At 68.4% G+C, this 110,774-nt stretch carries 117 protein-coding genes and 1 pseudogene (2 of these 118 only partly in view); 65 read left to right on the top strand and 53 right to left on the bottom strand.

What is annotated here, in order from left to right; genetic code table 11:
• Positions 1-584, top strand: the 3' portion of a protein-coding gene (locus tag D1409_RS06700; protein WP_123535361.1) for an HVO_0234 family beta-propeller protein. The gene continues 220 nt to the left of window position 1, outside the view; the window shows 584 of its 804 coding nt (coding positions 221-804); its start codon lies off the left edge, out of view; it ends in the stop codon at positions 582-584.
• A 13-nt stretch (positions 585-597) separates the two neighbouring features.
• On the opposite strand, the gene D1409_RS24375 is transcribed toward D1409_RS06700, so the two are convergent.
• Positions 598-759: a hypothetical protein gene (locus D1409_RS24375; RefSeq protein ID WP_164471594.1), complete on the bottom strand. Its 162-nt coding sequence runs from the start codon at positions 757-759 to the stop codon at positions 598-600.
• A gap of 208 nt (positions 760-967) precedes the next feature.
• Here D1409_RS24375 and prs point away from each other — a divergent pair, with 208 nt between their 5' ends.
• Together prs and D1409_RS06685 are read left to right on the top strand one after the other, a co-directional pair.
• Positions 968-1,819 carry a ribose-phosphate diphosphokinase gene (gene prs, locus D1409_RS06690; protein WP_123535356.1) on the top strand — a complete coding sequence of 284 codons (852 nt, stop codon included), beginning with the start codon at positions 968-970 and terminating at the stop codon, positions 1,817-1,819.
• A gap of 119 nt (positions 1,820-1,938) precedes the next feature.
• On the top strand, positions 1,939-2,121 hold the full coding sequence (locus D1409_RS06685) for a hypothetical protein (protein ID WP_123535354.1): 183 nt from the start codon (positions 1,939-1,941) through the stop codon (positions 2,119-2,121).
• Position 2,122: 1 nt separating this feature from the next.
• Here D1409_RS06685 and D1409_RS06680 read toward each other — a convergent pair whose 3' ends face one another.
• Together D1409_RS06680 and ilvD are read right to left on the bottom strand one after the other, a co-directional pair.
• The gene (locus D1409_RS06680) at positions 2,123-2,437 is read right to left on the bottom strand and encodes a HalOD1 output domain-containing protein (protein ID WP_123535352.1); all 315 of its coding nucleotides are present in this window, start codon (positions 2,435-2,437) and stop codon (positions 2,123-2,125) included.
• Between the two features lie 362 nt (positions 2,438-2,799).
• Positions 2,800-4,539, bottom strand: a complete 1,740-nt coding sequence (gene ilvD / locus D1409_RS06675) for a dihydroxy-acid dehydratase (RefSeq protein WP_123535350.1) — start codon at positions 4,537-4,539, stop codon at positions 2,800-2,802.
• A gap of 192 nt (positions 4,540-4,731) precedes the next feature.
• Between ilvD and D1409_RS06670 the strand changes: the two genes are divergently transcribed.
• Together D1409_RS06670 and priL are read left to right on the top strand one after the other, a co-directional pair.
• Positions 4,732-5,343: a DUF7139 domain-containing protein gene (locus tag D1409_RS06670; RefSeq protein WP_123535348.1), complete on the top strand. Its 612-nt coding sequence runs from the start codon at positions 4,732-4,734 to the stop codon at positions 5,341-5,343.
• A gap of 99 nt (positions 5,344-5,442) precedes the next feature.
• Entirely contained in the window at positions 5,443-6,636 is a 1,194-nt protein-coding gene (gene priL / locus D1409_RS06665; protein WP_123535968.1) for a DNA primase regulatory subunit PriL, read from the top strand.
• 82 nt (positions 6,637-6,718) lie between these two features.
• Here priL and D1409_RS06660 read toward each other — a convergent pair whose 3' ends face one another.
• Positions 6,719-6,967: a DUF7472 family protein gene (locus D1409_RS06660; protein WP_123535346.1), complete on the bottom strand. Its 249-nt coding sequence runs from the start codon at positions 6,965-6,967 to the stop codon at positions 6,719-6,721.
• Between the two features lie 187 nt (positions 6,968-7,154).
• Here D1409_RS06660 and D1409_RS06655 point away from each other — a divergent pair, with 187 nt between their 5' ends.
• The 4 genes from D1409_RS06655 (at position 7,155) to D1409_RS24370 (ending at position 8,700) form a co-directional block, all read left to right on the top strand.
• Positions 7,155-7,817, top strand: a complete 663-nt coding sequence (locus D1409_RS06655; protein ID WP_123535345.1) for an SWIM zinc finger family protein — start codon at positions 7,155-7,157, stop codon at positions 7,815-7,817.
• A 63-nt stretch (positions 7,818-7,880) separates the two neighbouring features.
• Entirely contained in the window at positions 7,881-8,210 is a 330-nt protein-coding gene (locus D1409_RS06650; protein WP_164471593.1) for a hypothetical protein, read from the top strand.
• A gap of 81 nt (positions 8,211-8,291) precedes the next feature.
• Entirely contained in the window at positions 8,292-8,474 is a 183-nt protein-coding gene (locus tag D1409_RS06645) for a hypothetical protein (protein ID WP_206424993.1), read from the top strand.
• 49 nt (positions 8,475-8,523) lie between these two features.
• A complete protein-coding gene (locus D1409_RS24370; RefSeq protein WP_164471592.1) occupies positions 8,524-8,700 on the top strand; it encodes a hypothetical protein in 177 nt (58 codons plus the stop codon).
• A gap of 4 nt (positions 8,701-8,704) precedes the next feature.
• On the opposite strand, the gene hjc is transcribed toward D1409_RS24370, so the two are convergent.
• On the bottom strand, positions 8,705-9,226 hold the full coding sequence (gene hjc, locus D1409_RS06640; protein ID WP_123535341.1) for a Holliday junction resolvase Hjc: 522 nt from the start codon (positions 9,224-9,226) through the stop codon (positions 8,705-8,707).
• Positions 9,227-9,399: 173 nt separating this feature from the next.
• On the opposite strand from hjc, the gene D1409_RS06635 reads away from it, so the two are divergent.
• The 5 genes from D1409_RS06635 (at position 9,400) to D1409_RS06615 (ending at position 16,504) form a co-directional block, all read left to right on the top strand.
• A complete protein-coding gene (locus tag D1409_RS06635; RefSeq protein ID WP_123535339.1) occupies positions 9,400-10,047 on the top strand; it encodes a TetR/AcrR family transcriptional regulator in 648 nt (215 codons plus the stop codon).
• Between the two features lie 122 nt (positions 10,048-10,169).
• Positions 10,170-11,762 (top strand): MATE family efflux transporter, encoded by a 1,593-nt coding sequence (locus D1409_RS06630; RefSeq protein ID WP_123535337.1) that lies wholly within the window; start codon positions 10,170-10,172, stop codon positions 11,760-11,762.
• Positions 11,763-11,849: 87 nt separating this feature from the next.
• Entirely contained in the window at positions 11,850-12,515 is a 666-nt protein-coding gene (locus tag D1409_RS06625) for a TetR/AcrR family transcriptional regulator (protein WP_123535335.1), read from the top strand.
• Positions 12,516-12,677: 162 nt separating this feature from the next.
• The gene (locus tag D1409_RS06620) at positions 12,678-14,603 is read left to right on the top strand and encodes an ABC transporter ATP-binding protein (RefSeq protein WP_123535333.1); all 1,926 of its coding nucleotides are present in this window, start codon (positions 12,678-12,680) and stop codon (positions 14,601-14,603) included.
• Positions 14,600-16,504 carry an ABC transporter ATP-binding protein gene (locus D1409_RS06615; protein WP_123535331.1) on the top strand — a complete coding sequence of 635 codons (1,905 nt, stop codon included), beginning with the start codon at positions 14,600-14,602 and terminating at the stop codon, positions 16,502-16,504. Before D1409_RS06620 ends, D1409_RS06615 begins: the two co-directional genes overlap by 4 nt.
• Before the next feature lie 510 nt (positions 16,505-17,014).
• Here D1409_RS06615 and D1409_RS06610 read toward each other — a convergent pair.
• The 3 genes from D1409_RS06610 to D1409_RS06600 form a co-directional block, all read right to left on the bottom strand.
• Positions 17,015-17,404, bottom strand: coding sequence for a VOC family protein (locus D1409_RS06610; RefSeq protein ID WP_123535966.1), 390 nt, complete (start codon positions 17,402-17,404; stop codon positions 17,015-17,017).
• Between the two features lie 107 nt (positions 17,405-17,511).
• Positions 17,512-18,297 carry a class I SAM-dependent methyltransferase gene (locus D1409_RS06605; protein WP_123535329.1) on the bottom strand — a complete coding sequence of 262 codons (786 nt, stop codon included), beginning with the start codon at positions 18,295-18,297 and terminating at the stop codon, positions 17,512-17,514.
• Between the two features lie 83 nt (positions 18,298-18,380).
• Positions 18,381-24,374: a PAS domain S-box protein gene (locus D1409_RS06600; RefSeq protein ID WP_123535327.1), complete on the bottom strand. Its 5,994-nt coding sequence runs from the start codon at positions 24,372-24,374 to the stop codon at positions 18,381-18,383.
• Between the two features lie 259 nt (positions 24,375-24,633).
• On the opposite strand from D1409_RS06600, the gene D1409_RS06595 reads away from it, so the two are divergent.
• The 3 genes from D1409_RS06595 (at position 24,634) to D1409_RS06590 (ending at position 25,903) form a co-directional block, all read left to right on the top strand.
• On the top strand, positions 24,634-24,879 hold the full coding sequence (locus tag D1409_RS06595; RefSeq protein ID WP_123535325.1) for a HalOD1 output domain-containing protein: 246 nt from the start codon (positions 24,634-24,636) through the stop codon (positions 24,877-24,879).
• Position 24,880: 1 nt separating this feature from the next.
• The gene (locus D1409_RS24365; protein ID WP_164471591.1) at positions 24,881-25,036 is read left to right on the top strand and encodes a hypothetical protein; all 156 of its coding nucleotides are present in this window, start codon (positions 24,881-24,883) and stop codon (positions 25,034-25,036) included.
• Between the two features lie 99 nt (positions 25,037-25,135).
• Entirely contained in the window at positions 25,136-25,903 is a 768-nt protein-coding gene (locus D1409_RS06590) for a response regulator (protein WP_164471590.1), read from the top strand.
• Between the two features lie 190 nt (positions 25,904-26,093).
• On the opposite strand, the gene D1409_RS06585 is transcribed toward D1409_RS06590, so the two are convergent.
• Entirely contained in the window at positions 26,094-27,371 is a 1,278-nt protein-coding gene (locus D1409_RS06585) for an adenosylhomocysteinase (RefSeq protein WP_123535321.1), read from the bottom strand.
• A 243-nt stretch (positions 27,372-27,614) separates the two neighbouring features.
• Between D1409_RS06585 and D1409_RS06580 the strand changes: the two genes are divergently transcribed.
• Together D1409_RS06580 and D1409_RS25160 are read left to right on the top strand one after the other, a co-directional pair.
• Positions 27,615-28,022 carry a hypothetical protein gene (locus D1409_RS06580; RefSeq protein WP_123535319.1) on the top strand — a complete coding sequence of 136 codons (408 nt, stop codon included), beginning with the start codon at positions 27,615-27,617 and terminating at the stop codon, positions 28,020-28,022.
• Positions 28,023-28,140: 118 nt separating this feature from the next.
• Positions 28,141-28,740 carry a hypothetical protein gene (locus D1409_RS25160; RefSeq protein WP_206424992.1) on the top strand — a complete coding sequence of 200 codons (600 nt, stop codon included), beginning with the start codon at positions 28,141-28,143 and terminating at the stop codon, positions 28,738-28,740.
• 54 nt (positions 28,741-28,794) lie between these two features.
• On the opposite strand, the gene serA is transcribed toward D1409_RS25160, so the two are convergent.
• From serA to D1409_RS06565, 3 genes are all read right to left on the bottom strand, one after another.
• Positions 28,795-30,384, bottom strand: a complete 1,590-nt coding sequence (gene serA / locus D1409_RS06570; RefSeq protein WP_123535317.1) for a phosphoglycerate dehydrogenase — start codon at positions 30,382-30,384, stop codon at positions 28,795-28,797.
• A 192-nt stretch (positions 30,385-30,576) separates the two neighbouring features.
• The gene (locus D1409_RS24360; protein WP_164471589.1) at positions 30,577-30,744 is read right to left on the bottom strand and encodes a DUF7556 family protein; all 168 of its coding nucleotides are present in this window, start codon (positions 30,742-30,744) and stop codon (positions 30,577-30,579) included.
• Positions 30,745-30,924: 180 nt separating this feature from the next.
• On the bottom strand, positions 30,925-31,602 hold the full coding sequence (locus D1409_RS06565; protein ID WP_123535315.1) for an MBL fold metallo-hydrolase: 678 nt from the start codon (positions 31,600-31,602) through the stop codon (positions 30,925-30,927).
• Between the two features lie 118 nt (positions 31,603-31,720).
• Here D1409_RS06565 and D1409_RS06560 point away from each other — a divergent pair, with 118 nt between their 5' ends.
• The 4 genes from D1409_RS06560 to D1409_RS06550 are packed head-to-tail and all read left to right on the top strand — an operon-like array spanning position 31,721 to position 34,180.
• Complete coding sequence (locus tag D1409_RS06560) at positions 31,721-32,380, top strand: helix-turn-helix domain-containing protein (protein WP_123535313.1); 660 nt, start codon at positions 31,721-31,723, stop codon at positions 32,378-32,380.
• Positions 32,316-33,074, top strand: a complete 759-nt coding sequence (locus D1409_RS06555) for a DUF6498-containing protein (RefSeq protein ID WP_394339024.1) — start codon at positions 32,316-32,318, stop codon at positions 33,072-33,074. Before D1409_RS06560 ends, D1409_RS06555 begins: the two co-directional genes overlap by 65 nt.
• Before the next feature lie 51 nt (positions 33,075-33,125).
• Positions 33,126-33,392, top strand: a complete 267-nt coding sequence (locus tag D1409_RS24355) for a hypothetical protein (RefSeq protein WP_164471588.1) — start codon at positions 33,126-33,128, stop codon at positions 33,390-33,392.
• Positions 33,323-34,180, top strand: a complete 858-nt coding sequence (locus tag D1409_RS06550) for a DUF7282 domain-containing protein (RefSeq protein ID WP_123535310.1) — start codon at positions 33,323-33,325, stop codon at positions 34,178-34,180. Before D1409_RS24355 ends, D1409_RS06550 begins: the two co-directional genes overlap by 70 nt.
• A gap of 40 nt (positions 34,181-34,220) precedes the next feature.
• On the opposite strand, the gene D1409_RS06545 is transcribed toward D1409_RS06550, so the two are convergent.
• The 4 genes and pseudogenes from D1409_RS06545 to D1409_RS06530 all read right to left on the bottom strand — a co-directional run bounded on the left by D1409_RS06545 (position 34,221) and on the right by D1409_RS06530 (position 37,037).
• Complete coding sequence (locus D1409_RS06545) at positions 34,221-35,315, bottom strand: aminopeptidase (RefSeq protein WP_123535308.1); 1,095 nt, start codon at positions 35,313-35,315, stop codon at positions 34,221-34,223.
• A gap of 45 nt (positions 35,316-35,360) precedes the next feature.
• Positions 35,361-35,642: pseudogene (locus D1409_RS06540) on the bottom strand (type II toxin-antitoxin system RelE family toxin).
• Complete coding sequence (locus D1409_RS06535; protein ID WP_123535306.1) at positions 35,632-35,925, bottom strand: ribbon-helix-helix domain-containing protein; 294 nt, start codon at positions 35,923-35,925, stop codon at positions 35,632-35,634. Before D1409_RS06535 ends, D1409_RS06540 begins: the two are co-directional and overlap by 11 nt.
• Positions 35,926-35,996: 71 nt before the next feature.
• Positions 35,997-37,037, bottom strand: coding sequence for a nucleotidyl transferase family protein (locus D1409_RS06530; RefSeq protein WP_123535305.1), 1,041 nt, complete (start codon positions 37,035-37,037; stop codon positions 35,997-35,999).
• Between the two features lie 166 nt (positions 37,038-37,203).
• On the opposite strand from D1409_RS06530, the gene D1409_RS06525 reads away from it, so the two are divergent.
• Together D1409_RS06525 and D1409_RS06520 are read left to right on the top strand one after the other, a co-directional pair.
• The gene (locus D1409_RS06525; protein ID WP_123535303.1) at positions 37,204-38,451 is read left to right on the top strand and encodes a hypothetical protein; all 1,248 of its coding nucleotides are present in this window, start codon (positions 37,204-37,206) and stop codon (positions 38,449-38,451) included.
• Positions 38,452-38,522: 71 nt separating this feature from the next.
• Positions 38,523-39,533, top strand: coding sequence for a threonine aldolase family protein (locus D1409_RS06520; protein ID WP_123535301.1), 1,011 nt, complete (start codon positions 38,523-38,525; stop codon positions 39,531-39,533).
• A 43-nt stretch (positions 39,534-39,576) separates the two neighbouring features.
• On the opposite strand, the gene D1409_RS24350 is transcribed toward D1409_RS06520, so the two are convergent.
• Positions 39,577-39,729: a DUF7859 family protein gene (locus tag D1409_RS24350; RefSeq protein WP_164471586.1), complete on the bottom strand. Its 153-nt coding sequence runs from the start codon at positions 39,727-39,729 to the stop codon at positions 39,577-39,579.
• Between the two features lie 173 nt (positions 39,730-39,902).
• On the opposite strand from D1409_RS24350, the gene D1409_RS06515 reads away from it, so the two are divergent.
• The gene (locus tag D1409_RS06515) at positions 39,903-40,538 is read left to right on the top strand and encodes an ArsR/SmtB family transcription factor (RefSeq protein ID WP_123535299.1); all 636 of its coding nucleotides are present in this window, start codon (positions 39,903-39,905) and stop codon (positions 40,536-40,538) included.
• A 147-nt stretch (positions 40,539-40,685) separates the two neighbouring features.
• Here the strand turns inward: D1409_RS06515 and D1409_RS06510 are convergent, their stop codons facing one another.
• A complete protein-coding gene (locus tag D1409_RS06510) occupies positions 40,686-41,228 on the bottom strand; it encodes a metallophosphoesterase (protein ID WP_123535297.1) in 543 nt (180 codons plus the stop codon).
• Between the two features lie 82 nt (positions 41,229-41,310).
• Between D1409_RS06510 and D1409_RS06505 the strand changes: the two genes are divergently transcribed.
• The 4 genes from D1409_RS06505 to serB all read left to right on the top strand — a co-directional run bounded on the left by D1409_RS06505 (position 41,311) and on the right by serB (position 46,005).
• Positions 41,311-42,270, top strand: coding sequence for a cation diffusion facilitator family transporter (locus D1409_RS06505; RefSeq protein ID WP_123535296.1), 960 nt, complete (start codon positions 41,311-41,313; stop codon positions 42,268-42,270).
• A gap of 95 nt (positions 42,271-42,365) precedes the next feature.
• A complete protein-coding gene (locus tag D1409_RS06500; RefSeq protein WP_268895811.1) occupies positions 42,366-44,594 on the top strand; it encodes an ATP-dependent DNA helicase in 2,229 nt (742 codons plus the stop codon).
• Positions 44,595-44,760: 166 nt separating this feature from the next.
• Entirely contained in the window at positions 44,761-45,234 is a 474-nt protein-coding gene (locus tag D1409_RS06495) for a GyrI-like domain-containing protein (protein ID WP_123535294.1), read from the top strand.
• Between the two features lie 132 nt (positions 45,235-45,366).
• Positions 45,367-46,005, top strand: a complete 639-nt coding sequence (gene serB / locus D1409_RS06490; RefSeq protein ID WP_123535292.1) for a phosphoserine phosphatase SerB — start codon at positions 45,367-45,369, stop codon at positions 46,003-46,005.
• Between the two features lie 66 nt (positions 46,006-46,071).
• On the opposite strand, the gene D1409_RS06485 is transcribed toward serB, so the two are convergent.
• A complete protein-coding gene (locus tag D1409_RS06485; protein WP_123535290.1) occupies positions 46,072-46,626 on the bottom strand; it encodes a DoxX family protein in 555 nt (184 codons plus the stop codon).
• A gap of 132 nt (positions 46,627-46,758) precedes the next feature.
• Positions 46,759-48,051, bottom strand: a complete 1,293-nt coding sequence (locus D1409_RS06480; RefSeq protein WP_123535283.1) for an O-acetylhomoserine aminocarboxypropyltransferase/cysteine synthase family protein — start codon at positions 48,049-48,051, stop codon at positions 46,759-46,761.
• A gap of 205 nt (positions 48,052-48,256) precedes the next feature.
• Between D1409_RS06480 and D1409_RS06475 the strand changes: the two genes are divergently transcribed.
• Complete coding sequence (locus D1409_RS06475; protein WP_123535281.1) at positions 48,257-48,556, top strand: hypothetical protein; 300 nt, start codon at positions 48,257-48,259, stop codon at positions 48,554-48,556.
• An 86-nt stretch (positions 48,557-48,642) separates the two neighbouring features.
• Positions 48,643-48,942 (top strand): hypothetical protein, encoded by a 300-nt coding sequence (locus tag D1409_RS06470; RefSeq protein WP_123535279.1) that lies wholly within the window; start codon positions 48,643-48,645, stop codon positions 48,940-48,942.
• Positions 48,943-48,993: 51 nt separating this feature from the next.
• Here the strand turns inward: D1409_RS06470 and D1409_RS06465 are convergent, their stop codons facing one another.
• Positions 48,994-50,619, bottom strand: a complete 1,626-nt coding sequence (locus D1409_RS06465; protein WP_123535277.1) for a DNA-directed DNA polymerase II small subunit — start codon at positions 50,617-50,619, stop codon at positions 48,994-48,996.
• 122 nt (positions 50,620-50,741) lie between these two features.
• Here D1409_RS06465 and D1409_RS06460 point away from each other — a divergent pair, with 122 nt between their 5' ends.
• Positions 50,742-51,686: a S26 family signal peptidase gene (locus tag D1409_RS06460; protein ID WP_123535275.1), complete on the top strand. Its 945-nt coding sequence runs from the start codon at positions 50,742-50,744 to the stop codon at positions 51,684-51,686.
• A 91-nt stretch (positions 51,687-51,777) separates the two neighbouring features.
• Here D1409_RS06460 and D1409_RS06455 read toward each other — a convergent pair whose 3' ends face one another.
• Entirely contained in the window at positions 51,778-53,499 is a 1,722-nt protein-coding gene (locus D1409_RS06455; RefSeq protein ID WP_123535273.1) for a Cdc6/Cdc18 family protein, read from the bottom strand.
• A gap of 1,071 nt (positions 53,500-54,570) precedes the next feature.
• On the opposite strand from D1409_RS06455, the gene D1409_RS06450 reads away from it, so the two are divergent.
• From D1409_RS06450 to D1409_RS06435, 4 genes are all read left to right on the top strand, one after another.
• Complete coding sequence (locus D1409_RS06450) at positions 54,571-55,212, top strand: Era-like GTP-binding protein (protein ID WP_123535271.1); 642 nt, start codon at positions 54,571-54,573, stop codon at positions 55,210-55,212.
• A gap of 4 nt (positions 55,213-55,216) precedes the next feature.
• Positions 55,217-55,606, top strand: a complete 390-nt coding sequence (locus D1409_RS06445) for a DUF2073 domain-containing protein (protein ID WP_123535269.1) — start codon at positions 55,217-55,219, stop codon at positions 55,604-55,606.
• A 6-nt stretch (positions 55,607-55,612) separates the two neighbouring features.
• Positions 55,613-56,548 carry an OapC/ArvC family zinc-ribbon domain-containing protein gene (locus D1409_RS06440; RefSeq protein WP_123535267.1) on the top strand — a complete coding sequence of 312 codons (936 nt, stop codon included), beginning with the start codon at positions 55,613-55,615 and terminating at the stop codon, positions 56,546-56,548.
• Positions 56,549-56,677: 129 nt separating this feature from the next.
• Entirely contained in the window at positions 56,678-58,192 is a 1,515-nt protein-coding gene (locus tag D1409_RS06435) for an aldehyde dehydrogenase family protein (protein WP_123535265.1), read from the top strand.
• A 313-nt stretch (positions 58,193-58,505) separates the two neighbouring features.
• On the opposite strand, the gene mdh is transcribed toward D1409_RS06435, so the two are convergent.
• Complete coding sequence (gene mdh, locus D1409_RS06430) at positions 58,506-59,429, bottom strand: malate dehydrogenase (protein WP_123535263.1); 924 nt, start codon at positions 59,427-59,429, stop codon at positions 58,506-58,508.
• 161 nt (positions 59,430-59,590) lie between these two features.
• Between mdh and D1409_RS06425 the strand changes: the two genes are divergently transcribed.
• Positions 59,591-60,325, top strand: coding sequence for an Sjogren's syndrome/scleroderma autoantigen 1 family protein (locus D1409_RS06425; protein ID WP_123535261.1), 735 nt, complete (start codon positions 59,591-59,593; stop codon positions 60,323-60,325).
• A 38-nt stretch (positions 60,326-60,363) separates the two neighbouring features.
• Here the strand turns inward: D1409_RS06425 and D1409_RS06420 are convergent, their stop codons facing one another.
• From D1409_RS06420 to D1409_RS06410, 3 genes are all read right to left on the bottom strand, one after another.
• Complete coding sequence (locus tag D1409_RS06420; protein ID WP_164471585.1) at positions 60,364-60,882, bottom strand: redoxin domain-containing protein; 519 nt, start codon at positions 60,880-60,882, stop codon at positions 60,364-60,366.
• Between the two features lie 144 nt (positions 60,883-61,026).
• Positions 61,027-63,582 (bottom strand): DEAD/DEAH box helicase, encoded by a 2,556-nt coding sequence (locus D1409_RS06415; protein WP_123535258.1) that lies wholly within the window; start codon positions 63,580-63,582, stop codon positions 61,027-61,029.
• 93 nt (positions 63,583-63,675) lie between these two features.
• Positions 63,676-63,999 (bottom strand): hypothetical protein, encoded by a 324-nt coding sequence (locus D1409_RS06410; protein WP_123535256.1) that lies wholly within the window; start codon positions 63,997-63,999, stop codon positions 63,676-63,678.
• Positions 64,000-64,073: 74 nt separating this feature from the next.
• Between D1409_RS06410 and D1409_RS25705 the strand changes: the two genes are divergently transcribed.
• Positions 64,074-64,373 carry a hypothetical protein gene (locus tag D1409_RS25705; RefSeq protein WP_123535960.1) on the top strand — a complete coding sequence of 100 codons (300 nt, stop codon included), beginning with the start codon at positions 64,074-64,076 and terminating at the stop codon, positions 64,371-64,373.
• A 30-nt stretch (positions 64,374-64,403) separates the two neighbouring features.
• On the opposite strand, the gene D1409_RS06400 is transcribed toward D1409_RS25705, so the two are convergent.
• The 9 genes from D1409_RS06400 to hemB form a co-directional block, all read right to left on the bottom strand.
• Positions 64,404-65,027 carry a diacylglycerol/polyprenol kinase family protein gene (locus D1409_RS06400; RefSeq protein WP_123535254.1) on the bottom strand — a complete coding sequence of 208 codons (624 nt, stop codon included), beginning with the start codon at positions 65,025-65,027 and terminating at the stop codon, positions 64,404-64,406.
• A 1-nt stretch (position 65,028) separates the two neighbouring features.
• Positions 65,029-66,813 (bottom strand): glycine--tRNA ligase, encoded by a 1,785-nt coding sequence (gene glyS, locus D1409_RS06395; RefSeq protein WP_123535252.1) that lies wholly within the window; start codon positions 66,811-66,813, stop codon positions 65,029-65,031.
• Positions 66,810-67,658, bottom strand: a complete 849-nt coding sequence (locus D1409_RS06390; RefSeq protein ID WP_123535251.1) for a CBS domain-containing protein — start codon at positions 67,656-67,658, stop codon at positions 66,810-66,812. The genes glyS and D1409_RS06390 overlap by 4 nt, the downstream gene beginning before the upstream one ends.
• Before the next feature lie 139 nt (positions 67,659-67,797).
• A complete protein-coding gene (locus D1409_RS06385) occupies positions 67,798-68,259 on the bottom strand; it encodes an Lrp/AsnC family transcriptional regulator (protein ID WP_123535249.1) in 462 nt (153 codons plus the stop codon).
• 35 nt (positions 68,260-68,294) lie between these two features.
• Entirely contained in the window at positions 68,295-70,157 is a 1,863-nt protein-coding gene (locus D1409_RS06380) for an ammonium transporter (protein WP_123535958.1), read from the bottom strand.
• Between the two features lie 549 nt (positions 70,158-70,706).
• Positions 70,707-71,171 (bottom strand): Lrp/AsnC family transcriptional regulator, encoded by a 465-nt coding sequence (locus D1409_RS06375; RefSeq protein WP_123535247.1) that lies wholly within the window; start codon positions 71,169-71,171, stop codon positions 70,707-70,709.
• Positions 71,172-71,177: 6 nt separating this feature from the next.
• Positions 71,178-71,543, bottom strand: a complete 366-nt coding sequence (locus tag D1409_RS06370; protein WP_123535956.1) for a P-II family nitrogen regulator — start codon at positions 71,541-71,543, stop codon at positions 71,178-71,180.
• Positions 71,536-72,978, bottom strand: coding sequence for an ammonium transporter (locus tag D1409_RS06365; RefSeq protein WP_394339023.1), 1,443 nt, complete (start codon positions 72,976-72,978; stop codon positions 71,536-71,538). Before D1409_RS06365 ends, D1409_RS06370 begins: the two co-directional genes overlap by 8 nt.
• A gap of 359 nt (positions 72,979-73,337) precedes the next feature.
• Positions 73,338-74,318: a porphobilinogen synthase gene (hemB, locus tag D1409_RS06360; protein ID WP_123535243.1), complete on the bottom strand. Its 981-nt coding sequence runs from the start codon at positions 74,316-74,318 to the stop codon at positions 73,338-73,340.
• Positions 74,319-74,527: 209 nt separating this feature from the next.
• On the opposite strand from hemB, the gene D1409_RS06355 reads away from it, so the two are divergent.
• The 3 genes from D1409_RS06355 to D1409_RS06345 all read left to right on the top strand — a co-directional run bounded on the left by D1409_RS06355 (position 74,528) and on the right by D1409_RS06345 (position 76,391).
• Positions 74,528-75,175, top strand: a complete 648-nt coding sequence (locus tag D1409_RS06355; RefSeq protein ID WP_123535241.1) for a DedA family protein — start codon at positions 74,528-74,530, stop codon at positions 75,173-75,175.
• 71 nt (positions 75,176-75,246) lie between these two features.
• Complete coding sequence (locus tag D1409_RS06350; RefSeq protein ID WP_123535239.1) at positions 75,247-75,834, top strand: GNAT family N-acetyltransferase; 588 nt, start codon at positions 75,247-75,249, stop codon at positions 75,832-75,834.
• A complete protein-coding gene (locus D1409_RS06345; protein ID WP_123535238.1) occupies positions 75,834-76,391 on the top strand; it encodes a GNAT family N-acetyltransferase in 558 nt (185 codons plus the stop codon). The genes D1409_RS06350 and D1409_RS06345 overlap by 1 nt, the downstream gene beginning before the upstream one ends.
• A gap of 15 nt (positions 76,392-76,406) precedes the next feature.
• Here D1409_RS06345 and D1409_RS06340 read toward each other — a convergent pair whose 3' ends face one another.
• Entirely contained in the window at positions 76,407-77,150 is a 744-nt protein-coding gene (locus D1409_RS06340; protein ID WP_123535236.1) for a competence/damage-inducible protein A, read from the bottom strand.
• 145 nt (positions 77,151-77,295) lie between these two features.
• Here D1409_RS06340 and D1409_RS06335 point away from each other — a divergent pair, with 145 nt between their 5' ends.
• On the top strand, positions 77,296-78,216 hold the full coding sequence (locus D1409_RS06335; RefSeq protein ID WP_123535233.1) for a glycosyltransferase: 921 nt from the start codon (positions 77,296-77,298) through the stop codon (positions 78,214-78,216).
• An 18-nt stretch (positions 78,217-78,234) separates the two neighbouring features.
• Here the strand turns inward: D1409_RS06335 and D1409_RS06330 are convergent, their stop codons facing one another.
• A complete protein-coding gene (locus D1409_RS06330; RefSeq protein ID WP_123535231.1) occupies positions 78,235-80,397 on the bottom strand; it encodes a heterodisulfide reductase-related iron-sulfur binding cluster in 2,163 nt (720 codons plus the stop codon).
• Between the two features lie 164 nt (positions 80,398-80,561).
• Between D1409_RS06330 and D1409_RS06325 the strand changes: the two genes are divergently transcribed.
• Together D1409_RS06325 and D1409_RS06320 are read left to right on the top strand one after the other, a co-directional pair.
• Positions 80,562-81,161: a conditioned medium-induced protein 4 gene (locus D1409_RS06325; RefSeq protein ID WP_123535229.1), complete on the top strand. Its 600-nt coding sequence runs from the start codon at positions 80,562-80,564 to the stop codon at positions 81,159-81,161.
• A gap of 68 nt (positions 81,162-81,229) precedes the next feature.
• Positions 81,230-81,883: a CRISPR-associated protein Cas4 gene (locus D1409_RS06320; protein WP_123535227.1), complete on the top strand. Its 654-nt coding sequence runs from the start codon at positions 81,230-81,232 to the stop codon at positions 81,881-81,883.
• Positions 81,884-82,288: 405 nt separating this feature from the next.
• Here the strand turns inward: D1409_RS06320 and D1409_RS06315 are convergent, their stop codons facing one another.
• The 4 genes from D1409_RS06315 to D1409_RS06300 form a co-directional block, all read right to left on the bottom strand.
• Complete coding sequence (locus D1409_RS06315; protein WP_123535225.1) at positions 82,289-82,876, bottom strand: L-threonylcarbamoyladenylate synthase; 588 nt, start codon at positions 82,874-82,876, stop codon at positions 82,289-82,291.
• A 100-nt stretch (positions 82,877-82,976) separates the two neighbouring features.
• The gene (locus D1409_RS06310) at positions 82,977-83,966 is read right to left on the bottom strand and encodes a ring-cleaving dioxygenase (protein ID WP_123535223.1); all 990 of its coding nucleotides are present in this window, start codon (positions 83,964-83,966) and stop codon (positions 82,977-82,979) included.
• A 529-nt stretch (positions 83,967-84,495) separates the two neighbouring features.
• Complete coding sequence (locus D1409_RS06305) at positions 84,496-85,011, bottom strand: redoxin domain-containing protein (protein ID WP_123535221.1); 516 nt, start codon at positions 85,009-85,011, stop codon at positions 84,496-84,498.
• Positions 85,011-85,280 carry a glutathione S-transferase N-terminal domain-containing protein gene (locus tag D1409_RS06300; protein WP_123535219.1) on the bottom strand — a complete coding sequence of 90 codons (270 nt, stop codon included), beginning with the start codon at positions 85,278-85,280 and terminating at the stop codon, positions 85,011-85,013. The genes D1409_RS06305 and D1409_RS06300 overlap by 1 nt, the downstream gene beginning before the upstream one ends.
• Before the next feature lie 88 nt (positions 85,281-85,368).
• Here D1409_RS06300 and D1409_RS06295 point away from each other — a divergent pair, with 88 nt between their 5' ends.
• Positions 85,369-85,944, top strand: coding sequence for a type IV pilin (locus D1409_RS06295; protein ID WP_123535217.1), 576 nt, complete (start codon positions 85,369-85,371; stop codon positions 85,942-85,944).
• A 161-nt stretch (positions 85,945-86,105) separates the two neighbouring features.
• Positions 86,106-87,515: a hemolysin family protein gene (locus tag D1409_RS06290; protein ID WP_123535215.1), complete on the top strand. Its 1,410-nt coding sequence runs from the start codon at positions 86,106-86,108 to the stop codon at positions 87,513-87,515.
• A 129-nt stretch (positions 87,516-87,644) separates the two neighbouring features.
• Here the strand turns inward: D1409_RS06290 and D1409_RS06285 are convergent, their stop codons facing one another.
• From D1409_RS06285 to hisB, 3 genes are all read right to left on the bottom strand, one after another.
• Positions 87,645-88,262 (bottom strand): IMPACT family protein, encoded by a 618-nt coding sequence (locus D1409_RS06285; RefSeq protein WP_123535213.1) that lies wholly within the window; start codon positions 88,260-88,262, stop codon positions 87,645-87,647.
• Positions 88,263-88,411: 149 nt separating this feature from the next.
• The gene (locus D1409_RS06280) at positions 88,412-88,900 is read right to left on the bottom strand and encodes an amino acid-binding protein (RefSeq protein ID WP_123535954.1); all 489 of its coding nucleotides are present in this window, start codon (positions 88,898-88,900) and stop codon (positions 88,412-88,414) included.
• A gap of 86 nt (positions 88,901-88,986) precedes the next feature.
• Positions 88,987-89,574, bottom strand: a complete 588-nt coding sequence (gene hisB / locus D1409_RS06275; RefSeq protein WP_123535211.1) for an imidazoleglycerol-phosphate dehydratase HisB — start codon at positions 89,572-89,574, stop codon at positions 88,987-88,989.
• Between the two features lie 181 nt (positions 89,575-89,755).
• Here hisB and D1409_RS24345 point away from each other — a divergent pair, with 181 nt between their 5' ends.
• Positions 89,756-89,929 carry a hypothetical protein gene (locus D1409_RS24345; RefSeq protein WP_164471584.1) on the top strand — a complete coding sequence of 58 codons (174 nt, stop codon included), beginning with the start codon at positions 89,756-89,758 and terminating at the stop codon, positions 89,927-89,929.
• Between the two features lie 11 nt (positions 89,930-89,940).
• Here the strand turns inward: D1409_RS24345 and D1409_RS06270 are convergent, their stop codons facing one another.
• Positions 89,941-91,245: an MFS transporter gene (locus D1409_RS06270; RefSeq protein ID WP_235853520.1), complete on the bottom strand. Its 1,305-nt coding sequence runs from the start codon at positions 91,243-91,245 to the stop codon at positions 89,941-89,943.
• A 105-nt stretch (positions 91,246-91,350) separates the two neighbouring features.
• On the opposite strand from D1409_RS06270, the gene D1409_RS06265 reads away from it, so the two are divergent.
• Entirely contained in the window at positions 91,351-92,430 is a 1,080-nt protein-coding gene (locus D1409_RS06265; protein ID WP_123535209.1) for a TrmB family transcriptional regulator, read from the top strand.
• Between the two features lie 6 nt (positions 92,431-92,436).
• Here the strand turns inward: D1409_RS06265 and D1409_RS06260 are convergent, their stop codons facing one another.
• The gene (locus D1409_RS06260; protein ID WP_123535207.1) at positions 92,437-92,703 is read right to left on the bottom strand and encodes a hypothetical protein; all 267 of its coding nucleotides are present in this window, start codon (positions 92,701-92,703) and stop codon (positions 92,437-92,439) included.
• Positions 92,704-92,862: 159 nt separating this feature from the next.
• Between D1409_RS06260 and D1409_RS06255 the strand changes: the two genes are divergently transcribed.
• Positions 92,863-93,660 (top strand): hypothetical protein, encoded by a 798-nt coding sequence (locus D1409_RS06255; RefSeq protein ID WP_123535205.1) that lies wholly within the window; start codon positions 92,863-92,865, stop codon positions 93,658-93,660.
• A gap of 19 nt (positions 93,661-93,679) precedes the next feature.
• Here D1409_RS06255 and hisA read toward each other — a convergent pair whose 3' ends face one another.
• Entirely contained in the window at positions 93,680-94,399 is a 720-nt protein-coding gene (hisA, locus tag D1409_RS06250) for a 1-(5-phosphoribosyl)-5-[(5-phosphoribosylamino)methylideneamino]imidazole-4-carboxamide isomerase (protein WP_123535203.1), read from the bottom strand.
• 171 nt (positions 94,400-94,570) lie between these two features.
• Here hisA and D1409_RS06245 point away from each other — a divergent pair, with 171 nt between their 5' ends.
• The 3 genes from D1409_RS06245 (at position 94,571) to D1409_RS06235 (ending at position 97,602) form a co-directional block, all read left to right on the top strand.
• Positions 94,571-95,770: an inorganic phosphate transporter gene (locus tag D1409_RS06245; RefSeq protein ID WP_123535201.1), complete on the top strand. Its 1,200-nt coding sequence runs from the start codon at positions 94,571-94,573 to the stop codon at positions 95,768-95,770.
• A gap of 166 nt (positions 95,771-95,936) precedes the next feature.
• Entirely contained in the window at positions 95,937-96,326 is a 390-nt protein-coding gene (gene fer, locus D1409_RS06240; protein WP_123535199.1) for a ferredoxin Fer, read from the top strand.
• 172 nt (positions 96,327-96,498) lie between these two features.
• On the top strand, positions 96,499-97,602 hold the full coding sequence (locus D1409_RS06235) for an A24 family peptidase (RefSeq protein ID WP_123535197.1): 1,104 nt from the start codon (positions 96,499-96,501) through the stop codon (positions 97,600-97,602).
• Between the two features lie 92 nt (positions 97,603-97,694).
• Here D1409_RS06235 and D1409_RS06230 read toward each other — a convergent pair whose 3' ends face one another.
• Positions 97,695-97,958 (bottom strand): hypothetical protein, encoded by a 264-nt coding sequence (locus D1409_RS06230; protein ID WP_123535195.1) that lies wholly within the window; start codon positions 97,956-97,958, stop codon positions 97,695-97,697.
• Between the two features lie 155 nt (positions 97,959-98,113).
• Between D1409_RS06230 and hisI the strand changes: the two genes are divergently transcribed.
• Positions 98,114-98,482 carry a phosphoribosyl-AMP cyclohydrolase gene (gene hisI / locus D1409_RS06225; RefSeq protein ID WP_123535193.1) on the top strand — a complete coding sequence of 123 codons (369 nt, stop codon included), beginning with the start codon at positions 98,114-98,116 and terminating at the stop codon, positions 98,480-98,482.
• Between the two features lie 7 nt (positions 98,483-98,489).
• Positions 98,490-99,662 carry a DUF7118 family protein gene (locus D1409_RS06220; RefSeq protein ID WP_123535191.1) on the top strand — a complete coding sequence of 391 codons (1,173 nt, stop codon included), beginning with the start codon at positions 98,490-98,492 and terminating at the stop codon, positions 99,660-99,662.
• A 40-nt stretch (positions 99,663-99,702) separates the two neighbouring features.
• Here D1409_RS06220 and D1409_RS06215 read toward each other — a convergent pair whose 3' ends face one another.
• Positions 99,703-99,948, bottom strand: coding sequence for a BolA family protein (locus tag D1409_RS06215; protein WP_123535189.1), 246 nt, complete (start codon positions 99,946-99,948; stop codon positions 99,703-99,705).
• Positions 99,949-100,231: 283 nt separating this feature from the next.
• On the opposite strand from D1409_RS06215, the gene D1409_RS06210 reads away from it, so the two are divergent.
• Positions 100,232-100,492: a hypothetical protein gene (locus D1409_RS06210; RefSeq protein ID WP_123535187.1), complete on the top strand. Its 261-nt coding sequence runs from the start codon at positions 100,232-100,234 to the stop codon at positions 100,490-100,492.
• A gap of 19 nt (positions 100,493-100,511) precedes the next feature.
• On the opposite strand, the gene ilvA is transcribed toward D1409_RS06210, so the two are convergent.
• From ilvA to D1409_RS06195, 3 genes are all read right to left on the bottom strand, one after another.
• A complete protein-coding gene (gene ilvA / locus D1409_RS06205) occupies positions 100,512-101,723 on the bottom strand; it encodes a threonine ammonia-lyase (protein ID WP_123535184.1) in 1,212 nt (403 codons plus the stop codon).
• Positions 101,724-101,848: 125 nt separating this feature from the next.
• Entirely contained in the window at positions 101,849-102,808 is a 960-nt protein-coding gene (locus D1409_RS06200) for a hypothetical protein (RefSeq protein WP_123535182.1), read from the bottom strand.
• A gap of 61 nt (positions 102,809-102,869) precedes the next feature.
• On the bottom strand, positions 102,870-103,286 hold the full coding sequence (locus D1409_RS06195) for a gamma-glutamylcyclotransferase family protein (protein ID WP_123535180.1): 417 nt from the start codon (positions 103,284-103,286) through the stop codon (positions 102,870-102,872).
• A gap of 127 nt (positions 103,287-103,413) precedes the next feature.
• Here D1409_RS06195 and D1409_RS06190 point away from each other — a divergent pair, with 127 nt between their 5' ends.
• The 4 genes from D1409_RS06190 to D1409_RS06175 all read left to right on the top strand — a co-directional run bounded on the left by D1409_RS06190 (position 103,414) and on the right by D1409_RS06175 (position 106,117).
• Entirely contained in the window at positions 103,414-104,853 is a 1,440-nt protein-coding gene (locus D1409_RS06190; RefSeq protein ID WP_206424990.1) for an MATE family efflux transporter, read from the top strand.
• A 45-nt stretch (positions 104,854-104,898) separates the two neighbouring features.
• Positions 104,899-105,384 carry a dihydrofolate reductase gene (locus D1409_RS06185; RefSeq protein ID WP_123535178.1) on the top strand — a complete coding sequence of 162 codons (486 nt, stop codon included), beginning with the start codon at positions 104,899-104,901 and terminating at the stop codon, positions 105,382-105,384.
• Positions 105,385-105,452: 68 nt separating this feature from the next.
• Positions 105,453-105,689 carry an AbrB/MazE/SpoVT family DNA-binding domain-containing protein gene (locus D1409_RS06180; RefSeq protein WP_123535176.1) on the top strand — a complete coding sequence of 79 codons (237 nt, stop codon included), beginning with the start codon at positions 105,453-105,455 and terminating at the stop codon, positions 105,687-105,689.
• A complete protein-coding gene (locus D1409_RS06175; protein WP_123535174.1) occupies positions 105,689-106,117 on the top strand; it encodes a type II toxin-antitoxin system VapC family toxin in 429 nt (142 codons plus the stop codon). The genes D1409_RS06180 and D1409_RS06175 overlap by 1 nt, the downstream gene beginning before the upstream one ends.
• A 12-nt stretch (positions 106,118-106,129) precedes the next feature.
• Here the strand turns inward: D1409_RS06175 and D1409_RS06170 are convergent, their stop codons facing one another.
• On the bottom strand, positions 106,130-107,086 hold the full coding sequence (locus tag D1409_RS06170; RefSeq protein ID WP_123535172.1) for a succinylglutamate desuccinylase/aspartoacylase family protein: 957 nt from the start codon (positions 107,084-107,086) through the stop codon (positions 106,130-106,132).
• 122 nt (positions 107,087-107,208) lie between these two features.
• Between D1409_RS06170 and D1409_RS06165 the strand changes: the two genes are divergently transcribed.
• The 5 genes from D1409_RS06165 to D1409_RS06145 all read left to right on the top strand — a co-directional run.
• Positions 107,209-107,508 (top strand): DUF7536 family protein, encoded by a 300-nt coding sequence (locus D1409_RS06165; RefSeq protein WP_235853519.1) that lies wholly within the window; start codon positions 107,209-107,211, stop codon positions 107,506-107,508.
• 354 nt (positions 107,509-107,862) lie between these two features.
• Entirely contained in the window at positions 107,863-108,999 is a 1,137-nt protein-coding gene (citZ, locus tag D1409_RS06160) for a citrate synthase (protein WP_123535169.1), read from the top strand.
• Positions 109,000-109,087: 88 nt separating this feature from the next.
• A complete protein-coding gene (locus D1409_RS06155) occupies positions 109,088-110,173 on the top strand; it encodes a threonine synthase (protein WP_123535167.1) in 1,086 nt (361 codons plus the stop codon).
• A gap of 41 nt (positions 110,174-110,214) precedes the next feature.
• Positions 110,215-110,547, top strand: coding sequence for an antitoxin VapB family protein (locus D1409_RS06150; protein ID WP_123535165.1), 333 nt, complete (start codon positions 110,215-110,217; stop codon positions 110,545-110,547).
• Positions 110,544-110,774, top strand: the 5' portion of a protein-coding gene (locus D1409_RS06145; protein ID WP_123535163.1) for a type II toxin-antitoxin system VapC family toxin. Its footprint extends 177 nt past the window's final position; only the first 231 of its 408 coding nucleotides appear in the window; it begins with the start codon at positions 110,544-110,546; its stop codon lies beyond the right edge, outside the window. Before D1409_RS06150 ends, D1409_RS06145 begins: the two co-directional genes overlap by 4 nt.

The raw sequence follows: 110,774 nt of genomic DNA, 5'->3' as shown, positions 1-110,774 counted from the left end.
ACTCGCTCGACTTCGGCCCCGCGGTCGCCGTGAGCGCCGACGGGGACGGCGTGCTCGCCGCCGACGAGTCCGGTCAGGTCTCCCGCTATCGCGACGACGAGTGGGTCACGGTCGGGAGCGTCGGCGATGTCCGCGCGCTCTCCGACGGGTTCGTCGCCGCCGCCGACGGCGTCTTCCGGGTCGACGGCGAGGAACTGGTCGACGTCGGCCTCGACGCCGTCACCGACGTGGCCACCGACGACGGCGTCCCGCTCGCGGCGACCGACGACGGCCTCTACCGACTCGGCAACGGCTGGCTCCGCGAGCGCGACGGGGAGTTCACCGCCGTGGCGGCCGGCGGGGACCACGCGCACGCCGCGACCGCCGACGACCTCTTCGCCCGCGACGGCGACGAGTGGACTCGAGTCGATCTGCCGGTCGACGGCCCCGTCGTCGACGTGGGCTATGGCGAGTGCGTCTACGCCGTGACCGAGACGGGGACCTTCCTCGTCGAGGCCGACCCGGAGACGACCGCCGACGGCGCCGGTGGCTGGCGGTCGCGAGCGCTGGGGCTGCCGGACGTGGCGGCGCTGGCCGTCGCCTGACTGCGGCCCGGATTCACTCCCGATAGCGGGAGAACACTCCGCCGCTGAGCGCCGCGAGCGTCCCCAGCACGCCGAATCCGGCGCCCGACCCCTCGACCGTCTCCTCGGCGACCGGTCCGGCGGAGACGGTCGGACCCGGTGTGGCGTCGGACGTGGTGGTCGGCGCGGGCGCCACCGTCGACGCGACGCGGTCCGCAGCGTCGACTCCGAACCGCTCGACGGCCGTCGGGCGAGCGCCGCCCCTTGCGTGGCCATCGCCTCGACAGTATCGCGAGACGACGGAGCCCCGGTCGCCCCCGGCCCACCGAGTCGCCGGTCGGAGGCCGTCGGTGCTGGCCCTCGCAACCGAAACGGTGTTTACCGGCGAAAGCGACCACCCGCACATGATCGTAAGCGGGTCCACGTCACAGGCGTTCGCGGCCGCACTGGCCGACGCGACGGGTCGGGACCTGGCCGCCGTCGAGTACGACCGCTTCCCCGACGGCGAGCTCCAGGCCACCCTGACCGACTACGCGGCCGACCACGCGGTCGTCGTCGGCTCCACCGTCTCCAGCGACGCCCACGTCGAACTGCTCCAGCTCCAGGACGCCGTCCGCGAGGCCGGCGCCGCCGAAGTGACGACCGTCCTCCCCTACATGGGCTACGCCCGGCAGGACCGGGCGTTCACCGAGGGCGAACCCGTCTCGGCCCGCGCCGTCGCCCGCGCCGTCTCGACCGGCACCGACCGCGTCCTCACCGTCAACCCCCACGAGACGGCCGTCTGTGACTTCTTCACCGTCCCCGCCGAGCCCGTGGACGCCGCCGCCCGCCTCGCCGAACCGCTCCCCGGCGACCTCTCCGACCCGCTCTTCCTCTCGCCCGACGAAGGGGCCGTCGACCTCGCGGCGACGACCCGCGACGCCCACGGCCGCGGCGACCTCGACTACTTCGAGAAGGAGCGCGACTACGACACCGGCACCGTCACCGTCGAACCGAGCGACGCCGCCGTCGCCGGCCGCGACGTGGTGCTGGTCGACGACATCGTCGCGACCGGGTCGACGATGGCCGAAGCGATCGACGTGCTCACGGACCGGGACGCGGCCCGCGTGTTCGTCACGTGCGTCCACCCGATGCTGGCCGCCGACGCCCGGACGAAACTCGAACGCGCCGGCACGACCGCTATCTTCGGCACCGACACCATCGAGCGCCCCGTCAGCACCGTCAGCGCCGCCCCGTCCGTCGCCGAACACCTCTGACTCCGGCGGACGCCCCCGCCCAGACGACTCGTCTCCGAACCGAACTGTCGCCCAGAGACACGTGTCAATACCAGAACCTATAAACGGGGCGTGGGAGAGGTAACAGGTGACACGGACCAATGACAGGGCAGACACAAGAGAAACCGGGGGGGACGGACGAGCCGTCGCTCGGGACGCTCGACCACGACTCGATCGACCGTATCGACGTTCACCTCCAGCGAGCGCTCGCGGCCGAGGACGGCGAGAAGAAAGACTTCCACGTGCGCCACGCGAGGCAGTTGCTCGAAGCCTGCAGGGAGTGAGCTACACCGCGCCGGTGTCGATCTCGAGCCGACCGTCGCCGGTGACCGTCACGGTCGTCCCCGCGTACTCGACGGAGACCCGGACGGCGGGCTCGTCACCCGACCGGACGACGGCGTCGAGGGCGTCGGCGTCCACCGACTCCTGTAACGGCGGGAGCGCCGTTACACTCCTGTTCGTGACCGCCGCCACCGCCTCGGCGACCGCGATGCTCGGGCGGTCACCGTTCTCCCAGTCGTAGTGCTCGAACGCGACGGTCTCTTCTGAACGGTCGGTGTGCTCTTCGACGTCGTCGTCCCCCTGCTTTCCGTCTTTCATATTCGGTATCTGATAGCGGTGTCGAACGGACGGCCAGCTATCCGCAGTGCCCGCACGTTAGGAGGCATTCCGCATATGCCTTGTGTCGCCGATAATCAGTTGTGAAATTAATATGAGGCCTCGTCGACCGCCGCCGTCGGTCCGTCAGTCGCCGACCGCCTCACTCCGTTCGGGAACCGACGACTCCGCCACCGAAAGACTCGCTTCGCTCGATGTTCGACCCTCGCGATATCGGAGATATCGCTCACTTCCGATAGACTCGCTCCGCTCGTCTATCGGCGTTCGAGAAGCCTTCGGCTTCTCTCACTTCCGAAAGGCTCCCTGCGGTCGCCTTTCGACCTTCGCAAACCCTGCGGGTTTGCTCAGTCCCACTGAGCGCCGGGGTTCGTCACTGCGCCGTTGGCCGCGGAGCCGAAGTCGCGGTGATACTTCGCGAGGACGCCGCTGTCGTAGGTCGGTTCCGGGTCGTAGTCTTCCAGTCGGTCCTCGATCTCTTCGTCGGTCAGGTCGACCGAGAGTTCGAGTTCGTCGATGTCGATGGTGATCGTATCGCCGTCCTCGAGTGCGGCGATGGGGCCGCCTACGTACGCCTCGGGGGCGACGTGGCCGATGGAGAACCCGCGCGTCGCGCCGGAGAACCGACCGTCGGTGAACAGCGCCACGTCGTCGGCGTGGCCCTGCCCGGCGACGGCGGAGGTGACGCCGAGCATCTCGCGCATCCCGGGACCGCCGCGGGGCCCCTCGTTGCGGATGCCGATCACGTCGCCGGACTCTATCTTCCCCTCCTGGACGTACTGCATGGCGTTCTCCTCCTCGTCGAAGATGCGGACGGGGCCCTCGTGGCGGCGGTACTCCTCGCCCGAGATCTTGATGACGGCTCCCTCCGGCGCGAGGTTGCCGGTGAGGATGCGGATGGCGCCCTGCTCGTTCTTCGGTTCGTCGACCGTGTAGAGGTAGTCGGCGTCCAGATCCTCGATGGCCGGTGGGTCGTACGCCTCCAGTTCCTCGCCGAGCGTGTTGCCCGTGACCGTCAGCGCGTCACCGTGGATCAGGTCGGCCTCGTAGAGGGCGTTCAGCACGACCGGGACGCCGCCGACCTCGTGGAGGTCGTTCATGACCCGCTCGCCGCCGGGCTGGAGGTCCGCGATCTTCGGCGTGCGCTGGCTGATCTCGTTGAAGTCCTCGATGTCGAGGTCGACGCCGGCCTCGGCCGCGAGCGCGAGCAGGTGCAGGACGGCGTTGGTCGACCCGCCGACCGCGACCTGCAGGGCGATGGCGTTCTCGAAGGACTCCCGCGAGAGGAAGTCGGAGGGCGACCGCCGCGCCTCGACGACCTCCGTCGCGAGTTCGCCGGCCTCACGGGCCACCTCGTAGCGCTCCTCGACCTCCGCCGGCGGGCTGGCGCTGCCCAGCGGCGAGAACCCGAGCGCCTCGGTGATCGAGGCCATCGTGTTGGCGGTGAACATCCCGCCGCAGGAGCCCGCACCGGGGCAGGCCTGCCGTTCCATCTCGTCGAGTTCGTCCTCGCTCATGTCGCCGGTCGCGACGGCGCCCACCCCTTCGAACATGTTCTGGATGGTGATCTCGCGGCCGTCGTGCTCGCCGGGCATGATCGACCCGCCGTAGAGGAACACGGACGGGAGGTCCGTGCGGATGGCGGCCATCATCATGCCGGGCATGTTCTTGTCGCAGCCGCCGATGGTGACGAGCCCGTCCATGCGCTCGCCGAAAGCGACCAGTTCCACGGAGTCGGCGATGACCTCGCGGGAGATGAGCGAGGCCTTCATCCCCTCCGTCCCCATCGAGATGGCGTCGGAGATGGTGATCGTCCCGAACTCGATGGGCATGCCGCCCGCCTCGTCGATGCCGTCGTAGGCGGCGTCGGCGAGGTCGTCCAGGTGCACGTTACAGGGGGTGATGTCCGCCGCCGGGTTGGCGACGCCGACCATCGGCGAGGAGAGGTCGTCGTCGTCGTAGCCCATCGCGCGGAACATCGCTCGGTGCGGCGCCTTCTCGACGCCCTCGGTGACCTCCGAACTCGGGAGGTCCTCGGGTTTCCCCTCCCGCTCGTCGTCGCGGGGTTCGGGTTCCTGTTGGCTCATACCTGCGACTCGGCGCCTGCGCCCTAAACGGTTTCTAACCCGTGGTGAGGACTGTCGTACCCGGCCCGAATCGGTTCGGCCGGTCGGGCCGCGGGACCGCACCGGCGACCGTCGCGGGCTCGCGAGTGCGAGTGTCGGTGTCATGCGTTCGTCTGACGGGTAGTTTTGTAGATCGCGTGTCAACCACCGCCCATGCCCAGTCTCTCGGAGGCGTACGACCGCGGGGAGTGGACCGGGCGCGACCCGCGGCGCGTGTCGGCCGGCGCCAGCTTGCTCGTCCTCGGCGCGCTGGCCGTCGTGAGCGCCATCCTCGTGCTGACGACCGGGCTGGCGAGCCTCTTCGACGCGACGACGACTGTCGAGAGTCGCCGCGTCGCCGGCGTCCTCGCCGGCCTCGGGATCCCGGCGATGTTCCTCGGCGTCGTCGCCGTCCTGCCCGCGAGCCGCCGCGAACGCCTCGGGGTCCTCGTCGGTGCCGCGGTCACCGTCGCCGGGGTCGGCCTCTTCCGCCGCGCCTACCCCGGACAGTGGGTCGAGGCCGCCGACTCGCTGGCGTTCCCCACCGCGATGGTGTACTTCGTCGGCTGCTCGATCGCGCTGTGGTTCGTCCTCTCGGCCGTCGCCTCGTTCAAACTCCGTAACAACCCGCAGGGGACCGTCCGACTGGAGGTCACCCGACAGGGCGAGACCGAGGAGATCCACGTCAGCCGCGGCGAGTACCGCCGCTACAAGCGCGCCGTGCAGGGGAAGGCCGACAACAGCGAGGCCGTCGCCGAGGAACTGCGCGCGCTCCACGAGGACTGAGACGCGGATATCGCCGCGAGTTCGAAATCGTTCTGCGGACGACCGTTCCCGACACCGTCGGGTTTATTCGGTGGTGGTCACAACACAGCGCCGATGACGATCCAGCCCATCCACGCGCGCTATCCCTTCCGGGAGACCGCCCGGCAGGCGGTCGGCGAGGCCGGCGTCGACCTCGCGGCCCTCGTCGCCGAGGACGCGGCGGTCGTCGAGCGCGGTGTCGAGCGCGTGGTCTGGGCGCTCGAAGACGGAACGGTCGGCGACGCCCACGACGTCGACCGGATCGAACTGCTCTCCTACCCGGTCGCGCGCGTCCTCGTCTCCCAGGTCGACGAACACATTCTCACGCGCCGCTACGCCGAGGCCGAGGCCGCGACCGCCTACGAGCGGTTCACCGCCGACTTCGCCGACACGACCGAGCTCAAATCCGCGAACGCGCAACAGCTCTCCCTCTCCGACCTGCTCGCGGAGTTCGACCTCTCGGGCGTGATACGGTCCGCCGACGGGAGTCTCGCGAGCGGTGCGAGTGAGACCTCGCCGGAGCGGCGCTCCGGCGGTGGTATCGGCGACGGCTCGGCCGTCGTCAGCGACGGCCAGTCCCGGGAGTTCCGCGTCGAGGTCGGCACGTACCTCGACCTCGCCTCGGACCAGCGCGGGGACGAGTGGGGACTGGTCAACCGCGCGCTCGCCGACGGCGAAGTCGTCGTCGACGGCGAGGAACTGCTCGTCCTGCTCCGACAGGCCGTCCGCCACCGCGTCGAGGACGGCCTCCCCCTGAACGTCCCGGCGGCCATCGAGTCCGAACTCGAGGCCGAGGCCGCCGACCTCCGCGAGCGCCTCTCGGAACTCGACCTCACCCGGGACATCGACACCGTCGTCCCGGAACTGTTCCCGCCGTGCATGAAGTCCCTCTTAGACCGGGTCCAGAAGGGCGAACACCTCGAACACCACTCCCGCTTCGCCATCGCCTCCTTCCTGACGAGCATCGGGATGACGACCGACGAGATCGTCGACATCTTCCAGGTGAACCCCGGCTTCGGCGAGGAGGCCACCCGCTACCAGGTCGACCACATCCGCGGGGCGACCAGCCCCACCGACTACTCGCCGCCGTCGTGCGCGACGATGCAGTCCTACGGCGACTGCGTCAACAAGGACGACATCTGCGAGGACGTCATCGACGAGTCACACCCGCTCAACTACTACGAACACCGCCTCGACCAGGAGGACGAGGACGACCTCACCGACTGGCGCGAACAGCGCGGCGACGACGACGCCGAAGCCGACTCCGAGGCCTGAGCGAGGAATCTCGTCGGCGAGAACGGACGCGAGAGCGGAAATGTGAGCGGAGAACGACGGCCACGAAGCCGCGATCGAGGGGCTACTCTCCGTCGAAGTCGGCGCGGTACATGATCAGCCCGGCGACGGCCATCAGGAGGACGAACAGGCCGATCACGCCGACCATCGCCAGCCCGCCCTCGGGCTGGAGGGCCGGCGAGACGGAGCCGTTTCCGGCCCCGTTGCCGGGGATCGCGTAGTTCTGACTGACGACGTAGGCGGCACCGACGAACAAGACGACCGAGATCGCCGACACCGCGAGTTCGGCGACCAGTTTCCGGTCGATTTCCATGGCCAAGCGTTTCCCCGGCCTCGGCAAAAGCGCTTCGAAGCGCGCGCTCGCGACCGCGTCGGGTTCGACCACTCGCGGGGAGGCGGCCGGCCTTCGCGCGGGCGCACACCCGCGACGGACTTAGGGTCGTTCGGCACCTACGTTTCGACTGGACGCGATTGCGAGAAAAACGAGCGTCCGAACGCCTATGTCCGAATCAGGTACCCCTACCCAGACCCGCAAAACTGCACTCGCACCGGACGTTCGACGGCTCGACGAGCGGGCCGCGCGCGCCTGGACCGAGCGCATGGCCGTCCGCCCGCTGGGCGACGGCCGCTACGCCGTCGACAGTCAGAGCGGTGCGACCTACGTCGTCGACCTCCCCGCCGGCAGTTGCAGCTGTCCGGACAACCAGATCCGCGACCGGCAGTGTAAACACCTCCGCCGCGTCGGCATCGAAATCACCACCCGGCGCGTCCCCGCTCCCGGCAGGCGAGCCGCGAGCTGCGACGCCTGCGGCGTCGACACGTTCGTCCCCGAAGACGAGGGGGCGCCCGACCTCTGTCGGGCCTGCCGACTGGAGCACGGCGACGTCGTGCGCGACCGCGAGGCCGGCGACCGCCTCGTCGTCGTCCGCGTCACCCCCCGGCGCGCTCGCGAGGTCGTCATCGAGGGCGTCGGCGAGACCGTCGCCGACTACGCGACCAACGCGGCGTACCCCGCCGACGACCTCGTCGTCGAGGCCGTCTATCTCGGTGACCTCGCCCGCTCGGACCCCCCTCGGCGCTACTCGTTCCCGCTCTCGCGCCTCGAACGGGTCGACGACGCCGAGATCGTCGACCGGACACTGCGCGAACGGATCCCGGCCTGAGCGGACCGAGCCCGGCGCAGTTCTAGCAGAAATTTCAAACGATTGGGCGCGGAGTGTTCGGCCGTGTCTCCAGCGCTCGCACTCCCTCCCTGGATCGGTGTGCTCGCCGTCGGGTCCGCCGTCGTCGCGCTGACGTACTTCCTCGTTCGCGGGCTCCGCGACGACCACGCGACCGGCCAGTATCACTTCACGTGGGGCGTCGGCGTCGTCGTCCTCTTCCTCATGGGGTTCGCGCCCGGACTGGTCGGACTGGGGCTGTATCTCGCGGTCGAGCGCGGCTACCCCGTCTACTGGCTGATCGGACTGGTCGTCGCCGCGCTCCTCGTCGTGACCGCGGTGAGTCTCGGCGTCGACGTGTCCACGACCGGGAGCGTCGCCGTCGCCGGTCGCTGACGAGCGGTCCGCCGACGATAGCACGCCCCGCCGAGCGCGTCGCCGCTGGACCTGCGGCGCTACTATCTGGAGACGAGTCACATGCGGATGGTCGAGATCGAGACCTACCTCGACAGCGTCGCCGAGTGCGGCGGCCTCGGGATTCTGGCGGGTCACACCGACTGGGAGACCGTCCCGCCGGAGCGGGTCGGTGCGGTCGTCGACGCCGCTCGCGAGCGGGGTATCGAGGTGACGACCGTCGGCGAGGCGGTGCGCGACCAGTAGTCGGTCGCGTCCCCCCGCGATTTACCGTCAGTCGGGAACTGTTCGACGCATGGACACTTCGGCGTTCCCGCTCGACGAGGCGGGTGTAGTCGTACTCGTGATTTTCGGTCTCTTCGCGGTCGCCGGGACGGCCGGTATCGCGGCGATCAACGTCCTGCAGTTCGTCGGCTGGCTCGGTGGGCTGGTGTACCTCGTCGAGCGGGGTCGGGCGGTCGTGGCCGGATGAGCGGTCAGAGCATCTCGGCGGCTTCCTCTTTCGTCAGATCGCCGCGTTCGAGCGCGGAGAGCACGTCCAGCGTCGCCTGATCGGGGCCGTCGTCGGCGACTTCCTCCAGGGTGACCTTCTCGGAGTGGCCGACGAGTTCGTCGAAGTCGGTGCCGTGGGCGAGGGCGGTCTCCTTCTTGACGCGGTAGTTCCCGCCGTCGGTGACGTGGACCGCCTCGTCGCCGGGGTGGAAGAAGTACCAGTCCTCGCGGTCGAAGCGGATGCCGATACGGGGTTTGGCGCCGAAGTTCCGGGCGAAGAAGAGGAGCGCCTCGATCTCCTCGCCGTCGAGGTAGATGGGGTCGCCGGCGGAGGATTTGGCCTCGACGGCGTAGAAGTCGTCGCCGTCGCCGGCCAGCACGTCGGGGAGTTCGCGCTCGGTCGCGCTCCCGCTGGCGGGGGCGCGCATCACCGCGAAGCCCGCCGCGTCGAGTTCGTTGACGAGCTCGCGCTCGCGGCGGTCGCCTTTCGCGTTCGAGTTCGCCATCTGCAGGAAGGTTACCGGTGGACGGCTAAAGGGTATCGGGACCGGGGCGGAAGTGATCGCCCGACCGTGCGGCGCCGACTCGCCGCGCTCACCGACGAGTTCCCGGCACCGTCGCCCTCGCGACGGCCGCCGAGCGACGGGTATTTACGTATTGATCGGACATTCAGTCAGATATGGCCGAGGACGACTCAACGCGCGAGGCGATCATGGAGGCGACGTTCCGCGCGCTCGCGAAGCACGGCTACGCCGACCTGACGGTCCAGGCGATCGCCGACGAGTTCGAGAAGAGCAAGTCGCTCATCCACTACCACTACGACTCCAAGGCGGACCTCATGGTCGCGTTCATGGCCCACCTCTTAGACGAGTTCATCGGCGAAGTCGAGGGCGACGCGGACGCCGACCCGCGCGACCGACTCCTGCGGATGGCGGAGATCGTCGTCCGCGGCGTGGGCGACCCCGACGAGACGCGGGACTTCCACACCGCGCTGCTCGGGATGCGCGCGCAGGCTCCTTTCGACCCGGCTCTGCAGGGCCGACTCGTCGAGAACGACCGGCTCATCCGCGGCGTCGTCGCCGACATCGTCCGCGAGGGGATCGACGAGGGACAGTTCCGCGACGTGGACCCCGAACGCTACGCCGCCCTCTTTCGCTCGGCCATCGAGGGCGCGCAGTCCCACGACGTGATCCTCGGCGACGACGCGCCGACCGACGACGCGTTCGCCGCCGTCGAGGAGTACCTGATCGACGACCTGCTCGTGGTCGAGGAGAGCGACGTCGGTGGCGCGGACGGCGACCGGTCCGACGCGGAGGACGAGCGGTGAGTCGCCGGTGAGAGTGCGTGCGAACGGGACTCACGGCACCCCCGACACTCAAGCCGGTGGAACCGCACGGCTTCGACACACAGGCCGGATCGCCCGCGGACCCCGGTCGGGAGTGACGAGCCATGGGTGACGGAGACGAGCCAGACGGGACGGGACACGAGACCGACGGAACAGGCGAACCGATAGAGAGCGACGCCGACGACCTCGACGCTGACGGTGTCGACAGTGACGGTGTCGACGCCGACGACCACGTCGAGGACAGCGACTACGACCTCACGGAGGGGTCGCTGCTTCGTCCGCTGGTGGCGCTCTCGGCGCCGATCGTCCTCACGCAGTTGCTCCAGGTCGTCTACAACCTCGTCGACACCTTCTGGGTCGGCAGGCTGGGGGGCGAGGCCGTCAGCGCCCTCTCGTTCTCCTGGCCGCCGGTGTTCGTCCTCATCTCGCTGGGCGGGGGGCTGACGCTGGCCGGGAGCGTCCTCGTCGCCCAGCACAAGGGCGCCGGCAACATCGAGCGCGTCAACGAGGTCGCCGGCCAGACGCTGGCGTTCGTGACCGTCTTCTCGCTCGCGCTCGGAGCCATCGGCTACCTGCTCGCGCCCACCTTCCTCAGACTCATCGGCGCCGAGCCCGGGTCGACGATATTCGCCTACTCGCTGGAGTACATGCGGGTGATCTTCCTCGGCGTCTGGTTCATGTTCGGCTTCTTCGTCTTCCAGTCGCTGCTCAGAGGCTGGGGCGACACCCGCACCCCGATGTACCTGATGGCCGTCAGCGTCGCCGTCAACGTCGTCCTCGACCCCGTGTTCATCTTCGGCTTCGCCGACAACCCGCTGTTCGGCATCGTCGGCGCTCGGGGCCTCGAAGCCTCGCTGCTGGACGCGACGGGTTTCACCGGTCACGGCGTCCGCGGCGCGGCGATGGCGACCATCTTCTCGCGGGCGCTCGCGACGGTCCCCGGCGTCGCGCTCCTGTTCTCCGGCAGACTCGGGCTCTCGCTGTCGCTCGCGGACCTGCGACTCGAACGCGAGACCGTGGCGAAGATAATCGAGATCGGGTATCCCGCGAGCATCGAGCAGAGCTCCGGCGCGCTGTCGTACTCGGCGATGACGGCCGTCGTCGCGCTCGTCAGTCCCACGGCCGTCGCCGCCTTCGGGATCTGCGCCCGGCTGACCTCCTTCGTCTTCCTCCCCGCGGTCGGGCTCGGGATGGGCGTGGAGACGGCCGTCGGGCAGAACCTCGGCGCGAAGCGGGCCGACCGCGCGAGACGGGCCGTCTACCTCGCGCTCGGGATGCTCGCCGCGGCGTACGTCGTCGTCAGCGCCGTCGGCGTGATCTGGGCCCGCGAGATCGTCGGCGTGTTCATCGCCGGCCCGGACGCGGCGACCGTCGTCGACATCGGCGAGACGTTCATGCGGATCGTCGCGCCGACGTTCGCCTTCATGGGCGCGTTCCACGTCGTGAAGGGCTGTTTCAACGGCGCCGGGAACACCCGCGCCGCGATGATCATGTCCGTCACCTCCGTCTGGGGCCTGCAGGTCCTGCCCGCCTACGTGCTCGTGACGACCTTCGACATGGGCACGACCGGGGCCTGGTGGGCGCTCGCGTTCATGCACGTCGGCTCGGCGCTGATCGTCTGCACGTGGTTCCTCCGGGGCACCTGGACCGAGAGCGTCGTCGAAGACGACGACCCGACCCCCGCCGTCGCCGACTGACGACCGCACCCGAACCGCCCCGCTCGCCCCGTTCCGGCGCTTCCGATTCCGCCAGACATTTATTTGATTGAGTACTCAAACAGTTCCATGAGCGATAGTTCGACCGACGAGGATCCCCCCGGGGAGGCGGGGGCGTCCGACGGGAACGAGGACGAGGAGTCGTCGACGGAGGACGAGATCCGCTGGGCGGCCTACGGCGTCCTGGTCGAGGAGGGGTTCGACGCCTTCACGACGCAGGCGGTGGCGGACGAAGCGGGCGTGAGCCAGTCGCTGGTCCACTACTACTACGAGACGAAGGCGGACCTGGTGTTCTCGATGTTCACGAACGGCCTCGACCACCTCGCCGCCGAGGTCGAGACCCGCGCCGACAGCGACGACCCGCGCGAGCGCCTGCTCGAACTCGCCCGGTACATGCTGCGGGGCGGCGACACCGACGACGACGAGGAAGCCGTGAAGTTCTGTCGAATGTTGCTGGAGATCGAGGCGCAGGCGCCCTACGACGACCGCCTCCGCGAGGCCGTCGAGTACGACTCCGACTTCCTCGAGGAGTTCGTCGTCGACGCCGTCGAGGAAGGGGTCGAGTCGGGGCAGTTCCGGGCCGTCGACCCCGAAGCGTTCGCGGTCACGTACGTCGCGGCCATCCGCTCGGGCCAGAACCGCCGCGCCATCTTCGCCAGCGACGAGCGCGTCGAACCCGTCCTCGACGGCCTCGAAGCGATGGTCGACGACTACCTCGTGGAGGGCGGCGCGTGAATCGGTCGAGCAACCGCTCGGTCGCGCCCTTCGAGACGCGTTCACACACCACCGGTAGCGCTATCCGGGTCCAGGGGACAGATCGCTGTATAGCGCACGGCGCCCCACCGCGCCCCGCCGCGCCCCGCCCCGACCCACCGCGTCCCTCCGAGGTGTCCCATCGTGAGTGAGTCCCCAGAGTACGAGGTGCCCGAACACATCGACAACCCGCTCTGGCACCTGGTCCGCCGGTACGCTCGCCCCTACGCGCCCCGCTATCTCGTCGCTATCGTCGGGACGGCGCTCGCACAGGTCCCCCAGCGCGTCCCTGCCGTCGTGGTCGGCGTCGCGCTGGACGCCATCCTCCTGTCGAGCACGCCGTACACGCTTCCGGGCGTCCCCACGGGATGGATCCCGACGACCACGGAGGGACAGGTCACCTTCACGATCGGGCTGCTCGTGACCGCGTACGGCCTCGACGCCGGCCTGAGCTGGTTCGCCGGCCGGATATCGGGGACCGCGCGCCTGCGGACCCTCCACGACATCCGCGTCGACACGTTCGACGCGCTCGTCGACCGCGACCTCGGATTCTTCGACGAGCGCCAGACGGGCGACGTGATGAGCGTCCTCAACAACGACGTGAGCAACCTGAACGGCTTCGGCAACAACGCCGTCCAGGGGCTGCGCTTCGTCATGCAGATCGCCGTCGCCTTCGCGTTCATGGCGGCGCTCCACCTCCGACTGGCGGCGCTCTTGCTGGTCCTCCCCGTCGGCCTCGCGCTGCTGGGCCGCTGGTACACCACCCGCGTCGAACCGGTGTACGAGGAGGTCCGCGAGAGCGTCGGTCGCGTCAACGCCATGCTGGAGGACAGCATCGACGGCATCGCGACCGTCAAGAGCTTCGCACGCGAGGACCGCGAGCGCGACGCCGTCGCCGGCGCCTCCCGCGAGTACCGCGACCGCAACTGGTCGGTGATCCGCCTCCGCCTCGCCTTCAACCTCAGTAGCTGGTCGGTCGCCTCCTTCTCCTTCATCGGCCTGTTCGCGCTCGGCGCGTACATCAACCTCAACGGCGCGCCGCCCGTCCTCGGCGAGGCGCTGACCGCCGGGACGCTCGTCACCTTCCTGCTCTACAGCAAGTCCTTCTACGGCCCGATCCGACAGCTCATGCTCGACGTGCTCGACAGCTACGAGAACGCGCTTGCCTCCAGCAAGCGCATCGTCGCCGTCCTCGAGACGGACCGCGACGCCGACGACACCGGCGAGACCCTCGACGTGCGCGAGGGGCGCATCGAGTACGACGACGTCTGCTTCGGCTACCAGGGCAGCGACGAGCAGCAACTCACCGACGTGAGCATCACCGCCGAGCCCGGTTCGCTCGTCGGCATCGTCGGCCCGACCGGTGCCGGCAAGTCGACGATCACGAAGCTCCTCTTCCGGTTCTACGAGCCCGACAGCGGAGCCGTGCGGATCGACGGCACCGACGTGGCCGACGTCTCCCCACACAGCCTGCGCGAACACCTCGGCTACGTCTCGCAGGACCCGTTCCTCTTCTACGGGACGATCCGGGAGAACATCGGGTACGCCGTGGACGACCCCGGTCAGGCCGAGATCGAACGGGCCGCGAAGCTCGCGGGCGCTCACGAGTTCGTCTCGGAGCTCCCGGACGGCTACGACACGCAAGTCGGCGAACGGGGCGAGAGCCTCTCGGGCGGCCAGCGCCAGCGCGTCGCCATCGCCCGCGCGCTCCTCCGCGAGCCCGAAATTCTCGTCCTCGACGAGGCGACCAGCCACGTCGACAACGAGACCGAACGGCAGATACAGGAGAGCATCGACGCGCTCGCCGGCGAGCGGACCACGCTCGCCATCGCCCACCGGCTCTCGACGGTCCGCAACGCCGACACCATCGTCGTCGTCGACGACGGCCGCGTCGTCGAACAGGGCACCCACGAGGAACTCGTCGAGCGAGACGGGCTCTACGCCGACCTCTGGAAGGTGCAGGTCGGCGACATCGACGCCGTCTCGGAGTCGTTCCTCGCGCGAGCCAGGGGCGAGGACCGCCCGTCCGAGCGCGTCGAGTCGGTCCTCGACGGGGAGGTGAGCCGATGAGCGAGAGCGAAGACGAACGAAGTGAGTCCTCGGACACAGGGAGCGGCGACGCCGCGAGCAGCGAGGGCGGGCGCGGGAAGATAGCGGCGGCGGCCGAGGACGAGCGCTGGCCGCTGGCGTCGCTGCTCCGTGACGGCGGCCGGGGGAACCTCCGGTGGCTCGGGGCCGGCGGGCTCTCCTCCGTCGGCGCGCAGTTCCTCTCGAACATGGACATGTTCGTCATCGGGCTGGCGTTCGACGCGATGTTCAACGACCGGGCCTACGACCTGCCGCTCGTGCCGACCGGCTGGATCCCGGCCGACCCGACGCCACAACTGGCGTTCACGGTCGCGCTCCTGCTCGGCGTCAAAGTCGTCGACATGAGCATGGGCATCTTCGCCCAGTACTCCCTGTTCCTCTTCGCCCAGCGGACGCTCCACCGCGTCCGCGTCGACGCCTTCGACACCGTCCAGCGCCTCGACATGGGCTTTTTCGACACCCAGCAGACCGGCGAGGTGATGAGCGTCCTCAACAACGACGTGAACTCGCTGGAGCAGTTCCTCGAGATCGGGCCGAACCTCGGCGTCACCGCCGTCGCGATGTTCGCCAGTTCCGTGTTCTACATGGCGCTGCTCAACTGGCGGCTCGCGCTCATCTCGCTGGCCATCGCCCCGGTACTCCTCGCCGTCAACTTCTGGTACGGGATGCGCCACGAGGCCCGGAACGACGAGGTGCGCGAGGAGACCGGCGTCCTGAACGCGCTGCTGGAGACGAACGTCAGCGGCATTCAAACTGTCAAGGCCTTCGGCGGCGAGCGCTACGAGACCGACCGCGTCGAGCGCCAGTCGGCCACCCACCGCGACGCGAGCTGGCGCGCCCACCTCGTCGGCGTCGCCCACCAGCCCTCCCTGCGACTGCTGGCCGGCGTCGCCTTCGTCGCGACGCTGTTCGTCGGCACCGAGTGGGCCATCGAGAGCCAGTTCTGGTTCGTTCCCGGCACGATCACCGCCGGCGAACTCGTCCCGTTCATGTACTACACCCAGAACCTCGTGCTCCCGGTCCGCTTCCTCGCCTGGGTGACCGGCCTCTACAAGGGCGCGACCTCCTCCGCCAAGCGCATCCTCGGCGTCCAACGGATGGACCCGCCCCGCGACGACGGCCGGACGGAACTCGACGACCCCCAGGGCCGCGTCGAGTACGACGACGTGTCCTTCAGCTATCCCGGCACCGACGAGTTCGTCCTCCACGACATCGATCTGGCCGTCGAACCCGGCGAGACGGTCGGTCTCGTCGGCGAGACCGGCGCCGGCAAGTCGACCCTGCTGAAGCTCCTGCAGGCGTACTACGACCCGGACGAGGGCGCGGTCCGGGTCGACGGCCACGACGTTCGTGACCTCACGCGCGAGTCCCTACGCCGGTCGATCGGCTACGTCGCACAGGACCCGTTCCTGTTCACCGGCACCATCAGAGAGAACATCGAATACGCGGTCGACAGCGCCACGGACGCCGAGATCGAGGCCGCCGCGCGGGACGCCGGCGCCCACGAGTTCATCAGCGAACTGGACGAAGGCTACGAGGCCGAGGTGGGCGAGCGCGGCGTCAAACTCTCCGGCGGGCAGCGCCAGCGCATCGCCATCGCTCGCGTCCTCCTCGCGGACCCGCCGATGCTCGTCTTCGACGAGGCGACCAGCCACGTCGACAACCGGACGGAGGTGCTCATCCAGCGCTCGCTCGACGAGGTGACCGAAGACCGCACCACTTTCGTCGTCGCCCACCGCCTCTCGACGGTCCGCAACGCCGACCGCATCGTCGTCATGGACGACGGCCGGATCGTCGAGCAGGGCGCGCACGACGACCTGCTGGAGCGCGACGGGCAGTACGCCGACCTCTGGAAAGTGCAGGTGGGCGCCGTCGGAGATTGATCGGGCGCAAAGAGGGAGTCAGCACTGGCGCGCGCTGTCGCGGCGTTCATGCCGCGACAGCACCGTGCGAGGGATGAGCGAGTGAGCGGAGCGAACGAGCGAATCGGCTGGGGAGGTACGAGGCTGTCTGCGGTGATGTGCGGTGGGGTCGCGGTGTTGTCCTCGGTGGACTGACGAGCGGAGCGAGTCAGGGCTCGGAAGACGAACGGAGTGAGTCTTCCGGCGGACTGAAAGGGCGAGGCGCGCTCGCGCCGAAGGATAGTCGTCTGGACGGCCCCTATCCGAGGGAGCGAAGCGACCGAGGATATGCCGTCCAGCGACCGCGAGAGCGAGGTGCGAGCGAAGCGAGCACCTCGACACGCGAACGGGGAGCGCAGCGACCCGTGAGCGAGCGCGCCGAGGGCTTTCAGCGCTTGCTATCGGCGGCGGCGGAGTCCGATTCACGCCACTCCACTCGACCAGCATCCACCCAACACCCTGCGAAAAGCGAACGAAAACCCAGAACCCGAGTCACGCCGAGTCGACGCTGAACAGTTCGACGACGTTCCCCTCGGTATCCCGGACGTGGAAACAGCGGTAGCCGTCGATGTCCAGAATCCCGTCAGACACCACCTCCGGGGCCAGCTCCGAGACCCGCTCGAACGCCGCGTCCACGTCCGAGACCTCGAAGTTCGGGACGCAGTTGTCGCCGAACTCGAACTCGTGACCGTCGGCACTCCCATCATAAAGGCCGAAATCCACTCCATCGAACGCGAACATCGAGAACCGCTCCTCAGCCTGCTCGGGTTCCATCCCGAACAGGTCCTCGTAGAACGACAGCGCGCGGTCCATGTCCTCGACGCCGACGTAGACGGTGCTCAACGCCATCCCGTTCCCGGATTCGTGCTGTTTCGACGACATCACCGGGTGATCGCCGGGCGCGAACATAACCGCCCGCCACGGAGTGAAAGTGACCTCGCCACTGCGTTCGACCCGAAACGATCCCCTCTCGCGGAGTCGGTTCCCACTCACTCCCGAACGGCGACGAACCGCAGTCGCCGATAGTCCGCGATCCAGGCGTCCGCTTCGGCGTCGAACAGCTCCCGGCGGATCCGGTCCTCGACAGCGGACACCACCGCCTCCTTCTCGTCGCTCTCCAGCGCCGCGAACAGCGAGTCGCCGAACACGTCGAGCCAGTCGGCCAGCCCCCCGTCGCCGCCGTCCAGTTCCGTCGGGCGGTCGAACAGCCGCGCCAGTCGCACCTCGAACCCCGCCGACTCCAGCACGCAGGCGTGCTCGCCGACGGTCGGGAAGTACCACGGGTTCGCGGCATCGTACCCGCGAGTCCGTAGCTCCGCCAGCGTCGCGTCGACGATGGCCGACACGTTTCCCGAGCCGCCCAGTTCCGCCACGAACCGACCGCCGGTGTCCAGCATCCCGGCTACCTGCTCGGCGACGGCCGGCTGGTCGGCACCGGGGATCCAGTGGAGCGCGGCGTTCGAGAACACGGCGTCGAACGGCTCGTCGGGCGAGTACTCGCGGACGTCGGCGACTTCGAACCGGAGGTCCGGGTACGTCTCTCGCGCTCGGTCGACCATCTCCGCCGAGGCATCGACCCCGACGACGGAGCCCGACGCCCCCACGCGGTCGGCGATGTCGGCGGTCAGGTGTCCCGTTCCACAGCCCAGGTCGAGCACGCGCTCGCCCGGTTGCGGGTCGAGCAGTTCCACGACCGAACCGCCGTACTCGTGGACGAAACCGGTGTCGGCGTCGTAGGACTCCGGGTCCCAGTCGTTCGTCGCGTCGTCCGTCATACTCGGAGTCGGGAGGGGTCGCCCCTGAAGCTTCCCCCGGAGCGCCAGCGCGTGTCACGCGCCCCGACCGCCGACGCGAGTGCTCAGTCCGCCTCGGCCTCGGCGTCGGCCTCCTCGAACAGCTGTGTGAGGAGGCGCTGCTGGCCCACCCGGAGGTGGCGGTTGACGGTAGGCTGGCTCACGTCCAGCATCTCGGCGACGTCCTCGCCGGTGGAGGTCCGAGGCCACTCGAAGAAGCCCGCGAAGTAGGCCGTCCTGAGCACCTCGAGCTGTCGGTCGGTCAGCGATTCGAACAGCGAGGACACCAGCGCCCGGCGGGTCCCGCCGCCGCGCTCGACGCTCCGCCGGCTCACGAGGTCGACGCTGGGGTGTGTCTCCGCGAGCATCTCGACGAACGCCCGCACGTCCGTCGCGGTCGGCAGGTCGACGACCGCTTCGATGCCCTCGGCGCTCGCGACGAGCGAGCGCGGTCCCGCACCGTGACGGACGAACTGCGACGGGAGCGTGTCGCCGGCGACGGTCACCTCGAACAGTGCGGTCCCGGTCGACTGCCCGTCCTCCGACTCGTCGCCGGGTTCGGCCACGAGTCGGTAGTCGCGCACCGTGACCAGAGCGTCCAGCACGTCGGTCACCGCCGCCGTCGACGCGCCCGACGCCGTCAGGAACAGGCCGGTCTCGTCCTCCGAGTGAGCGGCCAGCCCCTCGAACTCGATCCGACAGTCAGCCTGGGCGGCCAGGCGGCCGAGCACGTCGTCCTCGGCGTCGAACTCGAGCGTGAGCTCGACCAGCTGGTCCGTGTGGAGCGCGCGCTGGGTCTCGACGGTGTTGATCGAGTACGCGACGTTCTCGCCCAGTTCGGCGAACACCTCGCGCTCCAGGTCGCCGAACGCGTCCGGCTCGCTCGCGTACACGGTGAGGACGCCGTAGAAGTACTCCCCGAAGGCGAGCGGGACGCTCACGACGGAGTGGAACTCCTCGGCGAGCGCGGTCTTGCGCCAGGCCTCCCGTTTGAGGTCGTCCACGACGTTCCCGACGACCGTCGGCTCCTCGGAGACGGCCGTCCGCACCGCCGGTTCGACCCCCTCGCCGTCCGTCAGCAGCGACACCTCGTCGAGGTACTCCTCGCCGTCGCCCGCCCAGGCGCTCGGGTCCACCCGCTCGCCAGAGGGGTCGACCGTTCCGATCCACGCGAACGCCACGTCGTCGCTCTCGACGAGGCGGTCACACACCGTCGACTCGACCTCCGCGCGGGACTCCGCCCGGATGAGCGACTGGTCGATCCGCCGGATCAGGTCGGTGATCTGGATCTGACGGCGCAGCCGGGTGTTGCGCGCCTCCAGTTCGGCGTCGCGGTCGCGGAGCGCCGCCTCGCTCTCCAGTCGGTCGAAGGCGGCCTCGGTCGTCGCGACGAGCGTCTCGGCGAGCCGACGCACTCCCTGGTCTATCGCCCGCTCGGCCGTGGCGACGACGAACACGCCGTGGTCCCCGACCGGGACCAGGAGTCCGCCGCTGACCGCCTCCCCGAACACCTGCGAGTTCGCGACCGTCGTCGTGTCGTCGAACACCGTCGGCGTCCCCGTGACGTAGGTGTTCCAGAGCAGCGAGTCGGACGCGCCCGCGCTCACCGGGTCGGCGTCACACAGCGTCCGGAACCCGTCCGAACAGGCGACGGCGTCGAGCTTGTTGGCGGTGTCGTCGAGCAGGTACACCGCGACGCCGGCCACGTCGAGCACCGACTGGGCCGTGTCGACGACCAGTTCCGCGGCCTCCTCGTCGCTCTCGACGCCGAGCAGTCCCCGGGTCGCCTCGTGGAGCGACTGCAGGGCGAGTTCGCGCTCTTTCTGCTCGGTGATGTCCTGGATCGACCCGCGCACGCGGACGATCTCGCCGTCCTTGCGAACCGGCTCGCCGATCGCGCGCACCCAGCGGACGGAGTCGTCCTCCGGCTGGAGGCGCACCTCCATGTCGTAGCTCTCGCCGACCTCGATCGCGCGCTGGAAGTACCGGCGGATCTGTTCGCGGTCGTCGGAGTGGTAGAACTCGACGGCCGTCTCCACGTCGATCTCCGTGCCCGGCGGGACGCCGTGGAGCCGGTAGAGCTCGTCCGTCCAGGTCATCTCCCGCTCCTCGCCCGTCAGGTCGAGCTCCCAGCCGCCGACGGCCGCGATGCGTCCCGCCTGCTGGAGGAGGTATCGCGCCCGTTCGAGTTCGCGCTCGCGCGCCTTCCGGTCGGTGATGTCGCGGACGACGCACACCTGCCGGCCGTCGTCCAGGACGGTCAGCGAGAGCTCCTGCGGGAAGCGCGCCTCGTCGGCCGTGTACCCCGCCGCTTCCCCGCGCCACTCTCCCTCGCTCGTCAACACCGGCAGCACCTCGCTCCCGAGGCGCTCCCGTTCGGTCTCGTCGTAGCACATCTCCCAGGTCTCGCCGACGAACGTCGACGGGTCGTCGTAGCCGTAGATGTCGGCGTGAGCCTGGTTGACGAACTCGTAGACGCCGTCCTCGTCGAGGATCGCCATCCCGTCGATGGACTGCTCCATCGCGGCCGACCGCCCGACCAGTTCCCGCTCGCGCTCCTTGCGCTCGGTGATGTCCTCGATGTACGCGACGAGCTCCGTCACCTCGCCGTTCTCGTCGCGGATCGCGTTCGTCGACAGCGAGATGTCGATCACCTCGCCGTCCTTCCGGACTCGCTGGACCTCGACTCCCGAGAACGACTCGCCGGCGAGCACGCGCTGGCGGACCTCGTCCTCGCCCCGCTGGTCGTCGGATATCGCGGGGAACGGTTTCCAGAGCACCTCCTCCTCCGACCAGCCGAAGATCGATTCCATCGCGTCGTTCCAGAGCGTCACCGTCCCCTCGGGATCGGTCGCGACGACCCCGACCGGCGAGGTCTCGATGAACTTCTGCATCCGCTCTTTGGTCGCACGCAGTTCCCGCTCGGCCGTCTTCCGCTCGGTGATGTCCGCGAGCGCGCCCAGCGTCCCGACTATCTCCCCGTCCGAGTCCCTGAGCGGTGCGACCGACAGCGACACGTCGATGAGCGACCCGTCTTTTCGCCGGCGCTTCGTCTCGTGAGCGGTGATCACCTCACCGTCCCTGACGCGGTCCATCACCTCCCCGTGTTCGCCGGACCGGTCCTCGGGGATGATCGGTAGTTCGCCGCCCAGCGCCTCCGCCTCCGACCACCCGAAGATGCGCTCGGCGGCCGAGTTCCACAGCGTCACCTCGTCGTCGAAGTCGACCGCCATCAGCGCCGCCGGCGACGCCTCGATGATCGCGTTGAGTCGCTCGTTGGTCTCGCGCAACTCCCGCTCGCGGGCCTTGCGCTTCGAGATGTCGCGCCCGACGCCGACGAGGACCGGTTCGTCGTCGGGATCCTCGACCCGGGTGGCGACGAACTCGTAAGGGATCTCCGCCCCGTCCTCGGTCAGCACCGGCGCGTCGACCCGCTCGTCCTCTCCCGTCCTGAACACCTTCGAGATCGCCTCGACGACCTGCTCGTGCTCGTCTTCCGGGAAGAAGTTCGTCCCGTGCATCGCCGCGACCTCCTCGTCCGAGTACCCCGTCACCTCGTTGAGGCTGTCGTTCCAGCGCTGGATCGCGCCCGTGTCGTCGAACACGTAGAACACGTCGTCGATGGCGTCGAGGATGTCCTCCGTGTACTCCCTGTACTCCTCCAGACGCTGTTCGCGCTCGCGCAACTTCTCCTCGGCGGCCTTGCGCTCCGAGATGTCCCGACCGATCCCGACGACCACCGGGTCGCCGTCCGGGTTCTCCAGCCGCGACGCGATGAACTCGAAGGGGACCGACTCCCCGTCGCTGGTCAGGAACGGCGCTTCGACGAGCGTATCGCCCGTCTCGAGGGCCGTCTGGATGGCGTCGGCGATCCGCTCCCGGTCGTCCTCGGCGAAGAAGTCCGTCGCGTGCATCGACCCGATGGCCGACTCGTCGTACCCGGTCACCGCGGCGAGCGTCTCGTTCCACCGCTGGAGGTCCCCCGTCTCGTCGAGCACGTAGAACACGTCGTCGATGGCGTCGAGGATCCCCTCCGTGTACTCCCTGTACTCCTCGAGGCGCTGTTCGCGCTCGCGCAGCTTCTCCTCGGCGGCCTTGCGCTCGGTGATCTCGTGACTGACCCCCATCATGCCGACGATGTCGCCGGTCTCGTCGCGATAGGGGTGTTTGTAGTCGAGGAACACGCGGTCCTCGCCGTCGAGGGGTCGGACCACTTCCCGGGAGACCGTCTCACCGTTCTGGACGACGCGCTCGTCGTCGCTCCGGATGTCCGCCGCCGTCGCCTCGTCGAAGAGTTCGTCGTCGCACAGTCCGACGATCTCCTTCCTGTCGAGCCCCAGCCGCACCGCGCCCGCCTCGTTGATGAACTGATAGCGACCCTCGCGGTCCTTGATGTAGATGACGTCCTCCGTGTTCTCGACGATCGCCTCCATCTGGCGCTCGCGCTCCTTGCGCTCGGAGATGTCCCGGCCGATGCCGGCCACGGCCCGTTCGCCGTCCGGGCTATCGAGGGGCGCCGCGACGAACTCGTAGGGGACCGACTCCCCGTCTTTCGTCAGGAGTCGCGCCTCCAGCGGGACGCCCGTGACTTCGTCCATGTCCTCGATGGCTCGCCGTATCGTCGACCGGTCCTCCTCGACGAAGAAGTCGACCGCGTTCATCGACTCCATCTCCGCCTCGGAGTAGCCGCTCACGTCCGCGAGCGCCTCGTTCCACCGCTCGAGGTCGCCGTTCTCGTCGAGCACGTAGAACACGTCGTCGATGGCGTCGAGGATCCCCTCCGTGTACGCCCGGTACTGCGCGAGCTCCCGTTCGCGCTCCTTGCGCTCGGTGATCTTCTGGGAGACGCCGAACAGCCCGCGTATCTCCCCGTCGCTGCCGCGCCAGGGCACCTTCGTCGTGAGGTTCCACTCGTCGACGTGCGGGAGGTACTCCTCCCTGTTGACGACCGACTCGCCCGACTCGACGACCCGCAGGTCGTCCTCGTAGGCCTCCTGTGCGAACGGTTCGTCGAACAGTTCCGGGTCGGTCTTCCCGACGAAGCGCTCCTCGTCCCAGCCGTAGGTGTCCTGTACGTACGCGCTACTCACCCGGTCGTACCGGCCCTCGGTGTCCTTGACGTAGAGGTGGATCGGCACCTGCTCGAAGATGGAGTCGAGGAGCGACTGCTGGCGCTCCAGTTCCGTCTCGTACTCGACCCGGTCGGTCACGTCCTCCTGGAACCCGACGTAGTGAGTCACCGCGCCGTCGCTGGCTTCGATCGGCGCCAGCCGGACCCGGTTCCAGAACTCGGTGCCGTCCCGCCGGTAGTTGCGCAGTTCGACCGTCACTTCCTCGCCAGCCGCGATGGCCTCGCGCATCTCGTCGACGGGCTTCTCGTCGGTCTCCTCCCTCTGCAGGAACCGGCAGTTGCGGCCCAGGCACTCCTCGGCCTCGTAGCCCGTCAGCTCCTCGAAGCGCTCGTTGACCGAGACGAGCGGACAGTCCTCCGCCGTCGCGTCGGCCACCGTGACCCCGACCGGCGCCGACTCGATCACCCGCTCGTGTAACTCGCGCTGGCGCTCGCACTCCTGGAGGTCCTCGACCACCCCCTCGACTGCCGCCGCGAGTTCGCCCAGGCCGTCCTCGCGCTCGGTCTCGAAGGACACGTCCTCCCCCGCGCGAGCCCGTTCGACCTTGGCCGTCAGCGCCGCGACGGCGTCCTCCCCGTCGCTCGACGCCGCGAGCCCCAGAACCCCCATCGTGAGAAAGCCGACGAGCGTGAGTCCCCCGCTGCCCCCGTCGACCCCCGCGAACGAGAGTGTCGCCGCCGCAACGACGGCGAGCGCCGCGACCCCAACCGCGACGACCACCGGCCGCTCCACGCCGACCTGACCGGACAGCCCGTCGGTCGACTCGGGCCGGACCTCGACGGTCGTCCCCCCGTCGTATCCGCCCGCGTCAGTAGTCGTATCGGTCGATCCCGCCGCCCGTGACCGTCCCGGATCGCCGCAGCGCTCCGTGTGGTCCCCCCTGGCCGCGACGGTACCGTCCGCGTCGCGGGTCGAGCCTGCATCCATTGGTCGTATTAGAGAGCACGGACAATTATACGTTGTTTCCCACACAGTGACACGAGTCGGGCAGTCACCGGGACGCCACGCCGACCGCTGGGCGTCTGGCCCCGACGGTGCCCGCAAACGGGCGCTCCTCGGGCGGCCCTCCCGCGTCGCCGCGGTCGGGCGAGCGATGGGACACTATACATATTGCCCCCAGATCGGGGACCGCGTTATGCACGTAGCGGACAGTTCGATACCCACTCTGGATAGAGTACGAAGCAAGATGGACGGCATGGCAGTTCAGGAGACCCAGCAGATCAGCGTCGACGTGATAGAGACGATAGCCAGCGTCACCGGGACCGACCCGCTCAGTATGGACCCGCCGCTGTACGAGGCAGTCGACACGGACGCCCTCGACACGCTCTACGAGCGCAGCGCGATGGCGTCGGTGGAGTTCGAGTACAACGGCCACACGGTCCGTATCGACAGCGACAGGACGGTTACGGTCGACGGCGAGGAGGGCCGCTGAGATGGCCTCGACCCACTCCGCCGAGGACGCCGACGGCGCGATCCGCGAGACCTACGAGGAGTACGACGTCGGCGACACCCGTCTTGCGATGATCGCCGACCCCGAGAACGAACACGCCTGGATCCAGTCCGACCAGACCGAGCCCATCGAGCAATGACGGGCCCGGGGTGTGGGAGTGTCGGATCGAGACCGAGTCCGGGTGCGCGGCCTCGCGTGTGCACGAACGAACGGACACAACCGAATGGGTGAGAGCATCATGAACGATACAGACTCCTCGGGCGTGCAGGCCGCGACCGCGAGCGACGCGCCCATCGAAGTGCTCGTCGTCGACGACGACCCGGACTACCTGGACATGACCGCGGCCCACCTCGGCGACTACGAGGACCTGATCGTCAGGACCGAGACCGACCCGAGCGCAGCACTCGGCAGCGTCGGCGAGGTCGACTGCATCGTCAGCGACTACGACATGCCCGGGACCGACGGCCTCGAACTGCTCTCGGCCGTCCGGGACCGCGCGCCCGACCTCCCGTTCGTCCTCTTCACCGGGTCCGGTCGCGAGGACCTCCCCGAACGGGTCCCCGACTCCACCTGGACCGAACTCCTCCGAAAGGGCGACCCCGACTCCACCATGTCGATACTCGCCCGCCGCGTCCGCCGACTCGTCGACCACCACCGGACGGTACACACGGCAAAGCGGACCCTGACCGCCATGGAGGCCACCGGCGACGGCATCGCCGTCGTCGACCCCGACGGCACCTACACCTTCGTCAACCGCGTGTTCGCCAGCCGGTTCGGCTTCGACCCCGACGACCTCGTCGGCCAGCCGTGGCAGACCTGCTTCCCCGAGGACGAGTCCGACCGCCTCGCCTCCACCGCGCTCCAGACCGTCCGCGACGACTGGCAGTGGACCGGCGGCACCGTCTGCCTGACCGACTGCGGCGAGACGTTCACCGCCCAGACCCGCATCGCCGGCCTCGACGACGGCAGCCTCGTCTTCTGCCTCACCGACTCCGGCGACGAGTAGTCACCCCCCTCTTCCCGACGTCTCCATCGTTCTATTCCCACCGTAGCGAGCGCCTCGCTACCCGCTCGCGGGTCACTTCGTTCCCCGCTCGCGACCGGAGGTCTTCGCTTCGCTCAGACCTCCCTACGTCCTCCGCGGCTCACTACCGTTCGCCGCTCCGGTTCGAGGCGCTCACTGCGTTCGCGCCTCGCTACGTCCCATGCTGCCACGACCCCATATACTCTTCCTGCGCCTCGGTCAACTCGTCGAACGCCACGCCCTCTGCCGCCAGTTTGATCTCCGCGACTTCCTTGTCCAGCCGATCGGGCACCTCGTGGACGCCGGCCTCGTACTCGTCGCCGGACTCCACGAGTTCGCGCACGCAGACCGCCTGCACGCCGAAGCTCTGGTCCATCACTTCGACCGGGTGACCGAGCGCGATGGGCGTCGCGAGGTTCACCAGTCGACCCTCGGCGAGGACGTTCAGCCGGCGACCGTCCGCCATCTCGTAGGCCTGCACGCCGTCGCGCGCCTCGTACGAATCCACGGCCAGATCCGAGAGTGCGTCGAGGTCGATCTCGACGTCGAAGTGGCCGGCGTTGGCGAGCAGGACGCCGTCCTGCATCGCCTCGAAGTGTTCTTCGACGATCACGTCGCGGTTGCCGGTGGTCGTGATGAACACGTCGCCCTCCGCGGCGGCCTCGGCCATCGGCAGCACGTCGTAGCCTTCCATGTGCGCTTCGAGCGCGCGGCGCGGTTCGACCTCGGTCACGACGACGTTGGCGTCCTGCCCGCTGGCCTTCTTCGCGACGCCCTTCCCGCAGTAGCCGTAGCCGGCGACGACGACGGTCTTGCCGGCCCACGAGAGGTTGGTCGTCATCGCGATCGAGGCGAGGGAAGACTCGCCCGTGCCGTGGACGTTGTCGAACAGCCGCTTCATCGGCGTGTCGTTGACGGCGAACATCGGGTAGGCGAGTTCGCCGTCGGCGTCCATCGCGCGCAGGCGGTGGACGCCGGTGGTCGTCTCCTCGCACCCGCCGACGATGGTGTCGATGAGCTCCGGGTAGTCCTCGTGGATGGCCGCGACGAGGTCCATCCCGTCGTCGACGGTGATGGTCGGTTCGTGTTCGATGACCGCCTCCATCGCGGCGTAGTACGCGTCGTCGTCGACCTCGCGCTCCGCGTAGGAAGTGACGCCCTCGACGCTGTCGAGTGCGACGCTCACGTCGTCGTGGGTCGAGAGGGGGTTACAGCCGGTGATCGCGACCTCCGCACCGCCGACCGCGAGCAGTTCGGCCAGGATCGCGGTCTTGGCCTCGACGTGCATCGCCATGCCGACGACCTCGCCCGCGAACGGCTGGTCGGCCTCGAAATCCTCGCGCAGCGACTCGCAGATCGGCATGTGCTGGCGCGCCCACTCCATCTTCCGGCGGCCGGACTCCCGGGCCGCGTCCGGGTCGTCGACGCGCTCCGTGATCGGGTCAGTCATAGCCCAACGATGGGGCAGGGCCGGGAAAACCCCACCGGATCGGTCGCTGGCAGGTCCCGACGGGGAGAGCCAGTGACTCGCCCCGTCCGGCGCGCTGTCGTCGGTGAGAGAGTCAGACAGTTCGTAACGGGTTCTCGACCGACGGAACCGCAAGACCGTAGTCGAATTTTGAGGGCCGTCTGACGCGTGTCGGGCGCTCGTCTGCTCGGTCTTTTTGCCCGAGAGAGACGACTGTCTGAAGGCATGGCCGCGAACGCCGACCCACCCGAACAGGGGGACATCCCATGCACCGACCGCCTGTCGGCGGGCGAGTCGTGCGGAGCACCAGCGCCGAACGCTACGGACGTCGGGACCACCGACGACACCGTCGATCACACGCCGGAGACGCTGTATCTGGTACGGATCGCGACGCTCGAAGCGAGAGTCGCAGCGCTCGAACGCAGCCTCGAATCGAAGGAGCGCGACCTCCAGCACGTCGTCGATCGCTACGAACACGTTCTCCAGGAACGTGACGCCTGCCGCGACGAACCACTCGTGACCGACGAGTCGATCCCCGAGCCGACCACCGACCACCGCGGGCCGACCGCCGACCGCGCCGACCGGACCGCCGACCCCGGCGCGCTCGGCCGACTCCGGGAACTGTTCAGATAGTCGCGGCCGTCGCACGTGGGGAGGAGAACCCCGTTTTACAGACAGCGGGCCCGTTCCAGTGGCCGATCCCACCAGTCAAGTGTAAAACATTATCAGCGTAGGAGTGCCAGCAGTCGGCATGCGACGACGGGCGTTCCTCGCGGCCGCTACCGCCGGTCTGATCGGGACCGCCGGGTGTGAGGAAGCAGTCGTTCGCAGAGCCGTATCCGACCCCGAACGCGGGATCGAGCGGCGACGCGAGGGCGCCGTCAGGCGGTATCTCGATTTCCGGACCGACGACGAGACGCTCGTGTGGATCGAGATGGCGTTGCTCCGCGGGACGGCGCCGTTCGATTTCGACGTGGACCTCTCCCACCGCGACGGGACCGAACTGACGAACCTCCGGCTCCGGTTCCGGACCCCGACCGACGAGTCCGCGGAGCCCGTCGGCGTCGCGCTCGAAGCGCCACTCGCGGGGGACTCGCCGCCGACGCCGTCGGTCTCGCTGTATCACTCGGGAGAAGGGGCGGGCACCGTCGTCGAGGTGGACGAGTTCGGAGCGCTCGCCGACGAGACGGTCGGGCTGGAGTGTCTCGTCACGCCGCGCTCCGAGACGGCGACGACTCTCGCCGTCGACGTGACGGCCGAGGTCGACGGTCCGCTCGGCGGAGCCTACTCGCTCGACGGTCGGCTCGAGTTCGAGTTCCCGCCCGCCGACGGCCCGGAGCGGACCGACTGAAGCCGCGTGCGGAGAAGCCGTAGTGGTCGAAGGACGGTCCCGTTTCCCGGCGTGTTACTGCCCGTTGAGCTGGATCTGCGTGATGTCGATGACGCGCTCGTCGTCGAGCAGTCGTTCGACGGTCTCGCCGGGGACGGGGTCGTCGAGGTTGTAGACGGTCAGGGCCTCGCCGCCGATGGTCTCGCGACCGTTGAACATCCCGGCGATGTTGACGTCGGCCTCGCCGAGGACCGTCCCGATGAAGCCGATGACGCCCGGCACGTCCTCGTTGCGAGCGACGAGCATGTGGCCGTGCGGGACGGCGTCGACGCGGTAGCCGTCGATGCGGACGATGCGCGCGTCGTCGCCGGCGAACTGCGTCCCGGAGACGCTGACCTCGTTCTCGTCGTCGGAGACGGTGACGGTGATGAGGCTCTGGAAGTCTTCCGCAGAGCTGGTCTTGGACTCGGTCACGTCGATGCCGCGCTCCTCGGCGATGCGCTCGGCGTTGACGGCGTTGACCTGCGTCTCGACCGCGCGCTCGAAGACGCCCTTCAGCGCGGTGGCCGTGACGATCTCGGTGTCGTGTTCCGCGATGTCGCCGGCGTAGGACACCTCGACGTTCGAGACGTGGCCGTCGAACAGCTGGACGGCGATAGTACCGGCAGTGTCGGCCAGGTCGAGGTACGGCTCGACGGCGGGGAACGCGCTCTCGTCCATCGAGGGAGCGTTCAGCGCGTTGATCACGGGCTCGCCGTTGAACGCGGCGATGATCTGGTCGGCCGTGGAGGTGGCGACGTGCTCCTGGGCGGCCTCCGTCGAGGCGCCGAGGTGCGGCGTCACGACGACGTCCTCGACGTCGAGCAGCGGGTTGTCGGGGTCGACGGGTTCGTCGGCGAACACGTCGATGGCGGCGCCCTTGAGCAGGCCGTCCTCGACGGCCTCGGCGAGGGCGGGTTCGTCGATGATCCCGCCGCGGGCGCAGTTGACGACGTAGCCGCCCTCGAGCTGGGCGATCTCCTCCTCGCCGATCATGTTCTCGGTCTCGTCGGTCAGCGGCGTGTGGATGGTGATGAAGTCCGCGCGCTCGAGACACTCGTCGAGCGAGTCGACGAGTTCGGCGCCGAAGCGCTCGGCGCGCTCCTCGCTGATGTAGGGGTCGTAGGTGACGAGATCCATGCCCAGCGCGTCGAGACGGCGAGCGACCTCCTGCCCGACGCGGCCGAAGCCGACGACGCCGAGCGTCTTCTCGTTGAGTTCGGTGCCGAGGAAGTCGCCCTTCGCCCACTCGCCGCCGCGCAGGCGGTTGTGCGCCTGCGGGATGGAGCGAGCGGTGGCGAACGCCATCGCGACGGAGTGTTCGGCGGCGGCGCGGACGTTGCCCTGCGGTGCGTTGGCGACGATGACGCCGTGGTCGGTCGCGGCCTCGATGTCGATGTTGTCGACGCCGATGCCGGCGCGGCCGACGATCTGGAGGTTCGGCGCGGCGGCGAACACCTCGGCGGTGACCTCCGTCCCCGACCGGACGACCAGCGCGTCGGCGTCCGCGACGGCGTTCAGGAGCGCGTCGCCCTCGACGTCGTATGCTGTCTCGACTTCGTGGCCCGCATCGCGAAACCGGTCCAGACCCGCGTCCGCGATCGGGTCCGTGACGAGTACCTTCATGCGCGTCAAATCCCGACCAGCGGGTATAACGTTTGTTTTCTCCGGACGCGGGCGAGGACACTATCGACAGTGACGACACAGTCCCGGTCGCGGCACGCGCAGTGACGGACCGTGAGAATCGGAGACGCGAAAGCCAGCACGTCGTCGGGACCCGCGCGCGTTCGAGCGTTCAGTGGAGAACGGAAGTTGAGCCTACCGCCACTCTGGAAGGGAGGCGGCGTCGGCGAGCGGCACTGTGAGATAGGCGTCGTCACAGCTGATATCGGCGAGTACGAGCGTCTCGGTGGGGCCCTCTTCGACGGAGGCCATGACTTCGGCGTTCGTTTCCACCTCGGCTTCAGCGACCATATCCGGCGCCATGTGTGACAACATGTATCATCCACCTATAAACCTGCCGGAACGATTCTCACGGATTGAAAACCCGGTGTCAGACGCCCGTCAGACGTGTGAACGACGGGGGACGGTCGGCGCAAAAACTGCCGGGGTTTTTCAGAGTCGGATGGAGCCGCCTACCCGGGCGACTGCGGGCTATGGCGGGAGTCACCCCTCGATCGACTCGCCGATCTCTGCGATCCGGTCGTCGGTTGCTGCGACGACACCGCCGTGGAAGCAGAGGACCCGCTCGACGTTCAGCGCGGACAGCCGCGCCACCGACTGCCCCGCTTCAGCCACGTCCGGCGTGAAGTGGGGTTTGGGGCCCCGCAACTCCCCGTCGGCGGCCGTCAGCGCGTCGCCGGCGATCAGGAGTTGCTCCTCGGGCAGGTACAGCGAGATATGTCCCGGCGCGTGGCCGGGCGTGTACACCACCCGCATCGGCCCCGCCGCGGTCCGGAACGTCTCCTCGCCCACCAGTTCCACGTCCACCGGGACCGGCGGGTAGCGGTCCCCGTCGCCCTTGATCGGCTCCTCGCGACCGTCGACGTACGGCGCACAGCCCTCGTGGGCGAACACGACCGCGTTCGTCTCCTCGCGGACGGCCGCCAGCGAACCCGCGTGGTCGCCGTCCTGATGGGTGAGTAGGACCGCCCATACGTCGGCCCACTCGAAGCCCGCCCGGTCGATCTCGTCGCCGAGCGCGTCGGCCTGTCCGGGGAGGCCGACGTCGATCAACAGGAGCCCGCGGTCGGTCTCCACGGCCGCCGGGTGGAAGGCCCGCTCGCCGTCGTCTGTCTCGATCGTCTCCGTGAACGCGTAGACGCCGTCTGTGAGTCGCTCCATACCCCGAATTCGGACCGTGTCCCAAAGTACGTCGGGGCCGAGACCCGCGACGAGACGGCGCGAGCCGCCCGCGAGGACTAACCGACGAATCTTTGGGTAGGCCCCCGTAGGACCGCCCATGCGGTACGTCACACTGGTGGTGACTCCGGCGGAGGGTTCGGGGTTCCATCCGGTCGGCGAGCGGATCGCCCGCGACCCGGACGTGACCCCGGAAGCGATACATCGGATGGACGACCTCGGGGACGGGACGGTGACGTTACTGGCCGAGATCACGGGAGACACCGACCGGTATCGGGAGATCCTCGCCGACTCCCCCGAGGTCCACGAGTTCACGGTCGCCGACGGCGACGGCGACCGGGCGTGGGGCTACTCCCGAACCGAGACGAACGACCTCACCGAGTACATGCTCGAACGCGACCGCGAACTCGAACTCGTCCGGGACTCGCCCATCGAGATCACCGACGACGGCGGCCAGCGCGTGACCCTCGTCGGTACCGAGGAGGCGTTCGCTCGCGCCGCCCAGCTGGACGACCCCGACGGCTACGACATCCGGATCGAGAAGACCGGCGAGTACCACCCCGAAGGGGGCCGTCTCGTCGACGCACTCACCAGTCGCCAGCGGGAAGTCCTCGAAGCCGCCGTCGCCGTCGGCTACTACGAGACGCCCCGGCAGGCCACCCACGAGGACGTGGCCGAGGTCGTCGACTGCTCGCCTGCCACCGTCGGCGAACACCTCCAGAAGATCGAACGGTCCGTGTTCGGCGCGCTGGTGGGGTGACACGGGAGAGAGATCACTACGTGTCGGCTCGGCGAACGATTGCAGGAGGCGTGAGACGACGCTGGAAGCGCTCACAGGTCTCGTCGGGGTGCTCGCCGCGAACCTCGTGACGCTGGCCGTGGTCTGGTGGCAGGGCTGGCCGGCACACGCGCTCTTGCTCGTCTACTGGCTGGAGACCGGCGTCGTCATCGCCGTGTCGGCAGTGAAGATCACCCGGGCGGAGGGGACGGACGACCCCGAGCAGATCCGCACGCTGATGACGTTCGACGGGGACCCCGCCGAATCGTACGTCGGCGAGGACAACCGGGCCATCGCCGACGCGCTCGTGCTGGAGTTCGTAATGGACTGGCTCTTCGTCGGGTTCTTCTTCGGAGTCGTGGGCCTGACCGGCGAGTTCGACGCGGCCACACCGGTCACGGTCGCTCTCGCGACGGTCAGCCTCGTCTCCTACCACGTCGGGTCCTACTGGTTCAAGTACGTCGCCCGCCGGGAGTCCGAGCGGCGAGGACCGGTGTCGCTGCTGGTCGAACCGGTCCCGTACTTCTGGGGACTCGTGGTCGTCCAAATCTTCGGCCTCGGAGCGGTGGCGATCACGGAGAGCGCCGCCGGAACGGTCGTGGTCCTGCTGTTTATCAAGACCTCTGCAGACCTGTTGGCCCACAGACGAGAGCGAAAACGAGCCCTGTCCGAGTGACCGAATTGTTCAGTCACAAAACACTTACGAAGGCGAGAACGCGGTTCGCACGTGAGGTCCCCAGATAGCACGCCTGTGAACCGCCCGTTCGGGACAGTCGTCGCGGCGCTTCTGCTCGCAGTGGCGGTCTTCGGGACGCTCGCGGTCGCCGGCGCCGTTCCGTCGGACGCTGTCGACGACCGCGGGAGCCCGGAGACGGCGACGCCCGACGAGGCCAACGCGACGCTGGATACGATTCCCGGGGGGAGATGGTCCTGCGGGACCGTCCGCGACAGACCATCAGCGGCGAGACGAACGCGGCTCCCGGGACGAACCTGATGATCCACGTCCAGAGGGACACCGAGCACTACCCCTTCCACGAGACGTTCTCCGTGGGCGTCCGTGAGAGCGGCAACTTCAGCGTGACGACGGACGCGTTCACGGACAAGGTGAGTGGTTTCAATTTCACCGCGTGGGTCTCCCGGAACGGGACCCGGATCAGTCCGCGCTACGACGGCCGGTTGATCCACTCCCTCCCCGGCTCCGTCACATTCTCCGACCAGCGGGTCGACTCGTCCGGCCGGTCGGCCGTCATCAGATCAGTGACACTGTCCAACGGCGGTTTCGTCGCCATCCGTCAGGGTCGTGCCAACGGGTCGGTCCTCGGCGCTAGCGACTACCTTCGCGCCGGGCAGCACTCGAACGTAGCCGTCGACCTCGACCGACCGGTCGACGGAAACGAGACGCTGGCCGCGGTGTTACACCGTGACTCCGACGACGACGAACGCTGGGACTATCCGGAAAACGACGGCCCAATCCTGGTCGACGGGGGAGAGATCTCCAACCTAGCGACCGTCACCGTCCAGACGCCGAGGCCGTCCCCGACCCCGGAGCGTACGGACACTGACGCACCCACGGCGACGCCGTCTGCCTCCCCGACGCCGGCTACGGCGACCGCGACCACGGACGCGCCCACGACGACGGCGACGCCCTCCCCCTCAGCCGAGACGAGTGACACCGCCGAGGACGCGCGGACGACGACCGGATCCGGTCCCGGATTCGATGTGGCCGCCGCCTTCCTCGCGTTGCTCGCGGCGACGTTCCTGGCGGCTGGCTACAGAAACTGACCGGCGGCGTCCGTGAGCCTCGACGGATCCCGACCGGAGCCTATCCCTCGAACCCGTCCTCGAACCGGAACGTCCCGTCCTCCTGCACGCGCTCGCCGTCGACCTCGATGAACGAGTCCTCGCTCATGTCGACGATCATGTCGACGTGCACCGCCGAGTCGTTCTGCTCGTTGCCCTCGCCGACGGTGTCGTCGTAGGCGCGGCCGACCGCCATGTGGACGGTGTCGCCCATCTTCTCGTCGAACAGCATGTTGTAGGTGAACTCGTCGATGGCGCGGTTCATCCCGATGCCGAGTTCGCCCAGCCGGCTCGACCCCTCGTCGGTCTCCAGCACGTTCGTCAGGACCGCCTCGTTTTTCCCCGCGGAGTGCTCGACGACCTCGCCGCCCTCGAACTTGCAGTACACGTCCGTCACTTCCCGCCCCTGGTGGTACAGGGGTTTGTCGAAGTACACCTCGCCCTCGACGCTGTCGGGGACGGGGGCGGTGAACACCTCGCCGCCGGGGAGGTTGCGCTCGCCGTAGTCGTTGAGCGTCGGGTTGCCTGCGACGCTCATGGTCACGTCGGTCGTGTCGCCGGAGACGATGCGCACCTCGTCGGCGTCGTCCATGATCTCGACCATGTTGGCCTGGAACTCGCGCTGTTCGTCCCAGTCGCGGAGGATGGCGTCCCAGACGAAGTTCTCGTAGCCCTCGGTGCTCATCTGCGCCAACTGCGCGTTGGCGGGCGCGGGGTACTGCGTGAGACACCAGCGCTTCGAGAGCCGTTCCTCGAGCAGGGGTTGCTCGGCGGCCGCCTGGGCCGTCGACCGCTCGGGGTCGACGTCGCTGGTCTGGGTGACGTTGTCGCTCCCGCGGATAACGATGTACACGTCCATCGCCTCGTACAGCGCCATCTGGTGCTCGGGGAGCGAGAACTCCCCGTCGTGGTTGCGCAGGAAGGCGCGCTTGAAGCGCTTGCCCATGCGGTTCTGGACGACCAGCGGGTGGGCCTCGCGGTCGGCGATGACCTCGTGGAGCGCCGTCACCAGGTCCTCGGCCACCGGATGGGCGTCGATGACGACCGTGTCGCCCGCCTGCAGGTCGACGGAGTGGTCACAGATTATCTCGGCGTGTTCGCGAACGCGCGGGTCCATGCCCGACCCCTCGGACGGAACGGTGAAACCGGTTTCGTCGTCGGATCAATCGTCGGCCGTGTACGCACCGCTCCGGTGTTCGATCCGATGTACTTCGAGGACCCCTTCTTCACGATTCAGGACGCAGGCGAGTCGATACTGACCGACCCGGAGTTTCTCGAAGGGACCGCCCGTGAGAGGTTCGAGGAACTCGTCGGGGTCTCGCCACTGCGACTCGGTCACGCCGTCGAGTTTCGAGACGATACGGTCCTGTACGTGCGTATCGAGTCCGTCGAACTGGTCGACCGCACGCGGTGCGAACCGCTACGTCCACTCCTCACTCGGCATCGTCGTCGCGATCGACCATGTCGAAGACCTCCTCGCGAGACACGAGTTCCGCGTCACCGCTCCGCAGGTCGTGTTCGCTCGCGGCGATCTGCTTCCACCCCTCCCGTGTGAACGACGGGTGTTTCACCGCGTCACGGGCGGCGTGGCGCAGGAACTCGCTCCGGGAGTTGAACCCCTCCTCGCGCCACGTCGCGTCGATGTCTTCGAGAAACGACTCCGTGAGCCGGAGATTGATCTGCACCGTCTCTGGCCCGTCGTCCCCGGCAGCATGGGCATCGGACATATACAGATGCTTTACGCTCGTGGTTGATAAATGTCGCGTCGCTGGAATCTAGATCTCGTGGAACTCTGACCTCACTCCCCAGTCGCCCGCCACCGCTCGGCCAGTCCGACCAGGAAGTCCGCGTACTCCGCCTTCGCAGCGTCCCACCCCTCGCCGCCGGACTCGCAGGCCGCTTCGAGCCGGTCCAGTCGGTCGGCGTCGTACCCCGAGGCCAGACACATCGCCTGAAACACCGGGGACGCGGCGGGGTCGCCGCCGTCGTCGCCGCCGATCCGCTCGCGGATCCGCTCGGACGACATGTCGAGCGAGACGCCCGACCCGGGGATGGACTTGGCCATCTTCGGCGCGCCGTCGAACCCCGGGAGCATCCGCGTGTAGAGTCCCGCGATGGACCCCTCCACGGGCGCGGCGTCGCGGAATCGCCGCGCCCACGGCGTCAGATGGCGCTCGTCGACCCCGAACGCGAGGACGAGTTGCTCGTACTCGCCCGCGTAGAGCGGGTGGAGGAAGTCGACGCCGTGGAGCACCGCGCTGTGCTGTTTCGCGGCCTCGGAACTCGGCCCCGAGCGGTCGATGGTCGGCCCGTCCTCCGCGGCATCGTAGGCGTCGCCGACGGCTCGCTCCCACTCGGTCGCCGGCGGGTCGTCGCCGTCGTCCCACGAGTCCGGGTCGAAGTACGGCGCCAGCAGCTGGGCGGTGTGCATCACGTCCCGGGCTTCCGACTGCGTTCGGAGCCGTCCCCGGTCGGAGTCGAACCCCGACTCCCGAACGAACTCGCGGTAGCGCTCCGCGAGTGCTCGCACTCGGTCGAGCGGCGCGCCGCCGTGGTACGGTTCGAGGTCGGCGATCACGAACTGCACGTCCAGACCCGCCTCCTGAAGCGTGATCGCCGTCACGATCTGACCGACCGTGCCCAGATGAGGCGGGCCCGTCATCCCGACGCCCGTCGAGACGAGCGTCGGCCGGTCGAGCGCGCGCCCCAACACCCCGGGGTCGTCGACTGCGACGAAGCGACGCCGGTCAGCGGGGTCGACCGGTCCCACGGCTCCCTCGACTGCCTCGTAGTCGTTGCGGTCGCGAACGGTCTCGTAGTGCGCGGGTAGTCGCGTCACGGTCGAAACGTGTACGCGAAGGGTAAAGTGTTAATTTGTGACGAGGTGACGTATGACAAGCTGAAACCCGGGGACCGCACCCGCGGTGTCGGGCGATAAGCCGGGATTATCGTCCGTTCGCACTCTATAACGAAATAGGGGAACCACGCTACACCGGTAGCGTGCTATGACGGACAGACAACTGCGCAACACGCGGCGGACGTTCCTCGCATCGAGCGCGGTGGGGGCACTCGCGGGGATCGCAACGACTGGGAGTGCGGGTGAAACAGTCGCAACACGGCCGAATCCCGACTTCACGATACACTGCTCGACGGTCACCGTCGACGACTGGGACACGACCTACTGGGCCCGCGTCGTCTTCCGAGACGGGAGTTACGTCAGGGTCGGACAGGCGGGCCCGGACGAGTTCGGCGCGCCCGGGCGCGTCGTCGACACGGTCACGTTCTACGGGTCGAACGACGAGGAGCTGACCGTCTCGAACGACTCGACCGACTGCGACCCGGAGGACAGGGCGGTGACGTTCACGGACTCGCGCGTGACGGTCCGAGGGAGCGAGTTCGTCGACATCGAGAAACCCCCGGACAACGTGATCTCGAAGCTCGACCTCCACTTCGTCGACGGGACCACCCAAAACGTCTACCAGTACGACGGCCCGCCGAAGTCCGTCGCGGACGTGTATCGCGGAACGGGCGAACACGATGGGAAAGTCATCGAGGCGTTCGACGTGGACTACAACCTCAACGACACGCGCCACTACATCCGCAACCCGGCCGCCGACAAGCACCTCCTCGGCAAGGAGGACTGTCAGGACCGCTGTATCGAGGTGATGGGCGCGACCGAGGGCGCCGTCGACTACGAGTTCACCGTCGACGGCCCGATCCGGGCGGTCTCGCTCTCGGACCGGCGCAACGCCAGCCCCGGCGGCAACGACGCGATCACGGACAACGGCGACGGGACGTGGACCGCGACCGGCCGGACCGGGAACCCTGGATACGGCGACACCTACGCCGTCGAGGGCCAGGTCCAGTCGTTCACCCAGACCGGGGGCTCCGGCGACTACGTCCTCCGGGAGTGCGAGTGGCGGATCCTCGAAGACACGTCGCCGTCGACCGACCTCCTCGCCGTCGTCGCCACCGAATCGGGCGACGTCGACTACGAGTTCATCGTCGACGGCACCGCTCGCGGGATCCCAAACGTCGGCGACAGGCGCTCCGCGGCGGGGAACGACCAGGTGACGGACAACGGCGACGGCACCGTGACCGTCGACGGGTTCACCGGCAACGAGGGGTACGGCGATACTTACGCCGTCACCGGCGACGTGACCGACTTCCAGCGAACGGCCGGAGACGCCGATTTCCGTATCGAGTACAACGGCCACGAACTCACGCCGACCGAACTGGTGAACCAGCAGTAGAAGAACGGCCCTCTCGACGAGGGCGCCTCCGGCGAGCCACCTATTTCCGCCCCGAGCGCGAACGGGGGTGCATGATCGACCTTCGCAGCGATACAGTCACGAAACCGAGCGACGCGATGCGGGTCGCCGCCCGCGACGCCGACGTCGGCGACGACGTGTACGGCGAGGACCCGACCGTCAACGAACTGGAAGCCCGCGTCGCCGACGTGCTCGGCCTCGACGACGCCCTCTACGTCCCCTCTGGCACGATGGGCAACCAGGTCGCGGTCCGCGCTCACACCGACCGCGGCGAGGAGCTGATCCTCGAACGCGAGAGTCACGTCTACAAGTGGGAACTCGGCGGCGTCGCTCAACACTCCGGCGTCCAGACCCGCCCCGTCGACGGCGACGACCGCGGCGTCGTCACCGCCGAACAGGTCCGCGAGGCACACGTCGAGGCCGACGGCCACCGCGCGGGGACCGGCCTGCTCGCCCTCGAGAACACGCACAACAGCAAGGGCGGCACCGCCATCGCGCCCGGGGCGATCGAATCCGCGGCGACCGCCGCTCGCGACCGCGGCGTCCCGGTCCACCTCGACGGCGCGCGCCTGTTCAACGCGGCCGCCGCGCTCGACGTCCCCGCCGACCGGTTCACCCGCGATGTCGACTCCGTGATGGTCTGTCTCTCGAAGGGGCTGGGCGCGCCAGTGGGGTCCGTGCTCGCCGGGAGCGAGCCGTTCGTCGAACGCGCCCACCGCGTCCGCAAACTCATGGGCGGCGGGATGCGCCAGGCCGGACTGATCGCCGCACCGGGCCTGCTCGCGCTGGAGAACCGCGACCGACTCGGCGAGGACCACGAGCGCGCCCGGCGACTCGCCGCCGGCCTCGACGGCATCGACGGCATCGCGGCGCCCGACCCGGAGACGAACATCGTCGTCGCCGAGACCGACGCGCCCGCCGACGACGTGGTCGACGCCTGCGAACGCGAGGGTGTGGGCTGTGTCGCCTTCGGCGACTACAGCGTCCGCTTCTGTACGCACTGGGACGTGAGCGACGACGACGTCGAACGAGCGGTCGAGCGGGTGGGCCGAGCGGTCGCGTGAGCGGCTGTTGACCGGTGAGTGTGAAGACGACGGACCGGTTGCTCTACTGTCGACCCTGGTTCATGCCTTCCTTGAACCCCTTTGCGGTCCGGCGGAGGAACAGATACACGAGGAAGACGAACCCGAGGAGGATCACGACGATGGCGACGAGGACGGGATCGTCGAAGAACCCGGAGACCAGATCACCGATCTGCATATCCCCGGCTACCGCCCCGGCCGGCAAAGAGGTTTCGGGACGCGGAGCCCCGCCGGTGCGGACGACGAGGACCGGCCGTTTTAATGTTTTTTACTCGGGCGCGAACGAACGCGCGCGAACGAGACTGTCAGGTGACAAGACTGATACTCCAGCGGTGCAAAGCGAGACGTGAGATGTCGCTGCTGCCCTCCAAACCCGACACAACCGCGGCGGACGACGCGGAGCCGCGGGTAGTCGGCGTCGAGAGCGACGACGCCGACGACCTCCTCTCTGCGCTCTCCTCGGAGACCGCCCGCCGACTGCTCGGAGAACTCCACGAGACGCCCGCGCCGCCGGCCGAACTGGCCGACCGCGTCGACACCTCGCTGCAGAACGCCCAGTACCACCTCGAGAACCTGGAAGACGCCGGCGCCGTCGAAGTCGTCGACACGGCCTACTCCCAGAAGGGCCGCGAGATGGACGTGTACGCCCCGGCCGACCAGCCCCTCGTGATCTTCGCGGGCGACCAGGAGAAGTCCACGAGCATCCGCACCGCCCTCTCGCGACTGCTCGGCGCCGTCGGCCTGCTCGCCGTCGTCAGCCTCGTCGTGCAGGCGCTGGCCGGGAACGACCTCTTCGGCGGCACCACCGCCGGAACGGCCGAGGACGGCGCCGCGGCCGCCGCGCGGACGCCGACACCGGTCGCCGACGCCGGCGCGGTCGACGCCGCGACCGGCGCCGCCGCGGGCCTCCCGCCCGGCGCCTTCTTCTTCCTGGGCGGCGCCGCCGTCCTCGCCGGCGGGTTCCTCGTCTGGTACCTCACGCAGTGACCGTTCGAGCGATCCGGTTCGACCGGCCGGGTCCACGCGGGAACGCCGGTCGTCCGTCTGACACTGAAACGCGGGTTTGAGTTTACGGCGCTTACTTTTTTGTCCGGCCGGTAGTTGCGAGTGCGCGCCGCCCCGCACGGCCCGCCGTCACTCTCGCCCGGTGACGGTGAGGTCGAACTCGCTGAACGCCTCCCCGTCCGGCGACACGAGTCGCCCGGTCAGTCCCGCCTCTGACGGTTCGAGTTCTGCGTGCGCCGGACGGTACCAGCGCGGGTCGGCGTGACTCCCCGGATTCAGGATCGTGACGGCCCCACCCTCCCGACGTCCCGGTTCGTGGGAGTGCCCGACGACGACGACGTCCGCCCGCTCCTGGCGCCCGAGGAGCGAGAGGGCGGTGTCGTCGTGTTCGTGGCCGTGAACGACGACGAACCGAACGCCCGCCCGCTCCACTACTCTCGTTTCGTCCAGTCGCTCGCGAACGCCCGCGTCTTCGTTGTTCCCGGAGACCGCGACGAACTCGCCGCCGCCCGCTACCTCGGCCCCCGCCTCCGCTTCGAACGCGTCCAGCACCGCCTCCGTCGTGAAATCACCCGCGTGGATCACCAGTTCCGCCTCGCGGACAGCCGTCAGCGTCCGCCCCTCGAGTCGATGCCCGTCCGTGCCGTGCGTGTCCGAGACGACCGTTATCACGCCCGAACCGCGGTCGGCGAAGTGTAAAAGTGTCGCGAGTCGAACCCAAGCGTTTTGCCGGATCCGGTCGACCTGACAGCAAATGGCAGGTAGCAGAGGCGTCGTGATCGCGGCGTTGTTCGCCAACGGCGCGATCGCGATCCTGAAGTTCATCGGGTTCCTGTTGACCGCGAGCCCGTCGATGCTCTCGGAGACGTACCACTCCATCTCCGACACGGGCAACCAGGTGTTCTTGCTGATCGGCCTCCGCTTCGGCGGCCGCGAGGCCGACCGGCAACATCCCTTCGGCTACGGGAAGGCGCAGTTCTTCTACGCCTTTCTCGTCTCCGTGTTCCTCTTCGGGATCGCGGGCTGGGAGTCGCTGAAACACGGGTACCACGTCCTCACGCACGGAGGCACCGAGGCGGGCGGGGCCATCGAGTTCCTCGGGTTCAGCTACGAACCCGTGTTCGGGTTCGACCTGTTCTACGTCAACGTCGCGGTCCTGCTCGCGGCCATCGTCTTCGAGTCGTGGGCGTTCAAGAAGGCCTGGGCCGAGATGCGCCGACAGATGGCCGAGAACGACTGGGGCGGGATCCGGGAGGCGTTCCGAAAGACCAGCGACGTGACCACGCTCACGGCGCTGACCGAGGACACCATCGCGTTGCTGGGGCTGATCGTCGCGCTCGTCGGGATCACCCTCGCGCGAGTGTTCGACGAGCCGTTGTTCGACGCCGCCGGCGCACTGGTCATCGGGGCGATGCTGATGGTGTTCGCCGTCGCGCTCGCCTGGGAGAACAAGCGTCTCATCCTCGGCGAGAGCCTCCCGCAGGACGAAGAACGCAAGCTCAGGGCCATCGTCACGGACCGCGAGGAGGTCGACCGCATCGTCGACTTCCGGACCGTCTACTTCGGCCCCGAGCGCATCGTCGTCTCCGCTGACGTGGAGTTCGCACCCGGATTCCAGGGCGGCGACCTCGACGCCATCATCACCGAGATCGAGGAGGAGATGAAGGCGGCGAACACGAGCGTCCGCACGGTCTACATCGAACCCGAGGTGTAGCGCTCGGCGGGCGGACGGCCGAGAACCGGGCCCCGGACCACTTTCACCGCGATGGGGCTAGGGCTTTTATCCGGGCGCGCGAACACACCTACACAGTGGCGAGCGCGTCCGATCCCCCCGAGTATCTCCGATTCTTCCCGTACGACGAGCCCTACGACCACCAGACCGAGGCGATGGGGACCATCTACGACGCGCTCGACGAGCGCCGGAACGTCCTCTTCGAGGGCGCGACCGGCACCGGCAAGACGCTCGCCGCGCTGGCGCCCGCCCTGGAGTACGCCCGCGAGACGAACAAGACGGTCGTGATCACGACCAACGTCCACCAGCAGATGCGCCAGTTCGTCCGCGAGGCCGCCGCGATCACCGACCAGGAGCCCATCCGCGCCGTCGTCTTCCAGGGCAAAGCCTCGATGTGTCACATCGACGTGGGCTACGAGGAGTGCCAGGCGCTCCGGGATACGACCCGGGAACTCGTCGACGCCGAGGAGAACAGGGCGGAGCTCGAATCCCAGCAGCGCGCGCTGCTCGAGGAGAGCCAGGACGGGAGCGCCGAGGCCGCCGACGCCCGCGGTGCCCTGATGGACGAACTCGACTCCGTCGAGGACGAGATCGAGCAGATCCGGACGGAGCAGAACGTCTGTGACAACTACTACCGGAACCTGACCGTCGACACGGACGAGTTCTACGGCTGGCTGTTCGACGACGTGCGCACCCCCGAGGACGTGTACGGCTACGCCGAGCGCGAGGGGCTGTGTGGCTACGAACTACTCAAAGAGGGGATGGACGGCGTCGACCTCGTCGTCTGTAACTACCACCACCTGCTCGACCCGATGATCCGCGAGCAGTTCTTCCGGTGGCTGGGTCGCGACCCCGAGGACGTGATCGCCGTCTTCGACGAGGCCCACAACGTCGAGGACGCCGCGCGCGACCACGCCCGGCGCACCCTCACCGAGACGACGCTCGACCAGGCCGTCGAGGAACTCGAGACGACCGACGACCCGCGGAGCGACGGCGCGCTGAACGTTCTCGACACCTTCCGCCGGGCGCTGACCGACGCCTACCAGGAGGCCTTCTCCTTCGGTGAGCGCGAAGGCGTCGAGGAGAACTGGTACGACCTGTCCATCGACAACGAGGACGCCCGCGACGAGTTGACGCTGAACTTCCTCCAGAGCTACTCCGGCCCGGGGTTCCGGGAGGAACTCGACCGGACGCTCGACCTCGCGCGGGAACTCGACCAGTCCTACGAGGAGGCGTACAAGAACGGCGAGACGACGACCCGCCAGGAGTGCCAGACTCTGCAGGCCGCGTCCTTCGTCGAGGACTGGCTCGACGAGTCCGCCGCCGAGGGGCAGTACCCCGTCGTCAGCGTCCGCCGTGCCGAAGAGGGCGGGCCTCGCGAGGCCGGCGAGATATACGGCCGTGCGGAGCTGTACACGTGCATCCCGAGTTCGGTCACCGAGGAACTGTTCGCCGACATGCACGCCAGCGTCCTGATGAGCGCGACGCTGCGGCCCTTCGACGTGACCGAGGACGTCCTCGGCCTCGAAGACCCGGCGACGCTGGCCTACGGCCCGCAGTTCCCCGAGGAGCGCCGGCGGACCTACGCCGTCGACGGTCCCGCCCTGTTCGCCAGCAAGCGCGACGACATGGAGGTGCAGTCGACGGTCGCCGGCGTACTGGAGGACGCCGCGCGGTTCACGCCGGGGAACACCCTCGCGTTCTTCCCGAGTTACAGCGAGGCCGAGCGCTACCACCAGCGGGTTGACACCGACGGCGCGACGTATCTCGACCGCCCGGGTACCTCCGCGGCGGACCTCCGCGAGGCCTTCACCGACGACGACGGGTCGGTCCTGTTCACGTCGCTGTGGGGGACCCTCGCCGAGGGCGTGAGCTTCGACGGCGACGACGCCCGGACTGTCGTCGTCGTCGGCGTCCCGTACCCCCACCTCGACGACCGGATGGACGCCGTCCAGGAGGCCTACGACGCCGCGTTCGGCGACGACGACGACTCGCAGCGCCGCCGTGACGACGACGAAGACGGCGCGGGCTGGCGCTACGGCGTCGAGATCCCGACCGTCCGCAAGACCCGGCAGGCGCTCGGACGGGTCGTTCGCTCCCCCGAGGACTTCGGCGCGCGCATCCTGCTCGACAAGCGCTACACCGAGCGGTCCGGCGTCGAGATGCGCGACTACTCCGTGCGCGGGACCTTCCCGCCCGAGGAGCGCCGCGAGATGGTCGACGTCGACCCCGGGAAACTGAAGTTCGCGCTGCTGAACTTCTATCAGGATGTCGACGGCTACGACGGCGAGCCGCCGCGGCCGTAGCGTCCGCGAGCGGTTCACCGGACGCGAACGCAGTGAGCGTCGCACGACGTGCCGCTGGTTGAACTCGCAAGCGCTGGCTGTGTGTACGTGCGGTCTTGCCGCGGTGTGGTCGTCGGGTACTCCCCCGATTCCGGGTACGTAAGCCCGTTCCCCCCCAACCGCGGGTATGGTTCTCGACTTCGAAGACCCGGAGACAGAACGGCACGGCAACTTCACAATCGCGGGCGTCGGACACCGTGGCACCAGCGTCGACGAGGCTGCGCTGTGGCGGTCACTCGACGACTACGCCGACGACCTGGAGGAGGTCGCCGTCGGCGACGACCGGTACGCGGTGATGTTCGACGTCGACCCCGACAGCGGGGAGTTCGCGTACGTCGCCGGCCGCGAAGTCGAGTCGACCGACTCGCTCTCCGCTGAGCTGACGGCCGTCGAGATCCCGCAAGCGACCTACGCCGTCCTCTATCCCGAACACGAGACCGTCCGTGAGATGGTCGTCGAGGTCCACGAGGCGGACCTCACCCACAGCGGCCACGCCGATGCGGACGACGTTCACTCCCCGGTCTTCGAACGGTACCCCGCCGGTGAGACGCCCGTCGGCGCCGCCAAGCGAGAGCTCTACGTCCCCGTACGGGAGGACTGACGCGACGACGCGCCCCGCTGTTTCTCAGCGGTCCAGTCGAGACGAACCGCCCCCACCGTAGCGGCGTCGTCGGACGCCGTCGTCCACCCGAAATCGGGGGGTTTGAATCCCCCCGCGATGAACGGATTGGCAATGACCGTAGTCGCCTTCGACTTCGACGGCACGCTCTCAGACTCCGAGATGACCGTCCTGCTCGGGAACCGGAACGGGACGGCCGTGGACATGGCCGAGATCACCGAGCGGGCGATGAACGACGAGATCGAGTACGCGGAGAGCCTCCGCCAGCGCTGCGCGCTCCTGGAGGACCTCCCCGACGAGGAGGCCCAGGCGGCCTTCGACCAGGTGGAACTGCGACCCGGCGCGGCCGACGTGATCGCCGCGCTCCGCGAGGCCGGCGTCTACGTCGCCATCCTCACCGGCGGGTTCGAGCGCGGCGTCGCCGCCGCACTCGAAACGGAGGGCGTCGAGGTCGACGCCATCGTGGCGAACCGACTCCCCGTCGCGGACGGGAAACTGACCGGCACCGTCGACGGTCCGCTCATCGAGGGGACCAAAGACGACGCGCTGGAGGTCCTGACGGCCGTCGTCGGCGCGGACCGCGACGACACGATCGCCGTCGGCGACGGCGCCAACGACCTCCCGATGCTCCAGGTCGCCGGCCTCGCCGTCGGCTTCGACCCGAAACCGGCCGTCGCGCCGGCCTGTGACACCATCGTCGAGACGATGGCCGACCTGCAGGAGGTCCTCGAAGGCGAAGACGTGCTGGACTGACGAGGGACGAACGGTCGTTCTCACACTAGCTTTCGGCAGCGAAACGAGAGAGGCTGATGCCCCCGCTCACCCCAGGAAGTACCGGAGCCACCGGTTCGACTGGACGAACTCGGTCTCCTCGAGGTAGCTGTCGACGCCGAGGATCCGGCCGGCGCCGATGGCGCCGAGGCCGAACAGCAACAGGGCGTACACGATGTGGCTGGAGACGAACCAGCCGTGCTCGATGGGGAACCCGGCCAGCAGTCCCCCCTCGAGGTGGGACATCCAGAAGAGGATCATCTGGACGGCCCCCCAGAAGGCGGCGAACCGGACGGCGACGCCGACCAGCAGCGCGAGCCCGATCAGGATCTGTCCCCAGATCACGAGCGGGTCGACCAGCGGTGCGCTCCCCATCGCGCTCCAGAACCCGAACGGGTTGCCCTCGGGGATGGCGTTCCCCAGGTATCCCGCCGCCGTCCAGCCGCCGGGCGCGAGGAGCTTGTCCAGCCCCGCCTGCAGGAACACCCACGCCATGACGACCCGGAGCCCGAGCAGTGCGTATCCGATCCAGTCTTCCGAGTATTCGAAGTGTGTCTCACGGCCGAGTAGTTCGGCCTCTAGCGTCCGCCGCTGCGTTGACATTGTCGTACCCTCCAGTTGCTCCTACGACGTAAGATCATATAATAATGACAGACCGTTCTCCGGGCCCGAGAAACCGGGACACTCCGGTTTCCGACGAATCCGTCGCGGCCGAAGGGTCGACTGCCGCGTCGCTTACTGGGTCGCGGTCTCGATAGCGGCGTCGAGGTCCGCGACGATGTCGTCGACGGATTCGAGGCCGACCGAGAGGCGAACCATGTCGTCGGTGACGCCCGCGGCGGCTTTCTCCTCGTCGCTCAGCTGCTGGTGGGTGGTGCTGGCGGGGTGGATGATCAGCGTCTTCGCGTCGCCGACGTTGGCGAGCAGCGAGGCGATCTCCGTGGACTCCACGGTCGTTCGAGCGGCGTCGTACCCCTCGGCGAGGCCGAAGGTGATCATGCCGCCGTAGCCGCCGTCGAGGTACTCGCTGGCCGTGTCGTGAGTCTCGTGGTCCTCCAGGCCGGGGTAGGTGACCCACGACACCTCGGGGTGGTCGGCGAGGTGTTCGGCCACTTCCATCGCGTTCTCCGAGTGGCGGTCCATCCGCATCGGGAGCGACTCTAGTCCCTGTAGGGTGGTCCACGAGTCGAACGGCGACTGCTGTGACCCGAGGTCGCGCAGGCCGCGGGCGACCGCGGCGTAGGTGAACGCGGCCTCGCCGAAGCGCTCGCGGAAGTTGACGCCGTGGTAGGCCGGGTTCGGCTCGGCGATCTCGGGGAACTTGTCCGCGTGCTCGTCCCACGGGAACGAGCCCCCGTCGACCAGGATGCCGCCGACGGTCGTGCCGTGGCCGTGGATCCACTTCGTGGTGGAGTTCCAGACGAGGTCGGCGCCGTGGTCCAGCGGCTGGCAGAGGTGCGGCGTCGCGAACGTGTTGTCGACGAACAGCGGGACGCCGTGGTCGTGCGCGATGTCCGCGATCCGCTCGATGTCCGGCGTCACGAGCGCGGGGTTGCCGATGGTCTCGAAGTGGACGTATGCGGTGTTCTCGTCGATGGCCTCCTCGTAGGCCTCGTAGTCCAGCGTGTCGACGAAGCGAGCCTCGACGCCCATCCGGGGCGCGGTGTGGGTGAAGTAGGTGTACGTGCCGCCGTACAGCGACGAGGCCGTGACGACGTTGTCACCGACGTCGGCGAGCATGAAGGTCGCGAGGTTCAGCGCGGCCATCCCGGAGGACGTGGCGACCGCGGCCACGCCGTTCTCCAGCGCCGCCAGGCGCTGTTCGAGCATCGCGTTGGTCGGGTTCATCAGCCGCGAGTAGATGTGACCGGGCTTCTCGAGGGCGAACTGCGCCGCGGCGTCGTCGGCGTCCTCGAAGACGTACGAGGTGGTCTGATAGATCGGTGGCGCGCGCGCACCCGTCGCCGCGTCTGGCTCTTCCTGTCCAACGTGCAGTGCCTCGGTCGCCGGATCCCAGTCGTCTGCCATACGTTCCACCGAGGGACCCCGACACCATAAGTCCCCGTCAGCGGGCCAATTACGCCAGGTGTCGCCGATTCCGGCAGGTTTTCGACGGATCCCGAACCGATTCGCGTCCCCAGTCAAACCCCCGCTCCTCGACCCCGCGTCGCCCTTCCTCGACCGCTCGGCGTCTGACGCGGGTATAAGGCGGTCGACCGACTCCGTGTACGGTATGAGCTCTACCGGAGTCGGTTCGCGGCTGGTCGCGGCCACGAGTCGACACGCGCTCCGCGTCGTCGGGTTCGTCACCGTCCTCATGTCTGCCGGCGTCGCCTCGATGAGCGTCACCACGGAATACGGCCTCACAGTCGGTAGCGAGTCGGCCGGTCAGACCGCCGCGTACGCCGCCGACGTCGGTACCATCGCCGCGTTCGCCGAGTTCGCCGCCGCTCACCCAGCCTACCCGGCGGCGGTGCTGGTCGGCTTCGTCCTCGTCGTCGCCGGCGACGAGACGCCGCTGATCGGCGATTGATCGCTCCCCGCGTCGAGGACACACCGCGTCGAGGACACCCGACGTCTGACGTACATTTATGAGCGGATAGCCTGTTCACGGACACGATGGCGCGACTCGGCGGCGAACGCGGACTGGGACCGGCGCTCGACCGACAGACGCTCCGGATCGTCGGTTTCGTGACGATCGCCTGTACCTCGGCCGTCACGGCGCTGAGCCTCGGCACGCCCCACGGGCTCTCGATCCCCGGCCGGTCGGCGTCGAACACCGCCACCGTCGTCGCCGATATCGGTGCCGCGGCCGCCGTGGTCGAGTTCGCCGCCGCGCATCCCGCGTACCCGACGGTCGCGGTGATCGGATTCGTCCTGATCGTCGCCGGCGAGGACACACCGCTGCTCGGGAACTGAAACGGCGTACTCCGCTGACGGCCCGACCGCCGCGCTACTCGATGTCGTACGTTACTCGAAGTCGTGGATGCGCAGGTCGAGCGTGTCCAGCGAGACGATGGGCGCGTAGGCCACGTCGGGGTCGATGTTCATGCGCTCCTGGAAGTCGGTCTGGGCCTGCCAGCAGCCCGAGTTGATCGTCAGGACGTTGTGGTACTTGCCGTACCCCAGCTTGTGAACGTGACCCGAGTGGAAGATATCGGGGACCGTCTCCATGACGAGGTGGTCCTTTTCCTCGGGCGCTAACCGGGTCTGGCCGCCGAACTGCGGCGCGACGTGACGTTTCTTGAGAAGCTGGTACATCGGCTTGTGGGGCTCGTCGTAGGTCGCCTTCTCGTCGGGCAGTTCGGCGATGACCTCGTCCAGCGAGACGCCGTGGTACATGAGCACGTCGACGCCTTCGACGGTGGCCGTCGAGGGGTTGCCCGAGATGCGTGCGTCGTGGGCGCTCATGATGTCGCGCAGTTCCTCGTCGAACGCCGGTTGCGGTTCGGCGAGTCGGACGGCGTCGTGGTTGCCGGGGATCATGATTATCTCCATGTCCCCGGGGACCTCTTTCAGGTACTCGTTGAACCGCTCGTACTGCTCGTAGAGGTCGACGATGTCGAGTTCCTCGTCCTGACCGGGGTAGACGCCGACGCCCTCGACCATGTCGCCGGCGATGAGGAGGTACTCGACGCGGTCGGCGTCCGCGGTGTGGAGCCAGTCGGTGAAGCGGTGCCACGCGTCCGCCTCGAACTCCTGACTCCCGACGTGGACATCGCTGATGAGCGCCGCTTCCACCTCGCGGTCGGCGGTCGAGGGCTCGTAGGTGCGTGGGATCTCCGGGAAGTACAGCGAGTCGACGAACAGGATGCCGCCGTCGTCGGCGAGCGTCCCGTCGACGGCGATCACCTCGTCCAACAGGAGTTCCTCCACAAGTTCGGCGATGTCCCGGTCTTTCATCACCAGACAGGGGAACGTGCCGTTGGTGTCTTCGAGTTCGACCAGCCAGTGCCCGCTGGCGGTCGACCGGATGTCCGAGACCATCCCGACCATCGCGGCCTCGCTGTTGCCGGGCATGGACTCGATGGCGTCGGACGGCCGGTGGTTGACCCGGCCACGGAGTTGCTTCGAGAGCTTCTCGTAGCGGTCGCGAAACACCGCCACGAAGTCCGAGTACTCGCCCGTCCCGGTGCTGCTGATGTCGCCCTCCACCGAGACCGACTGCTGGGCCGGGTCGGCCGGCGCCCGGCCGCCTCGCGTCGTACCGGCTCCGGCGCTGCTGTCCGATCCCGCCGTGTCCGCACCGTCGACCCCCTTCGTTTCGACTGGAGCCGCGTCCCCCGCGTCTTCCGATTCGGTCGCCGGGTTTCCAGTTGAAACAGGGGGGTCTTCGACGGGCGTCGGATCGGTCGATCCCGGGGCGTTCGAGCCTGCTCGGTCGGACGAGGCGTTCGATCGGGACCGGGTGTCGACGACCTCCTTGACGTGGGCGGCGGTGAGTTTGACGGCGTCGTCGGGGACAGTTTCGAGCGTCCGTTCCAGCGCCCGTCCGGGGTCCGCGGTCGACGCGAGGAGGGTGACGGCTTCGGGGTCGGCGTTGTACCCGCGCCTGGCGAGTTCGTTGGCGACGTGGACCGGCGTCTCGAGCGGCACAGTCGGTGATCGGCGGCGGCCAGCAAAAGCGTAGCGAACCGGTGACCGGTGGGACCGACGCGAGGGAGGCCGACCGCGTCGGGACAGAACATTCAAACGCCCACTGCACCAACGGACGGGCAATGAGTCCGCCCCGCGACGACGCGCCGCCCTCCGACGACTCTGGACGGGCCGACCCTCCCGATCGCGATACCCCGGAACCGGACGACCCCGGTCGTCGCGACACTGCCGACGGTACCGACCCGACGCGCTCCGAGGAGTCTCCCCCCGGTGGAGGCCACGAGGCCGAGAGTACGGGCCCCGAAGGCGACGGTGCCACGGGCGGCGGTGACGGCGTCGCGGTGAACGGCGGCGAGCCGACCGTTCGCGCGCCGACCGAACGGCACGCCGAGGACAGCTCCGATGACGAGTCGGCGCTCAAAACGTTCGTCTTCGACGTGGTGAGCAGCGCACTCGCGGTGGTACTCGTCGGCGTCCTGCTGTTCGCGGTCAGCGGCGTCTGGCCGCCGATGGTCGCCGTCGAGAGCCCCAGCATGACGCCGAACATGCAGACGGGCGACCTGGTCTTCGTCATGGAGGAACAGCGGTTCCCCGGCGACGGCGCGATCGCGGGGACGGGCGTTGTCACCGCCAGCACCGGTGAGACGACCGACTACCGGAAGTTCGCGAAGACCGGCGACGTGATCGTCTACAAACCGGACGGTAGAGAAGACACGACGCCTATCATCCATCGAGCGATGTTCTGGGTCGACGAGGGCGAGAACTGGTACGACGAGGCCAACCGACAGTACGTCGGGAACGCCGGCGACTGTGACGCCCTGAAGAACTGTCCGGCCCCCCACGCCGGGTTCGTCACGAAAGGCGACGCGAACGGCGTCTATGACCAGTCCCGGGGACTGAGCAGCCCCGTCAAACCGTCTTGGGTCGTCGGGACCGCGGAAGTCCGCGTCCCGAAGCTCGGCTGTATCCGCCTGCGGAACCAGGGCTGTGCCATCGGCGTTCAGGGAGCGCCCGCGACGGACGCGGTCGCAGCGGGCACCGGGAACCGGACCGCACTCGCCCCGTAGTCTGGCAGGGGCCGAACTACGCGACACACCGCTGTTTCGAGTCGAACGTCGCGAGGATTCTCCGCAAAACTGGGCTGCCGGGATCGAAATCTCAGTCGTTGTCGTTGTCGAAGCGCGTCTGGACGAACGGCTGCGTGTCCTCGATGTCCGAGAGCCGCGAGTCCGAGAGGAGGACGGCTTCGGTCTCGTCGATGGGGACCGACAGGGAGATCTCCTTCGTGCGGCCGTAGCGGCCCTTGCTGACGACGACGGCGTTGACGATGCCGAGCATGTCGAGTTCGGAGATGAGGTCGGTGACGCGGCGCTGGGTGAGCGTGTCGACGTCGATCTCCTCGCAGAGGCGCTGGTAGACGTTGTACACCTCGCCGGTGTTGATGTTGTGGACGCCGTTCTTCTCGAGCATGATGATCGCGAAGAGGACGAGTTTCGACTGCGTGGGGAGGGTGCGGACCACCTCGACCACGCGGTCGAGTTCGATCTTCTCCTGGGCCTTGCGGACGTGGTCCTCGTCGACGTCGTCGGTCTGGTCGCGCTCGGCGAGTTCTCCCGCCGTCCTGAGGAGGTCGAGCGCGCGCCGCGCGTCGCCGTGTTCCTGCGCGGCGAAGGCCGCGCACAGCGGGATGACGTCGTCGGTGAGCGCGTCGCCCTCGAAGGCGACCTCGGCGCGGTGTTCGAGGATGTCGCGGAGTTGATTCGCGTCGTACGGCGGGAAGACGATCTCCTCCTCGCCGAGGCTCGACTTGACGCGCGGGTCGAGGAAGTCGGTGAACTTCAGGTCGTTCGAGATGCCCATGATCGAGACGCGGGAGCGCTCGAGTTCGGAGTTCATCCGGGAGAGGTTGTAGAGGGTGTCGTCGCCGCTCTTCTCGACGAGCTTGTCGATCTCGTCGAGCATGATGACGACGACGCGCTCGTGGTAGTCGACGGCGTCGAAGAACGTGCTGTAGACGCGGTCGGTCGGCCACCCCGTCATGGGGACGTGTTCGAACGACTCGCGGTCCTCGCGGAGCGACTCGATGCGCTCCTCGAGGGCTTCGACCGAGTCGTACTCCGTCTCGGCGAGCACGGAGCCGTCTTCGCTCGCGCGCTCGCGGAGGTCGGTGAGCTCCGCCACCTCCTCGTCGATGACCGCCTCGTTCTTCTCGATGAACTTGTTGGCGAGCTGTGCGAGGACGCGGTACTGGGTGTCGGTCACCTCGCAGTTGATGTACTCGACCTCGCAGGGGACCTCGTACTTCTGGGAGGTCGATTCCAGTTCCGTGCTGACGAACTTCGCGCTGGCGGTCTTGCCCGTCCCGGTCTTCCCGTAGATGAGGATGTTAGAGGGAGAGTCCCCGCGGAGTGCAGTCACGAGGATGGTCGCCATGTTGTTGATCTGCTCCTCGCGGTGGGGGAGCTTTCGCGGCGTGTACGAGGGTCGCAGCACCTCCTTGTTCTCGAAGATCGGGTCGCCCGCCAGGAGGTCGTCGAACAGTCCTTGCGACGCCTCTTCGGGTTCGTCCGACCCCACGTCGTCGAGCATTACGTCGTCGAGGGCTGTCGAGTCGGGATCCCTGCTCCCGTCGTCGGTGCCCGAGCCGATGTCGACCGATGGGGAGGTCCCCGAACCGCCTCGAACGGCCGGTGGCGAGTCCGACGCCTCGTCGGTGTCGGTCGAGTCGCCGGAGCCGTCCGACGGTCCGTCGCCGTCGAGCGCTGTTCGCGACGTCTCCTCGCCGGTCGACGCCGGTGCCGGTTCGCCGTTTCCGTCCGCTCCATCCACGAACCGATGTGAATCGAGCGTCGTGTCCTGGTCTGTGTCGTCCCCGTCCATGATAGTACGATTCCGAACCCCTCTGTTTCGCGTGGAAGTGCGGACAGTTCCCCGTGGAACGCGTCTCACACCGAACAATTCGTCGCCGTCCGCCGGTTTCTGCAGACGCGACGAGTCCAGTTGAACCACAAGAACCCGGGGTTGATACGATATTAAATATTTCGGTGACGGTCGCAGACGTATCGACTCCACGCGCGAGAGATCGGGATCGAACACCGGATACGAGCGGTGAGGACGGGGATATCGCGATGGACTCCGACGAAGGCGGGGGTGAGACGAGAGTGAACCGACCTCGACCTCGCCGGGGATACTGTTGAACTGCTAACCAGTAGGGCGGGAACCCCCCCACCCCTTCGTTTCGGGTGGAATAGACAAAGAGAGGGTGGGGGGTGTAGCGGAGATCGAGAAGCCCTGCTAGAGAGAAAGCTTTACCACCTAGTCACGGTAACCAAAGCCGCACCAGAGAGAAAAGTAATTTCCACTGGGTTTTATGTCTAGTTGTAGAGCGTCTATGCTTCCTAGTTATCGGCGAATTACTTCGACCCATTCTAGACTAGCAATCAATCACTGAGAGGCATCTCGTTCCGTCGTCGCTTCGAGGTCACATCTGATTCGCTCTCGAACCCGTCCCGGGGGGTGCCGCAGTTCCACTCGAAACAAAGGGGTGGGGGTTGGGGGACAGTCCTGCTCGTCTACAGGTCGAGCCGGCCTTCGGACGATGTCGAGCCCGTCGTCGGACGAGGTTGAGTCGGCCGTCCGACGAGGTCGCTCCGTCGCGACGTTCCAGTCGACCGCAACCGATATCGGATCTGGTCGGACCAGTCTTCACACCTCGACTGCTGACTCGCCCTTCCTGGTGACGTACTCCACTCGAACCGGTGGGGTAACGGTCGGGACATATCATGGAATTTTGATACAATATCGTCCCACTCTACATATTCGCCGCGAACGGCTTCGAACCGTCCGATCCTGGCAGTTATTATCATAAATTTTATGTACGTCTGACGTAGGCTTAAGTGAGTCGGCGCGGCTTATTCGCTCAGATGCGCCCCTGTGGCGCAGGAGGATAGGATGGGACTGTTCACAGAACTCAAAGACAGCATCTCACGGGCAGCATCGACGCTGTTCTCGGAGGAAGACCCGAAACGTATCGGCATCTACGGCCCGCCGAACGCGGGGAAGACGACGCTCGCGAACCGCATCGCGCGTGACTGGACCGGCGACGCGGTCGGTCCGGAGAGTCACATTCCCCACGAGACTCGACGCGCGCGCCGGAAGGAGAACGTCGAGATCGAACGCGACGGCAAGAAGGTAACCATCGACATCGTCGACACGCCCGGCGTGACGACGAAGGTCGACTACACGGAGTTTCTCGAACACGACATGGAGAAAGACGACGCGGTGCGTCGCTCCCGCGAGGCCACGGAGGGCGTGGCCGAGGCGATGCACTGGCTCCGCGAGGACGTCGACGGCGTGATCTACGTCCTCGACTCCACGGAGGATCCGTTCACGCAGGTCAACACGATGCTCATCGGGATCATCGAGAGCCAGGACCTGCCCGTGCTGATCCTCGCGAACAAGATAGACCTAGAGGAGTCCAGCGTCCAGCGGATCCGCAACGCGTTCCCGCAACACGAGACGACGGAGCTGTCGGCGCTGGAAGGAGACAACATGGACGAAGTATACGACCAGATAGCGGAGTACTTCGGGTGATATCATGGCGGAAGCAAAACATCCCGAAGACGAAGACGGTGTCCAGATCGACCTGATCAGTGCCGAGCGGATGGACGGCAAGACGACGATGGAGAAGATCCGGATGATCCTCGACGGCGTCCGGGACAACAACATCGTCATCCTCGAAGCGGGGCTCACCCCGGACGAGGAGTCGCGGCTCATCGAGGTCACGATGACCGAGATCAGCCCCGACGAGTTCAACGGCATCGAGATCGAGACCTACCCGAAGTCCCAGGCCGACGACTCGAGTCTGCTCGGGCGCCTGATGGGCAAAGAGGAGACCAAGAAACTGACCGTCATCGGTCCGGCCAACCAGATCGAGACGCTCCACAAGGACGAGACGCTCATCAGCGCGCTCGTCTCGCGGAAATAGCCAGGCATGCCCCACCAGTGTACGAACTGCGACCGGACGTTCGACGACGGCTCGAAGGAGATGTTGTCGGGCTGTCCGGAGTGTGGCGGCACGAAGTTCCAGTTCCGGCCCGACGGCTTCGACGGCGGGTCCGGCGAGAGCGGCGCCGTCGACGCGGGTCCGACCGACGATTCGGGCGGAACCGACCCCGTCGCCGAGTCGCCGCCGGAACCCACCGACCGACCGGGCGACACGGTGACCCGAACGGTCGGCAACGCGGCCGCGACGGTTCGAGACCTGGTCGGCGGCTCAGCCAGCGAGGACGCGACGCGGGCCAAACCACCCCAGCAGACCGCGGGACCAGCCAGCGCGGACGGCCGGGAGTCACCGGCCGACGGCGGTGACGACGACATCATCGTCGCCGAGTCCGACCCCACGGCGGCCGAGGACACGGCCCAGGCCGACGCCCGCACGCAGCTCGTCGAACCCGACGAGATGCCGGGGACCGACGGATTCGATCCGGCCGAGACGGACGGCGGCGAATCGACCGACCAGCCGGCGGACGACGACCGGTCGATGGCCGACGACCCCGGACGCCTCGCGGACACTCCGGCGGACGTCGCCGAGACGGCCGAGACGACGACGGCCAACGCCGCGACGGACGAACCAGCAGTCGACGGCGCCGGCAGCGACGCCGAGTCCGAGCAGTCGGTCGCGGACGAACCGGACGCCGAGCGGTCCGTTGCGGACGAACCGGACGCCGAGCGGACCGACCGCCCGGAACTCTCGGAACTCCGGAAGGAGCTCAACGACCAGTTCGAGAGCATCCGCGTCGTCGAACCCGGACAGTACGAACTCAACCTGATGGAGCTGTACGACCGCGAGGAGTACATCATCGCCCTCCAGGAAGACGGTCGCTACAGCATCCAGGTGCCGGACACCTGGCGGCAAGCGGACGCCTGACTATCCTCCTGCGCCACCGTTCGACCCGACCACGTCCCGACGTGGCGGTCCACTTCGGTGCCGTCAACATTCGCACCGACCGCCGGATTTAACACGATCTTTTTGTCGCTTCCGCTGCCACGATACCGTATGGCACAGCAGGCGCCACACCCATCGGAGGGACCGCTCTCTGCCGGGACAGACTGGGGGTTCCAGTACGTCGACGGCGAGTGGCTCGAACGGGGGGACCGGGACGGCATCGAAGTCATGGACCCGTCGACGCGAGAGTCGATAGCGACTGTTCCAGCGGGGACGCCCGAGGACGTCGACGCGGCGTACGCGGCCGCGGAGGCGGCGCAATCGGAGTGGGAAGAGACGCCGCCCCATCGGCGAGCGTCGGTGATTCGTTCGTTCGTCGCCGCTCTCGAGTCGCAGTTCGGTGAGATACAGTCGCTGCTCGTCGCGGAGTCGGGGAGCGCCGCGACGAAGGCCAAGTTCGAGGTGATGACGGCGACCGGCGTCGCACGGGAGGCAGCGAGCCTCCCGACCAGGCTGTCGGGGGAGTACAAGGACTCGCTCATTCCGGGGAAGGACAACCAGGTCAAGCGCGTCCCGGCGGGGGTCGTCACGGTCGTCACGCCGTGGAACTTCCCGCTCAGTCTCGCCGCCCGGGCGGTCCTCCCGGCGCTCGCGCTGGGCAACGCCGTCGTCCTGAAACCCGCGCCCGCGACGCCGGTTTCGGGTGGACTCGCCATCGCCCGACTCTTCGAGGAAGCGGGGCTCGACCCGGGCCTTCTGAACGTCGTGACGGGTCGCGACGAAACTGTCGGAGACCCGATAACTGGGCACAGCGCGGCCGACGTTGTCGCGTTCACCGGGTCGACCGAGGTGGGGAAACGCGTCGGGAAGCGGGCGGTCGAGTCGCTCGCGCTCCCCGCACTCGAACTCGGGGGGAACGCGCCGTTCGTCGTGCTCGACGACGCGGATCTCGACGCCGCGGTCGACGCGGGTGTCTACGGCACGGTGTATCACAGCGGGCAGGCGTGTATCTCGATCAACCGCCACCTCGTCCACGAGTCGCTCGCCGACGACTACGTCGACCGACTCGTCCGCCGCTTCGAGGACTTGCCGGTCGGGAGCGCGCACGACGACGAGACCGTCGTCGGGCCGCTGATCGACGAGCGACAGCGCGACAGCGTGCTCGGATTCGTCGAGGACACCGTCGAAGCCGGTGCCGCACTCGAAACGGGGGGCGAGACGGTCGACTTGGGGGGAGTCACCGACTCGCTCGTCGTCGCGCCGACGGTGCTATCCGACGCGGCGAACGATATGCCGGCCGCCTGCAACGAGCACTTCGGGCCGGTAGCGCCGGTGATCCCGTTCGCGAACGACGAGGAGGCGGTCGAACTCGCGAACGACACGGAGTACGGCCTCGCGGCGGCGGTGTTCGGCGGCGACCTCGGGCGGGCGGAGACGGTCGCGGACCGCATCGACGCGGGGATGGTTCACGTCAACGACCAACCGATAAACGAAGAGCCACACGTCCCGTTCGGCGGCCGGAAGGCCTCGGGTATCGGCCGCTACAACGGCGAAGCCGCCATCCGCGAGTTCACCGAGGAGAAGTGGGTGTCCGTCCAGCGGACTCGGCGGCGCTACCCGTTCTGAGGGGAACTGCCTGCACGGCACCCGTTCCGCGCGGGGGTGCCTGGACGCCCCTCGGACGGTTCGAAACTTGCCCCGTGCAGGCACAATCGTTATACTCTCTCACGGCGATCCCCCGTCCGACGGAGGTGTTTCCGTGCGCGGAGAGCGTTCACACGTCGACGAGTGGGCATCGCTACTGAACGAACGCGTCTCGGAGGACGCCCTGGAGGGCGGTTGCCGACGCGACGACCACCGGGTCGCTCACGATCCACGCCAGAGCGGTTGAGAATCGATATCTCGGCGCGACGCTGCGCCGTCGAACCGGCGCTCGTCGTCAGTCGTCGCTCGTCAGCTGGTCGTACTGGTCGGAGAGCTTCTCGGCGGCGTCGTCCATCAGGTCCCGTTCGTAGTCGCTCAGTTCCCACTCGACGACCTCTTCGACGCCGTCGGAACCGAGTTTGACGGGGACGCCGAAGGCGGTGTCCTCGTAGCCGAACTCGCCGTCGAGGACGACGGAGCCGGGGAGGACCTCGCCGGTGTCGCGGAGGATCGCCTCGACCATGTGGGCGACGCCGGTGGCCGGGCCCCACTGCGTCGCGCCCTTGCGTTCGATGACGTTCATCGCCGATTCCTGGAGGTCTTCGAGGATCTCGTCGCGCTCGTCGGCGGAGAACTCGGGGTCGCGGCCGTCGACGCGGACCTTCGAGAACACGGGGACCTGGGCGTCGCCGTGTTCGCCGAGGATGGTGGCCTCGACGTTGCCGACCTGCGTGTCGAAGCGCTCGGAGAGGACGTACCGGAAGCGCGCGGAGTCGAGTCGGCCGCCGAAGCCGACCACTTTCTCGCGTGCGCGCTCGCCCGTCTCGTAGAGGTGGCGGTTCAACAGGTCCACCGGGTTTGAGGTCGTGACGGTGACGAAGTCGTCGTTGTGCTCGGCGATCGAGGAGCCGATGTCGTCCATGATCGGCGCGTTGTCGCCCGCGAGGTCGATGCGCGTCTGACCGGGCTGGCGCGGGATGCCGGCCGTGATGACGACGACGTCCGACCCGGCCGTGTCCTCGTAGGTGCCCTGCCGGACGGTCGTGTTCGAGTCGTAGGCCACGCCGTGGTTGGCGTCCGCGGCCTGGCCGATCGTGACGTCCTCCTGGTCCGGGATGTCCACGAACACCAGGTCGTCGACGATGTCCCGAAGGGCCAGATTGTACCCCGCTGCCGCCCCGACGGTGCCTGCCGCACCGACGATGCTAACTTTCGTCATACCACGTGATTTGTTCCCACGTTGAGGGGGTAAAACTATCGGAACCCGCTCGTTTCCCCGTCAAACGTCCATTCTGTGTTCGACAGGCGTCGATATATGTTGTACATCTCGCGGCCGCACGTGGCGACGGCCTTTTTGGCGGGCGCTGGTATCGTACGGGTATGAGCGACTTCGACAAGGAAGCCGAGCGCGAGCGGCTTCGCGAGAAGTACGAGCAGGACCAGCAGAAACGGGAGGCGAGCGAGCGGATGAGCGACCTCCTCCTGAAGGGCGCGACGATGACGAACGCCCACTGTAACAACTGCGGCGACCCCATCTTCCGCTACGACGGCGACGAGTTCTGTCCCACCTGCCAGCAGGTCGTGACGAACGAGGACGCGATGGAAGCCGAAGCCGGCGAAGGAGCCGACGAAGAGGCGGCCCGGACCGGCGGAGATGCCGACGGCCAGGCGGCGAACGCGGCCAACGGAGACGAGAACGCCGACGCGGCGTCGCCCGACCACATCGAGATCAAACAGCCCGACGGCCCCGCGGTACAGACCGGGAGCGACACCGCGGGCAACGCGAACGCGAACGCCGACCGACAGACGGCCGACGACTCGCCGGCCGGCGCCGACGAATCCGCGGAGACCGCGGGAACTGGTTCACAGCGGGACCAGCCGCAGTCACAGCCCGCGCCCGCTCCGTCGACGGGACGTGACGGGCAGCCGACGGCCCCGTCGACGCAGGGGAGTACCGACGAGGAGTTCGGCGCGGCGCGCGCGTCGCTGGTCCGCACGCTCCGTACGCACGCCGAGCGCGCCGAGAACTGCGACGATCCGCGCCGCGCACGCGACCACCTCGCGGCCGCTCGCGAGGCGGCCGAGACGCTGTCGGCGCTGTCGGGTTCGTACTGAATCGAAAAGCTCCGTCGAGTCCCCCGTTTCTCGCGCTTCTACGCGATCGCTTCGAGCGCGGCGTCGAGCGCCTCCTCGGGAGTCGGACACTCCTGGAGGGTCTCGCCGCCCTCGGAGTGGACGAGTCGCGGATACTTCGAACGCGTGTCGAGGACGCCGATCCCCGGCAGCGTGTCGACGCCCAGCTCGATGTCCGAGAAGGCGTCGAACCGCGGCGTCCCGTCGGTCATCGCGGTCGCGGCCCCGGCGTCGGCCTCGGCGGCCGACGGCCCCTCCGAGGAGTCCGCGAGGACTGGGTAGTCGAGATCGTAGCGCTTGCGCCAGTAGCCCGCGCGCTCCTCCGTGTCCGAGAGCGCGCCGACGACGGCGACGTCTTCCGCGGCGAACTGGCCGAACGCGTCGCTGTACGCCGAGGCCCGTTCCCGTGATACCTGACAGTAGTGGTCTCGCAACAGGAGTACGACCACGGCGTCGAACTCGGCCGCGAGATCGTCGCTCGCGACCGTGGCCGGCCCTGGCCCCCCGTTCGGCAACTCGAACCTGACTATCCATTGCATGCCGTCGCTCATTTATTGCCCCCTGGCAGTATCAACATTGAACCCGGGGGTAATCGTTGTTGTGATCGGTCAGAATCTCGACTCGAAACGAAGGGGTGTCTGGCCGGGGCGGACTCCCCGATTTCCGGCGGTTCGGCCGGACGATCACCCGTCGTAGTCGCTTCCTACCACTTCGCGTATCCGTTCGGCGGTCACCTCGCCGACGCCGTCGGCCGTCTGCAACTCGTCGGCGTCGGCGGTCAGGACCGCTTCGACGCTCCCGAACTCGGCCAGGAGTGACTCGGCGGTGACGGGGCCGACTTCGGCGACGCTGGCGACGACGTACTCCTGCTGTTCGGCGAGTGTCTTCGAGCTCTTCTCGCCGTGGACGCTCACCGTTCGGTCCTCGTCCTCCTGCTCGCGGGCGGCGATCACCGAGAGTAGCTCGGTGGTCTCGTCCTCGTCGGTCGTTCGGAGGACGCTCGCGCCGAAGTCGACCGCGAGCGAGGCCAGCGCGCCCCTGATCGCGTTCGGATGGACGTTCCGTTCGCCGTAGAGGTCCTCGCCCTCGATCACCACGATCGGACGGGCGTAGTAGCGCGTCGCGTCTTTGACCTGCTCGAACATCGAGCGCTCGTCACCGCCGGTGAGCGTGTCGAGGAAGTCCGAGACGGTCTTTCGCTCGACGACCACCCGGTCGGAGAGCACGTAGTCGCCGACCGCCAGCGTCTCCAGGCGAGTCTCCACTTCGTCCTTCCGCGAGAGGTCCTTCGCGATGGCCGCGTCGAGTTCGCGCTGGTCGACCACGACCTCCACGGACTCCTCGTCGTCGGCGCTGGCGGTCGCGATCTCGCCCTCCGGGTCGTCCCGGTCCGCGGATTCCGTCGCCGAATCGTCGTCCCCCGCGAACGCGTCGAGCCCCGCCTGTCCGTCGCCGTCGTCGGTCGCTTTCGAGGCGGTTGCGACTTCGCCGTCGGACGCTGACGATTCCTCACCGTCGGTTGCGGACTCCGCCGCTTCGGTTGCGGAGTCGTCGGTTTCGGATACGGAGTCACCGCCGGTAGATGCGGTTTCGCCCCCCGTTTCGTGTGCAGCGGACTCGCCCGCGTTCACCGATTCGCTCCCGCCCTCGTCGAACTCGGCGACCTGCGTCTGGCTGGTGAGTTCGCTCTCGATCTCGCCGGTGATCGACTTCAGCGAGCGCAGTTCCTCGCGCATGCGCTTCTGGTCGTTGCGGGCCTTCCAGAAGTACGCCTCGTCGCGGGTGTCCTCGGCGAGGAGGACCGACACGGCGCCCTCGGTCTGGCGCCCGGTTCGGCCCTTGCGCTGGATCGCCCGGATGGCGGTCGGGACTGGTTCGTAGAAGAGTACGAGGTCGACTTCGGGAACGTCGAGGCCCTCCTCGGCCACGGAGGTCGACACGAGCACCTCGAACTCGCCGGCGCGGAACTCGTCGAGCGTGTCCTGTTGCTGGGTCTGGGTCATCCCGTCGCTGCCCTCCGTGTCGGACTGGCCGACGAACTTCCGGGCCGTGAAGTGCTCGTTCAGGAAGTCCGTCAGCGTCTCGGCGGTGTCCCGGGACTCCGTGAAGACGATGACGCGCTCTCCGCCTTCGATGCCGAGCGTCTGGGCTATCAGCATCCGCGTCCGGCGGAACTTCGGGTGCAGGTCGTCGTAGTCCTCGGCTCGCCGGATCGCCTCTCGAACCTTGGGCTCGGAGATCATCCGCTGGTCGGCCTTCGACGCCCCGGACGACCGGGCGGCCTGCTTCTGGCGCTCGAAGTACCGGCGGAGGCTCTCCACGCTCTGGGTCTCCGCGTAGGTGACTGCGGTCCGGATCTTCCGCACCTCCGCCAGCAGGCTCATCCCCTCGTACCCCTCTGACTGGTCGTTGTTCATCAGCTCCCGGAGCTTCCCCTGGATCTTCTGGATCTCGCGTTCGGACACGTCCGGCTGGCTGGTGTTGGTCACGCCGAGTTTCTTCAGCTTCGAGAGGCGCTCCTGGATGACGTCGTTGAGCGCGTCGCGGATCTCGACGACCGTCTCCGGGAGTTCGATGCGCTCCCAGTCGACGCTCGTCTCGTGGGTGTAGGCGTCAACGTCGGCGTCGTCCTCGGTCATCACCTCGACCTGCCGGAGCCCGAGGTTGTGACACACTTCGAGGATGGCCTCCTCGTCGTCGCCGGGGGAGGCGCTCATCCCGGTCGCGAGCGCATCGCGGGCCTGTTCGTGGTAGCGCTCCGCGATGTAGTTGTACGCGTAGTCGCCGGTCGCGCGGTGGCACTCGTCGAACGTGCAGTGGACCACGTCGGACAGATCGATCCGCGATCCCACCAGATCGTTCTCGACGACTTCCGGGGTCGCGACGACGACCCGGGCGCCCGACCAGAGGTCGGCGCGGGCGTCGGGGCGGGTGTCGCCGGTGTAGACGACGATCTCGTCGTCGGGGACCTCCAGGGCCTCGCGGTAGAAGTCGGCGTGTTGCTGGACGAGGGGTTTGGTCGGAGCGAGCAGGAGGGACTTGTTGACCACGTCGCCGGCCAGTCGCTCGGCGGTGACCAGCAGGCTGACCGCCGTCTTCCCGAGTCCGGTCGGGAGACAGACCAGCGTGTGCGTGCGCAGGGCCGCCTCGGCCAGCTGGCGCTGGTAGCCCCGGTCCTCGAGGAATCCGTCGACCAGGAGCGGCCCCTCGATGCCGTCTCCCTCGTCGGTCGTCGCCATTTGTCTGGGGTTGGCCGCCCCCGCGGTTAAGCCTTCAGGTAGCGCGGTGGAAGTGAAACCGGCGTGCTCCGCGGCCGCTGTCGCCCGGACGGCTCAGGGCAGATCGACGAGCGCGAGGCCGTCTTCGCTGTCCTCCAGCCGGGCGTTCGGGAGCGTGCAGGGCCACTCGTCGTAGTCGACGGGGAGGTCGGACTCCCCGTTCTGCCAGCGCTCGTAGTTCACGTCCTCCCAGTTCACGTCGTACTCGGCGTGGTCGCCCCAGCCCAGCCCGTCCCACGTGTTCGCGTCGATCTCGGGCGAGGGTTCGAGATAGAACTCGCCCACTTCGTCGTCGTAGTCGACGACCGTCCCGATCGGCTTCCCGCGGTCGGAGACGGTCTCGCCGAGGTAGTCCTGCCAGTTCGGGTCTTCGAGCATGGTCGTCGTAGCCGCGGTTCGAGCAAGAGCGCCGGGCCTGCCGTGGCAAGCCCGAACCGCGACCTTGCTGTGTCATACTATCATACGCTCGCGAAACCGACTTTACGCGGTCGCTCGACGACTTCTTCGCGCGCCTCCGCGACGGTGATCGGGTCGCCTACGGCAGCGACGACATCGACCGGGCCGTCGAGTACGGCGCGGTAGACACCGCGCTCGTTTCCGCGGACGTTCCGGTCCAGCGCCGGACGGAGATCGAGTCCGACGTCGCGGAGCAGGGCGGCGAGACGCTCGTCGTCCCGGACGACGGCGAGCGGGGCGCGCGCTTCGCGGAGCCGTTCGAGGTCGGCGGGCTCCTGCGGTATCAGGTCGAATGAGGCGGGACGACCGGAACGCGCGTCGGCCGCTCAGACCGGGCTGGCGGGCAGGAGTTCGACGGCGACGTACATGACGACGGCGCTGGCGAGCGGGATCGAGAAGTTGTCGTCGACCACGTAGCCGCGGATAACGGGCTTGATCCCGTCGGCGAGGGTCGCGGCCGCGCCGCCGAGCACTGCCGCCAGCGGCGGGACGAACGGCACCGCGAGCAGGGTCGCGACGGCGAAGGTGACGAGCAGGACGGTCACGTCCTTGGCCGTCCGTAGCTCCCCGGAACCCAGCAGGCCGCTGACGGGGTCGGCGATAGTCAGCATCAACAGCGCGGGGACGGCCACGTCGGACGGGTCGAGGCCGGGGACGATGGTCTCGGTCGTCGGCGGGAACGCCAGCGCGACGACGGCCATGCTGAACACGGCCAGGAAGTAGCCGGCGAGGTTGTCCTGTTCGTACTCGCGGGTGAGCTTCTCGTAGATCCACCAGTCGAGGCCGACGACGAGGCGGACGACTTCGAGGACGAGCGCGACGCCGAGGCCGGCGACCAGCAGCGCCTGGACGTGGCGCCACTCGAACGCGGGCACGAACAGGTACGCGAGCGGCACCGCTGTCCCGCTGGCGTGGACGAGCCGCCGTGCCACCTCGTCGCGTGTCGTCACGCTATAGCTCCGAGAAGGACAGTTCGCCGTCGCGGAGCGCTTCGAGCGTCGCGGGGACCTCCTCGACGGGGATCCGTCGCTGGGCGGTCGTGTCGCGCTCGCGGACGGTCACTGTGCCGGGCGCCCCCTCCGATGCGTCCTCGGCCTCGCCGATAGTGGCGTAGTCGACGGTGACGCAGAACGGAGTGCCGACCTCGTCCTGGCGACGGTAGCGCCGGCCGATGGCGCCCGAGTCGTCGTAGGCGACCGAGAGACCGCGTTCGCGGAGGTCGGCGGCGACGTCGCGGGCGTGCTCGCCGAGGCCGTCGCGGTCCATCAGCGGGAAGACGCCGACGGTCGTCGGCGCGACCGCCGGGGGGAGTTCGAGGAACGTCCGCTCCTCGCCGTCGACCTCGTCCTCGCGGTAGCAGTGGTCGAGGACGGTGTACAGCGCGCGGTCGATACCCAGCGACGGCTCGACGACGTGGGGCGTGATGTGCTCGCCGGACTCCGTGACCTCCTCGACGGCGAACCCGGTCTGGCTGACCGGCACTTCGTGGCTCTCGCCGTCGACGTCGACGGTAACGCTGCCGTCCTCGCCGGCGTCCTCGAACGCGTCGGGGTCGGACTCGGCGAGTGCCTCCAGCGCGTCGGCCACGTCGCCGGCCGCGCCGCCGAACTCCGGCCCGAGGGCACTCATGTCGGGGTCGACGGTGGGCCGTTCGACAGTGACCGGTTCGTCGTACTGCTTGAATATCGTGTAGTCCTCGTCGGAGTACTCGTCGTGTTTCGAGAGGTCGTAGTCCGAGCGGTAGGCGAAGCCCGCCAGTTCGATCCAGTCGCCGTCGACCTCGGCCTCGGCGTCCCAGCAGTCCGCGGCGTAGTGGGCCCGCTCGCCCGAGAGGTGCTGGCGGAAGCGGAACCGGGACATGTCGACGCCGATGGACTCGTACCACTCCGCGGCGACGCCGAGGTAGTAGGCGATCCACGGGTCGGCGACGAGCCCGCGCTCGTGGGCCTCGCCGACGGTGATCTCGAGGGGGTCGCTGTCGTCGTCCTCCTGCTGGTCGACGCCGTAGAACGGCGCGACCACGTCCGAGACGGACGAGAGGTCGGGGCCCTCGCCGTCCTCGGGGTCGATGAACAGCTCCAGTTCGGCCTGCGTGAACTCCCGCACGCGCAGGAGCGACTTCCGCGGGCTGATCTCGTTGCGGTAGGCGCGGCCGACCTGGGTGACGCCGAAGGGGAGCTGGTTGCGGGCGTACTCCGCGAGCTGCGGGAACTCGACGAAGATGCCCTGGGCGGTCTCCGGCCGGAGGTAGCCCGGCGAGGACGAGCCCGGGCCGATGTTCGTCTCGAACATGAGGTTGAAGTCCTCGATGGCCTGCCCGGCGAGGCCGGTGCCGCAGGTCGGACAGACGAGTTCGTACTCCTCGATGATCTCGCCGACGCGCTCGGGGCCGAGGCCCTCCGCTTCCTCGTAGTCGGTGTTGTCCTCGACGACGTGGTCGGCGCGGTGTGACTCGCCGCACTCGGGACACTCGACGAGCATGTCGTCGAAGCCGTCCAGATGGCCCGACGCCTCGAAGACGGGTTCGGGCATGATCGTCGGCGCGTCGATCTCCATGTTGCCCTCCTGGAGGGTGAACCGGTCGCGCCAGGAGTTCTCGATGTTGTCCTTGAGGCTCGCGCCCTGCGGGCCGAAGGTGTAGAAGCCGGAGACGCCGCCGTAGGCGCCCGCGGACTGCAGGAAGAAACCGCGTCGCTTGGCGAGTTCGGCCAGGTCCGGGCTGTCGCCCTCGCTCATCGAAGCGCCTCCAGCAGGTCCATGTCCCGGACGATGCCCTCGAGGTCGTCGCCCGAGACCATCGGGATCTGCTCGATGTCGTGTTCGATCATCAGCTGCGCGGCCTCCTGGACCGTGCGCCGACCGCTGATGGTGACGAGATCGCTGGTCATGAACTCCGAGACCGGGCCCGCGGGGATCTCGACGTTCCGGGTGGGCATGTAGCGACTGCCGACGGCCTTGACGCTCTCCCACTTCCAGTCGTCGTCGTCGCTGGCGAGGTTGTCGCCGGTCTCCTCCTCGCCGTCGACGACGCGGGCCACGTCGATGATGTCGACCTCGGTGATCATCCCGCTGGTCTCCCCCTCCTCGTCCAGCGCGACGCCGTAGGGCACGTTGCCGTGGGAGAGCTCTCGCTCGGCCACGTGGAGCGGTGCGCCATCGTAGACGCAGTTGATTTCCGTGGTCGCGAGTTCCTCGACGGTCACGTCGCCGTCGACGTCGCCGGTGGCGATCGCGCGGACCACGTCGGTGATGGTGACGATCCCTTCGAGGCGGCCGTCGACGACCGGGACCCGGCGCGCGCGCTCGTCGACCATCAGGGTCGCGAGCTCCTCGAGACTCGCCTCGGCGGTGACGGTCGGCACTTCCTCGACGAGGAGGGCCAGCTGGTCCTCGTCGGGCTGGTCGATCAGCGCGTCCCGGGAGACGAGACCGCGGAACTCCTCGCCGTCGTCGCCCTCGGTGACGACGGGGACGGAGGAGAAGGACCGCTCCTGGAGGTACTCGAGGACGTCGTCCCGGGTGCCGGGTAGTTCGACCGTGACGAGGTCCTCGCGGGGCGTCATTACGTCTGCGACGTTCATAGTACAGCGTACTCCCAGCCCCAAATACTAAGACCTTACACTTCCCCGGTCACGGTTCACACGGAACCGGTCGACGCGAGTCGTCCGATCGCCGACAAGAGAGCCCCTCCAGTGATCCGAATCCGGCCGCCCGCGACGGCTAGTCGGCCCCGGAGACGGGCAGCGGGTCGTCCTCGCAGACGGTCTCGAGGACGATACTCGTCGAGACCGACTCGACGTCGTCGTGCACGAGCAGCGTCTTGATCTCGGCGTTCAGCGACTCGGTGTCGGTGAACTTGCCGACGGCGACCACGTCGTCGCCGCCCGTGACCTCGTAGACCGCGACCATGTGGCCGGTGTCGCGCAGGTCCGCGACGACGGTGTCGAGGCCGTCGCCCACGACGTCGAGGTGGAACACCGCGGTCACGTCGTAGCCGAAGGCGTCGTAGTCGACGTCGGGTCGGTACCCGTCGACGACGCCGTCCGCTTCGAGCGCCTGGACGCGCTTGGTCGCGGTCGCGGTCGCGATGCCGGCCTCCGCCGCGAGTTCGTTCGAGCTCGCGCGCCCGTCGGCCAGGAGCGCGTCGATCAGTTGTCTATCGGTGTCGTCGATGTCTACCATTGGTGGAGAGGGTGATGGATGCTGCCCGGGAGTGGTCAGACAGCGTCCGGTCCGGTCTTGCCCGTCCGGATCTGCGTCGCGCTCTCGACCGGCAGGACGAACACCTTGCCGTCGCCCTTCTCGCCGGTCTGGGCACCCTCCGCGATGGCGTCGACGACGTCCTGTGCTGGGATATCGGCGACGACGCACTCGATCTTGACCTTCTGGTGGAGGTCGACGACGTACTCCTCGCCGCGCCACTGCCCTTTCTTCGCGGGCTGTGAGCCCCGACCGGAGACGTTCGTCACCGTCAGCGACGGCGCGCCGATCTCCGCGAGCGCCTGTTTCACGTCGCCCAGCTTGTCCGGGCGCACCATCGCGACGACCATCTTGATGTCGCCGTCGTTCGGCGCGTCTTCTCCGCCATCCGTTCGGATCTCGCGTTCGGTCTCCGTGTCGATGCCACCGTCCGTGCGAATCTCGTTGTCGGTCTCGTCCATGTTGATACCGCCGTCCGTGCGAATTTCGGGCTCGTCAGTGTCGATGCCACCGTCCGTGCGAATCGTTCCGCCGTCAGAGCGAAGCTCTGACGAGGCCTCGTTCGCCTCGCTCACGAAACCGCCGTCCGCAACGGCAGCGCCCTCGTCGCCGAACTCGGGGTAGGTCTCGACGCCGTGTTCGCTGACGTCGAGGCCGTCCTGTTCGTGCTCGCGGCTGACGCGGGCCTGCCCGAGCGCCTTGAACGCGCCCCAGATGAGGCCGGTCGTGAGGACGGTCCACGCCGCGATGATGGCGACGCCGGCGAACTGGGCGAGGAACATCTCGACGCGGGTCACGCCCGCGTCGGCGAGGTAGCTCGGCGCGACGACGACCGGCAGCATGAGCGTGCCGAGCACGCCGGCGCTGCCGTGGACGGGGAAGACCGCGCAGACGTCGTCGATGTTCAGGCGCTTCTCGACGAAGGAGAAGACGACCGGGAGCTGTGCGCCGGAGAGGCCGCCGACGACGAACGCGCCCCACCACGCCGACGCGTGGGGGATCGCGGTGATGCCGACGAGACCGGCAAGCAGCCCGTTTGCGACGTACAGCGTGTCGACCTTGCCGGTCTTGAGCCAGGCGACGAGCCCGGCACCCATCGCGCCGCAGGCCATCGCGATGGTCGTGTTCATCGCGACGCGGCCGAGTTGCTCGCTCAGGAAGGCGCCCTCGGAACTGAAGATCGCCGAGGTGCCGACGTTGAAACCGTACCAGCCGAAGGCGAGCATGAGCGTGCCGAGCACGGCGAAGGTCATCGAGTGACCGGGGATGACGTTCGCCGAGCCGTCGTCGTTGAAGCGACCGATGCGGGGCCCGAGCACCCACGCCGCCGTCAGACCGGCGATGCCGCCCATCGCGTGGACGACCGTCCCGCCCGCGAAGTCGTCGAACGCCGCGCCGACGGCGGAGCCGACCGCGCCGTCGATGCCGAGCAGGCCGGCGTCGTACCACGCGATGCCGGAGACGACGGGGTAGATGACCGCCGCCAGCAGGAACGTGTAGCCGACGTACGCGCGGAGCTTCGCGCGACCGGCGACGGCCCCGGAGACGATGGTCGCCGCGGTCATCGCGAAGACGGCGCCGTACAGCCAGCCGGTCCAGTCGGCGGCGCTCTCGGCCTGGAAGGCCGGCGAGAAGCCGCCGCCGCCGACGAGGCTGTCGACGCCGGCGCCGACGAGGAAGAACACCGTCACCCCGATGCTCCAGGTGAGGAGGTTCTTCGTCAGCTGGTTCGAGACGTTCTTCGAGCGTACCTGCCCCGCCTCCAGCATGGCGAAGCCGGCGTGCATGAAGAAGATCAGGAACGTGACCACCAGTACCCAGGTGGTGTTTATCGCGTCGATCAACGTTTGCGTGTCAGTTTGCAGCGCGGTGAGTTCCAGCATGGTTGTGTTCGTGTCGATGGCGCGCCGGAATGGTTCCGAAACGTCCACCCCAGCGCCGATTTCCTCTCCGAATGTTTCGGAGTGTACGGGAGAAGTGTGCGGAACCACTCCCTATAAGGGTTGGCTTTACAATAGGGCAAATTTCAGGGTCTGTGTAGACGCACGTCAAAATTACCGTAGAATATTACGTGTTTAAGGTTGTACTTCGTCCAGAAACCGACGGTTGGCACGCGCCGGATCTGGACGGTCGTCAACCATCGAACGCGGCAAAATCGGCGATATCGGGGCCTTCGGGCTCTCGCGCGCCGAACGTGACGATCCGATCGGGAGCCGGACGAGAACTGATCGCCTGTTCTGGAGCGGAGGGCCGGGACGCTCGGTCAGGGCCGGGACGTTCGGTCAGGGCCGGGACGTTCGAGTCGGGGGAATCAGTTCGAGTCGGGGGAATCCGCTCGAGTCGGGCGGATCCGTTCGAATCTGGTCGAGACGGTAGCGAGTGGCCGAGTGACTCGTGCGGAGAGTGGCAGAAGAGACGGGCGTGGCTCGTTACTCCTCGACGTCGACGGGGAGCGGATCGTACTCGCAGACGGTGTCGAGGACGATGCTCGTCCGGGCCGAGCGGACCTCGGGATGGGTGAGCAGCGACTTGATCTGGGCGTTCAGCGTCTGGGTATCCTCGAACTTGCCGACGGCGACCACGTCGTCCTCGCCGGTGACCTCGTAGACGCCGACCATGTGACCGGTGTCGCGCAGGTCGTCCACGACGGTCGCGAGCCCCGTGCCGTCGACGTCGAGGCGGAACACCGCCGTCACCTCGTAGCCGAACGACTCGTAGTCGACTTCGGGCTGGTAGCCGCCGATGACGCCCTCTTCCTCCAGGCGCTGGAGCCGTTTGGCCGCGGTCGCTGTCGCGATCTCGGCGTGTTCCGCGAGTTCGCTCGCGCTCGCCCGGCCGTTCTGCAGCAGGGCGCCGATGATCCGCCGGTCCGTGTCGTCCATGTCTGCCGACATCGGCAGTCAGACGGCTCCGGGGCCCGAGTCGCCGGTCCGAACCTGTACCGCGTCCTCGACGGGGAGGACGAATATCTTGCCGTCGCCGGGCTCGCCCGTCTGGGCGGCGTCGGCGATCGCGTCGACGACGTCCTGTGCGGGGATATCGGCGACGACGCACTCGATTTTGACCTTCTGATGGAGGTCGACGACGTACTCCTCGCCGCGCCACTGGCCTTTCTTCGCGGGCTGTGAGCCGCGGCCGGAGACGTTCGTCACCGTCAGCGACGGCGCGCCCGCCTCGGCCAGCGCCTGCTTCACGTCGCCGAGTTTGTCGGGACGGATCACCGCGACGACCATCTCGATCTCGCCGTCGTCGGCCCCGTCAGTCATCGTCGACACCTCCGGAGACGCCGCCGTCAGAGCGAAGCTCTGACGAGGTGTCGTTCACGACACCGCCGTCGGTACTAACGGTCGGCCCCTCCCAGCTGCCGCCGGCGACGAACTCGGGGTAGGTCGAGACGCCGTGTTCGCTCTCGTCGAGGCCGACCTCCTCCTCTTCCTCGCTGACGCGGAGGCCGAAGAGCACGTCGGCGACCGTGAACGCGACGACCGTCGCGAGGACGGTCCAGATCCCGATGACGGCGACGCCCGCGACCTGCATGACCAGCTGGTCGACGCCGAGGAACGTCCAGGGGTCACCGAGGATGGCGACCCCGCCGCTGTCGGCCGCGAGCACGGGGATCAGGATCGTCCCGATGGCGCCGGCACTGCCGTGGACGGCGAAGACACCGCAGACGTCGTCGATCTTCAGCGAGTCGACGACCCAGCGGTAGGTCGGCAGGACCAGTGCGCCGGCGAGGCCGCCGAGCAGGAGACCGCCCCACCAGGTGACGTGTGGAACGGCGCCGGTGACTGCGACGAGGCCGGCGAGCAGGCCGTTGGCCGCCCAGAGCGGGTCGGGCTTGCCCTGCCAGACCGAGGAGACGAGCATGGCCGCGACGCCGCCGGCGCCCATCCCGAGCGTCGTGTTGAGGACGACGCGGCCGAGCGCGCCGCCCATGAAGACGCCTTCGGAGGTGAGCACCGTCGCCTGCGTGCCGACGTTGAAGCCGTACCAGCCGAACGCGAGGAACAGCGTGCCGAGGACGGCGAGCAGCATCGAGTGGCCCGGGATGGGCTGGCTGTCGCCGTTCGCGTCGAAGCGGCCGGCGCGGGCGCCGACCATCTTCGCGCCGACGAGGCCGGCGATGCCGCCGACCATGTGGACGACGGTCGCGCCGGCGAAGTCGAGGTAGCCGACGCCGATCGCGTCGCCGAGGAATCCGCTCGCCGAGAGCAGGCCGCCGCCCCACGTCAGCCCCGTGACGACCGGGTAGATGACTGCGGTCATCGCCGCGGCGACGAACACGTACGCCTTGTAGTCCATCCGTTCGGCGACCGCGCCCGAGACGATGGTCGCGGCCGTCATCGCGAAGACGGCGCCGAAGAACCAGTCGATCCAGCCGGTGCCGCTCTCCCCGGGCGCGGACATGTACGAGAACGCTCCCGCGAGGTCGAACGCGGCGCCGGAGGTCAGCTGTGCGACGAGCGCACTGACGCCTGCCCCGACGAGGAAGAAGACCAGGACCCCCAGCGTCCAGTCGGTCATATTCTTCATCAGGACGTTTCCGACGTTCTTCGCCCGGACCTGCCCGCTCTCGAGCAGGGCGAACCCCGGCTGCATGAAGAAGATCAGGAAACAGACGACCAGAACCCAGACGTAGTTCACGCTGTTCGAGACCGGTCCGGGCCCCAGCTGCAGGGCCGCGTCGGCTGCCGGCGCCAGCAGCGCGCCCGCCATCAGCGCGTCACCTCCGAGAGAGCGCGACTCTCCGAGAGGATTTGATGATCGTCTACCTTTCCACTCGTTCGGACCACGTTCGTGGTGTACATTTCGGTTAGGGCTCCTGGAATCCTGCCTCATAAGGCTATGCTTGATAAAAACGTAATTTCTGGGCGGATAACGAGACGTGCGTCAGAACTATCGCAGAATATTATCGATATAAGGTTGTCGTTCGTCCAGATCAGTGGGCGAACGTCCAGTGGAAAGTTGACGTTCGTCGACGGCCGTCGGGGCCGCACGGGGTCGATCGGTCCGTTCGCGCTCGTGCGCGCTCCGGGCAGGTCGCGGTGGCGGGGGCGTCGCTACAGCCGCCGGGCCACGTCTTCGGCGAAGTAGGTGAGGATCAGGTCGGCGCCGGCGCGCTTGATAGACAGGAGCGATTCGTGGGCGACCGCTTCGAGGTCGAGCCACCCCTTCTCGGCGGCGGCGTGGAGCATCGCGTACTCGCCGGAGACGTTGTAGGCGGCCACGGGATGGTCGAAGTTCTCGCGCACGTCGGCGACCACGTCCAGATACGGCAGGGCGGGCTTGACCATCAGCACGTCCGCGCCCTCCTCGACGTCGAGGGCGACCTCGCGCATCGCCTCACGGCCGTTGGCGGGGTCCATCTGGTAGTGGCGGCGGTCGCCGAAGGCGGGCGCGCCGTCCGCGGCGTCGCGGAACGGGCCGTAGAACGCCGACTCGTACTTCGCGGCGTAGCTCATGATCGGCGTCGACTCGAAGCCGCGCTCGTCCAGCGCCTCGCGAATCGCGCCGACCATCCCGTCGGTCATGCTGGAGGGCGCGATCATGTCGGCACCGGCCTCGGCGTGGGAAGCCGCCGTCTCCGCGAGGAGTTCGAGCGTGCGGTCGTTGTCGACGGTCATGTGTGGGCTCTCGCGAGCATCGTCCTCTACGATACCACAGTGCCCGTGGTCGGTGTACTCGCAGAGACACACGTCCGTGATGACGTAGGCCTCCGTCTCGGCGGTGATCTGTCGGACCGCTCGCTGCACGACGCCGTCCTCGGCCCACGCCCGCGACCCCTCGGCGTCTTTCGACTCGGGGATGCCGAAGACGATCACCGCTTCGACGCCGGTCTCGCGGACCTCGCGGACGCGCTCGACGGCCTGCTCGACGGGCACGCGCTCGTGACCGGGCATCGACTCGATAGCGACTCGCTCCTCTGTCGTCGCGTCGACGAACACCGGCGCGATCAGGTCCGACGCGGAGAGGTCGGTCTCCCGGACGAGCGGTCGGACGCCGTCGCTCCGGAGTCGACGGGGTCGGCGTGACATGTCCATACCCCGTTGTCGTCGTCTTTCGGTAAAGAGGCCACCGGCTCGACCACCCTCTTTTTCGCGGAGGGGTGCCCGCAGCGAGCGGAGCGAGCGAGGACATCCGACGACGGAATCGATGGCTGAACGTCACTTCCAGTCACACTGGAGTCACGAAACCGGCGGACCCGACAGACAGAAAGACACTTGCCGCCGAGTCGACACTGATCGGGTAGATGGCGACACCGTCCTCGACCGAGCGGTCCCGGCTGCGTGGCTTCGCCGAGGACTACGGCCTGATCGTCGTCGCCGGCTTCTTCTTCGTCCTGGCTATCGCCGGCGTCCTCCTCTTCGTCTTCGGTGACGAGGCGTTCGCGAAGCGGATCATCGACGACTACGGCCTCCCGGCGCTCCTCCCGATATTCGTCCTCGAAGGGGCGATGTTGCTGTACTTCGCCCCGAGCGAGGCGCTCGTGCCCGGTGCGATCGAACTGCTGGCGACCGCCCCCTCGGGCTACGAGTGGGGAACCATCCTGCTCATCGTGGCGGTCGCGACGGTCGGCGCGACCGCGGGGCAGGTCGCCCTGTTCCAGCTCGCCAAGCGGGGCGGTCGCGAGTGGCTCCTCCAGAAGCCGTGGTTCCGCATCGAGGAGTCGAAACTCGACCGCTTCGACGGCTGGTTCGACCGCTGGGGCAAGTGGGCCGTGCTCGTCAGCAACGCGCTGCTGTTCACCCGCGGGATGCTCACGGTCCCCGCCGGCGTCGCCGAGATGGACGTCCGCGAGTTCGCCGCGCTCTCGGCGGTCGGCACGATCATCTTCGAGACGTGGCTCGCGCTGGCCTACCACTACGCGGTCACGCTGGGCCTGCTGAACTTCTTCTGAGCCGGCCCGGTCCTGTCACCGGGTGCCAGGGCACCGCAACGTTTTCGCGGGTTCCGCGAGAGTCGCCGCGTATGCCCGGTCCCGTCTTCCTCCGCGGCGACGGCGTCACCCTCCGCCCCGTCGAGGAGTCCGACTACGAGTTCTTCCACCGCCACGCGAACCACCCCGCCGTTCGGCCCGGGTTCGGCGGCGGGTCCCCGGCCTCGGCGGACGACGTGGCCGACCGGCTCGAGCAGATGACCGACTCCGACGAGAGCGAGACGTTTCTCGTCTGCGCCGACGACGGTGACCCGGACTCCGTCGAACGAGTCGGCGAGGCGTTCCTGTTCGACCTGCACAAACAGCGCGGGAGCGTCGAGATCGGCTACTGGATCGCGCCGGACCACCAGGGCAACGGCTACGCCACGGCGGCGGCCGAACTGCTCGTCGACTACTGTTTCACGGAGCGCCGCCTCCACAAGGTCGACGCTCGCGTCCTGGCGTTCAACGACGGCTCACGTGCCGTGCTGGAGAAGGTCGGCTTCGAACACGAGGGCCGCCGCCGCGAGACGTTCTACGTCGATGGCGAGTACGTCGACGCCGACCTCTACGGCATCGTCGAGCGCGAGTGGGACGGGCTCGACCGCGGCGACGCCAGCGCCGCGGAGGGCGAGGACTGATGCCCGGTCCCGTCTTCCTGCGCGGCGACCGCGTCACGCTCAGACCGCCCGAGGAGGAGGACGTCGACTTCCTCCAGCGGTGTCACAACGACCCGGCCGTTCGGCTGTCGATGCCGCGCGTCCATCCCCAGAATCGCGAGGACGCGCGCGAGGAGTACGTCGAGGGGTTCGACGAGACGGTCGGGCTGCTGATCTGCGGAGACGGAGGCGACGGGAACGGCGACGATCCGGACCCCGACCGTCTGGGATTCTGTGCGCTGTTCCGGATCGAGGAGGCCTCCGGCCGCGCCGAGATCGGGACGTGGCTCGCGCCCGACGCGGAGGGAGAGGGGTACGCGACCGACGCCCTCTCGACGCTGGTCGACTACGCCTTCGAGGAGCGACGGCTCCACCGGCTGAACGCGGGCCGACTAGCAAGTAACGACCGCTCGGCGGCCTTGATCGACCGGCTGGAGTTCACCGAGGAGGGGCGGCGGAGCGACTACTATTTCGTCGGCGGCGAGTACGTCGACCGCGTCGAGTACGGTCTCCTCGCGGACGAGTGGTCGAGTCGATAGCGACGGCCGGTGCGCTCAGTCGTCGTCCGGTTCGGGGTCCGCGACGCGTTCGTCGACCCACTCGATGGCCCGCTCGACTTCCGCGGGGTCGGTGCCGGTCACCTTCACGCGCCCGGATTTCCCCTGACGGGCGGGGTAGCTCCCGACAGCCACGTCGAAGCGCTCGCGGACGCCGTCGAGTACGTCTCTGAGCGCGCCCTCGGGCGTGGAGGTGGGGACCGAGTCGGAGACGGCGTCGCCGCCGAACTCGTCGGCGACGCTGTCGAACATCTCCTTGAGTTCGCCGGGGAACCCGGGGAAGACGTACACGTTCTCGACGACGCAGCCGGGATTGAAGCTCGCCTCCGTCTGGAGCGGGCGGGCTCCGGCCGGGAGCGCGCTCGTCTCGTCCAGGTCGAGGTCGAAGTCGTGCTGTTCGTAGCGCTCGGGGTTCGCTTCGCGGTAGCGTCGGGCCTTCTCGGCGATCCGTTCGCGCACCGCGGGCTGGACTTCCATGTCGCGGTCGAACGCGTCGGCGACGGCTTCTACAGTCAGGTCGTCGGGCGTGTCGCCGAGGCCGCCGGTGACGATCACGGCGTCGAAGGCGTCGGCGTACTCGCGGACGCGACTGGCGATCAGGGCCCGGTCGTCGGGGATGGTGAGCATCCGCGTGACGGTGGCCCCGCGTTCGGTGAGCTGGCGGGCCAGCCAGGTCGCGTTCGTGTTCTCGGTGTCGCCAGCGAGCAGTTCGTCGCCGACCGTGACGAGCGCGACATCCATGGGCGAGTCCACGGACGAGAGCGGGTAAACGCTGTCGGGTCGGTGCCGTCGGGAGCGGGTCGGCGCTGGACGCGGCCGGCACGGGGGGAGTCGGCTTTCACACGCGTCGACTCGACTTACCTCGACGACGGCCGAACGCACAGACATGACCGGCCGCCCGCCGACGAGCGTGATCTTGCCAGCGGTGACGTGGACCGACGCCTGTACGGAGGTGGCCGACCAGCTGACCGCCCGCGACGAACTGCTCGTCGTCCACGACGGCGACGCCGACCCGGTGACAGAGCGCCGCGGCGACCTGCCGGCGAACGTCGAACTCGTCGCGGCCGGCGAGCCGGACGGCTGTTCGGGCAAGGCCAACGCCGTCGCGGCGGGGATGGAGGCCGCCGCACACGAGCGGGTCGTCTGGACGGACGACGACTTCCACCACCCGCCCGACTGGCTCGACCGGCTCCACGCCGACTACGAGGCCCGCGGTCCCGTCTCAGAGGTCCCCGTCTTCGTCGGACAGGACCCGCTCGCGGTCCTGCTGGAGCCGGTGTACGTCGTCGGCGGCACGCTGTCCACGTACGCGAACGACTACGCGTGGGGCGGCGCGGTCGCCTTCGAGCGCTCCGACCTCGACGACGAGGCGGCGCTGGTCGACCGACTCCACCGGAGCGTCAGCGACGATGGCCTCCTCACGGACGCCGTCGACGTGACGACGCTCCGGCGGACGCGCCTCGTCACGGTCGGCGGGACCGTCCGGGAGACGCTCGAACGCCACGTCAGGTTCACCCAGCTCGTCCACCGGCACGACCCCCGCGGGACGGCCGTCTCGACGGTCGCCGTCCTGATCGCCTTCGTGCTGGCCCTCTGTTTCCCGCTCCCGTCGGCCGTCGTCCTGACGGCGCTGGCCGGCGCGGCCTACGCCCGGTTCGGCGTCGCCAGCCCGACGTTCCTGCTCGCCTACCCGTCGTTCCTCGCGTCGGTCCCGCTGGGGACCTACGCCCACCTCCGGCGGACGTTCGTCTGGGGCGGCCGCCGGTATCGCTGGCGGAGCAAGTTCGACGTGGAAGTCCGCGACTGATCTCGTCTCTTCCGCCGCTCAGTCGTCCGCCGGGGACTCCGCCGCGCCGCCTTCTCCGGCGACCACGCCGCCGGTCTCCCGAACCTCGACCGCCTCGATCAGCAGTTCGGCCACGTCGACGACCTCGATCTCGTCCTCGAAGTCGCCGGTCTTGCGGCCGTCCTCGAACATCGTCGTGCACATCGGGCAGGCGACGACGAACTTCTCGACGGCGGCGCCGGCGCGGGTGTCTTCGACGGCCTCGCGCAGGCGTTCCTCGCTGGGTTTGGGCTCCTCGTCGAACTCCATCCAGAGCCCGCCGCCGCCCCCGCCACAGCAAAAGGAATCGTCGCGGTTGCGCGGCATCTCGGCGAGGTCACAGCCGGTCGCGCGGACGAGGTCGCGGGGCGCCTCGTACTCGCCGTTGTACCGCCCGAGGTGACAGGGGTCGTGGTAGGTGACGGTGTAGTCGAGTTCGTCGCCGCGGAGGCCGAGTCGGCCGTCGTCGACGAGGTCCTCGACGACCTGCGTCCAGTGGAAGACCGGGGCACCCGCCCAGTTCTCCTCGGGGACGTCCATCATCGGGTCGTCGGCGAACTCCTGGAAGTCGACCTCGGGGTACTCGTTGGCGAAGGTGTTGAACGCGTGGGGGTCGGTGCAGACGATCTTCTCGAACTCGCAGTCGTCGAAGGTGTCGACGAGCGTCGCGGCCTGCTCGACGAAGAGGAACTCCTCGCCGACGCGGCGCACGTCGTTGCCGTCGTACACCTCGTCGTCGTAGAGGATCCCGTAGTCCACGTCGGCCTCCTCGAACAGTCTGGCGAGCGAGCGGGCGACCTTCTCGTTGCGGTCGTCGAAGCTCGGGTAGTCGCCGACGTACCAGAGGTATTCGACGGACTGCTCGCGGGCGTCCGCCGGGTCGGCGTCGAGCGGGTCGGCCCAGTCGGCGCGATTGCGCTGTGACTCGCCGAAGGTGTTGCCCTGCTGCATGACGTTCTGGAACACGTCCTGCACGTTGCGGTCGAGGTCGCCCTGGTCGACGAGCTGGCGGTTCAGCCGGGTGAACGAGGTGAGGTGTTCGATCTCGACGGGGCAGGCGTCCATGCAGGCCATGCAGGCCATACACGACTCCATCGTCTCGGCGTCGATGACCGAGGTTCCGCCGTCGGCGACGATGGGGACCTCCTCGTCGCCGGCGTCGCGGGACTCGCGGTAGTTCTTCAGGTCGAGGATGACGTCGCGCGGGTCGAGCGGGCGGCCGGCGGCCTTCGCCGGGCACGCTGCTGAACACCGGCCGCACTTGGTACAGGCGTCCTGGTCGAGCAGTTCCTTCCAGGTGAAGTCGTCGATGGACTCGGCGTTGGTCTCCTCCAGGTCGGCCGGGACACCGGGCAGTCGCCTGCCCGCGTCGTCGTCGTGGGTGACGACGTTGGCGTACGAGGAGAGCATGTGGAACGGTTTGCCCAGCGGGATGGCGGCGATAAAGGCCAGCGCGAGGATCGAGTGGCTCCACCAGACGAGGGGGTAGGCCGCTTCGGCCATGCCGGGGGTCATCCCGGCGCCGTCGAGGACGAGAGCGGTCGCCCAGCCGACGAAGCTCACCGTCTCGAAGTCGGGGTAGTTCTGCCCGAGGATGCGGAACCCTTCGGTGAGGTAGCCGCCGACGCCGAGGAGAAACAGCGCCCAGACGAACAGGTCGTCCTCGTTGCTGGTGTGGCGGCCCCAGAGACGTCCGTCGCGGGCGGCGTACCGGCGGTAGAGGAAGACGCCGAGGCCGACGACGAACAGCAGGCCCATGGCGTCGACGACGAAGGAGTACGAGAGGTAGAAGTCGCCGACGAAGAACGATTCGCCTGTCAGCGGGCGGTAGAAGTCCATGTCGATGCCGAGGATGGTCGTCGCGATCAGGAGGGTGAGGAATCCCCAGAGGACGAACGCGTGGGCGAACCCGGCGACGACGTCGCCGTCGCGGAGCGTCCGATTCGAGCCCACCGTTCGCGCCGCGGCGACGACCCGCCCGGGCAGGTCGTCGAGTCGCGGGAGGGGGTCTTCGCGCCCCGCCGCGTAGCGGGTGACTCGTCGGTAAGCCCCGAGCAGGAAGACGACGATCGCCAGCGCGGCGAGGTAGTAGAACGCGGCCTTCCCGACGGGTCCGATCCCCCAGAAGGTGGGCCGCGTCGGCGCGCCCGACTGGAGCAACATTTCCTAGAACGCGGGCGACGGCGCGCTTAAAGCTTGCTACGAATTCACACGACAACCGTTCACAACAGGTTCGTCGTGTACGGGTTTTCGAGGGCCGGACGAGTCGCGAGACGCCGCAGGTGTCAACAATTATTTAGGTGTGCGCCCCCGGTCTCAGGTCGGGGATGGACGAAAAGACAGAGGAACTGCGGGACATCTTCATGGACGTCTCCGACGAGGAGACCGTCACGGAGACCCAGGAGGAGCTACGCGGCTCGATACCGGAGTCGACGGACGAGGAGACGACCCGGGAGCGCCTGCGGGGGGTTATCGAGGCGCTCCGGAGCCGGTACGACGTCGCCACCGACTTCGAGACGGCGACGTACGTGCGGCTCGTCCGCGCGTTCTACGACGACGAGTCCGACGAGGCCATCGCCGAGCAACTGGAGGTTTCCGCCGACGAAGTGTTCCGCGCACGCATGGATTTGCACCTGCTCCGGGGGGAGGACACCGACGCGCCGTTCGACGTCTGCGAACTGCGACGGCGCCGCGACGCGAGCGACGAGACGCTCGCCGCGGAGTTCGGTGTCGACGAAGCGACGATCCGCCACTATCGCCACGTCGTCGCCGCCCAGGACGCCGCCCGGGCCGCGAACCACCGCTATCAGACCGAGTTCGACGAGATCCTCACCGACACTGCCCTCTCCGGGCAGTTCACCGACCAGATCGCGGAAGACGGCCTCGACGAGGCCGCCGAGGACATCGAGACCGACGTGTCGTTCTGAACAGCGGTCCCAGTTTTTTCGCGAGTTCGACCGAACCCTTATCACCGAGTACGCGGCCAGCGCCGGCCATGCACACGTTTCGCGACGTGGCGACGGCGGCGTACTGCCCGCGCAAGCTCTACTACCGTCACCGCGACCCAGCGGCCGACACCGAGGTTCCCCAGCGGGTTCGCGCGCGCCGAGATCTGGCCTTCCGCTACCCCGAACTGCTCGAGTGCGACCCCGAGATACAGGCCGCGCCGATAGAGATCACCCCGACTCAGTACCGCTCGCGACTCGGCCAGTTGCGCGCGAGCCTCGACGCGTGGGACGACCTCGTGGATCCCGCCGGCCGCGAGGTGTTGCTGGAGGGCCGCGAGTGTCGCGGCGTCGCGCACAAGGTGCTGGAGGGGCCGCCCCGCCCCTCGCTCGTCTTCGCCGGCGACCCACCGGACGAGGGGGTGTGGGAGCCACAGACAGTCCGCCTCGTCGCCGCCGCGAAGGCGCTGGCGTGGGAGCGCGAGACGCCTGTCGAGTCCGCCTTCGCCGAGTACCCCGCCTACGGCGTCGTCCGCGAAGTCCCGCTCACCACCCGCCGGAAGGCGACCTACCGCTCGGCCGTCCGCACCGCCGACGCCATCGACGGCCCGCCTTCGCGTACCTCGAACCGCTCGAAGTGCACCCCCTGCGAGTACCAGGACCAGTGTGGCGTGGTCACGAGGTCGCTGAAGTCGATGATGTAGAGGTGTCCGTAGCGGTCCGCGGTGGCGCGCGCCGTCGAGCGTTTCATCGCGAGACGGCGTCGCGCGAGGGATGAGGAGCGCAACGGAGTGAGCACCGCAGTCGGTTGGGGAGGCGTGAGGCGCGGTGCTGTGTGGTGTTGTGCAGTGCTGTCCTTGGCGGACTGAAAGGGCGAGGCGCGCTCGCGTTCAGTTCAGTCGCCTGAGCGGGCTCTATTCGAGGGAGCGAAGCGACCGAGAATATCCCGCTCAGCGACCGTGAGCGGGCCGAGGGCTTTCGTCGCGTGCTGTCGTCTGCAGTCATTCCGATTCATTGTGAGCGGGCCGAGGGCTTTCGTCGTCTACTATCGTCTGCGGCCACTTCGACTCAGAGGGCGTCGGCCGAGAGAGACATCCAGTTCGACCGACTCAGTCGGACTCAGAGAGCCACGCCTTGATCGCGTCACTCATCGCGCCGCGGCGGTGAATCTCCCCGCTCTCGACATCAACGACGGTGCTCTCCCTTCCGTCTGTTCGACCGCCGTCGAGGACGACGCGCACGGCGTCGCGAACCTCCGAACTCAACGCCTCGACTTCACGAACGCTCCCGGTTCCCGAGAGATTCGCGCTGGTGGCGGTCACGGGCACGTCGGCGGCCTCGAACAGCTCCAGCGCCAGCTCGTGGTCGGGCACTCGAACCCCGACACGGTCACGCCCGGCGGTGAGAACGTTGGGTACCACGTCCCGTCGTTCGACCACCACAGTCACGGGACCGGGCAGGAACTCGCGCATGAACGCCAGTTCCCGCTCGGTCGGGTGGGTGTACTCACGCGCGCGCTCGACGCTCGGAACGCCCAGCGAGACGGGCTTGTCTCGGTCCCGCCCTTTCAGTTCGAACACCCGCTCTACCGCGTCGGGATCGACGGCGTTCACGCCCAGCCCGTACACCGTCTCCGTCGGGTAGACGACGGCCTCGCCGTCCTCGATGGCCCGCGCCGCCCGGTCCACGTCGCTCATGGTCGAGTGTCCGTCGGTCGGCGAGAAAAGCGTGACGCGACGGACCGGTGATTCGGCCGAGTCCCGCAGTCAGTCGTCGGCGTCGGCCGTTCGCGTCGGCTCAGTCGTCGGCGTCGGCCGTCTCGGCCCGCGGGATCGTCACGTCAGTCAGTTGCGCCTCGATCTGCTCGCGCTGGTTCTCGAACTTCCCGGGGAGGACGAGCCGTTCGCCCAGTTCGTCGAGCGGTTCGTCGCTGGTGTAGCCCGGGCCGCTCGTCGCGAACTCGAAGAGGACGCCGCCGTGCTCGCGGACGTACACCGAGCGGAACCAGTGGCGGTCGATCTGCTGTGTCGGGTTGAGCCCCTCCAGTCGGACGGCCTTGCGCATCGCCTCCTGGTCCTCGTCGGTCGGCGTCTGGAACGCGACGTGGTGGACCGTCCCGTGTCCCTGCCGCCCGCCCTGGATGGTCGGCAGCACGTCGACGTACTTGCCCACCTCGCCCGTCGCGGCGAAGCGCGTGCGTTCGTCGCCCGGCGTGTCACCCTCCGCCTCCTCGGTGCCGACCCGCTCCAGCCCCATCGTCTCCAGCAGTTCCTCGGTGGGCTGGGGGTCGGCCAGCCAGAGCGTCACGGAGTGGAACCCGCGGATGGCCGACTCCTCGGGGACGAACTCCGTCCACGGCTCGGTCGGGTCGTCGTCGGGAATCGCCACTCCGACCAGTTCCACGGGGAGCCCGTCCGGGTCGCGGAACGGAAGGACCGTCTCGCCGAAGCGCTCGACGCGGTCGTCGTAGTCCACGCCGTAGTCGTCGAACCGGTCCTCCCAGTAGTCCAGACTGCCCTCCGGGACGCGGAAGGCGGTCCGCGAGACCTGCCCGGAGCCGACCTTCCCCTGGGTCATGCCCTCCCACGGGAAGAACGTCATGCTCGTTCCGGGGTTGCCCTCCGCGTCGGCGAAGAAGAAGTGGTACGTCCCCGAGTCGTCCTGGTTGATGGAGCGCTTGACGAGTCTGAGACCGAGTGTTTCGACCCAGAAGTCGATGTTCTCCTGCGGGTCGCCCGCGATACACGTCACGTGATGGATACCCGGCGTCGGTGTAACGTCTGCCATTGACTCTCCGTATGGACTGCTTCTACTTGAATAGGCGCTGACATCGATGTAACCGGTCCTCGGCGGTGTCACTGCGTGTGTCGGCGGTTCTGGCTCGGCCGGGATCGGCGGACGACGATACCCCTCGACTGGATCGCTATGAGTCGTCTCGACCGCAGTCGACAACAGTCGACGAAAGCCCTCGACCCGCTCGCGGTCGCTGAACGGCATATCCTCGCTCGCTTCGCTCGCTCGGATAGGGGCCGTTCAGGCGACTGAACTGAACGCGAGCGAGCCTCGCCCTTTCAGTCCGCCAGGGAACTACCGTAGCACCGCATGGCACCGCAGACGGCCTCACACCTCCCCAGCCGATTCGCTCGGTCGCTTCGCTCCCTCACTCATCCACCGGAAGACTCCCTCCGGTCGTCTTCCGAGCCTTCGCTCGTTCCACTCGCGAAGACCTCGCACGACTACTGTCGCGCGCATGAAAGCGCGCTCCAGCGCGCGCCAGAAACCGATTACAGGTCCATCGATACGCTCCCGAAACCGCCTACAGGCCTTCGATCACGTCGCCGACTTCGTCGTAGTCGGGGAAGTCGGGCCACTCGTCGGCGACCCAGGCGTACTGGACGACGCGCTCCTCGTCGAGGGCGAAGATGGCGGGTCTGGGCTCCGAGATGCCGCTCATGCCGTCGAGGTCGTTGACGATGTCGAACTGCTCGGCGACGCCGTTGGCGGGGTCGGAGTAGAGTCGCGCGTCGACGCCGCGCTCGTCGAGGAGCGTCTCGTGCTCGTACGGCGTGGAGATGGAGACGCCGACGACCTCGCAGTTGTCGACCTCGGTCCATCCCCGGTCCCGGATCTCGTTCCAGATGTACGTCGCGGGGAACGCGCCGTCCATCGGGTGGAAGACGAGCACGACGGGCCCGTCGTCGGTCAACTCCGAGAGGGAGACGTCCTCCCAGTACTCGTCGTTGACCAGCGGGCGCTCGAAGTCGGGGACGCGGTCGCCTTCCTCGGGGTGGTCGGTGTCGGGGAGGTCGACGACGTCGAAGGGGAGGTCCATCAGGCACCCCCCATGCCGCGCTCGCCGTAGGTGGCGTCGAGGTACTCGACGATGTTGGCGCTCTCGGACATCGTGACGCCGGTGGACTCGTCGACGATGGCGGGCACCGTGCGCTTGCCGGTGAGGCGCTGGACCACGTTGCGGTCGCTATGCATCGGTTCGACGAAGCGCGAGCGGTAGTCGAGGTCGTACTCCTCGAGTTTGCGGGTGACCCGCTCGCAGAACGGGCACGCCTGCAATCGGTAGAACGTGATGTCTGGGTCGCTCATCTCGCCGAACGTACGGCCATCAGCCGTGTAAGCGCTTCGCCGCAGACGCTCCCGAGGTTTAAGTCCGAAGGAGCGACCACCCCGGCGCGTGACCGAGCGCCGTCCGCACGGGAGCCCACCGACTGGTCGCCAGCGCCGCCGCTCGAACCGCGCGACGAGCCCCGTCGTCGGCTGTGTCGTCCTCGTCGGGCTGACGGTCCTGCTGGCGTCGGTGGCGGTCGCGGCCGTCGGAATCGACGGCGCTCGCCCGGAGTCGACGCCGCAGGCCCACCTGAGTGCGGAGCTCTCCGCGACCGACGGCTGGCCCGACGGTCAGCGACTCCGCCTCGTCCACGAGGCGGGGGACACGCTCGCGGTCGCGGATCTCGCGGTCGTCGTCGAGGTAGAGCGAACCGGCGAGGCGACGAGGGCGCGCGAGTTCCCGACGCGACGGCTCACCGACGACCACGTCCGCGGTGCGGACCTGTTCGACCGGACGTACGCGGGCGTCGACGGCGAACTCGACGCCGCCCACACCGACGGTCGGTGGGAGAGCGGGGAAGCCGCGTCGGTGCGGATCGCCCAGCGGGCGGTCGACCTGCGGTCGGGCGACCGCGCGACCGTCCGCGTGATCCACCGTTCGAGCAACGGTCAGATCGCCCAGATCGAGGTGCAGGCGTCGTGAGGACGCCGTTGGTCACGGGGTCCGTGTCGCGTCGTATGGGACCGACTCACGAGCGAGGCCTCGCACGCGGCAGAGAGGCCGCGAATCCCGAAGACGGCCGACGGACGGGGAGGTCCGGTATGGCAAGCCTTAATTCCGCCGCCCGACAAATCTCGCCGTCGATGCTCACACCGGCAGTGGCGTGGCCGCAGCTGGCGCCCGTTGCACAGCAGGAGCTCAACGTCTACGGCTATCTGGTCCCGAAGAGTGCCATCGCGACCGCCGGAGTGCTCGTTATCGTCGTCCTGATCGGGCTCTCGGCGTTTTTCTCCTCCTCGGAGATCGCGATGTTCTCGCTGCCGGCCCACCGCGTCGAGGCGCTCGTCGAGGACGGCCGCCGCGGCGCGCGCACGCTCAAGGGACTCAAGGCCGACCCCCACCGACTGCTCGTGACGATCCTCGTCGGGAACAACCTCGTCAACATCGCGATGTCCTCCATCGCGACGGGGCTGTTCGGTCTCTACCTGCGACAGGGCCAGGCGGTCGTCGCCGCGACCTTCGGGATCACCGCCATCGTCCTGCTGTTCGGCGAGAGCGCGCCCAAGTCCTACGCCGTCGAGAACACCGAGTCCTGGGCACTGCGTATCTCACGGCCGCTCAAGGCCTCCGAGGCGCTCCTGCTCCCGCTGATCGTCCTGTTCGACTACCTCACGCGGGTCGTCAACAAGATCACCGGTGGTCGCTCGGCCATCGAGTCCTCGTACGTCACCCGCGAGGAGATTCAGGATATCATCGAGACGGGCGAGCGGGAGGGCGTCCTCGACGAGGAGGAGCGCGAGATGCTCCAGCGCACCCTCCGGTTCAACAACACGATCGTCAAAGAGGTGATGACGCCGCGCCTGGACATGGACGCCATCTCCACGGACGCGACCATCTCGGAGGCCATCGAGCAGTGCATCCACAGCGGCCACGCGCGCCTGCCGGTGTACGAGGGCAGTCTGGACAACGTCATCGGGATCGTCCACATCCGCGATCTGGTCCGCGACCTGAACTACGGCGAGACCGAGGACGGCGACCTCGAACTCGAAGACATCATCGAGCCCACGCTGCACGTCCCCGAGTCGAAGAACGTCGACGACCTGCTGGCCGAGATGCGCAACGAACGGCTCCACATGGTCATCGTCATCGACGAGTTCGGAACGACCGAGGGGCTCGTCACCATGGAGGACCTCACCGAGGAGATCGTCGGCGAGATCCTCGAGGGCGGCGAGGAAGAGCCCATCGAGTACGTCGGCGACGACACCGTCGTCGTCAAGGGCGAGGTCAACATCGAGGAGGTCAACGAGGCCCTCGAGATCGACATCCCCGAGGGCGAGGAGTTCGAGACCATCGCGGGGTTCATCTTCAACCTCGCCGGCCGCCTCGTCGAGGAGGGCGAAGTGATCGACTACGACGGCGTCGAGATCACCGTCGAAAGCGTCGAGAACACCCGGATCATGAAAGCCCGCGTCACCCGCACCGAGGACTACGACCCCGACGACACCCCCGACGAAGAGGTCGAAGCCGACACCGGCGAAGCCCAGCCCGAGTGACGCAGTACGGCTCCGACTCGCCCCGCTTGTGACCTCGTCGCAAACGCCTTCGTTTCGACTGGAGATCCGACCGAGAGCGACGGGATCGGTGCTCGCCTGTCCGTCCGGGTTCCACGTCAGCCGCGCTCGCTACTCGATGTCGGCGCGGCCGCTGGTGGCGCTGCGTATCCGGTCGCGGAGGGCGGCGCCGTCGGCGACGGGCACGCGCACGTCGAAGGCGACGCGCTCGGCGTAGTCGGCGTCGAACTCGACGCCTTCGCTCTCCAGGATCCCGCGGACGGTGCCCGAGTCGTCGTACGCGACGGTCACCGAGAACGTCTCGTGGGGGCGCTCGGTGGTCGTCCCGGCGGCGTCGAGGCCGTCCTTGACCGCCCGGGAGTACGAGCGGGCGAGCCCGCCGACGCCGAGGTTCGTCCCGCCGTAGTAGCGGGTGACGACGGCGACGACGTTCTCCACGTCCTCCTGCTGGAGCACGTTCAGTGCCGGGTCGCCGGCGGACCCGGAGGGTTCGCCGTCGTCGCTGGCCCACTCGCGGAAGGGGTCGGCGCGGACGCGGTAGGCCGGGACGTTGTGCGTCGCGTCGTCGTACTCCGCGCGGACGGATTCGACGAAGGACTCGGCGTCTTCGACCGTCCGGGCGGGGGCGACGTGGCCGATGAACTCCGAGCCGCGGACCTCGAACCGCGCCTCGCCGCGGCCGGCGACGGTCCGGTATGGCTCGTCGGTCGTGCCGGGCTCGTCTGTCACACCCGGACGTTCGGACGGCCCGGTCTTAGGTCCCACCGTCGCCGTCCGTCTCGTACCCCTCGGTCGACGGGGCGGTCATCTCGTCGTCCCCGACGCTGACCGCGAGCGTCGCCTCGTCGGTCGTCGGTGGCTGCGCGTCCTCGCTGGCGTCACCGCAACTCGATCTTGTGGACGAACCCCATCGCGCGGATCTCGTTGAGGAGGTCGCCCGGAATTTCGCCGTCGGTGATGACGTAGAGCTTGGGCTCGTCGGTGAACTCGGGGTCCTCGCTGATGGTCTGGCGGATGGAGATGTCCCGGTCGGCGATAGCGCCCGTGACGGTGGCGACGATGCCCGATTCCTCGGCGTCGCGGACGGTGATCGCCAGCGCCGTCAGGTCGAGCACCGGCGCGAGATCCATCAGGCTCGGGATGGCGGAGATGTTCTGGAAGATCCGGCGCAGCTGGTCGTCGGCGAGGATGGCGTCGGTCGTCGAGTCGACGACGCGGCGGTCGACGCCCACCTCGCGGGCGATGCCGGTGTTGGGGATCTCGATGCCGCCCGAGACGACCCGCCCCTCGTCGTTGACGGAGAAGCCGCGTTCGAGGAGGAGGCGGATGACCGCCTGCTGGCTGGGTGAGTCGGCGAACTTCTCCATGATCGCGTCGAAGGTGGCGGTCTCGGCGCTCGCCCCGCCGCCGTTTCCGTCGGTGTCGTCCCCGGCGTCGAGCTCGTCGTCGGCCATTATAGCTCGCCTTTCGTGCTCGCCACGTCGCTCCGGCGCTCGTCGATCCGCGTGGCGTCGTCGAGCGCGCGAGCCAGTCCCTTGAACAGCGCCTCGACCTCGTGGTGGGCGTTCTCCCCCTCGACGCCGGCGTGGAGGGTGAGCCCGGTGTTCATCGCCAGCGAGCGCAGGAAGTGCTGGGCCATGTGGCTGGTCATGCCGCCGACCTCGCTCTGTGAGAATTCGCCGTCGAACTCGAAGTGTGGGCGACCACTCACGTCGACGACGACGCTGGCGACGGCCTCGTCGAGCGGGACCGTCCGGTCGGCGAAGCGAACGATACCGCGCTTCTCGCCCAGTGCCTCGGTGAACGCCTCGCCGATTGTGATCGCCACGTCCTCGACGGTGTGGTGGTCGTCTATCTCCAGGTCGCCGTCGCACTGGACTGTGAGGTCGAACAGCCCGTGGGTGGCGAAGGCGCCGAGCATGTGGTCGAAGAAGCCGACGCCCGTCTCGACGGTTGCGTCGCCGTCGCCGTCGACGTCCAGCGTCACCTCTATCGCCGTCTCGGCGGTCTCTCGGGTTACCGCCGCCGTCCGCGTTGTCATGTCTCGACCAAGCACACCCGCGTATTTGGCCGTTGTGTTCGTTCGCCTCGTCGCGCGACCGCCGCCGGCCGTTCGCCGTCCCCGACCGCCGCTCTCACACCCACTGGACGACCGCACGTCTGACGCGCGTCAGCCGCTCGTCTGCCCGGCCTTTTTGTCTGGTTGGGGCGATGACACGAGTATGGACCGACACTGGACGCTCGACGTCGTGGCGCTGTCGGGGATCCTCGCCGGGTTCGTCCTCTTCACGGCCGGCGAAACAGTCCCGCTGGCGGGCGTGGTCGCCGCCGCCGGCGCCTTCGCGCTCGTCCTCCCCGAGTTCGTCGGGTCCGGTCGTCGGGCCAGTCCCCGCTGACGCCCGCGTTTTCAGTCGTCGACGGCCGTCGAGCCGCCGGTCTCGCTGGCGAGTCGGCGTCCCTCAGCCACCCGTGCGAGTGAGACGACGCCCAGCGCGGCGACCACGGGGACGAGGAGCAGGCGCATCGCCGTCGCGGCGTCGGCCCCGCCGACGACGACGCCCATGAGCGCGGGCACGCCGCCGACCGAGATCGAGGAAACCGCCGACGCGAGGGCGTTCACCGGGCCGCTGTGTTCCGGGACGGCGTCGGTCGCGTAGGCCATCATCGTCGGGAACACGCCGGAGACGAGCAGGCCGATGACGACGACGCCCGCCAGCACGACCGGGCCCTCGGCGACGAAGAAGGTGAACGCGAACGCCGGGACGAGCAGGCCGAGCACGCCCATCAGGAGCGTGAGCGGTCCCAGCCGGTCGGTCAGCGCGCCGCAGGCGAATCGGCCGGGGATGTAGGCGACGAGCATGGCCGTCAGCGTCAGCTCCGCCCACCCGGCCGGGAGTTCGGCCCGCGCGTAGTAGGGGAGCCAGGTGAACAGGCCGCCCTCGACGCCGGTCACGAAAAAGAGGGCGGCGAGCAGGGCGAGCACCTCGGGTCGGCGGACCAGTTCGGCCAGACCCGCACGGGTGAGCGGCTCCTCGTTCGACTCGACCGCGGGCGCACGGAGCGACCGGAAGACGACGGCGAGGGCGAGCACGCCGACGCCGACCGCGCCGTAGACGAGCCGCCACGATCCCGCTCGGAGCGCGAGCACGACGGCCAGTGGCCCGAGCGCGGCGCCGACCGCCCAGGTCGCGTCGTAGCGGTTGTACACGCGCCCGCGCTGGTTCGGATAGAAGTGGCTGAGGAGCGGCCGGTCGAGCGCGCGGAACACCCCGACGGCCGCGCCCTGGACGACGAGCGCGCCGAGGAACACGGGAAAGGAGGGAGCCAGCCCCATCGCGATGAGCGCGCCCGCCGTCAGGAACGCGCCGCCGGCGATGAACCGCCGCGCGTCGACACGACCCGCGCTCGACCCGACGACGAGGATGACCAGCAGGTAGCCGGCCGTCCCCGCGGGCGCGACGAGTCCGAGTTGCCACTCCGGGACGGTGAAATACCCTCCCAGCGTCGGTAACACCGCGCCGCGGACCTGCATCACCGCGCCCGTACACGCCATCATCAGGAAGATGGCGACCGTCCACAGCCGTCGGTTGCGGGCGTCCGCCGCGGCCGAACCGTCGCCGTCGGTGTCGTCGCTCGGTGGCGCGCCACCGCCGGTGTCACCACTCGGGGGCGGGCCGTCTGCCCCTTCGCCGTCCGCCGCTGGCCCGCTCACTGGGCGTCCTCCCGCGTCACGTACCACTCGCTCGTCGGTTGCATGGCTCCCCGTACCGGACCGTATCGGAAAACGCTTTTGTAGATAGTCCAAGAAAGCTCGCCAATGAGCGAGGAGCGGATCAGGGAGCATCTGGCGGCCTTCGGGCTCTCGTCGACGGAGATAGAGACGTACCTGGCGGTGTTGCGACGCGGACGGGCGACGACGGGGGACGTGGCCGCCGCCGCGGACGTGTCACAGGGTTACGTGTACGACGTGGCCGAGACGCTCGTGGACCGCGGGCTGGTGACCGTCGACGAGAGCGCCACGCCGACCGTCCTGCGCGCCCGGCCGGCCGCCGAGGCGGTCGCGGAGCTGTCGACGCGGCTCTCGGACCTCCAGTCGGCCGTCGAGGACGCCTACAGCGAACCGGCGGCGACCGACGTGGGCTTCGAAGTCGTGCGTTCGCGTCAGACCGTCGAGCGGCGCGCGAAGCGGTTCCTCGCGGACGCGACCCACGAGGCGTTCGTCGTCGTCCCCGCGACCTCCTTCGGCGACCTGAAACCGGCGATGGCCGGGGCGGTCGACCGCGGCGTGTTCGTCTACTGCATGCTCGTCGCGCCGGACACCGACGTGGTCGCCGACGCCGTCGCCGACTTCGGCGAGTACGCCCACGTCGTCCGCACCTGGGAGGCCCGGCCGCAGGTGATCGTCCTCCGGGACGCTCGCGCCGGGCTGGTCGGGTCCCACGGTGTGCTCACCGGCCGCCACGGGGACGAGTACGCCGTCTCCTTCGGCCAGCCGGAGGTCGCCAACGGTTTCTACGGGAATATGGTCAGCAACGTCTGGCCGATGGGCGACCTGCGCCACGTCTCGGACCCGCCCGAACTCCCGGCGACCTTCGAGTACTTCCGCAACGGCGTCACGACCGCCGCCCAGCAGCTCGCGGCCGACCGCGACCTCGTCGCCGACGTGACCGTCGCAGACACCGGGAGCGACCACGACCACGAACTCGACCTCGACGGCGTCCCCGTCCTGGAGGCCAAACAGGGGCTCGTCCCGCCCGTCACGAGCGACTTCCCCGTCGAGAACGCGCTGGTCGTCGAGGCCGAGAGCGGTCCCGTCAGCATCGGCGGCGACTCCCCCGGCTTCGACCCCTACTTCGAGGCGTTCGCCGCCCGCCGAATCACGCTGCGAGAGGCGTAGCGCTCCTCAGGCGGCCGCGTCGCGCTCGTCCTCCGTTTCGTCCTCCGTCGCTCGCTTGGCGACTCGGTCCAGCCCGAGCGTCGCGAGAAAGCAGACGAATCCGACGTACAGCAGGGAACTCGGTTCGGTCACGAGTCGACTCACGACACTGTTCCCGTATCCGAGGACGGTCCCGAGAAATCCGAGCGTCGAGGTGGTCCACCCCAGCCCCGCGACGCCGGCGAGTTGGTCGGCGAAATCGGTGTCCAGCGATGCGATCTGCTTCAGGCCCATGGGCGTCCACTCCGCGCTCCCGGTATAGTGGTTCACTTTTCGTGAGTATCCGGTTCGCAGGAATCCGAAAACCGCCCGTACCCGGTCGGTATACGTACCCTACCTGATGGTATCCTGCGCGTATCGGCACCACAGTGCACTTGTCAACGGAGATGGGACATGTGCGTGGAACCCGTGTCGTCGATCCGCCACGTCCTCCTGGTCGCGCTCGTCCTCCTCGCCGGGTGTCAGGCCGTCGGGACCGGATCCACGCCGATCGACACCCCAGCCAGGACGGTGATCGAACCGCCGTACCCTCCGACGTCGGACCTCGACGGGGACGGGCTCGCGGCGTGTCAGGAGCACGCGCTGGATGGGGCCGACCCGGGCCGGATGGACGTGTTCGTCGAGATCGACTGGACGACCGGTGCGAAACCCGACCCGGAAGACCTCGACCGCCTGCGTGCGGTCTACGACGGGGCGCCGGTCCACAACCCGGCCGGCGAGACGGGGGTCGCCCTGCATCTCGCGTTCGACGACGCGCTCCCGGCTCGCGAGCGGCCGCTGCCCGTCGAGAACCACTCCGACTACGCGGCGCGACACTTCGACAACGACGGTCGCGGGTCACACTACGCGCTGTTCGTGGACGAGATCCGCGGGGACGCCCTCGGACACGGAGAGAACGGAACGCTGGTCGTCCAGAGCGGTGTTCCCGACCGGTCCGAGCGGTTCACGACCCAGCTGTTCGCCCACGAACTGGGGCACTCGCTGGGGCTGACGCCGGATGTCTTCGCCGGGATCGACAGCTGGGACACGCCGATCGAGCAGTACCCGAGCGTCATGAACGGGGAGGTCGCCCGACAGACGGACGCGCTCGACTTCTCGAACGGGTCGAACGGCCCCGGCGACTTCGACGACTGGGAGTACCTCGACGGGAACCTCCACGATCCGGACGCGAGCCGGTTGGGCGGGTGCTGAGTCGGGTAGGAGGACGCGCTCAGACGGCCTCGATCGCTTCTTCGAGCGTGAACTCGCCCTCGTAGAGGGCGCTCCCGACGACGACGGCGCTGGCGCCGGCCGCCTTCAGGGCGCGCACGTCGTCCAGCGTCGCCACGCCCCCGCTGGCGACCACAGGGATGTCGACGGCGTCGACGACCCGCTCGACGGGGTCGGTTCGGACTCCCTCCAGTTGGCCCTCGACGTCCACGTCGGTGAAGAGGATCCCGCCCGCACCGAGTTCCTCGTAGCGTTCGGCGGCCTCGGCGGGGTCGAGCCCGGTGCCCTCGGTCCACCCGGAGACGACGACCTCGCCGTCTTTCGCGTCGAGGCTCACGAGGACGGTTCCGGGGTACTCCTCGCTGATCTCGGCGACGATGTCGGGGTTCTCGACGGCGGCCGTGCCGAGGATGACGCGGTCGAGTCCCGCGTCGAGGAGCGCGGTCGCGTCCGCGACGGTGCGGATGCCGCCGCCGAGTTGCGTGTCCACGTCGACGCTCTCGACGACGGCTTCGATGGCGTCGGCGTTGGCTCGCTCGCCCTCGAACGCCCCGTCGAGGTCGACGAGATGGAGCGTGCGCGCGCCCTGTTCGACCCAGCGCGCTGCGGCCTCGACCGGATCGCCGTACTGTTTGCCGGTGCCGCGCTCGCCGCCGACCAGTTGGACGACCTGCCCGTCCTGTACGTCGACGGCGGGCACGACTTCGAACTCGGAGAACATACCCGCCGATGCGCGAGCGGGGGCGGAAAGCGTGTCGATCGGTCGAGAACCGCCCGCCGCCTCCCCGTTTCCGGGACAGCCTCGTCGTCCGATCGATACCGAGACGGCAGACGACGCTCACGCCCCTGCCGCTGTCGGTACATTTTACGTATCGGTGGTCGAGACACCGGTATGGTCGAAGCGCTCCTCCTCGTTGGCCTGTTCGTCGCCGTCTTCGTCGGGTTCAACATCGGGGGCTCCTCGACGGGCGTTGCCTTCGGGCCGGCGGTCGGGAGCGACACAATCTCGAAGGTCACGGCGGCGGCGCTGATGACGATATTCGCGCTGCTGGGCGGCTGGACGGTCGGGCGAGAGGTCGTCGACACGCTCGGGAGCGACATCGTCACGACGACGTTCACGCTGGAGATCAGCATCGGCGTCCTCTTCTTCATCGGACTCGCGCTCTTCCTCTCGAACATCGCGGGGGTCCCGGCCTCGACGTCGATGACGGCCGTCGGGTCGATGGCGGGACTCGGGCTGGCCCGCGGGACGCTCAACTGGGCGGAGATGGGCCAGATCGTCACCTGGTGGCTCGTCTCGCCCGTCCTCGCGTTCTGGGTCAGCGCGGTCGTCGGCCGCTACTACTACCCGCGACTGGTCGAGTGGTTCGCGGTCACCCAGACCGAGGGGTCCCTGCTCGTCCTCGACCGCTCCGGGGCGGTCCCCCGACCGACGCTCGGCCCGAACACGACCCGTCGAGAGCTCGTCGGGACGCTCTCGGTCGTCGGGATCGGCTGTTACATGGCGTTCTCCGCGGGCGCGTCGAACGTCGCCAACGCCGTCGCGCCGCTGGTCGGCAGCGACTCGCTGGGGATGAACCCCGCGCTCCTGCTGGGCGGCGGCGCCATCGGGCTGGGCGCGTTCACGATCGCCCGGCGGACGATGGACACCGTCGGCAACGACCTCACCGAACTCCCGCTGCTGGCCGCGCTGGTCGTCGCCGCCGTCAGTTCGACGATCGTCACCGGCCTCTCGGCGCTGGGCGTGCCCGCGAGCTTCGTCATCATCGCGACGATGAGCATCGTCGGGCTGGGCTGGGGCCGCGCGACGCGGACGGTCACGCTCTCGGACGCCCGGCAGGGCGACGCGCCGGAGGTGTCGGTCGGCGCGCTGGCCGCCGACGCGCCCGACGAGACGACGGTCGGCGGCGAGGGCGGAACGCCGGACCCGATCGACTCCCCGGACATCGGCGACGAGGAGAGCGACGACATCCCGCGTGCCGCCGACCTGTTCGAACCGGAGACGACCGCGCGCGTCATCTTCCTCCAGAACGTCGTCCCCGCGATCGCGACCGTCGCGTCGTTCCTCCTGTTCAGGTTCGTCCCGCTGTGATCAGCGCACCCGCCCGGGTCCGCTCCGTCTGTGATCGAGTCCCCGAACGTGTGCGGACGTACGTCCACCGAGACCGGATCTCGGCTAGGAGATCACGCGTTTCACGCCGAGCGGTGGTAACGGAAACAGCAAGGTCTAACAGTCAGGAAGGCGAACCTCGCAAGTGATGCCCACCGTAGAGTACCTGAATTACGAAGTACTGGACGACCAGGGTTGGGACATGTACGACGACGCGACCTTCGACAAGGCCGCCGACGCCGACCTCTCCGACGAGGACTACGGCACGCTGGAGGTCAACGAAGGCGAGTACATCCTCGAGGCCGCCGAGGCCCAGGGCTACGACTGGCCCTTCTCGTGTCGCGCCGGTGCGTGTGCCAACTGCGCCGCCATCGTCGTCGACGGCGAGATCGACATGGACATGCAGCAGATCCTCTCCGACGAGGAGGTCGAGGAGAAGAACGTCCGCCTGACCTGCATCGGCAGCGCGGCGGAGGACGAAGTCAAGATCGTCTACAACGCCAAGCACCTCGACTACCTGCAGAACCGCGTTATATAACGCGTCACACCGACGCGGTCGTACTATTCGACTATCGGGACCCGTCCCGACTTTCCGCCCTCTCGCGAGCGACAGCGCCCCCCGGCAGTCGTCGACCCGGTGACCGCCGGCCCGACCGCCCCGCTCGCTTCTCGCCGAAACCACTAACTCCCTCCATCGCGCTCTTTCGCTCGTGATCGACTGGCTGGAGACGTTCCTGACGAGCACGCCGGCCCCGGACCTGCTCCGACTGGTCGCCGTCCCAGTCTTCGGATGGGCCGCCTACCGCGATATCCGCACGCGACGAGTGCCCAACCGGACGTGGCTCCCGCTCGCCCTCCTCGGGATCGTCTTGCTCTCCTGGGAGGTGTACCGCTACTCGACCGGCGCCGCCGTCGGCGGTATCGCCGCACAGGAGCGCTTTTTCCTCCGCGTCGCCATGTCACTCGGGCTCGTCGGCTCGATCGGCTACCTGTTCTACTGGTTCGGCGGCTTCGGCGGCGCCGACGCGAAGGCGCTGATCGTCCTCGCCGTCCTCTTCCCGACGTTCCCGGCGTACATCCTCCCGAACACGGCGCTGCCGCTGACTCGCACGACCGTCGGCGTGTTCTCGCTGACGATCCTCTCGAACACGGTGCTCGTCGGCGCGGCCTACCCCGTCTTCGTCACGCTCCGCAACGCGCTCACTGGCCACCGCGCGCCGATCATGTTCATCGGCAAACCGATCCCGGCCGCCGCGGTCGTCGAGGCCTACGGCTCCCTGCTCCAGACGCCCGAGGGGTTCACCCGCCGCGGCCTCGACCTGGACGCCCTCCGCATGTACCTGCGCTGGCGCGGGACGACGCTCGCCGCCCTCCGCGAGGACCCCGACCGCTACCGCGACCCCGCCACCCTCCCCGACGAACCCAACCCGCCCGGCGACGGGTCCATCCCCGACAGCGGCGGCCCGGTCGAGAGCGGCGGCGCCGACGTGGCGACCGACGGCGGGGAACCGGTGGACCCTGCGGAGGACGCGACGGACGGAGCGAACACCGGTCCCGCGGACGGAGACGACGACGCCGCGGACGAACCGGCGTTCGACGACCCCTGGGGCGCCGAGGCGTTCCTCGACGACATCGAGGGGTCGGCCTACGGGACGACCGCCGAGGGGCTACGCGACGGACTCGACGTGCTCGTCGTCGAGGAGGAAGTGTGGATCTCTCCGGGGATGCCGTTCATCGTCCCGATGTTCGTCGCGCTGCTCGTCAGCCTGATCTACGGCGACCTGTTCTTCGAACTCGTCTCTCTGTTCGTCTGAACGCGGTGCTCGCTGACCCTCGGACGCTACTTCTCACGGGTCGCTTCGCTCCCCGTTCGCATTTCCGAGGCGCTCACTCCGTTCGCGTCTCGCTACTCTTCGGGGGGCACAAACCGGTCGTAGGCCGGACCGATAGTGAAGATAGAGACGAGCCACAGGACGGCGACGACGATGTAGCCGAGCAGGACGCCTCGCTGGAAGCCGGGGGCGTTCGTCACGACCAGCAGGGCGAACGCGCCGACGAGGAGGCCGACCGCGACGACGGTGTTGCCGGCGTTCCAGAGGAGGAACGCCTGCATCGCCCGCCCCTCCTCGCGCCAGGCCGCGAGGAACTGCTGGATCCGGTAGCCGATCATCGCCCGGAGGTTGTGTGCCGGTCGGCATAAGTGTGGGCGGCCGTCGGATCGGTCCGCGCGTTCGTCGGCGAGACGGCGCGGCGGCGATGCGGCGAGGCGGCGCGGCGGCGCGGCACGACAAAAGACCTATTCACTGGACCCACCCAGTTGCGGGTATGACCGACGAGGTGGATCTGGCGTTCGACGAGCACGAGCGCATCCCCGCTGTCGCCCAGGACGCCGACACCGGCGAGGTGCTCATGCTCGCGTACGTCACCAGCGAGGCCCTCGAACGCACCCGCGAGACCGGACTGGCCCACTACTACTCCCGCAGTCGCGACGAACTCTGGAAGAAAGGCGGGACGAGCGGGCACGTCCAGGAAGTCGAGGAGGTCCGCGTCGACTGCGACGGCGACGCGCTCCTCTATCTCGTCGACCAGACGGGCGGCGCCTGCCACACCGGCTACGAGTCGTGTTTCCACCGCACCGTCGACGGCGAGGTCGTCGGCGAGCAGGTGTTCGACCCCGACGAGGTCTACGAGTAACCCGCCCATGAGCGACGCCGCCCGCCCCGCGACCGACGACCCCCGCGCCGCCGCCGACACCCTCCTGACCGAACTCTCCGCGGCTCGCGAGGCCCTCGAACGCGCCCGCGACCGCGTCGACGCCGTCGGCGAGTCGGAGCTTCGAACCGTCGCCGACACCTACGACGACCTCACGACCCTGTTCGACCGCTACGAGGAGGAGGTGACCGGCGACGGCGACTTCAAGACGTTCATCGAGTTCCAGAGCGGAATCGCCGCGATCACCGAAGAACTACCCGAGGACGTGCGCCACCGCGACGTGTTCGAACGGGTCGACGACCTCCTCCAGCAGCGCCGACTCACCGAGTCCGACTGGGAGAAGGTCCGCTCGGCGCTCGACCCCGTCCGCGACGACGCGGCCCGACTCGACGAGCGACGCGAGGCCCGCCAGCGCTACGCGGACGCCCGCTTCGCCATCGAGCGCCGCCTCGACGCGCTCGAAGACCGCATCGCCGACCGCGAGGACCTCCAGCGCCTCGGCGACGCGGACCTCGACGCCCCGACCGAACGCCTGCGCGACCCCATCGAGACGTACGACGACCGCGTCCGGGAGGCGTTCGCCGAGTTCCGGTCCTCGGCAAGCGCCCGCGAACTCCTGGAATTCGTCGCGAAGACCGACTCGTTCCCGCTGGTGGACTTCGAGTCGCCGCCCGACGACCTCCGCGCGTACGTCGAGACCCACGAGGCCGGCGAGGAGCCGATGGGGCAACTGCTGGAGTACGCCGACTACTCGAAGTCGAAGCTCGACCACTACGTGAACGACCCGGACGCGCTGAAGCGCAACGTCTCGACCCGGCGGACCTACCTGCGCAGGCTCGACGCGGAGCCACTGACCGTCGGCTGGCCGCCGCCAGCCGCTGAGACCCTGCGATACCAGATCCGGGAGCTGACGAGCGTCGTCGCCCGGTTCGCCGACCACGTCGAGGACGGCGACGAGGTGCTGGTGGCGTTGCGACGAGTGCGTGACCTGCCCCGCGAGACCGACTACGAGCGGCTCCGCGACAGCGCGCAGGCCCGGGAACAGCTCGGGGCGGCGGAACGCGACCGGCTGGCGAGCGGTGAGGTGGCCGAGGAACTGGCGGCCTGTCGCGACGCAGTGGAACGGCTGGAGGACGCGCTGGAGGAGTATCCGCCGCTGTAGTCGATCGAGGGCGCGGACCGATCGGTACGGGCGAGGGAGTCTACTCCTCGCGTTCCTCGGGCGTGTACGTCTCGACCTCTAAGGCGTGGATGTCGGTGGTCATGTGGTCGCCGAGCGCGTCGTACACCATCTGGTGGCGGTCGACGAGCGACTCGTCGGCGAAGGCGGGCGAGACGACGGTGGCGGCGAGGTGGTCGTCGTCGTCGGCGCCGCGGGCGCGGGTGACGGTCGCCTCGGCGTCGGCGATCGACTCCTCGATGAGTGCTTCGAACGCATCGAAATCCATACCCGAGGCGAGGCGGGCGAGCGGAAAAACGCTTGCCACTGGCGGGACGGTCTCGGGCGGCCCACCGCCCGTCGCCCGACCGAGACGGGAGATTCATACGACTGCGGGGCGACTCTCCTCCCGGCGGCGATGACGAATGGTTACCCCTCCGAGCCCCTTGTGACGACACGGGACTCCGAGCCGCCTCGATTCCGACCGGCCCGGAGCCGCCGCGCCCGACACGATCGATTCCAAACGTGTTTGGTATTCATTTCTTTTAGATAGATGTGTACGTACTGGTAGTATGACAGCACCCGAGTCCGGTCACCGGTGGGGGCCCGACACGGCGACCGTCGGGCGGATCGTGTCGTGTCCGCGGTGCGGGCGAGCGACCGGCGTCCCGGTTCCCAGCGGGAGTCGGATCGTCGACGAGGCCGTCGCCACTGACGACGCCGTCACCGATGCCGCAGACGCCGTCGAAGCGGCCGACGGGTCGTCGCCGACCATGTGCCCGAACTGCGACGTTCGCTTCGCGGTCGCCTACGAGGTCGACGCGCCGGAGTGACCGCTCCCCGGTCTCGGCCTCACACCAGCACGTCGACCTCGTAGCCCTCCTCCCGGAGCGCCGTCAACAGCGCGTCGGCGTGGTCCGGTCCTTTCGTCTCCAGGTCAAGTTCGACCTCTGCGGCGTTCATCGCGATGTCCTTGCCGGCGCGGTCGTGCTCGATGGCGTGGATGTTGGCGCGGGCGTCGCTGATCACCTCGACGAGGCGCTCGAGCTGGCCCGGGCGGTCCTTGAGCGTCGTCCGGATCCGCAGGTAGCGCCCGGTCTCGACGAGACCGCGCATGATCACCGTCGTGAGGACGTTCAGGTCGATGTTTCCGCCACACAGCGCGGGCACGATCACCTCGTCGGCCTCGAAGTCGAACTTCTCCTCGAGGAGGGCCGCGAGCGGGACGGCGCCGGCGCCCTCGACGAGGGTCTTCCCGCGTTCGAGCAGCGTCGTCAGCGCGACGGCGATCTCGTCGTCCGAGACGGTGACGACCTCGTCGACCCGTTCCCGGATCACCTCGAAGGTCCGCGTCCCGACCTTCCGGGTGGCGATGCCGTCGGCGATCGTGTCCACGGAGTCGCGCTCGACGATCTGGCCTTTCTGGAGGGAGTCGGCGACGCTGGAGGCGCCTTCGGCCTGCACGCCGACGACGCGGGTGTCCGGGGATTTCGCCTTGACCGCGGTGGCGATGCCGCTGATGAGGCCGCCGCCACCGATAGGGACGACGACGGTCTCGACCGGCGGGATGTCCTCGAGGATCTCGAGGCCGATGGTGCCCTGGCCGGCCATCACCATCGGGTCGTCGAAGGCGTGGACGTACACGCGGCCCTCCTCGCGTTCGATCTGGTGGGCCTTCTCGGCGGCGTCGTCGTAGTCGGCGCCGTGGAGGACGACCTCGGCGCCGTAGTTACGGGTCGCCTTGACCTTCGAGACGGGGGCGTGCTCGGGCATGACGATCTTCGAATCGACGCCGATGCGCGTCGCGGCGAGTGCGACTCCCTGGGCGTGGTTGCCGGCGGAGGCCGTGACGACGCCTGCCGCCTGTTCCTCGTCGGAGAGGGTCGCGATCTTGTTGGTCGCGCCGCGGATCTTGAACGAACCGGTCCGCTGGAACGTCTCCAGTTTCAGGTGCACCTCGGCGCCGGTCATCGCCGAGAACGTGTGCGAGTAGTCGAGCGGCGTGTGCCGGGCCGTCTCGGCGACCCGCTCGCGCGCGTCGAGCACGTCCGCGAGTTCGATCATACCACTGCTACCGCTCGACGGGAGTTAGCTGTAGGGGAAGACGGCGTGTGACGACCCACACTGGGACTGGATGGTACTTCAAGGCGAGCCAACCGGAGTGAAAGTGGAATCGGAAGACGGCGCGGTCAGGACGCCGGCGGGTGTCGGGAGAGGAACGGATCGATGCGGACGCCCTCCTCGGGGAGCGGCAGGTCGAAGGGGAGCGGGCCCGAGAAGTCACCGCCGAACGGGCGGAACTCGGCCAGTGCGGAGGCGGTGCCCGACAGGGTCTCGGCGCCGACGGGCGTCGAGACGACCATCACCGCCCAGCGGGAGCCGTACTCGACGCCGCCGGGGCGCTCGTACACCCAGTAGGGGTCCGGTCGATAGTGGTTCATGGCTCTGACGGCGGTGACGGGCGTCGTGAAGGTGACGACCTTCTCGGCGCCGCCCAGCGAGACCGCGCCGGTCGACAGGCTCAGGTCGGGCGCCAGCCAGTACTTGTTGGACACGGTCCGCTGGCCCGTCGCGTCGACGGTCGAACTCTGGTCGGGCGCGAGCCCGTGGGCGGTCGCGTCCGGCGTGGCCAGGTCGAATAGAACCTCGACGCTCCGGAACTCCCGGAACGACGGCGGTCGCTCGATGGTGAACGGCACCCCGAGGATGTAGTAGTCGAACCGCGGGTCGGACGCGAACGCGAACTGCCGCGGGTCGAGCGCCTCGACGTGAGCGTGACCGAAGTTGATTCGGCCCGAGGGACGCGGTGGGGGCGGGCTGGCCGCCCTCGTCCGCGCTCGATTGCGGCCGGGCTCTCCGGCCGGTGCGTCGGTCGTCCTCGCACCGGTCGTCTCGACGCCCCCGCCCGGCATCGAGTCGGCCGGCTCGACCCGGGCCAGTCCGAGCGTCTCGCGGGGCAGGTCGACCGTCTGGAAGTCGAGGCTGCTGACGGCCGCCTCGGCCGTGAACGCTGTCCCCCCGAAGACCGTCTCGTCGCGGCCCGGAGCGACCAGCCGTCGAGCGGCGTACTCGCTCGCCGTCTCCGCGCTCGAGTCGGCCGAACTCGACGCGTCCGCCGGGGCGGTCGGCCGCTGTAGTTCCTCTATCATCTCACCGAGAAACGACGAATACGTGACGAATCAACCTCCGCGTTGCGCTCGCAGGGGCGACTCACTCGACCGTCACGGTCACGCCGCGTTCGGCCACGTACGACCTGATTCGCTCGGCGAACGGCCCCTCGCCCGGCCACTCGACCGGTGCGTCGAGCCGCTGGGGGTCGCCGACGTAGGTCTCGACGGTGCGGTCGCGGGGACTCTCGTCGCCGTCTTCGCCGCGGCGGCTATCCGCCAGCGGAACGGTCACTCGAACGTACAGTCCGCTCTCGACGCCCTCGTAGCGGTCGAGCGCCGCCCGGTCCGCCGTCCGAAGGAGTCGGCCCTCGACGCTGCCGCCGGGGGCCAGCGTCGGATACGCACCGTCGACGCGGTGGAGTCCCGCCAGCGTCGCCGGCCCGCGGTACTCGAGGTCACCGAGGACCGCCGCGGCCTGGTCCGAGTCGGTGAGGGTCCCGTAGACGAACACGTCCATGGGGAAACCGAGGGGACGCGAGCGGTATCGGCGTTGCGCTGCCGCCGAGTGCTCTCGCCCCGAACCACTACCGTCCCACAGTTCCGCCACCGGTAGCTTCAATCCCGGGGAGTCCCGAGACGGGGCAATGTCGGGGGAGAGCGTCCGTGAGCGGGGGCTGTCTGTCTGGCGGCGAGTCCTCGGACTCTCCTGGCCGGTGATGATCCAGCACGTCTTCCGGACGCTCATGCGGACGACCGACGTGGTCGTCACCGGCCTGTTCTCGCCCGCTGCCGTCGCCGCGGTCGGCCTCGCGGACCTGTACGCCCGCTTCCCGCTCCGGATCGGCCTGGGGCTCGGGAGCGGGGCCATCGCCCTCTCCAGCCAGGACACCGGCGGGTCGGCCGTCGAGAACCGCGACCAGGCGGTCACGCAGGCGCTCCTCCTCGGCCTGCTCTCGGGGATCCCCTTCGTCGCGTTCGGGTTTCTCTTCGGTCGGCAGGCCATCGCGCTCCTGGGCGCGCCGGCGAACGTCGCGGAGATGGGGGGTACCTACCTCGCGATCGTCTTCGCGAGCGCGCCGGCGAGACACGTCGCGCTGGTCGCCGCTCGCTCGCTCCAGGGCACCGGCGACACCCGGACACCGATGTACGTCGACGTGACCTCGTCGATACTCAACATCGCCGGGTCGCTGGTGCTGGGGCTCGGCCTCTTCGGCGCGCCCAGACTCGCCATCGTCGGCGTCGGTATCGCGACCGCACTGGGCAACACCGCCACCGCGGGCGCGCTGACGCTGGCCATCTGGAGCTCCCGGACGGAGGCGTCGTTCACCCGCCCGCGCGACCTCGTCATCGCCAGGCAACTGCTGGCGGTGAGCGCCCCCCGGATCGGCGAGGGACTGGTGCGGACGCTAGCGGAGTTCCCGTTCAACGCCCTGCTCCTCACCTTCGGGACGGACGTGAACGCCGCCTACCAGATCGGCCGGCGGATGTACCAGCAGGTCACGTCGCCGCTGGGGCGGGCCTACCACACCGCCGCGAGCGTCGTCGTCGGGCAGTCGCTCGGCGACGGCGACGTCGCGCAGGCCCGCTTCCAGGGGTGGGCGACCACTGCGCTGGCGGTGCTGACGATGGGTGCCATCGGCGTCGTGCTGTTCGCCGGCGCGGACTGGTTCGTCGGCTTCTTCACGAGCGACCCGTCGACGACCGGCTACGCGGTCGGCTTCGCTCGCGCCTACGCCGTCGCCGCACCGGCGATCGGGGCCTACCTCGCGCTCTCCGGCTCGTTACAGGGCGGCAGCGACACGAAGACGCCCTTCGTCGCGCAGGTGTCGGGCCTCTTCGGCTTCCTGCTCGGATTTAGCTACCTGACGAGCGTCGTCCTCGGATGGGGCGTCCCGGGGATCTACATCGCCGTCGCGCTCCAGCAGTTCTGGGCGCTCGCGGTCGTCGCGTGGGGCTTCGCCCGCGGCGACTGGGCGTCGAAAGCGGCGGCGATGATGGACGCCCGCGGGAGCGTCGATGTCGACGTCGACGGCGGTGGCGGGGACGGCGGGGACGAGGAGGCGCCGTCCGGCCCGACGGACTGAGCGGGAGACACGACCCGTTATCCCCCTCCCGGCCGAACGCGCGGTATGGAACTCGTTTCGGTCGCCGCGGTCTCCGAGAACGGCGTCATCGGGAAAAACGACGAGGTGCCGTGGGACCTCCCGGAGGACAAGGAGCAGTACCGCGAACGCGTCGCCGGCCACCCCACAATCTTCGGCCGTCGCACCTACGAGATGTTCGGCGACCCGCCGGGGAGCGCCTACATCGTCCTCAGCCGGTCCGAACGAGAGTTCGAGCGGGAGAACGCCTACCACGCCTCCGGCGTCGCGGAAGCGGTCGAGATCGCCGAGTCGCTCGGCGCCGACCGGGCGTACGTCCTCGGCGGCGGCGGCATCTACGACCTCTTCCAGCCCCACCTCTACCGGATGGTCCTCTCACGGGTGCCCGGCGAGTACGAGGGCGACAGCTACTATCCCGACTGGGACGAGGACGAGTGGACGCTGATGGGGACCGAGGAGTACGAGCACTTCACCGTGGAGTTCTGGGAGCGGAAATCGAACGATAGCGCCTAATCCTTCCCCCGGCACGCCGTCCAATTATCCGGGAAATTGTTTTCAGTCTGGGAGCGGTACCGGCTCGTATGGCCGTCGAGGACGAGACGACAGTCAACAGGAGTTACGCAGTCACGATCCCTGCGTCGGTCCGGGAGGATCTTGACCTGGAACCCGGTGATCAGCTACGATGGGACGTCGACGACGACGGTCGGCTCGTTGCCGAAATTGTCCGCGAACGGTACGGTGCCGCCGAGGACCTCGAACCCGTCGACATGGGCGAAACTGACGCCGTCGAAGTGACGGAAAGCTACGACTGGTCGTAATGGCCGAAGCGCTCGTCGACTCGAACGTCGTTCTGGCGTATCGGAATAGCCGCGACCAGTATCACGACCGAGCGACGCCGATCGTCGAAGGGATGGACGCCGGCGAGCTCCCTCGTGGCGTCGTCACCAACTACGCTGTCCCCGAAATTTTGAATCCGATCGCCAAGTTCGCCGGACACGACCGGGCTGTCGAAACGATCGACTTTCTGACCGAGAGCCGCGGCTTTCGGGTCAGGCAAGTCGCACAGGAGGATTTCGAACGGGGACGGTCGCTGTTCCGCCGAAAGGGTGGGCTGGAAATCACGGACGCGATACTGGTAGCCCACATGCGACGGACGGATACGGAGTTCATCTATAGTTTCGACGACGATTTCGACAGGTTCGACGGAGTAACACGGTTGACGACGGCAGATAATCCGTTCGAGTGATTGTGCGCCGACCTAGTAACTGTCCACGTCCGTCCCGACCGAACAGACGTACTCGCCGGTGGCGACCTGCGGGAGGCGGCGGGCGCGCCAGAAGACGCCCGACGAATCGGCGGTGACGGTCTCCTTGACGCCGCCGAAGGCGTCGGTGATCTCGAAGAGGGTGTCGCCGCGGGAGACGCGCTGGCCGAGTTCGACCTGTCGGTCGATCAGGCCGCCGGCGGGCGCGCCGTACTGCTCGAAGCCGTTGGCGCGGGTCTGGGGGGACAGGTCGACCTGTCCGTCGGTGAACCCGTAGTAGGAGAGGACGTTGAACACGCCTTCGACGCCGATCTGGATGGAGTTCTCGTCCCAGCCGACGCAGCCCCCCAGTTCGGGGTCGATGGTGGGGATGCCCTCGTCGGGGGCGGCGCGGGCCAGCTGGCCGTCGGGACCCTTCTGGTCGAGGACGTAGCCGCAGTCGAACACTTTCGCGAGTTCGAGGCAGGCGTCGTGGAGGCGGTGGCGGGGGCCACAGCGGACGCGACACTCCTCGATCATGTGGGAGGTCGACCCCTGGTGGAGGTCGAGGACGAGGTCGGCGCGGCGGGCGGCCGAGAAGGTCGCGGCGGCGATGCGTTCGGTGGAGGTGCCGGTCTCGTCGCCGGGGTAGGTGCGGTTCGTCTTCGTGTCGTCGATGGGGTTGCGGTGTTCGGCGACCTGGAAGGCGTGGTAGTTGACGATGCCGACCACGAGGATGGTCCCGGATATCTCGCGCGGGTCGAGCTGCGGGACGACCCGCTGGATGACGCCGACGCCGTTGAGTTCGTCGCCGTCGCTCGCGGCCTGCATGTAGAGAGTGTCGCCGTCCGCGGCACCGTTTATCACCGCGACCGGGAGGCCGACCTCGGTGCCGTCCCGCGTTTCGCCGACCCGAAGACGACCCGTGTCCATCTCGCCGGGGGCCGCCTGGGCCGTACCGAGCGTCGTCATTACCACAACTGCGGGACCGGCCGTTCTTTAGCGGTTCGGTGTGTCCCGCGCGCCGGGAGTACCGCGTCCGCCGCTCGCCGACCGATCGACGCGACTTTGCCGATCGTGACCTAAACGCGACTATGGCACGCGAGCGAGCCGACGGGGAGGACTCGCCGATAGCGCCCGAGGTCGCAGAGGCCGAGAGCGGGAAGGCGGCGTTCGTCGCCGCGCTCCGGGTCCGCCGGAACGCCAAGTGGGGCGTCGTGGTCGGCGTCGCGCTCACCGTCGCCGCGTTCGTCCTCTTCGTCGCGATTCCGGGCGCACTGCGGTCGCCCCTCTGGTACGTCGCGCTGGGCTTCGTCCTGGCCATGTCCACGGCCGGCTTCGTCGCCTTCCTCCTGACGCTCGGCCGCGCCGTCCGACTCTCGCGGGAACTGTAACTCTGCGCTCATTGGATTTCGATCCACGAGTCCAGAAATTGGCCGAAACAGCGGTTGAAACAGCTGTTTACACGGTCAGCCGCTTCGCCGCACTCCCACCGAACAGGCGCCGGCGCGCCGTTCGGGAAAACCGAACAGATCGTCGATCGGTCCCGTGGAAAACGACAAACGACGAAACGTGTATCGACGACTGAGACGCCGGCCTGTGGGGGAGTTCGGTTCGGAGGCGTCAAATTCGGGGACGGGGTCGGTGCGGGTTCGGTAGACGTTCGTCCAGGAAGACGTTCGGTGATTCCGTACGCGTCCACCGGCGAACGGTAACCCTTTTGGCCGGGCCAGGAGTATCGTAGTGGTATGACTGACGAGCTTCAGAAAGGGCTCGAGGGTGTGCTCGTCGCCGAGTCCGATCTCAGCAAGATCGACGGCGACGAGGGGCGACTCATCTATCGCGGCTACGGGATCGAGGACCTCGCAAAGCACGCGAGCTACGAGGAGGTCATCTACCTCCTCTGGCACGGCGAGTTACCGGACGCCGGTGAACTCGACTCGTTCACCGACTCGATGGTCGCCGAGCGCTCCGTCGACGAGGACGTGCTCGAGACCGTCGGCCAGCTCGCCGCGGCCGACGAGAACCCGATGGCCGCCCTCCGCACGGCGGTCTCGATGCTCTCCGCCTACGACCCCGACGCCGATGCGCCCGCCACGGACGAGGCCGCCACGCTCCGGAAGGGCAGGCGCATCGTCGCCAAGATCCCGACGATCCTCGCAGCCTACGCCCGCGAACGCGACGGACAGAACCCCGTCGAACCCCGCGAGGACCTGGATCACGCCGCGAACTTCCTCTACATGCTCAACGGCGAGGAACCGGACGACGTGCTCGCCGAGACGTTCGACATGGCGCTCGTACTCCACGCCGACCACGGGCTCAACGCGTCGACCTTCTCGGCCATCGTCACGGCCTCGACGCTCTCGGACCTCCACAGCTCCGTCACCTCCGCCATCGGCACCCTGAAAGGCCCGCTCCACGGCGGCGCCAACCAGGACGTGATGGAGATGCTCAAGGAGGTCGACGACAGCGACCGCGACCCGATCGGCTGGGTCGAGAACGCCCTCGAGGAGGGCCGCCGCATCTCCGGGTTCGGCCACCGCGTCTACAACGTCAAGGACCCCCGCGCCAAGATCCTCGGCGAGCGCTCCCAGGAACTCGGTGAGGCCGCCGGGACGCCCAAGTGGTACGAGTACTCCACGAAGGTCGAGGAGTACATGCTCGAGGAGAAGGGCCTGGCCCCCAACGTCGACTTCTACTCCGCGTCGACGTACTACCAGATGGGCATCCCGATCGACATCTACACGCCCATCTTCGCCATGAGCCGCTCGGCCGGCTGGATCGCCCACGCCACCGAGTACGTCGAGGACAATCGCCTCATCCGTCCGCGGGCCCGCTACACCGGTCCCGAGGACCAGCAGTTCGTCGACGTCGAGGATCGATAGTCCGGACGCGAACGTAGTGAGCGTCCGTTTTTAACTCGTATCTTCCCGGACCGTCACCTACAGGACCGACCCGCCCCACGACTCGTCCATGCTCACCTGCGGCGACTGCGGCCGCGAATACACGGACGGCCCGGACGCGCCCTGGCGCTGTGACTGCGGCCACGCGCTCGACTACGCGAACCGGCCGCTCCCGGACTCGAACGACCCGCCCGACCACCTCGACCGCGACCGGGGGCTCTGGGCGTTCGATCCGTTCCTCGATACCGAACGCGCGGTCACGCTGGGCGAAGGGTGGACCCCGGTCGTCGACGCGCCGGCGTGGGACGCCGCGTTCAAACTCGAATCGATATTCCCGACGGGGAGTTTCAAGGACCGCGGCGCGGCGCTGACGGTCTCGCGGGCGGCCGAACTCGGCGTGGACCGGGTGCTCGAAGACTCCTCGGGGAACGCCGGCCTCGCCATCGCCACCTACGCCGCTCGTGCGGGCATCGACGCTGAAATCTACGTGCCAGCGGACGCCAAGCCGGGGAAACTCCGGGCCATCGAGCGGACCGGTGCGGACGTGGTCCGGGTCGAGGGGAGTCGAGGCGACGTGACCGACGCCTGTATCGAGGCGGTAGAGCGGGGGGAGGGCTGGTACGCGAGCCACGCGTGGAACCCCGCGTTCTTCCGCGGGACGGCGACGGTCGCGCTCGAACTCGCCGCGCAGCGCGACTGGCAAGTTCCAGACGCGTTCGTCACGCCGCTGGGCCACGGGACGCTCCTGCTCGGCGCCTATCGGGGCTTTCGGGCGCTCGAAGCGGCGGGGTGGACCGACTCGGTGCCGAAACTACTGGGCGCGCAGGCTACCGGCGCGGCACCGATCACCGACGAACTCCACGGTGGAGCGGCCGACGGCGGCGAATCCAACACCGCGGCCGACGGCATCCAGATCCGCGAGCCCGCCCGCGGCGACCAGATACTCGCCGCGCTCCGAGAGAGCGGCGGCGACGCGCTGGCGGTGGGCGCCGAAGCGACCGAGGCCGAGCACGACCGCCTGGCACGGGCGGGGTTTCACGTGGAACCGACCTGCGCGACGGCGACGGCGGCGCTCGCCGAGTACCGCGAGCGCGGCGTCGTCGCCCCCGGGGACGACGTAGTTGTCGCGCTGACGGGGACGGGGCTCAAAGGGTAGCCCACCGAACGTACTTGTGTTTGTGTACACAAACACAGAATATGGGGACGAAGACGATCGGGCTCGACGACGAAGCCTACGAGCGTCTCAGTGCCGAGAAACGGGAGGACGAGAGCTTCAGCGACGTGGTCAAACGAGTGACCGAGGCGGTTCGGCGGGACTGGCGGCGTGGGTTCGGGAAGTACGACGACGCGGACGGTGACCGACTGGAACGGGCCGCTCGTGAGAGTCGGAAGAGGGCGGGCCGCGGACTCACGACGCGACAGGCGGAGACTGTCGCGGCGCTGGCCGGGGACGATGCGGACGCCGGGGGTCGAGACGCCGAGGGGAACACCGAGGACCGAGACGCCGACGGCTCCGGGGCCGAGCCGTGAAGCTACTCGACACGACGTTCCTGGCGCACTACTACCGCGGAGATCCGCGCGTCGAATCGTTCCTCTCGGCCCACGAGGACGGTGACGAGGACCTGTTCACCTCGACTATCAACGTCGAGGAGATCGCGGTCGGCGTCCACACCGTCGAGGACGACCCGTCGCTGGAATCGCTGCTCGCGGATCTCGGCTGGCTCAGAGTGACACCGTTCGAGGACGAGGACGCGTTC

Origin of the sequence: Halosimplex salinum, from assembly GCF_003730195.1 — an archaeon.
Lineage (GTDB): Archaea > Halobacteriota > Halobacteria > Halobacteriales > Haloarculaceae > Halosimplex > Halosimplex salinum.
This window is presented reverse-complemented; position numbering and strand designations above follow the sequence as displayed.

Coding starts and splice junctions, on each gene's coding strand:
- D1409_RS06515 (WP_123535299.1), top strand. CDS start 39,903: ATGTCGCTGCTGCCCTCCAAACCCGACACAACCGCGGCGGACGACGCG.
- mdh (WP_123535263.1), bottom strand. CDS start 59,429: ATGACGAAAGTTAGCATCGTCGGTGCGGCAGGCACCGTCGGGGCGGCA.
- D1409_RS06605 (WP_123535329.1), bottom strand. CDS start 18,297: ATGACGGACGACGCGACGAACGACTGGGACCCGGAGTCCTACGACGCC.
- fer (WP_123535199.1), top strand. CDS start 95,937: ATGCCCACCGTAGAGTACCTGAATTACGAAGTACTGGACGACCAGGGT.
- D1409_RS06245 (WP_123535201.1), top strand. CDS start 94,571: ATGGTCGAAGCGCTCCTCCTCGTTGGCCTGTTCGTCGCCGTCTTCGTC.
- serB (WP_123535292.1), top strand. CDS start 45,367: ATGACCGTAGTCGCCTTCGACTTCGACGGCACGCTCTCAGACTCCGAG.
- hjc (WP_123535341.1), bottom strand. CDS start 9,226: ATGGCGAACTCGAACGCGAAAGGCGACCGCCGCGAGCGCGAGCTCGTC.
- D1409_RS06545 (WP_123535308.1), bottom strand. CDS start 35,315: ATGGACCCGCGCGTTCGCGAACACGCCGAGATAATCTGTGACCACTCC.
- D1409_RS06255 (WP_123535205.1), top strand. CDS start 92,863: ATGTGCGTGGAACCCGTGTCGTCGATCCGCCACGTCCTCCTGGTCGCG.
- D1409_RS06670 (WP_123535348.1), top strand. CDS start 4,732: ATGCCCAGTCTCTCGGAGGCGTACGACCGCGGGGAGTGGACCGGGCGC.
- D1409_RS06195 (WP_123535180.1), bottom strand. CDS start 103,286: ATGGACGTGTTCGTCTACGGGACCCTCACCGACTCGGACCAGGCCGCG.
- D1409_RS06660 (WP_123535346.1), bottom strand. CDS start 6,967: ATGGAAATCGACCGGAAACTGGTCGCCGAACTCGCGGTGTCGGCGATC.
- D1409_RS06170 (WP_123535172.1), bottom strand. CDS start 107,086: ATGACGACGCTCGGTACGGCCCAGGCGGCCCCCGGCGAGATGGACACG.
- D1409_RS06535 (WP_123535306.1), bottom strand. CDS start 35,925: ATGTCCGATGCCCATGCTGCCGGGGACGACGGGCCAGAGACGGTGCAG.
- D1409_RS06435 (WP_123535265.1), top strand. CDS start 56,678: ATGGCACAGCAGGCGCCACACCCATCGGAGGGACCGCTCTCTGCCGGG.
- D1409_RS06460 (WP_123535275.1), top strand. CDS start 50,742: ATGAGTCCGCCCCGCGACGACGCGCCGCCCTCCGACGACTCTGGACGG.
- D1409_RS06290 (WP_123535215.1), top strand. CDS start 86,106: ATGCTCACACCGGCAGTGGCGTGGCCGCAGCTGGCGCCCGTTGCACAG.
- D1409_RS06215 (WP_123535189.1), bottom strand. CDS start 99,948: ATGGATTTCGATGCGTTCGAAGCACTCATCGAGGAGTCGATCGCCGAC.
- D1409_RS06595 (WP_123535325.1), top strand. CDS start 24,634: ATGGACGGCATGGCAGTTCAGGAGACCCAGCAGATCAGCGTCGACGTG.
- D1409_RS06630 (WP_123535337.1), top strand. CDS start 10,170: ATGGGTGACGGAGACGAGCCAGACGGGACGGGACACGAGACCGACGGA.
- D1409_RS06340 (WP_123535236.1), bottom strand. CDS start 77,150: ATGGATGTCGCGCTCGTCACGGTCGGCGACGAACTGCTCGCTGGCGAC.
- D1409_RS06190 (WP_206424990.1), top strand. CDS start 103,414: ATGTCGGGGGAGAGCGTCCGTGAGCGGGGGCTGTCTGTCTGGCGGCGA.
- D1409_RS06280 (WP_123535954.1), bottom strand. CDS start 88,900: ATGGAGAAGTTCGCCGACTCACCCAGCCAGCAGGCGGTCATCCGCCTC.
- D1409_RS06455 (WP_123535273.1), bottom strand. CDS start 53,499: ATGGACGGGGACGACACAGACCAGGACACGACGCTCGATTCACATCGG.
- D1409_RS06565 (WP_123535315.1), bottom strand. CDS start 31,602: ATGGAGCGACTCACAGACGGCGTCTACGCGTTCACGGAGACGATCGAG.
- hemB (WP_123535243.1), bottom strand. CDS start 74,318: ATGGACATGTCACGCCGACCCCGTCGACTCCGGAGCGACGGCGTCCGA.
- D1409_RS06200 (WP_123535182.1), bottom strand. CDS start 102,808: ATGATAGAGGAACTACAGCGGCCGACCGCCCCGGCGGACGCGTCGAGT.
- D1409_RS24360 (WP_164471589.1), bottom strand. CDS start 30,744: ATGGCGCCGGATATGGTCGCTGAAGCCGAGGTGGAAACGAACGCCGAA.
- D1409_RS06180 (WP_123535176.1), top strand. CDS start 105,453: ATGGCCGTCGAGGACGAGACGACAGTCAACAGGAGTTACGCAGTCACG.
- D1409_RS06445 (WP_123535269.1), top strand. CDS start 55,217: ATGGCGGAAGCAAAACATCCCGAAGACGAAGACGGTGTCCAGATCGAC.
- D1409_RS06505 (WP_123535296.1), top strand. CDS start 41,311: ATGGCAGGTAGCAGAGGCGTCGTGATCGCGGCGTTGTTCGCCAACGGC.
- D1409_RS06260 (WP_123535207.1), bottom strand. CDS start 92,703: ATGGGCCTGAAGCAGATCGCATCGCTGGACACCGATTTCGCCGACCAA.
- D1409_RS06440 (WP_123535267.1), top strand. CDS start 55,613: ATGCCCCACCAGTGTACGAACTGCGACCGGACGTTCGACGACGGCTCG.
- D1409_RS24345 (WP_164471584.1), top strand. CDS start 89,756: ATGGACCGACACTGGACGCTCGACGTCGTGGCGCTGTCGGGGATCCTC.
- D1409_RS06625 (WP_123535335.1), top strand. CDS start 11,850: ATGAGCGATAGTTCGACCGACGAGGATCCCCCCGGGGAGGCGGGGGCG.
- D1409_RS06220 (WP_123535191.1), top strand. CDS start 98,490: ATGAGCGACGCCGCCCGCCCCGCGACCGACGACCCCCGCGCCGCCGCC.
- D1409_RS06370 (WP_123535956.1), bottom strand. CDS start 71,543: ATGACTGACGGGGCCGACGACGGCGAGATCGAGATGGTCGTCGCGGTG.
- D1409_RS06480 (WP_123535283.1), bottom strand. CDS start 48,051: ATGGCAGACGACTGGGATCCGGCGACCGAGGCACTGCACGTTGGACAG.
- serA (WP_123535317.1), bottom strand. CDS start 30,384: ATGAAGGTACTCGTCACGGACCCGATCGCGGACGCGGGTCTGGACCGG.
- D1409_RS06345 (WP_123535238.1), top strand. CDS start 75,834: ATGCCCGGTCCCGTCTTCCTGCGCGGCGACCGCGTCACGCTCAGACCG.
- D1409_RS06310 (WP_123535223.1), bottom strand. CDS start 83,966: ATGGCAGACGTTACACCGACGCCGGGTATCCATCACGTGACGTGTATC.
- D1409_RS06655 (WP_123535345.1), top strand. CDS start 7,155: ATGTCCGAATCAGGTACCCCTACCCAGACCCGCAAAACTGCACTCGCA.
- D1409_RS06265 (WP_123535209.1), top strand. CDS start 91,351: ATGAGCGAGGAGCGGATCAGGGAGCATCTGGCGGCCTTCGGGCTCTCG.
- hisB (WP_123535211.1), bottom strand. CDS start 89,574: ATGACAACGCGGACGGCGGCGGTAACCCGAGAGACCGCCGAGACGGCG.
- D1409_RS06150 (WP_123535165.1), top strand. CDS start 110,215: ATGGGGACGAAGACGATCGGGCTCGACGACGAAGCCTACGAGCGTCTC.
- D1409_RS06420 (WP_164471585.1), bottom strand. CDS start 60,882: ATGCAATGGATAGTCAGGTTCGAGTTGCCGAACGGGGGGCCAGGGCCG.
- D1409_RS06305 (WP_123535221.1), bottom strand. CDS start 85,011: ATGGACCTCCCCTTCGACGTCGTCGACCTCCCCGACACCGACCACCCC.
- D1409_RS06385 (WP_123535249.1), bottom strand. CDS start 68,259: ATGGTAGACATCGACGACACCGATAGACAACTGATCGACGCGCTCCTG.
- D1409_RS06685 (WP_123535354.1), top strand. CDS start 1,939: ATGACAGGGCAGACACAAGAGAAACCGGGGGGGACGGACGAGCCGTCG.
- hisI (WP_123535193.1), top strand. CDS start 98,114: ATGACCGACGAGGTGGATCTGGCGTTCGACGAGCACGAGCGCATCCCC.
- D1409_RS06475 (WP_123535281.1), top strand. CDS start 48,257: ATGAGCTCTACCGGAGTCGGTTCGCGGCTGGTCGCGGCCACGAGTCGA.
- glyS (WP_123535252.1), bottom strand. CDS start 66,813: ATGAGCGAGGGCGACAGCCCGGACCTGGCCGAACTCGCCAAGCGACGC.
- D1409_RS06330 (WP_123535231.1), bottom strand. CDS start 80,397: ATGTTGCTCCAGTCGGGCGCGCCGACGCGGCCCACCTTCTGGGGGATC.
- D1409_RS25160 (WP_206424992.1), top strand. CDS start 28,141: ATGCGACGACGGGCGTTCCTCGCGGCCGCTACCGCCGGTCTGATCGGG.
- D1409_RS06185 (WP_123535178.1), top strand. CDS start 104,899: ATGGAACTCGTTTCGGTCGCCGCGGTCTCCGAGAACGGCGTCATCGGG.
- D1409_RS06525 (WP_123535303.1), top strand. CDS start 37,204: ATGACGGACAGACAACTGCGCAACACGCGGCGGACGTTCCTCGCATCG.
- D1409_RS06375 (WP_123535247.1), bottom strand. CDS start 71,171: ATGTCGGCAGACATGGACGACACGGACCGGCGGATCATCGGCGCCCTG.
- D1409_RS06635 (WP_123535339.1), top strand. CDS start 9,400: ATGGCCGAGGACGACTCAACGCGCGAGGCGATCATGGAGGCGACGTTC.
- D1409_RS06550 (WP_123535310.1), top strand. CDS start 33,323: ATGGTCCTGCGGGACCGTCCGCGACAGACCATCAGCGGCGAGACGAAC.
- D1409_RS06300 (WP_123535219.1), bottom strand. CDS start 85,280: ATGAGCGACCCAGACATCACGTTCTACCGATTGCAGGCGTGCCCGTTC.
- prs (WP_123535356.1), top strand. CDS start 968: ATGATCGTAAGCGGGTCCACGTCACAGGCGTTCGCGGCCGCACTGGCC.
- ilvA (WP_123535184.1), bottom strand. CDS start 101,723: ATGATCGAACTCGCGGACGTGCTCGACGCGCGCGAGCGGGTCGCCGAG.
- D1409_RS06610 (WP_123535966.1), bottom strand. CDS start 17,404: ATGTCGTCGAAACAGCACGAATCCGGGAACGGGATGGCGTTGAGCACC.
- citZ (WP_123535169.1), top strand. CDS start 107,863: ATGACTGACGAGCTTCAGAAAGGGCTCGAGGGTGTGCTCGTCGCCGAG.
- D1409_RS06470 (WP_123535279.1), top strand. CDS start 48,643: ATGGCGCGACTCGGCGGCGAACGCGGACTGGGACCGGCGCTCGACCGA.
- D1409_RS06425 (WP_123535261.1), top strand. CDS start 59,591: ATGAGCGACTTCGACAAGGAAGCCGAGCGCGAGCGGCTTCGCGAGAAG.
- D1409_RS06520 (WP_123535301.1), top strand. CDS start 38,523: ATGATCGACCTTCGCAGCGATACAGTCACGAAACCGAGCGACGCGATG.
- D1409_RS06680 (WP_123535352.1), bottom strand. CDS start 2,437: ATGAAAGACGGAAAGCAGGGGGACGACGACGTCGAAGAGCACACCGAC.
- D1409_RS24370 (WP_164471592.1), top strand. CDS start 8,524: ATGGACACTTCGGCGTTCCCGCTCGACGAGGCGGGTGTAGTCGTACTC.
- D1409_RS06325 (WP_123535229.1), top strand. CDS start 80,562: ATGGACGAAAAGACAGAGGAACTGCGGGACATCTTCATGGACGTCTCC.
- D1409_RS06350 (WP_123535239.1), top strand. CDS start 75,247: ATGCCCGGTCCCGTCTTCCTCCGCGGCGACGGCGTCACCCTCCGCCCC.
- D1409_RS06315 (WP_123535225.1), bottom strand. CDS start 82,876: ATGAGCGACGTGGACCGGGCGGCGCGGGCCATCGAGGACGGCGAGGCC.
- D1409_RS24365 (WP_164471591.1), top strand. CDS start 24,881: ATGGCCTCGACCCACTCCGCCGAGGACGCCGACGGCGCGATCCGCGAG.
- D1409_RS06210 (WP_123535187.1), top strand. CDS start 100,232: ATGACAGCACCCGAGTCCGGTCACCGGTGGGGGCCCGACACGGCGACC.
- D1409_RS06335 (WP_123535233.1), top strand. CDS start 77,296: ATGACCGGCCGCCCGCCGACGAGCGTGATCTTGCCAGCGGTGACGTGG.
- D1409_RS06580 (WP_123535319.1), top strand. CDS start 27,615: ATGGCCGCGAACGCCGACCCACCCGAACAGGGGGACATCCCATGCACC.
- ilvD (WP_123535350.1), bottom strand. CDS start 4,539: ATGAGCCAACAGGAACCCGAACCCCGCGACGACGAGCGGGAGGGGAAA.
- D1409_RS06355 (WP_123535241.1), top strand. CDS start 74,528: ATGGCGACACCGTCCTCGACCGAGCGGTCCCGGCTGCGTGGCTTCGCC.
- hisA (WP_123535203.1), bottom strand. CDS start 94,399: ATGTTCTCCGAGTTCGAAGTCGTGCCCGCCGTCGACGTACAGGACGGG.
- D1409_RS06485 (WP_123535290.1), bottom strand. CDS start 46,626: ATGTCAACGCAGCGGCGGACGCTAGAGGCCGAACTACTCGGCCGTGAG.
- D1409_RS06560 (WP_123535313.1), top strand. CDS start 31,721: ATGCGGTACGTCACACTGGTGGTGACTCCGGCGGAGGGTTCGGGGTTC.
- D1409_RS06615 (WP_123535331.1), top strand. CDS start 14,600: ATGAGCGAGAGCGAAGACGAACGAAGTGAGTCCTCGGACACAGGGAGC.
- D1409_RS06155 (WP_123535167.1), top strand. CDS start 109,088: ATGCTCACCTGCGGCGACTGCGGCCGCGAATACACGGACGGCCCGGAC.
- D1409_RS06450 (WP_123535271.1), top strand. CDS start 54,571: ATGGGACTGTTCACAGAACTCAAAGACAGCATCTCACGGGCAGCATCG.
- D1409_RS06495 (WP_123535294.1), top strand. CDS start 44,761: ATGGTTCTCGACTTCGAAGACCCGGAGACAGAACGGCACGGCAACTTC.
- D1409_RS06175 (WP_123535174.1), top strand. CDS start 105,689: ATGGCCGAAGCGCTCGTCGACTCGAACGTCGTTCTGGCGTATCGGAAT.
- D1409_RS06415 (WP_123535258.1), bottom strand. CDS start 63,582: ATGGCGACGACCGACGAGGGAGACGGCATCGAGGGGCCGCTCCTGGTC.
- D1409_RS06645 (WP_206424993.1), top strand. CDS start 8,292: ATGCGGATGGTCGAGATCGAGACCTACCTCGACAGCGTCGCCGAGTGC.
- D1409_RS06600 (WP_123535327.1), bottom strand. CDS start 24,374: ATGGATGCAGGCTCGACCCGCGACGCGGACGGTACCGTCGCGGCCAGG.
- D1409_RS06390 (WP_123535251.1), bottom strand. CDS start 67,658: ATGAACGTCGCAGACGTAATGACGCCCCGCGAGGACCTCGTCACGGTC.
- D1409_RS06410 (WP_123535256.1), bottom strand. CDS start 63,999: ATGCTCGAAGACCCGAACTGGCAGGACTACCTCGGCGAGACCGTCTCC.
- D1409_RS06585 (WP_123535321.1), bottom strand. CDS start 27,371: ATGACTGACCCGATCACGGAGCGCGTCGACGACCCGGACGCGGCCCGG.
- D1409_RS06590 (WP_164471590.1), top strand. CDS start 25,136: ATGAACGATACAGACTCCTCGGGCGTGCAGGCCGCGACCGCGAGCGAC.
- D1409_RS06320 (WP_123535227.1), top strand. CDS start 81,230: ATGCACACGTTTCGCGACGTGGCGACGGCGGCGTACTGCCCGCGCAAG.
- D1409_RS06230 (WP_123535195.1), bottom strand. CDS start 97,958: ATGATCGGCTACCGGATCCAGCAGTTCCTCGCGGCCTGGCGCGAGGAG.
- D1409_RS24350 (WP_164471586.1), bottom strand. CDS start 39,729: ATGCAGATCGGTGATCTGGTCTCCGGGTTCTTCGACGATCCCGTCCTC.
- D1409_RS06165 (WP_235853519.1), top strand. CDS start 107,209: ATGGCACGCGAGCGAGCCGACGGGGAGGACTCGCCGATAGCGCCCGAG.